The organism is Pseudobutyrivibrio ruminis AD2017 (genome assembly GCF_000424305.1).
GTDB classification, from domain to species: Bacteria; Bacillota; Clostridia; order Lachnospirales; family Lachnospiraceae; genus Pseudobutyrivibrio; species Pseudobutyrivibrio ruminis_B.
Genome location: NZ_AUJQ01000003.1, coordinates 288,358 through 403,700 on the forward strand (window position 1 = coordinate 288,358; position 115,343 = coordinate 403,700).

The 115,343-nt window shown below is 40.7% G+C and carries 91 protein-coding genes and 1 riboswitch (2 of these 92 only partly in view); of the genes, 69 read left to right on the forward strand and 22 right to left on the reverse strand.

The genetic code is table 11. From position 1 onward, the window contains the following. The 3 genes from G611_RS13520 to G611_RS13525 all read left to right on the forward strand — a co-directional run. A protein-coding gene (locus G611_RS13520) for an endo-1,4-beta-xylanase (RefSeq protein WP_036947669.1) crosses the window boundary here: on the forward strand, window positions 1-1,090 show its 3' portion. Its footprint begins 968 nt before the window's first position; only the last 1,090 of its 2,058 coding nucleotides appear in the window; the start codon falls outside the window, past its left edge; the stop codon is at window positions 1,088-1,090. 87 nt (window positions 1,091-1,177) lie between these two features. Next, a complete protein-coding gene (locus tag G611_RS0101210) occupies window positions 1,178-3,535 on the forward strand; it encodes a family 43 glycosylhydrolase (RefSeq protein ID WP_028242049.1) in 2,358 nt (785 codons plus the stop codon). 147 nt (window positions 3,536-3,682) lie between these two features. Continuing rightward, window positions 3,683-4,567 (forward strand): ParB/Srx family N-terminal domain-containing protein, encoded by an 885-nt coding sequence (locus G611_RS13525; RefSeq protein ID WP_036947672.1) that lies wholly within the window; start codon window positions 3,683-3,685, stop codon window positions 4,565-4,567. Here G611_RS13525 and G611_RS0101220 read toward each other — a convergent pair whose 3' ends face one another. Continuing rightward, window positions 4,568-5,623 carry a LacI family DNA-binding transcriptional regulator gene (locus tag G611_RS0101220; protein WP_028242050.1) on the reverse strand — a complete coding sequence of 352 codons (1,056 nt, stop codon included), beginning with the start codon at window positions 5,621-5,623 and terminating at the stop codon, window positions 4,568-4,570. Window positions 5,624-5,848: 225 nt separating this feature from the next. Here G611_RS0101220 and G611_RS0101225 point away from each other — a divergent pair, with 225 nt between their 5' ends. Both G611_RS0101225 and G611_RS0101230 read left to right on the forward strand, forming a co-directional pair. Next, window positions 5,849-7,351 (forward strand): glycoside hydrolase family 32 protein, encoded by a 1,503-nt coding sequence (locus tag G611_RS0101225; RefSeq protein WP_028242051.1) that lies wholly within the window; start codon window positions 5,849-5,851, stop codon window positions 7,349-7,351. Between the two features lie 21 nt (window positions 7,352-7,372). Continuing rightward, window positions 7,373-11,941: a hypothetical protein gene (locus G611_RS0101230; protein ID WP_028242052.1), complete on the forward strand. Its 4,569-nt coding sequence runs from the start codon at window positions 7,373-7,375 to the stop codon at window positions 11,939-11,941. A gap of 122 nt (window positions 11,942-12,063) precedes the next feature. On the opposite strand, the gene G611_RS0101235 is transcribed toward G611_RS0101230, so the two are convergent. The 4 genes from G611_RS0101235 to G611_RS0101250 all read right to left on the reverse strand — a co-directional run bounded on the left by G611_RS0101235 (window position 12,064) and on the right by G611_RS0101250 (window position 16,182). Continuing rightward, window positions 12,064-13,038 (reverse strand): glycoside hydrolase family 43 protein, encoded by a 975-nt coding sequence (locus tag G611_RS0101235; protein WP_028242053.1) that lies wholly within the window; start codon window positions 13,036-13,038, stop codon window positions 12,064-12,066. 32 nt (window positions 13,039-13,070) lie between these two features. After that, window positions 13,071-13,898 carry a carbohydrate ABC transporter permease gene (locus G611_RS0101240; protein ID WP_028242054.1) on the reverse strand — a complete coding sequence of 276 codons (828 nt, stop codon included), beginning with the start codon at window positions 13,896-13,898 and terminating at the stop codon, window positions 13,071-13,073. A gap of 12 nt (window positions 13,899-13,910) precedes the next feature. Next, the gene (locus G611_RS0101245; RefSeq protein ID WP_028242055.1) at window positions 13,911-14,795 is read right to left on the reverse strand and encodes a carbohydrate ABC transporter permease; all 885 of its coding nucleotides are present in this window, start codon (window positions 14,793-14,795) and stop codon (window positions 13,911-13,913) included. A gap of 97 nt (window positions 14,796-14,892) precedes the next feature. Next, window positions 14,893-16,182, reverse strand: a complete 1,290-nt coding sequence (locus tag G611_RS0101250; RefSeq protein ID WP_028242056.1) for an ABC transporter substrate-binding protein — start codon at window positions 16,180-16,182, stop codon at window positions 14,893-14,895. Between the two features lie 316 nt (window positions 16,183-16,498). Here G611_RS0101250 and G611_RS0101255 point away from each other — a divergent pair, with 316 nt between their 5' ends. The 7 genes from G611_RS0101255 to G611_RS0101285 all read left to right on the forward strand — a co-directional run bounded on the left by G611_RS0101255 (window position 16,499) and on the right by G611_RS0101285 (window position 26,166). After that, window positions 16,499-17,383: an AraC family transcriptional regulator gene (locus G611_RS0101255; protein ID WP_028242057.1), complete on the forward strand. Its 885-nt coding sequence runs from the start codon at window positions 16,499-16,501 to the stop codon at window positions 17,381-17,383. A 157-nt stretch (window positions 17,384-17,540) separates the two neighbouring features. After that, window positions 17,541-19,040, forward strand: a complete 1,500-nt coding sequence (gene araA / locus G611_RS0101260) for an L-arabinose isomerase (RefSeq protein WP_028242058.1) — start codon at window positions 17,541-17,543, stop codon at window positions 19,038-19,040. A gap of 163 nt (window positions 19,041-19,203) precedes the next feature. Continuing rightward, a complete protein-coding gene (fsa, locus tag G611_RS0101265) occupies window positions 19,204-19,860 on the forward strand; it encodes a fructose-6-phosphate aldolase (protein WP_028242059.1) in 657 nt (218 codons plus the stop codon). 284 nt (window positions 19,861-20,144) lie between these two features. Next, on the forward strand, window positions 20,145-21,740 hold the full coding sequence (locus tag G611_RS0101270; RefSeq protein ID WP_028242060.1) for a xylulokinase: 1,596 nt from the start codon (window positions 20,145-20,147) through the stop codon (window positions 21,738-21,740). Window positions 21,741-22,001: 261 nt separating this feature from the next. Continuing rightward, the gene (locus tag G611_RS0101275; RefSeq protein ID WP_028242061.1) at window positions 22,002-22,697 is read left to right on the forward strand and encodes an L-ribulose-5-phosphate 4-epimerase; all 696 of its coding nucleotides are present in this window, start codon (window positions 22,002-22,004) and stop codon (window positions 22,695-22,697) included. Between the two features lie 559 nt (window positions 22,698-23,256). After that, the gene (locus G611_RS0101280; RefSeq protein ID WP_051195000.1) at window positions 23,257-23,598 is read left to right on the forward strand and encodes a metal-sensing transcriptional repressor; all 342 of its coding nucleotides are present in this window, start codon (window positions 23,257-23,259) and stop codon (window positions 23,596-23,598) included. 21 nt (window positions 23,599-23,619) lie between these two features. After that, window positions 23,620-26,166 carry a heavy metal translocating P-type ATPase gene (locus tag G611_RS0101285; protein WP_028242063.1) on the forward strand — a complete coding sequence of 849 codons (2,547 nt, stop codon included), beginning with the start codon at window positions 23,620-23,622 and terminating at the stop codon, window positions 26,164-26,166. 41 nt (window positions 26,167-26,207) lie between these two features. Here the strand turns inward: G611_RS0101285 and G611_RS0101290 are convergent, their stop codons facing one another. From G611_RS0101290 to G611_RS0101300, 3 genes are read right to left on the reverse strand one after another with little or no spacing between them, the layout of a single operon-like run. Beyond that, a complete protein-coding gene (locus G611_RS0101290) occupies window positions 26,208-26,822 on the reverse strand; it encodes a hypothetical protein (protein ID WP_028242064.1) in 615 nt (204 codons plus the stop codon). A gap of 4 nt (window positions 26,823-26,826) precedes the next feature. Further along, window positions 26,827-27,447, reverse strand: coding sequence for a YesL family protein (locus G611_RS0101295; protein ID WP_028242065.1), 621 nt, complete (start codon window positions 27,445-27,447; stop codon window positions 26,827-26,829). An 18-nt stretch (window positions 27,448-27,465) separates the two neighbouring features. Next, window positions 27,466-28,521, reverse strand: a complete 1,056-nt coding sequence (locus tag G611_RS0101300) for a LacI family DNA-binding transcriptional regulator (protein WP_028242066.1) — start codon at window positions 28,519-28,521, stop codon at window positions 27,466-27,468. A 267-nt stretch (window positions 28,522-28,788) separates the two neighbouring features. Here G611_RS0101300 and G611_RS0101305 point away from each other — a divergent pair, with 267 nt between their 5' ends. The 8 genes from G611_RS0101305 to G611_RS0101340 all read left to right on the forward strand — a co-directional run bounded on the left by G611_RS0101305 (window position 28,789) and on the right by G611_RS0101340 (window position 39,024). Beyond that, window positions 28,789-29,700: an ABC transporter permease gene (locus G611_RS0101305; RefSeq protein ID WP_028242067.1), complete on the forward strand. Its 912-nt coding sequence runs from the start codon at window positions 28,789-28,791 to the stop codon at window positions 29,698-29,700. Window positions 29,701-29,713: 13 nt separating this feature from the next. Beyond that, window positions 29,714-30,625: a carbohydrate ABC transporter permease gene (locus G611_RS0101310; protein WP_028242068.1), complete on the forward strand. Its 912-nt coding sequence runs from the start codon at window positions 29,714-29,716 to the stop codon at window positions 30,623-30,625. Window positions 30,626-30,681: 56 nt separating this feature from the next. Further along, the gene (locus G611_RS0101315) at window positions 30,682-32,346 is read left to right on the forward strand and encodes an ABC transporter substrate-binding protein (protein WP_028242069.1); all 1,665 of its coding nucleotides are present in this window, start codon (window positions 30,682-30,684) and stop codon (window positions 32,344-32,346) included. 27 nt (window positions 32,347-32,373) lie between these two features. Continuing rightward, window positions 32,374-33,900 carry a glycoside hydrolase family 32 protein gene (locus tag G611_RS0101320; protein ID WP_028242070.1) on the forward strand — a complete coding sequence of 509 codons (1,527 nt, stop codon included), beginning with the start codon at window positions 32,374-32,376 and terminating at the stop codon, window positions 33,898-33,900. A gap of 20 nt (window positions 33,901-33,920) precedes the next feature. Continuing rightward, window positions 33,921-34,886, forward strand: coding sequence for a carbohydrate kinase family protein (locus G611_RS0101325; protein WP_196801523.1), 966 nt, complete (start codon window positions 33,921-33,923; stop codon window positions 34,884-34,886). Window positions 34,887-35,097: 211 nt separating this feature from the next. Beyond that, entirely contained in the window at window positions 35,098-36,417 is a 1,320-nt protein-coding gene (locus G611_RS0101330; protein WP_028242072.1) for a replication-associated recombination protein A, read from the forward strand. A gap of 18 nt (window positions 36,418-36,435) precedes the next feature. Then, window positions 36,436-37,725, forward strand: a complete 1,290-nt coding sequence (locus G611_RS0101335; protein WP_028242073.1) for an aminotransferase — start codon at window positions 36,436-36,438, stop codon at window positions 37,723-37,725. Between the two features lie 87 nt (window positions 37,726-37,812). Beyond that, complete coding sequence (locus tag G611_RS0101340) at window positions 37,813-39,024, forward strand: 6-phosphofructokinase (protein WP_036947675.1); 1,212 nt, start codon at window positions 37,813-37,815, stop codon at window positions 39,022-39,024. A gap of 86 nt (window positions 39,025-39,110) precedes the next feature. On the opposite strand, the gene proC is transcribed toward G611_RS0101340, so the two are convergent. From proC to G611_RS0101360, 4 genes are all read right to left on the reverse strand, one after another. After that, complete coding sequence (proC, locus tag G611_RS0101345; protein WP_028242075.1) at window positions 39,111-39,905, reverse strand: pyrroline-5-carboxylate reductase; 795 nt, start codon at window positions 39,903-39,905, stop codon at window positions 39,111-39,113. A gap of 40 nt (window positions 39,906-39,945) precedes the next feature. Then, window positions 39,946-40,236 carry a type II toxin-antitoxin system PemK/MazF family toxin gene (locus tag G611_RS0101350; protein ID WP_028242076.1) on the reverse strand — a complete coding sequence of 97 codons (291 nt, stop codon included), beginning with the start codon at window positions 40,234-40,236 and terminating at the stop codon, window positions 39,946-39,948. After that, window positions 40,230-40,481 carry an AbrB/MazE/SpoVT family DNA-binding domain-containing protein gene (locus G611_RS0101355; RefSeq protein ID WP_028242077.1) on the reverse strand — a complete coding sequence of 84 codons (252 nt, stop codon included), beginning with the start codon at window positions 40,479-40,481 and terminating at the stop codon, window positions 40,230-40,232. The genes G611_RS0101350 and G611_RS0101355 overlap by 7 nt, the downstream gene beginning before the upstream one ends. Window positions 40,482-40,910: 429 nt before the next feature. Continuing rightward, on the reverse strand, window positions 40,911-41,195 hold the full coding sequence (locus G611_RS0101360; protein WP_036947678.1) for a hypothetical protein: 285 nt from the start codon (window positions 41,193-41,195) through the stop codon (window positions 40,911-40,913). Window positions 41,196-41,378: 183 nt separating this feature from the next. Here G611_RS0101360 and G611_RS0101365 point away from each other — a divergent pair, with 183 nt between their 5' ends. The 17 genes from G611_RS0101365 to thiC all read left to right on the forward strand — a co-directional run bounded on the left by G611_RS0101365 (window position 41,379) and on the right by thiC (window position 62,477). After that, window positions 41,379-41,585 carry a hypothetical protein gene (locus tag G611_RS0101365; RefSeq protein WP_028242079.1) on the forward strand — a complete coding sequence of 69 codons (207 nt, stop codon included), beginning with the start codon at window positions 41,379-41,381 and terminating at the stop codon, window positions 41,583-41,585. A 14-nt stretch (window positions 41,586-41,599) separates the two neighbouring features. Then, the gene (locus tag G611_RS13530) at window positions 41,600-42,895 is read left to right on the forward strand and encodes a glycoside hydrolase family 5 protein (protein WP_051195001.1); all 1,296 of its coding nucleotides are present in this window, start codon (window positions 41,600-41,602) and stop codon (window positions 42,893-42,895) included. 13 nt (window positions 42,896-42,908) lie between these two features. Next, window positions 42,909-44,702: an aminopeptidase P family protein gene (locus G611_RS0101375; protein ID WP_028242080.1), complete on the forward strand. Its 1,794-nt coding sequence runs from the start codon at window positions 42,909-42,911 to the stop codon at window positions 44,700-44,702. Window positions 44,703-44,822: 120 nt separating this feature from the next. Continuing rightward, on the forward strand, window positions 44,823-47,513 hold the full coding sequence (polA, locus tag G611_RS0101380) for a DNA polymerase I (protein ID WP_028242081.1): 2,691 nt from the start codon (window positions 44,823-44,825) through the stop codon (window positions 47,511-47,513). A 24-nt stretch (window positions 47,514-47,537) separates the two neighbouring features. Further along, a complete protein-coding gene (locus G611_RS13535) occupies window positions 47,538-48,251 on the forward strand; it encodes a DUF975 family protein (RefSeq protein ID WP_051195002.1) in 714 nt (237 codons plus the stop codon). A gap of 8 nt (window positions 48,252-48,259) precedes the next feature. Then, window positions 48,260-48,850 (forward strand): dephospho-CoA kinase, encoded by a 591-nt coding sequence (gene coaE, locus G611_RS0101390; RefSeq protein WP_028242082.1) that lies wholly within the window; start codon window positions 48,260-48,262, stop codon window positions 48,848-48,850. Between the two features lie 22 nt (window positions 48,851-48,872). After that, complete coding sequence (locus tag G611_RS0101395; protein ID WP_028242083.1) at window positions 48,873-50,945, forward strand: cell division FtsA domain-containing protein; 2,073 nt, start codon at window positions 48,873-48,875, stop codon at window positions 50,943-50,945. A gap of 135 nt (window positions 50,946-51,080) precedes the next feature. After that, complete coding sequence (locus tag G611_RS0101400; protein WP_028242084.1) at window positions 51,081-51,881, forward strand: MBL fold metallo-hydrolase; 801 nt, start codon at window positions 51,081-51,083, stop codon at window positions 51,879-51,881. A gap of 189 nt (window positions 51,882-52,070) precedes the next feature. Next, window positions 52,071-52,346, forward strand: coding sequence for an ACT domain-containing protein (locus G611_RS0101405; RefSeq protein ID WP_028242085.1), 276 nt, complete (start codon window positions 52,071-52,073; stop codon window positions 52,344-52,346). A 10-nt stretch (window positions 52,347-52,356) separates the two neighbouring features. After that, window positions 52,357-53,721, forward strand: coding sequence for a PFL family protein (locus G611_RS0101410; RefSeq protein ID WP_028242086.1), 1,365 nt, complete (start codon window positions 52,357-52,359; stop codon window positions 53,719-53,721). A gap of 103 nt (window positions 53,722-53,824) precedes the next feature. Then, on the forward strand, window positions 53,825-55,450 hold the full coding sequence (locus G611_RS0101415) for an Mbeg1-like protein (protein WP_028242087.1): 1,626 nt from the start codon (window positions 53,825-53,827) through the stop codon (window positions 55,448-55,450). 122 nt (window positions 55,451-55,572) lie between these two features. Then, complete coding sequence (locus G611_RS13540) at window positions 55,573-56,457, forward strand: DUF3737 family protein (RefSeq protein WP_036947682.1); 885 nt, start codon at window positions 55,573-55,575, stop codon at window positions 56,455-56,457. Next, entirely contained in the window at window positions 56,457-57,608 is a 1,152-nt protein-coding gene (locus G611_RS0101425; RefSeq protein ID WP_028242088.1) for a MalY/PatB family protein, read from the forward strand. Before G611_RS13540 ends, G611_RS0101425 begins: the two co-directional genes overlap by 1 nt. Window positions 57,609-57,701: 93 nt before the next feature. Next, window positions 57,702-59,480: a Na/Pi cotransporter family protein gene (locus G611_RS0101430; protein WP_028242089.1), complete on the forward strand. Its 1,779-nt coding sequence runs from the start codon at window positions 57,702-57,704 to the stop codon at window positions 59,478-59,480. 51 nt (window positions 59,481-59,531) lie between these two features. After that, window positions 59,532-59,637: riboswitch (TPP riboswitch) on the forward strand. Between the two features lie 68 nt (window positions 59,638-59,705). Continuing rightward, a complete protein-coding gene (gene thiE / locus G611_RS0101435; protein ID WP_028242090.1) occupies window positions 59,706-60,335 on the forward strand; it encodes a thiamine phosphate synthase in 630 nt (209 codons plus the stop codon). Next, on the forward strand, window positions 60,332-61,123 hold the full coding sequence (thiD, locus tag G611_RS0101440) for a bifunctional hydroxymethylpyrimidine kinase/phosphomethylpyrimidine kinase (protein WP_028242091.1): 792 nt from the start codon (window positions 60,332-60,334) through the stop codon (window positions 61,121-61,123). The genes thiE and thiD overlap by 4 nt, the downstream gene beginning before the upstream one ends. A 46-nt stretch (window positions 61,124-61,169) precedes the next feature. After that, on the forward strand, window positions 61,170-62,477 hold the full coding sequence (thiC, locus tag G611_RS0101445; protein WP_028242092.1) for a phosphomethylpyrimidine synthase ThiC: 1,308 nt from the start codon (window positions 61,170-61,172) through the stop codon (window positions 62,475-62,477). A 537-nt stretch (window positions 62,478-63,014) separates the two neighbouring features. Here thiC and G611_RS0101450 read toward each other — a convergent pair. Further along, the gene (locus G611_RS0101450) at window positions 63,015-63,584 is read right to left on the reverse strand and encodes an AAA family ATPase (protein WP_028242093.1); all 570 of its coding nucleotides are present in this window, start codon (window positions 63,582-63,584) and stop codon (window positions 63,015-63,017) included. A gap of 312 nt (window positions 63,585-63,896) precedes the next feature. Here G611_RS0101450 and G611_RS0101455 point away from each other — a divergent pair, with 312 nt between their 5' ends. The 8 genes from G611_RS0101455 to G611_RS0101495 all read left to right on the forward strand — a co-directional run bounded on the left by G611_RS0101455 (window position 63,897) and on the right by G611_RS0101495 (window position 73,129). Then, entirely contained in the window at window positions 63,897-64,892 is a 996-nt protein-coding gene (locus tag G611_RS0101455; RefSeq protein WP_028242094.1) for a metal ABC transporter substrate-binding protein, read from the forward strand. Between the two features lie 9 nt (window positions 64,893-64,901). Continuing rightward, window positions 64,902-65,543 (forward strand): metal ABC transporter ATP-binding protein, encoded by a 642-nt coding sequence (locus G611_RS13545; protein WP_036947685.1) that lies wholly within the window; start codon window positions 64,902-64,904, stop codon window positions 65,541-65,543. Beyond that, entirely contained in the window at window positions 65,537-66,370 is an 834-nt protein-coding gene (locus G611_RS0101465) for a metal ABC transporter permease (RefSeq protein WP_028242095.1), read from the forward strand. Before G611_RS13545 ends, G611_RS0101465 begins: the two co-directional genes overlap by 7 nt. A 243-nt stretch (window positions 66,371-66,613) precedes the next feature. Beyond that, window positions 66,614-67,666 (forward strand): ABC transporter substrate-binding protein, encoded by a 1,053-nt coding sequence (locus G611_RS0101475; protein ID WP_028242096.1) that lies wholly within the window; start codon window positions 66,614-66,616, stop codon window positions 67,664-67,666. Then, on the forward strand, window positions 67,666-68,610 hold the full coding sequence (locus G611_RS0101480; protein ID WP_028242097.1) for an ABC transporter permease: 945 nt from the start codon (window positions 67,666-67,668) through the stop codon (window positions 68,608-68,610). The genes G611_RS0101475 and G611_RS0101480 overlap by 1 nt, the downstream gene beginning before the upstream one ends. After that, entirely contained in the window at window positions 68,610-69,410 is an 801-nt protein-coding gene (locus G611_RS0101485; protein WP_028242098.1) for an ABC transporter ATP-binding protein, read from the forward strand. The genes G611_RS0101480 and G611_RS0101485 overlap by 1 nt, the downstream gene beginning before the upstream one ends. A 15-nt stretch (window positions 69,411-69,425) precedes the next feature. After that, a complete protein-coding gene (locus G611_RS0101490) occupies window positions 69,426-70,748 on the forward strand; it encodes an aspartate kinase (protein WP_028242099.1) in 1,323 nt (440 codons plus the stop codon). A gap of 128 nt (window positions 70,749-70,876) precedes the next feature. Beyond that, window positions 70,877-73,129, forward strand: coding sequence for a TIM-barrel domain-containing protein (locus G611_RS0101495; RefSeq protein ID WP_028242100.1), 2,253 nt, complete (start codon window positions 70,877-70,879; stop codon window positions 73,127-73,129). 18 nt (window positions 73,130-73,147) lie between these two features. Here the strand turns inward: G611_RS0101495 and G611_RS15930 are convergent, their stop codons facing one another. Further along, entirely contained in the window at window positions 73,148-73,948 is an 801-nt protein-coding gene (locus G611_RS15930; RefSeq protein WP_028242101.1) for a LacI family DNA-binding transcriptional regulator, read from the reverse strand. A gap of 202 nt (window positions 73,949-74,150) precedes the next feature. Here G611_RS15930 and G611_RS0101505 point away from each other — a divergent pair, with 202 nt between their 5' ends. Genes G611_RS0101505 through G611_RS0101525 form a run of 5 tightly spaced genes read left to right on the forward strand, consistent with a single transcriptional unit; the run spans window position 74,151 to window position 80,204 of the window. Then, a complete protein-coding gene (locus G611_RS0101505) occupies window positions 74,151-74,948 on the forward strand; it encodes an InlB B-repeat-containing protein (RefSeq protein ID WP_081656935.1) in 798 nt (265 codons plus the stop codon). A gap of 9 nt (window positions 74,949-74,957) precedes the next feature. Further along, window positions 74,958-76,592 (forward strand): glycoside hydrolase family 13 protein, encoded by a 1,635-nt coding sequence (locus G611_RS0101510; RefSeq protein WP_028242103.1) that lies wholly within the window; start codon window positions 74,958-74,960, stop codon window positions 76,590-76,592. A gap of 14 nt (window positions 76,593-76,606) precedes the next feature. After that, on the forward strand, window positions 76,607-78,061 hold the full coding sequence (locus tag G611_RS0101515; RefSeq protein ID WP_028242104.1) for a sugar ABC transporter substrate-binding protein: 1,455 nt from the start codon (window positions 76,607-76,609) through the stop codon (window positions 78,059-78,061). An 11-nt stretch (window positions 78,062-78,072) separates the two neighbouring features. Continuing rightward, window positions 78,073-79,368 carry a carbohydrate ABC transporter permease gene (locus G611_RS0101520; protein ID WP_028242105.1) on the forward strand — a complete coding sequence of 432 codons (1,296 nt, stop codon included), beginning with the start codon at window positions 78,073-78,075 and terminating at the stop codon, window positions 79,366-79,368. Further along, window positions 79,365-80,204, forward strand: a complete 840-nt coding sequence (locus G611_RS0101525) for a sugar ABC transporter permease (RefSeq protein WP_155942222.1) — start codon at window positions 79,365-79,367, stop codon at window positions 80,202-80,204. The genes G611_RS0101520 and G611_RS0101525 overlap by 4 nt, the downstream gene beginning before the upstream one ends. A gap of 36 nt (window positions 80,205-80,240) precedes the next feature. On the opposite strand, the gene G611_RS0101530 is transcribed toward G611_RS0101525, so the two are convergent. The 3 genes from G611_RS0101530 to G611_RS0101540 form a co-directional block, all read right to left on the reverse strand. Further along, window positions 80,241-80,708, reverse strand: a complete 468-nt coding sequence (locus G611_RS0101530; protein ID WP_028242107.1) for a DUF2798 domain-containing protein — start codon at window positions 80,706-80,708, stop codon at window positions 80,241-80,243. Window positions 80,709-80,885: 177 nt separating this feature from the next. Then, window positions 80,886-82,127 carry an ATP-binding protein gene (locus G611_RS15065; RefSeq protein WP_051195003.1) on the reverse strand — a complete coding sequence of 414 codons (1,242 nt, stop codon included), beginning with the start codon at window positions 82,125-82,127 and terminating at the stop codon, window positions 80,886-80,888. Next, window positions 82,124-82,831, reverse strand: a complete 708-nt coding sequence (locus G611_RS0101540) for a LytR/AlgR family response regulator transcription factor (RefSeq protein ID WP_028242108.1) — start codon at window positions 82,829-82,831, stop codon at window positions 82,124-82,126. Before G611_RS0101540 ends, G611_RS15065 begins: the two co-directional genes overlap by 4 nt. Before the next feature lie 183 nt (window positions 82,832-83,014). Here G611_RS0101540 and G611_RS0101545 point away from each other — a divergent pair, with 183 nt between their 5' ends. Beyond that, window positions 83,015-85,879: a beta-glucosidase gene (locus G611_RS0101545; protein ID WP_028242109.1), complete on the forward strand. Its 2,865-nt coding sequence runs from the start codon at window positions 83,015-83,017 to the stop codon at window positions 85,877-85,879. A gap of 77 nt (window positions 85,880-85,956) precedes the next feature. Here the strand turns inward: G611_RS0101545 and pflA are convergent, their stop codons facing one another. The 3 genes from pflA to G611_RS0101560 form a co-directional block, all read right to left on the reverse strand. After that, the gene (gene pflA, locus G611_RS0101550; protein WP_028242110.1) at window positions 85,957-86,691 is read right to left on the reverse strand and encodes a pyruvate formate-lyase-activating protein; all 735 of its coding nucleotides are present in this window, start codon (window positions 86,689-86,691) and stop codon (window positions 85,957-85,959) included. A 156-nt stretch (window positions 86,692-86,847) separates the two neighbouring features. Then, complete coding sequence (gene pflB, locus G611_RS0101555; protein WP_028242111.1) at window positions 86,848-89,106, reverse strand: formate C-acetyltransferase; 2,259 nt, start codon at window positions 89,104-89,106, stop codon at window positions 86,848-86,850. A 263-nt stretch (window positions 89,107-89,369) separates the two neighbouring features. Beyond that, a complete protein-coding gene (locus tag G611_RS0101560) occupies window positions 89,370-90,020 on the reverse strand; it encodes a hypothetical protein (protein WP_028242112.1) in 651 nt (216 codons plus the stop codon). A gap of 170 nt (window positions 90,021-90,190) precedes the next feature. Between G611_RS0101560 and G611_RS0101565 the strand changes: the two genes are divergently transcribed. The 5 genes from G611_RS0101565 (at window position 90,191) to G611_RS0101585 (ending at window position 95,119) form a co-directional block, all read left to right on the forward strand. After that, a complete protein-coding gene (locus tag G611_RS0101565) occupies window positions 90,191-91,081 on the forward strand; it encodes an exonuclease domain-containing protein (RefSeq protein ID WP_028242113.1) in 891 nt (296 codons plus the stop codon). 88 nt (window positions 91,082-91,169) lie between these two features. After that, a complete protein-coding gene (locus G611_RS0101570) occupies window positions 91,170-91,745 on the forward strand; it encodes a flavin reductase family protein (RefSeq protein ID WP_028242114.1) in 576 nt (191 codons plus the stop codon). Next, window positions 91,742-93,046: a M18 family aminopeptidase gene (locus G611_RS13555; protein WP_036947688.1), complete on the forward strand. Its 1,305-nt coding sequence runs from the start codon at window positions 91,742-91,744 to the stop codon at window positions 93,044-93,046. Before G611_RS0101570 ends, G611_RS13555 begins: the two co-directional genes overlap by 4 nt. A gap of 42 nt (window positions 93,047-93,088) precedes the next feature. Then, on the forward strand, window positions 93,089-93,880 hold the full coding sequence (gene hisA / locus G611_RS0101580) for a phosphoribosylformimino-5-aminoimidazole carboxamide ribotide isomerase (RefSeq protein WP_028242115.1): 792 nt from the start codon (window positions 93,089-93,091) through the stop codon (window positions 93,878-93,880). Window positions 93,881-93,904: 24 nt separating this feature from the next. Beyond that, window positions 93,905-95,119, forward strand: a complete 1,215-nt coding sequence (locus tag G611_RS0101585; RefSeq protein ID WP_028242116.1) for an LL-diaminopimelate aminotransferase — start codon at window positions 93,905-93,907, stop codon at window positions 95,117-95,119. Here G611_RS0101585 and G611_RS0101590 read toward each other — a convergent pair. Together G611_RS0101590 and G611_RS0101595 are read right to left on the reverse strand one after the other, a co-directional pair. Continuing rightward, window positions 95,116-96,183 (reverse strand): GntR family transcriptional regulator, encoded by a 1,068-nt coding sequence (locus tag G611_RS0101590; RefSeq protein WP_028242117.1) that lies wholly within the window; start codon window positions 96,181-96,183, stop codon window positions 95,116-95,118. The two genes, G611_RS0101585 and G611_RS0101590, sit on opposite strands and share 4 nt — an antisense overlap. A gap of 325 nt (window positions 96,184-96,508) precedes the next feature. Next, the gene (locus G611_RS0101595) at window positions 96,509-96,706 is read right to left on the reverse strand and encodes a YjfB family protein (protein ID WP_028242118.1); all 198 of its coding nucleotides are present in this window, start codon (window positions 96,704-96,706) and stop codon (window positions 96,509-96,511) included. A 223-nt stretch (window positions 96,707-96,929) separates the two neighbouring features. On the opposite strand from G611_RS0101595, the gene G611_RS0101600 reads away from it, so the two are divergent. The 13 genes from G611_RS0101600 to G611_RS0101660 form a co-directional block, all read left to right on the forward strand. Then, a complete protein-coding gene (locus G611_RS0101600; protein ID WP_028242119.1) occupies window positions 96,930-97,850 on the forward strand; it encodes an alpha/beta hydrolase in 921 nt (306 codons plus the stop codon). 9 nt (window positions 97,851-97,859) lie between these two features. Continuing rightward, window positions 97,860-99,107, forward strand: coding sequence for a hypothetical protein (locus G611_RS0101605; protein WP_028242120.1), 1,248 nt, complete (start codon window positions 97,860-97,862; stop codon window positions 99,105-99,107). After that, window positions 99,107-99,778, forward strand: coding sequence for a DUF6320 domain-containing protein (locus tag G611_RS0101610; RefSeq protein WP_028242121.1), 672 nt, complete (start codon window positions 99,107-99,109; stop codon window positions 99,776-99,778). The genes G611_RS0101605 and G611_RS0101610 overlap by 1 nt, the downstream gene beginning before the upstream one ends. After that, window positions 99,778-102,378 carry an EAL domain-containing protein gene (locus tag G611_RS15070; protein ID WP_028242122.1) on the forward strand — a complete coding sequence of 867 codons (2,601 nt, stop codon included), beginning with the start codon at window positions 99,778-99,780 and terminating at the stop codon, window positions 102,376-102,378. Before G611_RS0101610 ends, G611_RS15070 begins: the two co-directional genes overlap by 1 nt. A gap of 81 nt (window positions 102,379-102,459) precedes the next feature. Continuing rightward, complete coding sequence (locus G611_RS0101620) at window positions 102,460-103,263, forward strand: enoyl-CoA hydratase-related protein (protein ID WP_028242123.1); 804 nt, start codon at window positions 102,460-102,462, stop codon at window positions 103,261-103,263. Window positions 103,264-103,488: 225 nt separating this feature from the next. Then, the gene (locus G611_RS0101625; protein WP_028242124.1) at window positions 103,489-103,989 is read left to right on the forward strand and encodes a DUF4190 domain-containing protein; all 501 of its coding nucleotides are present in this window, start codon (window positions 103,489-103,491) and stop codon (window positions 103,987-103,989) included. A gap of 89 nt (window positions 103,990-104,078) precedes the next feature. After that, window positions 104,079-107,240 (forward strand): isoleucine--tRNA ligase, encoded by a 3,162-nt coding sequence (ileS, locus tag G611_RS0101630; protein WP_028242125.1) that lies wholly within the window; start codon window positions 104,079-104,081, stop codon window positions 107,238-107,240. Window positions 107,241-107,558: 318 nt separating this feature from the next. Continuing rightward, window positions 107,559-110,015 (forward strand): glycogen/starch/alpha-glucan phosphorylase, encoded by a 2,457-nt coding sequence (locus tag G611_RS0101635; protein WP_028242126.1) that lies wholly within the window; start codon window positions 107,559-107,561, stop codon window positions 110,013-110,015. A gap of 54 nt (window positions 110,016-110,069) precedes the next feature. Further along, window positions 110,070-110,921 carry a CPBP family intramembrane glutamic endopeptidase gene (locus tag G611_RS0101640; protein ID WP_207636284.1) on the forward strand — a complete coding sequence of 284 codons (852 nt, stop codon included), beginning with the start codon at window positions 110,070-110,072 and terminating at the stop codon, window positions 110,919-110,921. A 129-nt stretch (window positions 110,922-111,050) separates the two neighbouring features. Then, window positions 111,051-112,049 (forward strand): hypothetical protein, encoded by a 999-nt coding sequence (locus G611_RS15075; protein WP_051195004.1) that lies wholly within the window; start codon window positions 111,051-111,053, stop codon window positions 112,047-112,049. A 73-nt stretch (window positions 112,050-112,122) separates the two neighbouring features. After that, window positions 112,123-113,400 carry a dihydroorotase gene (locus tag G611_RS0101650; RefSeq protein ID WP_028242128.1) on the forward strand — a complete coding sequence of 426 codons (1,278 nt, stop codon included), beginning with the start codon at window positions 112,123-112,125 and terminating at the stop codon, window positions 113,398-113,400. Window positions 113,401-113,619: 219 nt separating this feature from the next. Then, on the forward strand, window positions 113,620-114,540 hold the full coding sequence (gene pyrF / locus G611_RS0101655) for an orotidine-5'-phosphate decarboxylase (RefSeq protein WP_028242129.1): 921 nt from the start codon (window positions 113,620-113,622) through the stop codon (window positions 114,538-114,540). A 74-nt stretch (window positions 114,541-114,614) separates the two neighbouring features. Beyond that, window positions 114,615-115,343, forward strand: partial view of a dihydroorotate dehydrogenase electron transfer subunit gene (locus tag G611_RS0101660; RefSeq protein ID WP_028242130.1) — the 5' portion only. 36 nt of this gene lie beyond the right edge of the window; the window shows 729 of its 765 coding nt (coding positions 1-729); its start codon is at window positions 114,615-114,617; the stop codon falls past the right edge of the window.

A 115,343-nucleotide genomic window follows, 5' to 3' on the forward strand; every position in this document is an offset into this window, starting at 1 on the left:
TTATGCATATAATCTCTTCAAGAATATCAACAAGGCTAAGAAGAATGGCGGTAAGATTACAAGCATTACATGGTGGGGACTTTCAGACAAAACAACATGGATTAGAAATCAGGCTCCATTACTGTTCTCTGCTCCAGGTTCACCAAAGCAGTCTTACAACAAGGTAATTCAGGCTTACACAGAGGTTATTGGTCAGCCAGGTTCAAACCCAGCTCCACAGCCACAACCACAGCCTTCAAATCCACAGCCTACACAGCCAAGTGGACAGAATGTAAACACAAATTCCACAGCAAACATTGCTAATGGTTGGTACTACCTTAAGAATACAAATTCTCAGAAGTACCTTACAGTTGAAGGCAACAAGGCTGCAGCAGCTACAAATGTATGCATCAGCACAGGTACAGGTGTAGATGGTCAGAAGTGGTATGTTGAAAACTTAGGAAATGGATACATTTCACTTAAGTCAGGTCTTGGCAACTTCATGCTTGATGTTGCAAATGGTAAGGATGAGGATGGAGCAAACATTCACATCTACAATGCTTATGCACATGATCCACAGCAGTTTATCGTAAAGAACACAAAGAAGAGCGGTGTATACACAATCGCTACAAAGGTTTCTAAGGAAGTTAGATATATCGATGTATATGAGCACAAGAAGACTGATGGCACAAACGTATGCCAGTGGTTATACTACGGCAATCCAAATCAGGAGTGGATTTTCGAGCCTGTACAGAATCAGTCACAGCCTTCTGCACAGCCATCTAACCCACAGCCATCTAACCCAGCTCCACAGCCATCAACTACAGGCTTAAAGGCTACAGCTACAATCAACAGCTGGGGAAGTGGATACACAGCTAACATCAAGATTTCTAACAACACAGGAAAGAATGTAAATGGTTGGACACTTAAGCTTAAGAAGAGCGAAGTAAAGATGGATTCAAGCTGGAATGTAAACGTTAAGGAGTCAGGTGACTACTACGTAATCACACCAGTAGATTGGAACTCATCAATCAATAACGGTGGAAGCGTTGAGTTTGGATTTAATGGTTCAGGCAGCGTTTCAAGCAACCTTTACATGGATGTTCAGTAATAGGTATGTCAGGTAACTAGTAACTAATAACTTTTAACTTCCAACCCCTCAAGCCATGTTGCTAAAACAAGAATAAGAGGGATTTTTATGAATAAATTTATTAAGAGAATACTCGGACTAGCTTTGTCAGCAGCTATGTTTGCAGGAATGACACAGGATGTGTTTGCTGCAACAGTTATCAATGGAAGCTACGTTAAGGGCGATAATGAAAACAATCCGTTAGTTACACAAAGCTATGGCGCTGACCCAGGTGTCATGGTATACAATGATACAGTTTATATTTACACTACAAACGATAGTGAAGAATTCGCTGGAAACAACGAAAATACATATGGAAAGATTAATCAGCTTAACTGCTATTCATCAAAGGATATGGTTAACTGGACTGACCATGGTGCATTCAACATTGCAGGCAGAAATGGTGCAGCAAAGTGGGCTAGCAACTCATGGGCACCAACAGTTTGCTGGAAGAGAATTAATGGCAAGGATAAATTCTTCCTTTATTTTGCAAACAATGCAAGCTCAATCGGAGTATTAACAGCTGATAGCCCAACAGGTCCATGGCGTGACCCAATTGGCAGAGCTTTCATTACAAAATCAACACCAAACTGTAATGTAGAATGGCTTTTTGATCCAGCTGTCCTTGTAGATAATGATGGAACAGGCTATCTTTACTTTGGTGGTGGTGTGCCAAGAGGACAGGATGCGCATCCAAGAACAGCCAGAGTTATCAAGCTTGGTAACGACATGATAAGCACTTCTGGTACAGCAGCTATGATTGATGCTCCTTACCTTTTTGAGGATTCAGGAATCAATAAGATTGGTAACACATATTACTATTCATACTGCTCTAACTGGAACTGCCGCGATGGCTTCAGAAATGCAACAATCCAGGTGATGACAAGCCGTAATCCAATGGGACCTTTCACATACCAGGGTGAGATTATGGGAAACCCAGCTCAATTCTTCAATGGTTCTGGTGGTAACAATCATCATCAGATTTTTGAGTTCAAGGGTCAGTACTATATGGCATATCATACTCACACAGTTGAGACACAGGTAGTTAGAAGAAACCTTGGATACAGAACAACTCACATTGACAGAGTTAATGTTTCAAATGGAAGAATCAATGCAATCAAGCAGACATTAAATGGTGTTCCTATGAACCCATCTGTTAATCCATACGATTGGGTACAGGCAGAGACAATGTTTACTCAGGCTGGTATCCAGGTTCGCGGTAACAGTGATGGAAGTGCGTGGGTATCTGATATTAACAATGGCGACTTCACAAAGACTAAGGGCGTTAAGTTTACAAAGGGCGTATCAGCAATCACTGCAACAGTTCAGAGTAACGGAAATGGAAGCATTGAAGTAAGAGAAGGTTCTCAGAATGGAACACTTCTTGGAACAATAGGTATCTCTGCAACAAATGGTTCATTCAAGGATTTCACAGGAAATGTAAAGAACGTTTCAGGAACAAAGGACATCTGCCTCGTATTCCGCGGAAACTTTGCATTTGATAGATGGAAGGCAACAGATGCTAATGGAAGCACTGTAAATCCAGAGCCACAGCCACAGCCTACACAGCCAAGTGGACAGAATGTAAACACAAATTCTACAGCAAACATTGCTAACGGTTGGTACTACCTCAAGAATACAAATTCTCAGAAGTACCTTACAGTTGAAGGCAACAAGGCTGCAGCAGCTACAAATGTAATTATCAGCACAGGCACAGGTGTAGATGGCCAGAAGTGGTATGTTGAAAACTTAGGAAATGGCTACATTTCACTTAAGTCAGGTCTTGGAAACTACATGCTTGATGTTGCAGAAGGCAAGGGTGACGATGGAATCAACATCCAGATTTACAATGCTTATGCACATGACCCACAGCAGTTTGTTGTAAAGAACACAAAGACAAATGGTGTTTATACAATCGCAACAAAGGCTTCTAAGGAAGTTAGATATATTGATGTATATCAGCACAAGAAGACTGATGGCACAAACGTATGCCAGTGGTTATACTATGGCAATCCAAACCAGGAGTGGATCTTCGAGCCTGTACAGAATCAGTCACAGCCAAGCAATCCACAGCCTTCAAACCCACAGCCTTCAAACCCACAGCCATCAAATCCACAGCCTACACAGCCAACAGCTGAAAGCGGTCTTACAGCTAAGGCTACTATCAACAGCTGGGGCAGCGGTTACACAGCAAACATCAAGGTATCCAACAACACTGGTAAGAACGTAAACGGTTGGACACTTAAGCTCAAGAAGAGCGAAGTAAAGATGGACTCAAGCTGGAATGTAAACGTAAAGGAATCAGGCGATTACTATGTAATTACACCAGTAGATTGGAATTCATCAATTGCAAATGGTGGAAGCGTAGAATTCGGATTCAACGGTTCAGGAAATGTTTCTACAAATCTTTACATTGATGTTCAGTAAATAAGATATTCATTGGTCACTCTGCGATTTGCAGAGTGACTTTTTTATCTGGAAATAGAACTCTAATATAAAATTCCTAAAAAAAACACAAAAATAATTATAATTAGTATAAAATGGATTAATAAAAATATGTTGAAAGGAATCTAAATGACCGATTTCGATAAGTTTATAGCAGGAGAGGTTGAAAAGTATAAGGATAATGCGTTCCCACTAAAGGCAAGTTTATTGGAGCGTGCTTTGGTTCGTAGAGTTAGCTACAAAAAGCTTCATCCAAATCCAGAGGATGAATTTTGTATGCCATCTGTAGGACCTAGCTATCGAATTATAAATGAATATGTACAGCGGATGGTTGAGGATAAATTTGATGGAATGTATTCTGGACTAGAGGATAAATCCATTACTGTAGAAAAAATGTATCCTGACGGATATATGATTCTCAATGGTCATCATCGTTGGGCTGCATATATGAGGGTTGGAAAAAAGAGGGTTCCGGTTCATATTATCAATCTTACAAATAGCCATGATATTTTCCAGATGTTAAATAATTCTAAATACGATAAGCGCGTAACTATCAATCTGGATGAGGTGATGTTTAAAAAGCTGGGAAATGAGAGTGTGGAGAAGGAACTAAGCTTCCCATTTAAGAAGGTTTACAAAGAGCATTTGATAAAGGGCCTTCCAGCAGTGTGCAACCATCTTGCAAATGATGGTTACGATATTTGGGTTTACACTACAGGCTTATATTCAAGAGAATACATTCAGCGCCTGTTAAAGCTTTACCATATTAACACCGGCTTTATTGTTACTGGTGCCACAAGATTTGATACCACAGATTCAAAAGAAAAAAAGCAGTTAGCAGAATTGTTTGCTAAAAAATATGATGTCACAATTCATATTTATGGCGAGGCTCTTTTATATGTAAAACGTAGTGCGAAGAAATCACTACAGTACGAACTTCATAAGGAATCCTGGTCAGGTGATGCTATTGAAATACTTGATGGGATACATAAAAGAGAAACAGCTTCTGAGTAATTACTCAGAAGCTGTTGATTCTCTATAGATAATATCTGTTTCGATATAAGTTCTTTTATATGGCATGGCAGGATTTGCAATTCGTGCAAGAAGTAAATCTGCAGCTATATAGCCCATAGAGCTTGAATGGATTTTGATGGTGGTGAGGCTTGGTTCCATTAGGCTTGCCTCAGGGGCATCATCGAATCCGCATATACGAATATCTTTTGGGACTTTCTTCCCTAGCGATTTCAAAGCTTTGATAGTAGACATAGCTAAAAAGTCATTTGCACAGAAAAACAAATCTGGCAGCTGTTTGAGAGATGCTATCTGTTCACTTAGCCAGTTTGTATCTGAGTAAGGATTGCTGTCGTCTGCGAGAATGCAACCTTCCATATCTACGGTCATGCCTCTATCAGTAAGGACTGATACATAAGCTTGCCATCTTTCATAGAATGACTGGCAGTGGAATCGGTCACCGATAAAGGAAATATTTTTACATCCCTTATCAATCATTGTATCCAACATCTGATGAACGCTTGAAAGATTTTCCATGTATATAACATCTGCATTGAGAGGGCATCTTTGACTAAGTGGAGTATCCACAAATAGTAGTGGAATGTTCTGCTTGCACAGAAATTCACAGTAGCTTTCCGAAAAGAGCTCCATACAAAGGATGGCGGCAACATTTTCAATATCGATATTTGTAGGAAAGCACATGTTGTTGATTTCGTAATCACGAATGATGTTTATAGAAAGCTTGTAGCCCAGTGCATCTATCTTGTGCTGGAAGGCATCTAAAATCTTGTTGCCAGAGTGGGAGCTACCAGGAAAGGCCTGTGTAAATAAAGCGATTTCTGTTTTATTAAGTGGTGCAGGTGCATCTGATGATATTGCAGCAGGCTGAGTGAACCCTGCCATATTAAACTGCTTGTAGCCCATGGACATGGCTGTCTGGCATATTTTATTTCTAGTCTCTGCAGAGACATTTCCTGTGTTGTTAAGTGCTCTTGAAACAGTGTTTCTAGAGAGTCCTAAGGCATCTGCAATTTCTTGTAAAGTAACTCTATTTCCCATGTTATTCTCCTGCGTAAAATCTAATAATAATGATACTGAAAATCGGTCAATGTGTCAAATGTAACATTATTCGAAAATGTTAATTTTCACCAAAAGGAAACCCTTGAATAATCGCATATTTCACAAAAATATTGTGCAAATGCATATGAATATTGCTTTAAATGTAACATGAATGTACACTATATGTAACAACAAGTAGTGCAAATGCACCTTACAGGAGGGAATATGAAGAAGGTTGTTTTGATGCTTCTACTAGCTGCCATGTGCGTAAATGCGGTAGGCTGTGGCACAGGTTCTAATGTAGAAGACACGGATGAAGAAAAGTACATAGGAGAGGAGTGGAGCAATTACGTGTTTTACCCAGCTTCAATTGAAGGATTTGTTGGTGACACAATGCCCTTTTACGATGATGGAAAATTCAATGTTTTCTATTTGGCTGACCAGAGAAATGGTAAGCAGGGATATCATCCTTGGGGCCTAATTCAGACAGAAAATTTTTCTAGTTTTGATGATAAGGGAGTTGTAATAAATTACGGTGATACAGTAGAAAGTCAAGATATTGCCCTTGGTACAGGAAGCGTAATCAAGGATAAAAATGGAATATATCATGCATTCTATACAGGACATAATGATACTTACTCACCAAAGGAAGCAGTGATGCATGCAGTTAGTAAGGATATGGAGAATTGGGATAAGATTCCTGAGGATACATTTACCAGCAATGGAAATTATTCACAGGACGATTTCAGAGATCCATATGTAATGTATTCAAAGGAAGATAAATGTTATTTCATGTTTATCACAACAAGAGCTAACAACAATGGTGTAATAGCAAAGTATTCTTCTAATGATTTAAAGACATGGAAGGATGAGGGAATCTTCTTTGAAAACGATATGGGTAACGATTCTAACATGGAATGTCCTACAGTTTTACAGTATAAGGATAAGTGGTATCTTTCATTCTCTGATCAGTGGCCAAACAGACAGGTTCATTATCGTATATCCGATAGTTTAAATGGAACCTTTCAAAAGCCAGCTAATGATGTGTTTGACTGCAACGGATTCTACGCAGGTCGTCTTGAGACAGATGGAGATAATCTTTACGTTGTAGGCTGGTGTGGAACAAAGAAGAATCACCAGGATGGTGATGAGTATGACTGGGGTGGAAACATGGTTACTCATCTTCTTAAGCAAAACAGTGATGGAACTCTTAACCCAGTACTTAATCCAAGCATCGCAGATACAATGACAAATGAATGTCCACTTGCACCAGCGAAGATGACAGAATCTGTTAAACAGAAGGACAATAGCTACACATTCAGCGGAAGCGATTATGAGATGGTTGGCTTCAAGAACATCATGGGTAGCTATTTATTCGAAACTACTATTTCAGATTATGACAAAAATGGTATGTTTGGAATTTGCTTCAATACAAATACAGAAAGTGTTGGCAATTTAAATATCGTATTTAATGCAGCAACAAACAAGATTGAGTTTTACAACAACAGCGACATCATGCAGGTAGCAGCGCAGTCTAGTTTAGACTACGATTTATCTAAGGCAGGGGAGCTTAACATAAAGGTTGTTATTGCTGATGGAGTTGTTGTTATGTATGTAAATGATGAGGTTGCGTTTACAACAAGAATGTATCTTTCACAGGGTATGGATTGGGGATTATTCAGTATCAAATCACCTGTGACATTCAAGGATACAAAGCTTTATAAATAGTAGTTGCAGAGGAGGGAGATTATGTTTAAGAAATTTATGGCAGCAAGCCGTAAAGTTAAACTACTTACCGCTGGCGGTGTGGGAGTTGTCGCTGCAGCGGGAGTTGCAGGTGCCATTGCCTTAGCATCTGGTAATGGTGAGATAACAATCGACAAAGAAATCGTAGCTTTAGCGGGAGGCTGGCCTCAGTCTTTTATGGCGGATGATTATGTTGAGCCAGAATTTGTAGATGACAAAAATCGTACAAACAATGCTTTCAATGTGGCTGACTTTGGAGAGCAGGGACATAATGGTTGGTTCTATAGATATGGCACCGCTACAAATCCTGCAGCATCAAAAAGAATGGAAAATTTTGATGGAGAAAAGTATTTCCAGCTTGGTAAGACAGGAATGGAAATTAAATCAAACTTCATTCACACCGCAGAAGGTACAGCGCCAATCCTTGAATGGCGAGCTGCCAAAAAGGGCGACATAAATGTAAAACTTACTTATGTAAAGAATGTAAACATGGATAAGAATCCTTCATATCCAGATGGTGTCACAATATATGTATACAAGGGTGACGAGGCCATCGGCAGATATGAGGTGGATGTTAAAACAGATGGAGAAACTGTTGTTGAAAAGGAACTAAGCAACTTATCAGTAGATGAGCTTGAAAGCCTTTACTTCATCGTTGATCCAAACATGAACAATGCATATGATGGCGGTTCATTGTATGTAGCAATAAATGATGTAGATGCTAAGGGCCCATCAGCAATCAATGATGTGGCAAGAACTAATAACAATGCTAATTCAATTGAGGACTTTGGTGCTCAGGGACAGAACGGTTGGACCTACAGATTTGGAAAAACAGGTAAGGATTCAAAGCTTGTTTCTACAGAAAACAATGGCGAATTCATGAATGTGACTTCTCCAAACCTTGTCCTTAGCCATTATTTCATTCATCCAGCTATCAATGATAATGCAATCCTTGCTTGGAAGCCAGCGGTTGATGGCACTATTGAAATAAGAGGAAAGTACAAGAAGTTCGAGCAAAATGATGGAAATCCAGATTGGCCAGATGGTGTTATCGTATCTGTTTACAAGAACGATGAAAAGCTGTTTAGCAAGAAGGTGGCAGCACCAAGAAAAGGCGAAAACGAAATTTCCTTCAGAGAGAAGAATTTGGCAGTAACAACAGCAGACGATTTATATTTTGTTGTTGATGCAGGTGGTAATTCATCTTACGATGGTGGCTGCTTTGATATTGATATTGTTGATAGAACAGGAGCTCAGACAGAGGCTGATGTTGCTATCGATGAGACAGAGACAAGACAGAATTTTGCAGATACAAAATACGATTTCGGAGAGCAGGGTAAGAATGGTTGGTTCTATCAGGATGGATTCGCAAGCGAAGCTACTAATTCTTACAACATTATGAACTTCGAAAAGGAAGAGGAGAGATATTTCGATCCTAGCTACTTAGAAATTAAGAGAGATTTCGTTAATCCGGGTAAGGGCAAATCCGCAGTTATAAAATGGAAGGTTGCTCAGGACGGCAAGGTTAAGGTTGATGCAGCTTACACAAAGCTCAAAAACGAGGACAAGAATCCTAGCTGGCCAGATGGAACAACAGTTACAATCTTCCATAACGATGAACCCCTTGTAACTGAGGATTTTGCTCCAGACAGATTAAGGGAAATTACAAAGCGACTTGATGTTGCATCAGTAGACGTTAAGAAGGGTGACTTCATTACAATGGTTGTAGATCCTAAGTCTAACAATGCATACGATGCAGGAAAGTATGAATTCTCTATCAAGGGAATCACACCAATGGTTGGAAAGACCGAAAAGGACGTTACCTACACTGGTGGCCAGCGTACAAACAATGCATCGGTTCAAGATGATTTTGGTAAGCAGGGTAATGGCGGCTATTGCTATCAGTCAGGCTACTATCTTGATCCAAACTTTGCAGTTAACCTTGAAACATATAAAAAGGACGATAAGTATACAACAATCGACGGTGTAGAAGTTAAGCGCGATTACATCATGCCAGGTAACAAAGGCCGTTCAGCTATTGTTAAATGGGTTGCCAACAGGGAAGGTTCTGTAGATGTTTTGGCTGATTACACTAAGCACAAGAACGAGGACAAGAATCCTAGCTGGCCAGATGGAGTAGATGTTTACATCTTCAAGAATGATAAGCAGATTAAGAAGGAAAGCTTCGCTCCAGTAGTAGGCCGGGAGGTTACTAAGGATTTATCTGTTAATGGACTTATGGTTAAGCCGGGCGATTGCATCACACTTATGGTAGATGGCAAGGAAAACACAGCATACGATGGTGGTAATTTCAAATTCGTAGTTGAGGATGCTGAGCTTAAGACTGAGCCAATGGTAAACAGAAGCGGTAAGAATTATGCAAACCTTGCACTTGATTTTGGTGCACAGGGAAGCAATGGATGGTATTACTGCGAAGGCCGTAGCGTTAACAAATATGAAATGCTACAGAATAAGACCGAAGACGGTAATGGATATATTTCAAGAAAGCAAAAGAATCTTGAGATTAAGAAGGATTTTGTTCAGCCTAGACTTAATGCTAATGCAATGTACAAATGGGTAGTTGCAGCAAATGGTCAGATTGATATTACTGGAGATTACACAAAGTTTGGTCATGAGGATCCAAATGCCAGCTGGCCAGATGGTACAAGATTCGGCATCTACATAAATGGACACAATCTTATCGATGAAACTATTTCTTGCCCAAGAGGCGAAGATAGACATAACACAAAAGAGATTAACATTCAGAAGTTAAATGTTAGTGCTGGAGATGTCCTTACATTCGAAGTAAATTGTAACAAGAATAATGCTTGGGACGGCGGACGTTTCAATATTGATATTGCAGATTCAAATGAAATTAAGGTTGTTGTAGGTGATGAAGAGCGTACAAATAATACAGTCCTTGGTGCACTTACATCAATGGCTCAGGGCACAGACGGATGGTGGTTCTTAGATGGTAAGACACCAGCAGATGCTAAGGTTCTTACATATCTTAACGCTGATGGAACAGCTTACATGTCTACTAAGAATGAAGGCCTTGAAATGAAGAAGGACTACGTTCATCCAGGCAAGGACAAGGCTGCGATATATCAGTGGGTAGCATACGAAGATGGCAAGATTGATATAATCGCTGACTATGTTAAGTTTGGTCAGAATGACCCTAACCCAAATCTTCCAGATGGAGTAAAGGTTAGCGTTTACAAGAATAACGACGTTTTGTTAGAGCAGGATGTTGAGGCATTTAGAGGCGATGGCAATGACAACAAGCTTGAAATCATGCTTACAAAGCTAGAGGTTGCAAGAGGCGACAAGATTTCATTTGTTATCGACGCAAAAGCTAACAATGCCTGGGATGCAGGTCGACTTTCTGCAAGCATTTATGCGGTAAAGGATAAGTCACCAGAGGAAGAAGCAAGAGAAAACAACACAAATCTATTCAATGCATTTGGCGAGCAGGGTTCTGACGGTTGGTACTATGGAATGTGCGACTGGGATGGCAAGAACTTCGAAAGACTTACATTTGATGCGGAAATGGGTAGATATTACAACAACGGTAAGCCAGAGCTTAAGGCTGATTTTGTAGAGCCAGGCAATGGCAGAAATGCAGCATACCAGTGGGTTGTTGCAAAGACTGGACGAATCAATGTAAAGGGAAGCTATACCAAGTTTGCTAACAATGCAGACCCAGCAGCAAACGGCGTATGTATGCGTATCTTTATCAATGGCGAAGAAAAGAAGTGGATTGGTGGAGATATCCAGGGCAACTTTGCAGCAGATGTTGTAAAGGGATTTGACGAGACATATCTTGTTCACGAAGGTGATGTAGTAATGTTTGCTATCGATTCTGACGGTAACGACAGCTACGATGGCGGTAAGCTTGATGTTACAATCAAGGACGCTGACGAGGAAATTGAGACACCTGAAGAACCTGTAGTAGATGAAGACAGAACTAACGATACATCACTTGCAGGCGGTTTCGGTAAGCAAGGTGAAAACGGTTGGTTCTACGGCGTATGCGATTGGGACGGCAAGAATTTTGAAAAGCTTCCATTTGACGCTGAGAACAATAGATACTTCAATGGTGGTAAGCCAGAACTTAAGTCAGATTTCGTAGAGCCAGGCAATGGCAGAAATGCAGCTTATAAATGGGTAGTTGCAGAAGATGGCCGCATCCGAGTTCAGGGAAGCTACACTAAGTTTGCTAATAGTGCAGACCCAAATGCAAACGGAACCTGCATGAGAATCTTCTTAAATGGAGTTGAAAAGAAGTGGCTTGGTGGAGTTACACAAGGCAACTTCTCAGATGAAAGAACAGTCACATTTGACGAACACTATGATGTTAAGAAGAACGACGAAATCACATTCGCCATCGACCCAGACGGAAACGATGCTTGGGACGGCGGTAGATTAGAGGTTAACATTTCGGATGAGTCTGAGGATGAAGATGACGACGATTCTGATGAGACTGAGCCTGAGGAGGACGAGTCAGAGGATGCTAAGACTGATGAAGCTGAAGGCGAGGAAGTAACAGATAATAAAGAAACTGAAAACTAAAAAAGCCTTCCCCTTTTTTAAGGGGGAAGGTGGCTGCGCAGCAGACGGATGAGGGTTTTATAAAGGTGACCCTCATCAGTCACCTGCGGTGACAGCTTCTCCCTTAAAAGGGAGAAGCCTTTTTATTTATATTCTGGTGTAATTGTATTAATGGTACCATCGGTATTGTAGGTAAGTTCACAATACTTTACGTTTCTTCGGTGGTTAATTCCGCCAGAAATCTCACAGTCATGATAGAACAAATATGTCTTGCCATGATATTCCACGATAGAGTGGTGTGTTGTCCAACCAAGTACTGGCTCAAGGATGCGGCCCTGATATGTGAAAGGTCCGTAAGGACTATCTGATACCGCATATACGATATAGTGTGTTGTACCTGTTGAGTAAGAGAAGTAGTACTTGCCGTTGTGCTTGTGCATCCAAGGGTCCTCGAAGTATCTTCTGTCCTCATCGCCAGCGAGAAGCTCGTTGCCGTTTTCATCAAGGATTACTACATCTGAAGGAGCCTTAGCAAATTCTGACATGTCATCCTTCATAGGAGCAACCTTTGGCCATACAGCGTGCTCATTCTTTTCTGGCTCTGTGCCGTTTGGATCAAATGTGCCTGTGCGGTACTTTTCAAGCTGACCGCCCCAAAGGCCTCCGAAGTAGATGTAAACCTGTCCGTCATCATCGATGAAAGAGCAAGGGTCAATACTGAAACTTCCTTTGATGTAGTCAGGTCTTGGAGTAAATGGTCCGTATGGCTTTTTGCCATCAGCGATACCTAGTCTGAAGATTCCATCTTTGTCTCTTGCTGGGAATACTAAGTGGTATGTGTCGTTTTTGAAGACACAGTCTGGAGCCCACATCTGTGTGCTAACCCATGGAACATCATCCTGATGTAATACCATGCCGTGGTCTGTAACCTCTTCGCTGTTTTCATCCATAGAGAAGATGTGATAATCCTCCATCTGGTATTCATCACCGTTGTCGTTGTCCTCTCCGTTGTGAGGAATGTCGTGTGAAGGATAGATGTAAATCTTGTCCTCGTACACGTGAGCAGAAGGATCTGCTGTGAATAATTCGGTGATAAGGGGTTTGTTTTGTGCTTTCATTGTTAGTAAAATCTCCTGTTTTAAAATAAATTTTAGCCTTTCACAGCGCCTGCTGTAAGACCATCTACAATCTGATTTGAGAATGCGCAGTATACCACGATTGTTGGTATAATTGCGATGATGATGGCTGCAAACATCTGTGAGTAGTTTGTATTATAAGGTCCAACGAATTTTGAAAGAGAAACAGGAAGTGTTTTCTTCATATCGTCAGATATAAATACCATTGCAAGTAATAGCTCGTTCCAGTTGCCTACGAATGTCATAAGGCCTGTAACGAAAAGTCCTGTCTTTCCAAGTGGAAGACATACCTTAAAGAAAATCTGGTAAATTGATGCGCCGTCGATGCAGGCACTTTCAATAAGTTCGTTTGGCATTCCCTCGAAGAAACCAACCATGATGAAGATTGTGATTGGAAGAGAGAAGGTCAAATATGGAAGAATCAAACCTGTAAGGCTGTTTGATAAGCCGATCTTTGCAAAGCGTGTAAAAAGTGGAATCAATACGCAGTGTACAGGAATCATCATTCCGGTGAGGAAATAAACAAGTGCTGCATGTGAAAACTTCCAGCGTAATCTAGCGATGCCGAAGGCTGCCATGGAGCCGATAATCATGCTGAGGATAAGTGTTATAACGCAGACAATGAATGAGTTAAGTGTTGCGATGCCAAGCTTTCCGGCTGTCCAGGCAAAGGTGAAGTTTTCAAAGGTTGGATTCTGTGGTAAAGCAAATGGAGCTGTGAAAATCTCCTTGTTTGTTTTGAATGCCACGTTAAAAGTCCAAAGTAGTGGCGCTAAATATAGCACTGCCATAAGCACCAAAAAGATATAAATAATAATTTTCCAAACTGATACTTTTTTCATTTTTATGCCCTCCTACATTTCGTATTGCTCGGTTTTTACAACCTTATTGATGAATAGTGTAACGAGGAGGCAAAGTATCAATAGAAGTACACCAATTGCACTGGCGTAGCCATATTTGAAATACTTAAAGCCCTGCTGATAAAGGTGTGTTGCAAGAACCTCTGTCTTGTGGTTTGGACCACCTTCGGTCATGTTGAAAATCATATCGAAGAACTTTAGTGAACCGATTGCGTTAAGTGACATTGCTGTTGCAACCATAGGGCGAACAAGTGGAAGAGTGATGTATCTAAAGCTCTTTGCCTTGCTGCAGCCATCGATGTAGCTTGCTTCGTATAATGATTTGCTGATACCTGATATCTGAGCCATGTAAAGCATCATTGACTGACCAACATATTGCCACAAAGCAACAAAGGCGATTACCCACATTGGAAGGATGATTGTGCCTTTTGTATCCATCAACCATAATGGGCCTTCAATTCCAAACTTCTGTAAAAGCTGGTTGATACCAAGCTTTGGACTGAAGATGAACATCCATAGCAAACCAAGTGCTGCTGATGAAAGTACGCATGGTAGATAGATGATGTTTTTGAAAAGGTTTCTTCCTTTATCTATATTGGTTAGAAGGGCTGCTAAAAACAGACCCATAATAAGCTGAGTTACGCAGGAATAAATAAGAAAGAATACTGAGTTCTTTAATGCGATTTTCAGTGTCTTATCCTGAATCAATCCCTGATAATTTTTCAATCCAACGAATTTTGCAGGAGTCAGTGCATTGTAGTCACAGAACGAATAATACACAGACTGACAAATTGGAATGAATAGAATAAAAGTAAATAATATAAATGCTGGAGCCATAAAGATGAATATGGCTTTTTTATTTCGTAATAATTTATCCATAACTAATCTTCCTTAAAAGCTGTGATTTTAGTAATAAGATAGGGGCGCAGGCAAGTGCGCCCCTTTAAACAATAAAGGTATTAAAAGAAAAAGAAAGTTATCTGCAATTTGCGTTGTAGAATTCTTCCATATCGGTAGCAGCCTCAGCTGGTGTCATATCACCAAGGAATACTGATACCATTGTGTCATCGAAGTGTGAGCCTGTCTCTGTTGTAGGCATTGACTCGTTGTAGAATCCGAATGTACCCTTTGCGTTCTCAAAGATGTCCATAACGTAAGCAAGCTGTGCAGGAGCTTTTGAAGCATCGTACTCAACCTTTGTTACAGGAATCTTTCCACCAACCTCTGCTGTGTACTTCTGAGCTGTGTCATCTGTAAAGTACTTCATGAAAGCTGCGCAAGCCTCTGGGCACTTTGTAGAAGAGCTCATGCAAAGTGAATCTGACTTAGCGATAAGTCTTTCACAACCTGGGAACTGGAATACACCACATTTAGATTCGAAATCTGGGTTTTCACCGTTAATCTGGCCGATTGCCCATGAACCCTGGATAAGGATAGCAGCTTCTTCGTTGTAGAAGTTTGCTGTAGCTACATCGTTTGTGTCACCAGCTGCTGTTGGCTGGAAGTATTTTGAAAGCTCAAGGAGCTTGTCAGCTGCTGCTTCAAGCTTTCCATCTTCCCAAGAAGCGCTTCCATCTGCAAGCTTAGCAAGGTCAACGCCTTCTTCCTCACAAAGGTAACCAGCTACCATTGATAAGCACCAAGCTGTACCAGCTGAAATTGTGATTGGTGTGTAACCAGCCTTCTGAAGCTTGTCGCAAGCTGTAAGCATTTCATCCCAGTTTGTAGGAACGTCAACGCCTGCATCTTCAAACATCTCTGTGTTGTAGAAGCAGCAAGCTGCAGCTGTGTTAAGAGGTACTGCATAAATCTTGCCATCGTATGTTTGCTGTGTGAATACTGCATCACTTGTAAATGTATCTTTCCATCCGTCTGCATCAAGATAATCATCAAGTGGAGCAGCAATGCCAGGAGCTACATAATCTGTAAGCTGTGGTCCTGGGCTGACAATAAATACATCAGGTGTTTCCCCAGCAGCAACTAATGCATTTAACTTGTCGTAGTACTCTTCAAGGTTTGTAGTAACAACATTTACGTGATACTTACCTTCGTAATCTTTGTTGAATCTTTCTACGTTCTCCTTGTAACCAAGAGAGATAAGATCCTGTGTTGCATCCAGGTCATCCCAGAACATCCATGTGATTTCCTGAACCCCATCGCCGCCTGAAGAAGCTGAGTCTCCAGAACCGCTAGCGCCACCGCATCCAGTGAATAAAGATGCAGCCATGATTGTTGACAGAAGTGTTGCTAAAATCTTTTTTTTCATTCCCGTTCTCCTTTGCAAATAGATTTGATGAACCCCAATCCATCATGAATTTCTTATGGTTTAAATGTAACATAGGAAATGTGGTGGTTCTTTTAAATTGTTGTTTTTTGATTATCAATTCTTGCTGCGAAAAACTGTTGCAAAATTGGCATGTTGTTTAACATAACCTAAAATAAAAGCCAAAAATAGTGCAATGTTAATAAATTAGTAAAGGAGAGATAACTTAAATCTAAAATAAATCTTGCAATTTTTTGGAATAAGAGCAACAATTAATAAAAGCAATAATTGCTATTTTTTGCTGAGAAGGGATAATGTTATGATAGAATCACTTGATGGTATTTTCGAGACCGTAAATTATAAAAAAAGTACGAATCTTAAGCTTTATGACAACGTTCAATATGAGGATTATCCGATGCATTGGCATCCAGCTTTGGAGATAATTATGCCAGTACAGAACGGTTATGTTATGAAGTTTTCTAACTCCACTGTGGAGCTTAGGGAAAAGGATATTTGCATTATCTGCCCAGGCTGCATTCACGGAATCAGCGCCCCAACTACTGGTCGACGTATTATTTTCCAACCTAACACTACGTATTTACGATATATGAAAGAGGTAGAGGTTCTTATATCCTTGCTTTCGCCTTATACGGTTATCACGCCTGAGGAATATCCTGAGATTCATAGCACATTGGTGGAGACATTAATTGAAATCAGAGAAGAATACTTACTTGGTAATTCTTATGCAGAGGTGGATATTTACAGCAAGTTTTTGAATATGCTTGTTTTGATAGGTAAAAATTACACAGCTCCAAGCAATAAGGTAAATGACATAGGGGCTGGCACAAGAGAGGATTACGCATCTAAGTTTTTGCAGATTTGCGATTACGTTAACGCACATTGCACAGAGGATTTGAAGCTTAATGATGTGGCTGACATGAGCGGCTTCAGCAAGTTCTATTTTGAAAGATTGTTTAAACAGTTCACAGGAATAAGCTTTTATAAATATGTTAATCAAAAAAGAATTGCAAGGGCGCAGGAGCTTTTGATAGAGCCTGGCAACTCAGTAACAGATGTTGCTCTTAACTGCGGCTTCATGTCCATATCTTCATTTATTAGAATGTTCAAGCTACAAACAGGTTGTACACCAACTGAGTATAAAAACATGTATTGGAGCACTGAACAAAAGACGATGATTAGATAATCACGCAAACTTGTACACCTCGAAACATACATGTACACACTACTTAAAACCGCAACAAAACTGAATATAAGCTTTTATAAATACAACTTGTGCATATTAGTGAACAAGTTGTATTTTTATTGTAACAGTTAAGTTTTTCAAAGCGGAGGGTAATAGAATGAAGACACAGTTAAACTACAAGTTTTGGTTCTGTACTGGTTCTCAGGACCTGTACGGTGACGAGTGCTTAGAGCACGTTGCAGCACATTCAAAGGAAATCGTTGATTGCCTTAACAAGTCAGGCAGACTTCCTTTTGAAGTTGTTTGGAAGCCAACAATGATTACAAACGAAGTAATCAGACGCACATTTAACGAGGCAAACAATGACCCAACTTGTGCTGGTGTAATCACATGGATGCACACATTCTCACCAGCAAAGTCATGGATTTTAGGACATCAGGAGTACAGAAAGCCACTTTGCCATCTTCACACACAGTACAACCGTGAAATTCCATACGAGACAATGGACATGGATTTCATGAATGAAAATCAGGCAGCACACGGCGACAGAGAATACGCTCACATCCTTTCACGAATGGGTATCGAGAGAAAGACAATCGTAGGCTACTGGCAGGATGCTGAGGTTCAGGAGAAGCTTGCATCTTGGATGCGTACAGCAGTAGGTGTTGTAGAATCCAGCCACATTCGCGTTATGCGTGTAGCTGATAACATGAGAAACGTTGCAGTTACAGAAGGTGATAAGGTAGAGGCTCAGCTTAAGTTCGGTTGGGAAGTAGATGCTTACCCAGTAAATGAAATCGCACAGGCTGTTGAGGCTGTATCTCAGTCAGATGTAAATGTACTTGTTGATGAGTACTATGATAAATATGATATCTGCCTTGAGGGTAGAGATCCAGAAGAGTTCAAGAAGCATGTTGCGGTTCAGGCACAGATCGAGCTTGGATTTGAGAGATTCTTAGAGGAGAAGAATTATCAGGCAATTGTTACACACTTTGGTGACCTTGGTTCACTTAAGCAGCTTCCAGGTCTTGCAATCCAAAGATTAATGGAAAAGGGCTATGGCTTCGGTGCTGAAGGTGACTGGAAGGTTGCAGCTATGGTTCGCCTCATGAAGATTATGACAACAGGCATCAAGGATGCTAAGGGCACATCAATGCTTGAGGATTACACATACAACCTTGTAAAGGGTAAGGAAGGTATTATCCAGGCTCACATGCTTGAGGTTTGTCCTTCACTTGCAGCAGAAAAGCCTCAGATTAAGGTTCAGCCACTTTCAATGGGTGATAGAGAAGATCCAGCTCGTCTTGTATTCCAGTCAAAGGAAGGCAAGGGTATTGCAACATCCCTCATCGATCTTGGCGACAGATTCCGTCTCATCATTCAGGATGTAGATTGCAAGAAGGTAGAAAAGCCACTTCCAAAGCTTCCTACAGCAATCAACTTCTGGACACCACAGCCAGATTTCTACACAGGAACAGAGGCATGGCTCCTTGCAGGTGGCGCACATCATACAGCATTCTCTTATGACCTTACTGCAGAGCAGATGGGTGATTGGGCAGCTGCTATGGGCATCGAGGCTGTATTTATTGATAAGGATACAAAGATTCGTGATTTCAAGCGTGACCTTGCACTTGGAAATCTTGTATACAGAAAGTAATCCTGCTGGTCGTTGAGTTATTGAAGTAAAAATTGTGCCATTACAAAGTCATTTATTTGATTGAAGCCACAAAGCAAAACATATACACTTTAATTAGTGTGAAGCAGTAACGCTTTCATGAGTAATTAATGTATTGGCATGGCCAAAGAAAGAAGGAGAAAAAATGAAGTTATTCGTTGATACTGGAAAAATCGAGGACATTAGAAAGGCAAATGAATTAGGAGTTATCTGTGGTGTTACAACAAACCCATCTCTTATTGCAAAAGAGGGTGGACGTAGCCAGGAAGAAATCCTTAAGGAAATTGCTTCTATCGTAGATGGCCCTATCTCAGGTGAGGTTAAGGCTACAACAGTTGATGCTGAGGGCATGATTAAGGAAGGCCGTGAAATCGCAGCTCTTCATCCAAACATGATTGTAAAGATTCCTATGACACTTGAAGGTCTTAAGGCTGTTAAGGTTCTTTCAGCTGAGGGAATTAAGACAAACGTAACACTTATCTTTTCAGCAAACCAGGCTATTCTTGCTGCAAATGCTGGTGCTACATACGTTTCGCCATTCCTTGGACGTCTTGATGATATCAACCAGCCAGGTATCGAGCTTATCCGCGATATCGCTGACATCTTCGACATCTACGGATACGAGACAGAAATCATCGCTGCATCAATCCGCAACCCAATCCACGTTCACGATTGTGCACTTGCAGGCGCTGATATTGCAACTGTACCATACAAGGTAATCGAGCAGATGGCTGTTCATCCACTTACAACAGCTGGTATCGAAAAGTTCCAGAAGGACTACATCGCCGTATTTGGTGAGTAATCGTTTTAGCGCGACCTCGTAGTTTTTCATGCTCCCGGAAGCCATCTCCCATTGGAAAGCAACAGAAACTCCCCGCCGGCGTGGGTCCCCTCTGTTGCTTTCCATGGGGCCCTCTTCCTCGCGCTTGCCAAGGTTATGTGGTCGCGCATTTATAATTATACGAAGTATAAATAGCCTGTAGCTATCAAGCTCTGAGAGTTTCCGTAGGAGACATGTAGTCGACGAAGGAAATACTCAGGCTTGAGAGCGTAACAGGCGAGAGAATACCTAGGGGGAATTTGCGAATGAATATAAATGAGATGATTGCTGAGGGCAAGAAAACTGCCCTTGGTATTGAGTTCGGATCAACACGTATTAAGGCGGTTTTGGTTGATGCGGAGAATAAGGTGCTTGCTCAGGGAGACCATGAGTGGGAGAACCATTTAGATAATGGCATCTGGACATATCCTCTTGAAGAGGTATGGGCTGGCGTGCAGGATTGCTACGCAAAGCTTAAGAAGGATGTTAATGACAAATATGATGTGAAGCTTACAAAGATTGGTGCCATCGGATTTTCAGCAATGATGCATGGATATCTTGCATTCGATAAGGATGATAATCTTTTGGTTCCATTTAGAACATGGAGAAATACAATCACAGGTGAGGCTGCAGCTGAGCTTTCTAAGGAGCTTAACTTTAACATGCCTCAGCGCTGGAGTATTTCACATTACTACCAGTGCATCTTAAACAATGAGCCACATGTTAAAAATGTAGCTTACTTTATGACACTTGCAGTATATGTTCACTACAAGATGACAGGCCGCAAGGTTGCAGGCGTTGGTGAAGCATCAGGTATGTTCCCAATTGATTCAAAGACTTGCCAGTACGATAAGGCAATGCTTGAAAAGTTCAATAAGCTTGCAAATGCTCACGGCATTACTACAAAGGTAGAGGATTTACTACCAGAGGTACTTGTAGCAGGTGATGATGCAGGTACTCTTACAGCTGAGGGCGCAAAGCTTCTTGATCCAACAGGCGAACTTGAGCCAGGCTGCCCACTTGCTCCACCAGAAGGTGATGCAGGTACAGGTATGGTTGCTACAAACGCTGTTTCGGCAGGAACAGGTAATGTATCAGCTGGTACATCGGTATTCTCAATGGTTGTACTTGATAAGCCACTTTCTAAGCCATACGAAGAAATCGATATGGTTACAACACCAACAGGTGAGGCTGTTGCAATGGTTCACTGCAACAACTGTACATCAGACCTTAATTCTTGGATTGGAATTTTCAAGGAGTTTGCAGATGCATTCGGCGTAGATATTTCTATGAATGATATCTATGGAACACTTTACCGCAAGGCTCTTACAGAGGATGCTAACTGTGGCGGCGTTGTTTCATTTAACTACTTCGGTGGTGAGCCAGTAGTTGGCGTAAACGAAGGACGCCCAATGGTTGTTCGTAAGCCAGATGCAAAGTTTACACTTGCAAACTTTATGCGTTCAAATCTTTACGGAGCACTCGGTGTTCTAAAGATTGGTAACGATATCCTTCTTAAGGAAGAGAAGGTTTCTATCAAGTCTATTACAGGACACGGCGGATTCTTTAAGACAAAGGGCGTAGGCCAGTCTGTACTTGCAGCTGCACTTAATGCACCAATCACTGTAATGGCAACAGCTGGCGAAGGCGGCGCTTGGGGTATGGCAGTACTTGCAAACTACTGCATCCGCGACGACAAGAGCCAGAAGCTTCAGTCATACCTTGATGAAAAGGTATTCGCAGGACAGGAATCTACAACAATGGAACCAGACCCAGAAATGGTTAAGGGCTACGACGAGTGGATTGCAGAATACAAGAAGGCGCTTAAAGCCGAGGCATGCGCCGTAGCGGAATGGCGATAGTGTACTAATTGCTACGCGGCACTGAAGAACTCCGTGCTCCCGCAGGGCACCCCTCGTACTCGAGCTAGGCAACTTTCCGCTTCGCGGCTCCCTCCTAGCTCGGCACGATACTTCCCTGCTCGCGCTCGCCAAGGTTGAGTTGCCGCTCAGATATTAGATGAGTCCGTAGGTAACAAGCTATTATATTTCTCAAGAGAGGCGTGTTGCCGAACGGAGAAATATAATGCTTGTGACCGTAACGGACGGACTAGGAGAGATAAGATGTTAGAAGAGTTGAAGAAGCAGGTTTACGAGGCCAACATGGAGCTTCCAAAGCGTGGTCTTGTAACCTATACATGGGGCAATGTTTCCGGAATCGATAGAGAATCTGGAATCTTTGCTATTAAGCCATCTGGTGTAGAATATGAGGATTTGAAGCCAGAGGATATGGTACTTGTAAATCTTGATGGTGAAGTTGTTGAGGGCAAGTATAGACCAAGCTCTGATACAGCTACACACTTAGAGCTTTACAAAAAGTATGATAATATTGGTGGCGTTGTCCACACTCATTCTACTTATGCAGTAGCATGGGCTCAGGCAGGCCGCGATATTCCTTTATATGGAACAACACATGCAGATTATTTCTGCGGAACAATTCCATGTACAAGAAACCTTACTGAAAAGGAAATCGATGAGGCATACGAGGTAAACACTGGTAAAGTAATCATCGAAACCTTCGAAGACAGAGGAATCAACTCAAAGTATGTGCCAGGTGTTATCTGCAAGAACCACGGCCCATTCACATGGGGCAAGGATGCAGACCAGGCAGTGTACAATGCAGTTGTACTTGAAGAGGTTGCTAAGATGGCACTCTTCACCGAGCAGGTTAACCCACAGGTTAAGCCAGCTCCAGATTGTATCCGTGATAAGCATTTCAACCGTAAGCACGGCGCAAACGCTTACTACGGACAGAACTAATCCATATATATGAGCAAAAACTAACATAAAATCTATAAAGAAACTAACATGCGTGGGCGGTTCTACAGGAACCGCCCTTTTTAGCGCGTGTTAAATGCATGTTAAGTGTATGTTTGAAAATCTATTTTTCACTTAACAAAAAATCGGGCAAAAGTTAAGTGAAAATAGGAAATTAGATTTTACACTTAAAATTGCAAAATCCTGTTAAGTTTTCTGAGAAGAAAAATTTTTTCACTTAACTTTTGGGGATGATTTTGGGCTGCTGTTAGGATTATTTAAGTGTGTATTAGGTGTTTTTGATTTTCACTTAACAGGTAGTTAAGTGTGAAATGCTATCTTGTGAATAAACTTAACTATACTTCAAACTATTTAATCAAAGCTAAGTGAAAAAATTTTTTTCTTTCTCCCACTTAACCCGCTTTTCAATTTTTAAGTGGTAAATGGAAAATGGCGAAATTCACTTAATAAATAGGATTTGACAAATACCCTGTGGGGGTATATTATCAGGGTGTAAGAGATACCCCTATGGGGTATGTGAATTGAAATAGGAGTTCTATTTATGGAAAATACAGAAGATATCAAGGAAGAAGTTACTGTAGAAGCATGGGAATGCTGCTGTTCAGGTAAGCACAAAAGCCGTGATGACAAGGAATATAAGGATTTAATGAATCGTCTTAAGCGTATCGAGGGCCAGGTGAGGGGCGTTGAGAATATGCTTGAAAAGGATGCATATTGTACTGATATTCTGATGCAGGTTTCTGCTATAACATCAGCACTTAACAGCTTTAACAAGGTGCTTCTGGCGAATCATGTAAAGACCTGCGTTGCTGATAATATCCGCGAAGGTAACGAGGATGTGGTGGATGAGCTTGTAGGTGTTTTACAGAAGCTGATGAAGTAATCCGGTTAGAAAGGATATATTATGGAACAATATAATGTTACAGGAATGAGTTGTGCTGCTTGCCAGGCCAGGGTGGAAAAGGCAGTTTCGGCTGTGCCTGGTGTTGACAGTTGTGCTGTGAGCCTGCTTACTAATTCCATGGGAGTAGAGGGTAGTGCAGATGCGGCAGCTATCATAAAGGCAGTTGAGGGTGCAGGCTATGGAGCCAGTGTTAAAGCTCAGGCTTCGGATGCAGGCAACTCAATTCCTAATTATGATAACGAATTAAAGGATACGGAAACGCCAAAAATCAGAAATAGACTGATAGCATCGGTGATTCTGCTGCTCCCACTTATGTATGTAAGCATGGGGCATATGATGTGGGGATGGCCATTGCCAGGATTTTTAGATGGTAACCACATTGGCATGGGAATCTACCAGTTGATTCTTGCTGCCACAATCATGGTCATCAATCAGAAGTTCTTTATCAGTGGATTTAGAGGACTTATTCACGGTGCACCGAATATGGATACACTGGTTGCTTTAGGTTCAGCTGCATCCTTTATTTATAGCGTGTATGCACTTTTTGCAATGACAACAGCACAGTTGGATGGAGAATCAACAAGAGTAATAGAGCTGATGGATGAGTTTTATTTCGAATCTGCAGCCATGATTCTTACTCTTATTACTGTAGGAAAATTGCTTGAGGCTATTTCCAAGGGAAGAACCACAAACGCTCTAAAGGATTTGATGAAGCTTGCGGCAAAAACAGCTGTTGTCATAAAGAACGGCCAAGAGACAGAGGTTCCTATTGAGCAGGTAAAGATAGGAGACAGATTTGTAGTTAGACCAGGGGATAACATACCTGTTGACGGCGTGGTAGTTGAGGGAAGCAGCGCTGTTAATGAGGCAGCCCTTACTGGCGAGAGCATTCCTGTAGATAAGACAGTTGGCGATACAGTATCAGCAGCTACCAGCAATGAAAGTGGCTACATGGTCTGCGAGGCTACCCGAATAGGAAAGGACACAACACTTTCTCAGATTATTCAGATGGTTAGCGATGCAGCAGCTACCAAGGCGCCTATTGCAAAGATTGCAGACAGGGTGTCGGGGGTATTTGTACCAGCTGTTATAGCCATTGCTATTGTCACATTTATTATATGGCTTCTTGTGGGACAGCCTGTAGGCTACGCCCTCGCAAGGGCTATATCGGTTCTTGTAATCAGCTGTCCATGTGCGCTGGGACTTGCAACACCGGTTGCCATTATGGTAGGCAACGGCATGGGGGCTAAAAATGGCATCATGTTTAAGACTGCAGTATCACTAGAGGAAACTGGAAAGACTCAGATTATAGCACTTGATAAAACAGGAACCATCACAAAAGGCGAGCCAAAGGTTGTAGGAATATTCGAGGCTGAAGGCGTTGATGATGTGGATTTACTTAGAGTAGCATTTGCCCTTGAAAGCAAATCGGAGCATCCTCTTGCAAAAGCCATTGTAGAAAATGGTCTTGAAAATGGAATGGAGCCAGCAGAGGTCACAGGCTTTGAAGCATTGTCAGGTCATGGCATCAAGGCTGAACTGGATGGTGAGATAACTGTTGGCGGTAACCTGGAGCTTATAAAGAAATACGTAAATATAAGTGACGAGATAGTAGGCCTAGCCGACAGGCTTTCAGAAAAAGGAGAGACACCTTTATTCTTTGCAAAGGGCGGTACTTATCTTGGAATTATTTCTGTTGCAGATGTAATAAAGGATGATTCTGCAGAGGCAATAGAGCACCTTAAGAATCTGGGCATTCATGTAGTAATGCTTACAGGTGACAATGAAAAGACTGCACAGGCTATTGCCAAGGAAGCTGGAGTTGATGAAGTTATATCAGGTGTTAAGCCAGATGGCAAGGAAGAGATAATTAGAAAGCTTCAGGAATATGGCAAGGTTGCCATGGTAGGAGATGGAATAAATGATGCGCCAGCCCTAACACGTGCTGATATTGGAATAGCCATCGGCGCAGGCACTGATGTGGCAATAGATGCTGCTGATGTGGTAGTGGTAAAAAGTAGATTAAGCGATGTGGCTGCAGCCATAAGGCTTAGCAAGGCCACACTTAGAAACATCCACGAAAATTTATTCTGGGCATTCTTCTACAATGTAATCGGAATACCTCTTGCAGCAGGTGCTTACATCCACGCCTTCGGCTGGACTCTCAACCCAATGTTTGGAGCAGCTGCAATGAGCCTTTCAAGCTTTTGTGTTGTAACAAACGCCCTAAGATTAAATCTGTTTAAAATGCATGACAGCTCAAATGACAAACCAATGAAAAACACTTTAGGCCACCACATGCTTATTAATAACAATGTAACAAACAAGGAGGAAAACAATACTATGGAAATTACAGTTAATGGAATGATGTGCCAGCACTGCGAAGCACATGTAAAGGAAGCTCTTGAAAAGATTTCAGGAATCGAAGAGGCTACAGCAAACCACGAGGCCAACCTTGTAACCCTTAAAACTTCAGCCGACGTAGCCGAAGCAGATATCAAGGCTGCCGTAGAAGCTGCCGGCTACGAATACGTAGGCATCAAATAATCCCCGCCCCACAGGCACTGCCACCCGTTGGGCAGCGATTACTAAAGTGTAGACAGCAGCGACAGCTTTGATTCGGTGTTGGTGTCGGAGGCGATGATGCCTAAGTAGATGGGTTCGGTGTAGCCTGCCTCTGAAAATGGCGAAAAGCCTGAGATGTCGATGGCATAAGCCTTGCCGGCATCATCACGTATAAATAATGGCTCGAATTCATCTAAAAGCGATGGGTTGTTAGCCTTGATGAATTCCTCTGGGTCTAACAGGTAGTCGGAGCTATTTGCGTTGTCCAAGGCGAAGGAATCGCCTATGATGATGTCTAGCTTTTCAGCGCTGATGGCAGACATAAGCTTCATGGAAGAAGCGTAGGCGTATTGCAGATTCTCGCCGGATGGGTCTTCTGTAATGAGAAGATCACGGTAGCTGCTGATGATTAGACCACTTTGGGATTCTAATTCATCTGTCATGCCTTCGTCTACGGCTACATTTACGTAGGCTACATATAAATCAGCTGAATTGCTGTTTTTTATAGTTTTGATAATAGAAAAAATAGCGCAAATCAAAACTACAGTTACGATTATGTGGATTTTGTAGTAATCCCATATGTACTGTAGTTTTTGTTTTGCGCTTAATTCTTTAAATGATGTATTTCTTTCTTTCATAATATTATTCTTCGTTTCGTTCTTCACACTGGATTAAGATGTTCTTCATAAGCATGGCAGAAAACAATGCACATGTGCCAACTCCAAAAATGATAAGTGGTGTGCATACGTAGTAGATGAGATAAGCCATGATTACGTATATGCCAGCCATTATAACAGTGCAGAAGATGAATCTCATTCCAAGCATGATGGAATTCTTGAACATGTTGATTATCGTATTTTCGAAGCGGGCGTTAAGTGGAAAAACCCATAAAAGTACGATGATGTATGCGATGCAGGCTACCAAAAGGATGGCGCTGACAAGTGTCCAGAATGCTGATGTAAAGCATAGATGGTACATTACATAAGCATCAACAGCAAGCACTACGCCAAGTACAGTCATAATGATTCCGATGATAGTGCTTTTCAAAAATTCATTCTTGAAGCTTGAAAAGAAGGCCTTAGTAATATAGCCCTCCTCATCGCGAGCAATCTTTCCAGTGCAATAGCAAAGGGCAGTAGTGGAAGCACCAATTGTAAAAACAGGTATGCAGCAAACGAACCAAAGAATGTTAAGCCAAACGCTGTATACAACCTTTGTCAAAAATCTAAGGACTGGTCCGTCATAGTTCAATAAATTACGCATAAAAAACTCCTATATGCATTAATTTCTAGTAGACGCTCTATAAATAAGATTTGTCTCTGTGTAAACAGTTCTGTAGTTCAAATCAGGCTGTTCGATACGTGACAACAGCAGGTTTGCTGCTGTGTAGCCGATGGCCTGTGAGTGTATGTGGCAGGTGGTAAGAGCAGGTGTCATTACCTTTGATTCGGCGGAATCGTCGAAGCCACAAATCATAAGATCATCTGGGTAAGATTTACCCATAATCTTTAGGCAATTTACAATATCTATAGCAACGAAATCGTTGGCGCAGATTAGAAGCTCTGGATATTCGTCAAGCTGTGAGAAGACGTTGTACAAGCAAGAAAAGTAATCTGGGCCGTGCTTGTGAATATCTACCAAACAGAATTTTTCATCTATAGAAAGTCCGTTTAAATACATTGCATTTCTGAATGCCATGTATCTTTCGAAGAATGAGCGACAGTGATTAGCCTCTCCTACGAACCCTATCTTTTTAACGCCTCTAGCCTTCATGTCAGAAATAAGCTGATAGATTCCAGAAGAGTTGTCCATCATAAGGACGTCACCAGCAAGCTGTTTTTCGTGGCTTTCCACAGGGCCATCTACGAATAAAAGTGGAAGATCAAGGCACCCTAACATCTCGCAGTATTTAAGGTTAAACATTTCAACGCAGATGATTCCAACCGTGCGCTCCTTATTAAAGCTGGCTGGAAAAGTCAGGTCTCTAAGGTTGTCACTTGTGACTCTGTGCATGGTCATGCTGTAGCCCAAGCCTGTGATTTCGTGCTGGAACTTGTCCAACATAGTAGATGCAAAGTGTGAGTTATCAAGGAAGTTTCCTATGAAAAGGGCAAATTCCCCAGTTTTTAATGGCTCTTTTGCAGGAGCGCTTCCTAATATATCAGAAACTGAATTAGCATATGAAAATTGCTTGTATCCCATTTCGACAGCTTTTGCCAAAACCTTTTCCCTAGTGGCGTCAGCAAGGATACCGGTATTGTTGATAGCCTTTGATACAGTGTTTCTAGAAACCCCTAATGCATCGGCAATATCTTGAATAGTAACTTTGTTTGCCATTATAATCTCCTGTATTAAAATGAAATGTAAAAACTAAAAAAATAATTAATTCAAAAGTAAATTGTTACGGCATAATTATAAAATGTAAAAATATATTTGTCAAATGTAAAAATGTATGTGAAAATTGTTACAAAAACGCCCCGAAATAGTTGTTATATTTTTACAAATAAACAAAAATACATTGACACAAATGTAAAACATGGTATAGTTTATGCATAAACAACTTGTGCAAACGCACAAATAAATGTGACATATTTAGGAGGATGAATGGAAAAGGAAGGAAAATTGCATAACACCCTGACATATGTTATGCATCACTGGAGATTATATGTGTTCTTTTTAGGACCAGCACTGTTACTTACAATCATATTTAAGTACCTGCCAATGGGCGGTATATTGATTGCATTTGAAAAGTATAGCCCTTTTAAAGGCTTCTTTGGAAGTGAGTGGGTAGGATTAGAATATTTTAAACAGTTCTTATCTTCACCAGACTTTATGTCTTATCTTGTTAATACATTAAAGCTTAGTGTATTTGGGTTATTATGGGGCTTCCCAGTACCAATCATTTTAGCTCTTCTTCTTAATAGAATAGAGAGCAGCAAGATAAAGCAGAAGATTCAGCTTGTTTTATACATGCCAAACTTCATTTCAGTTATCGTACTTTGTGGTATGGTAAGAATTCTTCTTTCAGTTACAGGACCAGTTAATATGATGTTTAATACAACAATTAACTTCCTCACATTACCAGAAGCATTTAGACCAATCTACATTATAAGTGGTATCTGGCAGGGAGCTGGTTGGGCATCAATCATGTATACAGCATCACTTGCAAATGCCAGCCAGGAATTAAAGGAAGCAGCTCAGATCGATGGAGCTAACATCTTCCAGCAGATTAAGGCAGTTGAGTGGCCAGCAATCAAGGACATGGTTGTTATCCAGTTCATTTTACAGGCAGGTAACATCATGAGTATCGGATTTGAAAAGGCATATGCACTTCAGACAGATCTTAACCTTGGTGCTTCAGAAATCATTGCAACCTATGTATATAAGAAAGGTTTGCTTGACGGAAACTACAGTTATTCAACAGCGGTTGGTTTGTTCAACACAGTAATCAATCTCATCTTACTTATCTCAGTTAATAAGATTGTAGAGAAGATGAACGATGGACAGGGACTGTAATCAGGAGGAAGAAATGGAAACAAAGAAAAAGAAAAAAAGTGCGTTTTCCAGATATTCAGCTGGTGACAAAGCATTCTTAATCGTAGGATATTTAATTTTAGCATTATTCGTATTTGCGATAATCGTTCCTATGGTATACATCGTAATAGCATCCTTCATGGATCCTATCACATTACAGAATACAGGTATTACTTTTGACTTAGATAAATGGACTCTTACAGCTTATGAAAGAGTTATTTCAAACGGACAAATTTGGGTAGGCTTTAAAAATGCAGTGATTTATTCATTAGTGTTTACCTTCCTATCAGTAGCTGTAACAATGCTCTGTGCCTACCCAATGTCATTACAAGACTTTAAGGGAAGAAAAATATTTAACGTAATCTTCATGATTACAATGTTCTTTGGCGGTGGTTTGATTCCTACATATTTGCTCATCAGTAACTTAGGCCTACTTGATAGCATGTGGGCAGTAGTTCTTCCAGGAGCTTTCTCAGTATGGAACATGATTATCGCTCGTACATATTATAGAGGAATCCCAGGCGAGCTTAGAGAAGCTGCCGAGGTTGATGGAGCTAACGAGCTTACATTATTCTTCAGAATTCTTCTTCCTGTATGTACACCAGTTATCGCAGTTCTTTGCTTATGGCAGTTCGTAGGAATGTGGAACAGCTACTTCGATGCAATGATTTACTTAAACACAGCATCCAAGCAGCCACTTCAGCTTGTACTTAGAGCTATTCTTATTCAGAACCAGCCAGATGCAGGTATGATTGCAGATATGCAGTCTACAGCTGAAAGAGCAAGACTTGCAGAGCTACTTAAGTATTCAACAATTATTATTTCAAGTTTACCACTTCTTGTAATGTATCCATTCTTCCAGAAGTATTTCGATGCTGGAATTATGGTGGGTTCAGTAAAGGGTTAAATCGTTTTTGCTAGTAACGGCACAGAGCCGTTCTATATATAGGAGGAGAGAAAAGAATGAAAATGAAAAGCGCAAAGAGAGTTGTTGCAGCAGCTCTAGCCGTAACAATGGCATCTACAATGTTTGCCGGTTGCGGTTCAAAGGGAAACAATGCAAGTAACGCTGATAAGGTTGATATGGAAAACCTTAAGTTCCCACTTGCAGAGACAGTTACTATTACAGGTACAACAAGCTATCCTGTAGGAACTGAAGAAGATCCAAACAAGCGTACAATCTTCAAGAGATTAGAGGAAGAGACAAACGTACACGTCGATTGGACAGCAATTTCATCAGACCAGTGGGGTGACAAGATTTCACTTAACATGGCTAATGCAAACACTCTTACAGATTTCGTATTTACAGCAGGCTTCGGCGACAACGACTTAATCAGATATGCTGACCAGGGCGTTATCGTTCCAGTTGAAGAATACATTGATAACTACATGCCAAACCTTAAGGCAGTATTTGATAAGTACCCAGAGTACCGCACAATGTGTGAGGATGCTGATGGACACATCTGGGCACTTCCATGGATTGAGCAGCTTGGTTCTGAGAAGACTGCAATCCAGACAGTTGGTAACAACATGACATTCATCAACCAGAAATGGTTAGATTTCCTTGGACTTGAGACACCTACAACAGTAGATGAGTTCGAGCAGGTATTACTTGCTTTCCAGGAGCACGCTCCAGAGCTTCAGAAGGAATTCGGTATTGATGGTGACATCATTCCAATGTCTTGTATCGTAAACGACCAGGATCCAAACCTTCTTATCAACGGTTTTGGCGATGGTATCGGTGATGTTGATATGGGACAGCACATTGCAGTTACAGATGACAAGAAGGTTATTTGTACAGCAACAACAGATGGCTTCAGAAAGGGTGTTGAATGGTTACACAAGCTCTACGCTGAAGGACTTATCGATCCAGAGTGCTTTACACAGGATTGGTCAACATACGTTGCAAAGGGTAAGTCACACAGATACGGCGTTTGCTTCACATGGGACGTAGCTAACATCGATAACATTCAGGACTATGTTCCACTTAAGGCTCTTAAGGCTGATACAGTAAACGTAACTCCACAGAACGGTTCATTCACATCAGGTTTTGATAGAGGCCGTTGTGTTGTAACAAGCGTATGCAAGAACCCAGCTTTCGTTTGCGCATGGCTTGATAAGATGTATGATCCATTCCAGTCACCACAGAACAACTGGGGAACATACGGTGAAGATGATGATTTCGATATCTTCGAGCTTAGCAAGAACGCTGATGGCGAGAAGATGCTTAAGCATGCACCACTTGGCGATGCTTCTCCAGTAGAAGTTCGTGAGGCTGAGTGCGTTGGTGGTCCTCTTGCAGTACTTGATGAGTACTATGGAAAGTATGTAACATGCCCAGATGATGCACAGTATCGTCTTGATTGGATCAAGGATTACTACACAGATGATATGCACTGCAAGTATGTTTACCCACGCGTATTTATGTCAGCAGAAGACACAGAAAAGCTTTCAGCAATCCAGACAGATTTAGTATCATACTTAAACTCAAGCAAGGCTGAGTTCATCAGAGATGGTATTACAGATGATTCATGGAATGCATACATTAACCAGGTTGATAGCTACGGCTTAGACCAGTACCTTGAAATCTATCAGAAGTATTTCGATGATTTCTATTCAGGAAAATAATATTAAATAGTAAGGAAGAGAAGATATATGAACAGTCAAACTTTGAGAGAGGCCAGAAAATACGAGGAGGCCTTTGAAAAGTTAATTCCAGCGGAGCAAAGACCAAAATTTCATTTGTCTCCACGAGTAGGTTGGATGAACGATCCAAACGGATTTTGCATCTATAATGATGAGTATCATTTGTTTTATCAGTATCATCCATATGATGCACATTGGGGACCAATGCATTGGGGTCATGCAGTCAGTAAGGATTTGCTCCACTGGGAGTTCCTTCCTGTAGCACTTGCACCAGATGAATACTACGACAAGGATGGCGTTTTCTCAGGAAGCGCAATCACATTAAAGGATGGAAGACATTTGCTCATATACACGGGAGTAATGAAACGCACTGTGGAAAATGGACAGATGAAGGAATTTCAGACACAGTGTGTTGCAATAGGTGATGGCCTAGATTATGAAAAATACGAAAATAATCCAGTAATTAATTCGGATTTGATTCCAGAAGGTTCAAGCAAGACAGATTTCAGAGATCCAAAGATTTGGGAAAAAGCTGATGGAACTTACAGATGTCTTGTAGCAAACCGTCCAGCAGATGGAAGTGGTCAGTTACTCTTATTCAAGAGTGACGACTGCATCCACTGGGATTTTGAAAAAGTATTTGCTGAAAACAAGGGACGTTACGGTCTCATGTGGGAATGCCCAGATTTCTTTACATTAGATGGTAAGGGTGTTCTTCTTACAAGTCCACAGGATATGCTTCCTGAAGGCTTTGAATTCCACAATGGTAATGGTAACCTTTGCATTATCGGTTCATACGATGATGAAACAGATACCTTTACAGAGGAAAATGTTCAGGCTGTTGATTACGGTATCGATTTTTACGCTATGCAGACAATCCTTACAAAGGATGGCCGTCGCGTAATGATCGGCTGGATGCAGAACTGGGACACAGCAGGTGCTCATGATGCCAGAGAGCCATGGTTTGGTCAGATGACACTTCCTAGAGAAGTTACAATCAAGGAAGGCAGATTATGTCAATGGCCTATAAAAGAGCTTGACGAGATGCGTACAAATAAGGTAGAGTACAAAGATGCATTAGTTGAAGCAACAAAAGACCTTAAAGATAGTGATAGCGAATCTATCAAAGGTGGTGTTTCATTTGATGGAATCAAGGGTAGATGCCTTGATATGGAACTTGAGGTTAAGCCAAAGGATATTGACGCAATGTTTGACAGATTTGTCATTTCAATTGCTGCAGACGACAAGTTCCACACAGATATTGTACTCCGTCCAAAGGAAAATATTGCAAAGATTGACAGAAAGTTCTCTGGAAGTAGACGCGCAATAGTGCATCAGAGACGTGCTCATATTCCATGGACAGACGAGACAATTAAGGTTAGAATTGTCATGGACAGATACAGCATGGAGGTATTCTTCGAGGAAGGTAAGTATGTTATGACAGCATCACTTCCAACAGATGTATCCTGCGATGGAATCTATTTCAATACTAACGAAGATGCTATCGTTAGCATCACAAAATATGATTTAAATTAAAATAATTAGAGCGAGGGATTATGAGTAAAACATTAGACGTAGTTGCTTTAGGCGAGCTATTAATTGATTTCACTGAAAACGGGTTAAGTGAGCAGGGTAACCCACTTCTTGAGGCTAACCCAGGTGGTGCCCCATGTAACGTGCTTGCAATGCTTCAAAATTATGGTAAGTCCACAGCATTCATTGGCAAGGTAGGAAATGACAATTTCGGACATGTATTAGCGGATACAGTTAAGGAACTTGGCATTGATATTTCAAATTTGAAATTCGATGACGAAATTCACACAACACTTGCTTTTGTACACACCTACGAAGATGGAGATAGAGATTTCTCGTTCTACAGAAACCCAGGTGCTGATGTTAGATTAAGCGCAGAGGAGATAAATCCAGAGCTTATTAAGAGTGCTAAAATTTTCCATTTCGGTACACTTTCAATGACACATTCAACTGTGGAAAACGCAACAATAAAGGCTATCCAGCTTGCAAAGGATAACGACTGCTTAGTCAGCTTTGATCCTAACTTGCGTCCACCACTTTGGAGCGATTTAAGCGTTGCAAAGGAAAAGATGGATTACGGTTTTAGTAAATGCGATATATTAAAGATTTCTGATGATGAGATTACATTCTTTACAGGCGAGGCTGACGTCTTAAAGGGTGCACAGCTTATCAAGGAAAGATACGGAATTAAGCTTGTTTGTGCAACACTTGGTAAGGATGGTAGCTACGCACTTTACAGAGATAAGGTTGTTAAATGCGATCCATTCCTTAATCCAAACACAATCGAAACAACAGGCGCTGGCGATACATTTATGGGTTCAGTACTCAACTCAGTACTTGAGGTTGGTATCGACAATTATGATGAGGACAGCCTTTTAGGAATGCTTACAGTAGCAAACGCCGCAGCTTCTATTATCACAACAAAGCGCGGAGCCTTAAAGGTAATGCCAAAAGAGGACGAGATTAAGGAGTTTATTAAAACAAGATAGTTTGTTTTTGAAAATGAATTACTTGCCCTACGGACAAATGTCCGCCACAGACAAATTTTTTGTTGTAAGTGAATAGGTTTTATAGTATAGTATCAGAGATGGTTACTTTAGTAGGGTAAAGTGAAATCTCTGATACTTTTTCTTTTATATAAATCTCTGAAAATGTGCTATTATATTTAGGAAAAAGTAAGATATTAAGGAAGGTATCCACATGGATCTTTTTGATTACATGCGACAGGAAGCAAAGAAAAAAGAATCGCCTCTTGCAGCAAGACTTCGTCCTACCACTTTAGATGAGGTGGTTGGGCAGCAGCACATTATTGGCAAGGACAAGCTTTTATATCGTGCCATAAAGGCCGACAAGCTTTCTTCAATCATATTCTATGGGCCACCAGGTACAGGAAAGACTACTCTTGCACAGGTTATAGCCCACACCACATCAGCAGAATTCACATCTATCAATGCCACTACATCTGGAAAAAAGGATATGGAAGCAGTGGTTGAGGGTGCCAAGCAAACTCTTGGAGCTTATGGCAAGAAAACCATATTATTCATAGACGAGATTCACAGATTTAATAAAGGACAACAGGATTACCTGCTACCATTTGTTGAGGACGGCACAATCATATTGATAGGAGCCACCACAGAGAATCCTTACTTTGAGGTAAACGGCGCGCTTCTTTCCCGTTCCATTATATTTGAGCTTAAGCCACTGGATGCCAGCGATATAAAGACTCTTATTATGAGAGCTCTTACAGATAATGAAAAGGGCTTAGGCAGCTATGATGCCATCATAGATGATGACGCTTTGGAATTCTTGGCAGATATTGCAAACGGAGATGCCAGAAGCGCTCTTACTGCTATAGAGCTAGGCGTTCTTACTACAGACAGATCTGAGGATGGTAAGATTCACATCACCATCGATGTTGCCAGCGAATGTATCCAAAGAAGAGTTATCAAATACGATAAAGATGGCGATAATCATTATGACACCATCTCTGCTTTTATTAAAAGTATGAGAGGTAGCGACCCAGATGCGGCAGTATATTATCTGGCAAGAATGCTATACGCAGGAGAAGATCCTAAATTCATAGCAAGACGTATCTGTATATGCGCATCAGAGGATGTTGGAAATGCAGACCCACAGGCTCTTGTGGTAGCCACATCAGCATTCCTTGCAACAGAACGCATTGGCATGCCAGAATGCCAGATTATCTTATCTCATGCAGCCACCTATGTGGCCTGCGCACCAAAGTCAAATGCAGCCTACGGAGCCATTGACCTTGCGATGCAGGAGGTAAAAAACAACACTACCAGACCAATCCCAACCCATCTCCAGGATGCCCACTACAAATCAGCAGGCAAGCTTGGACATGGCATTGGTTATGAATATGCACACGATTTCCCAAATCATTTTTCACACCAAAGGTATCTGCCTGAGGGACTTGAAATCGGTGATTTCTACAAGCCAGGGAACTTGGGCTATGAAAAGCAAATTAAAGATTATTTAGAATACATAAGAACCCACTAAGAAAGAGAGAGGACCAAAATGAAAAAGTACACTGAAATGACCCCAGAAGAATTAGCAGCAGAGAAGGAGCTACTCAGAAAAGAGTATGTTGCATGGCAGGCAAAGGGCCTTAAGCTTGATATGAGCCGCGGCAAGCCATCACTTGAGCAGCTCAACCTTTCTATGCCACTATTCGATATCCTTGATGGAAAGTCACTTATGAAGTGTATGAATGGTGTAGAAACTAGAAACTACGGCCAGCTTGAAGGTATCGTAGAGGCACAGCATCTTATGGCAGAAATTATGGATTGCCAGCCAGAACAGGTTATTGTCTGCGGTAACTCATCACTTAATATCATGTTTGATACAGTTGCTCGTGGTTACATGTTTGGTTTCGATGGATGCACACCATGGTGCAAGCTTGATAGAGTAAGATGGTTATGCCCAGTTCCAGGTTATGACAGACATTTTGCTATTACACAGCATTTTGGATTTGATATGATTAACGTTCCTATGAACGAGGACGGTCCAGATATGGATGTTATCGAAGGCTTAGTTGCGGCAGATGACAGCATTAAGGGTATCTGGTGTGTTCCAAAGTATTCTAATCCACAGGGTATCGTATATTCGGATGAGGTTGTCAGACGTATGGCAAACCTTAAGCCAGCAGCTAAGGACTTCAGAGTATTCTGGGATAACGCATATGCGGTACATCACCTTTACAAGGAAAAGAGCAAGATTTTAAATATCCTTCACGAGTGTGAGGAAGCAGACAATCCAAATCTTGTATTTGAATTTGCATCTACATCTAAGATTACATTTGCAGGCGGCGGTATCGCTGCAATCGCTTGCAATCACAACAACCGTGAAGAACTTAAGAAGACACTTACAGTTCAGACAATCGGATTTGATAAAATCAACATGCTTCGCCATGCTAGATACTTCCAGGATGTGGAATCAGTATCTAAGCACATGGAGAGACATGCAAAGATTCTTCGTCCTAAGTTTGAGCTTGTTATTAAGACAATGGAAGAGGATTTAACAGGTCCTGGATGCGGTTCATGGATTTCACCAAAGGGTGGATATTTCATCACATTTGAGGCTCCAAAGGGAACAGCTACTCGTATCGTAGATTTAGCATCAGAGGCAGGTGTTAAGCTTACACCAGCCGGAGCACCATTCCCATACCACATGGATCCAGCTGATTCAATCATCCGCTTTGCTCCATCACTTCCACCAATCGAAGAGCTAGAGCAGGCAGCTAAGATATTTACAGTATGTGCGCGTATCGCATATCTTGAAAAGCTTATTTTAGCTAAGATGGAATAATATAAAAATACCTATTCATCCTCCCATCTACTTATGGTAGAATAACCATTAGTAAGCTCATATGAGCAATTGATGGGAGGATATATCATGGGTAACGCAATCGTCGCACAGTCAGGTGGTCCTACTGTTGCAATCAATGCCAGTCTTGCTGGTGTCATTGAGGGAACACTCGCCTCAAAATACGATAATATCTACGGTTCCTTAAACGGAATTCTCGGTATCAAAGATGACAATGTCATCGACCTTGGAAAAATCGCAAATTCTGATCCAAACTTTATTAAACAACTCAAAACTACACCTGCTATGTTTTTAGGTTCATGCCGCTTTAAGCTTCCTAGCGTTGAGTCAAATGACCCTATCTACAAGCATCTCTTTGAACAGTTCGATAAGTACAATATCGACGCATTTTTCTATATCGGCGGAAATGATTCTATGGATACCGTTGATAAGCTTTCTGCATACGCAAAACAAATCGATTCACACATCAGATTTATTGGAGTCCCTAAAACAATTGATAATGACCTTTGTGTCACAGACCATACACCAGGTTTTGGTTCGGCAGCTAAATATATTGCTACTACTACAATGGAAGTAGTATATGACGCTAAGATTTATAATTCACCTAGTGTAACTATTATTGAGGTAATGGGACGTGATGCAGGATGGCTTACAGCAGCTACATCACTTGCCAGAAATGAATACTGTGCAGGCCCTGATTTAATCTACTTACCAGAGGTGCCATTTAATACAGAGATTTTTGTTAACGATTTGTCTCGTCTTCTCAAGGAAAAGACAAACATCGTTGTTGCAGTTTCAGAGGGTATTCGTGATGCTGAAGGAGAATATATCTCAGCATCAACAGGAACACTTGATAACTTTGGGCATGCTCAGCTTTCAGGTGCTGGAAAGACTCTTGAATATCTTGTTAAGGACAGACTTGGTTGCAAGTGTCGTTCTATCGAGGTAAATGTACTTCAGCGTGCAGCAGCTCACATCAGCTCACTTACAGATATTGAAGAAGCGGTAGAGCTTGGTAAGCATGGTGTTAAGTATGCTGAGGATGGAGTTACAGGTGCAATGGTTATCTTAAAGCGCACAAGCAACGCACCATATACTGTTGAATACGATTACGCTAAGATTCATGATATTGCAAATGAAGCAAAGGAAGTGCCTAAGGAGTGGATTAATTCAACTCACAACTGGGTTACTGATGAAATGATTGAATACTTAAAGCCTTTAGTTCTTGGGGAGCCAAAGCTTGAGTATAAAGATGGATTACCTGTATATGTGACAATGTAAAAAAAGGCTTCCCCCTTTGGGGGAAGCTGTCACCGAAGGTGACTGATGAGGGCTGTATCTACAAATGCTCCTCATCAGTTATTTTTTTACAATTCTCTAGATTTATCAATACAAACCCTTTCAGCTTCTATAACTGCATTTCTAAAGCCAAGTGCTTCAAGAGTAGCTACAGCTTCGATGGTAGTGCCACCTGGAGAACAAACCTGATCCTTAAGTACGCCAGGATGTTCCCCAGTTTCAAGAACCATTTTGGCAGAACCAAGTACAGCCTGTGCTGCAAATTTATAAGCCTGTGCACGTGGCATGCCTTCTGCTACGGCGCCATCTGCAAGTGCCTCTATAAACATAAATACATAGGCAGGTGAAGAACCGCTGATTCCTACAACTGCATCCTGTAATTTCTCAGGAACAATTTCAGCCTTACCAAATGATTCGAATAGCTTAAGAACGTCCTTGGCTTCCTCATCAGAAACCAGCTTGTTAGGGCTAAGTGCGCTCATTGCCTCACCAACAAGAGCAGGAGTGTTTGGCATAACTCTAATCAGCTTAAGCTCTTTGCCAAAAAGCTCTGAAAGCTTCTCTAGTGACTGGCCGGCAGCAATGCTTACTACAAGCTTGTTACTGTAATCCATATCCTTAATACCATCAATGGCATGAGGAAGATACTGTGGCTTAACAGCAAGAAAAACAATATCTGCAAATTCAACAACATCTCTGTTGTTAGTGCTAGTTTTTACGCCAAACTCATCACTTACCTTATCAAGAGCAGCCTGAAAAATATCACTGGCCATTACAGCTTCCGCATCTACCATGCCAGCGGAAATAATTCCACCCATCATGGCAGAACCCATGTTACCTGTTCCAATAAATCCGATTTTCATGTTAGTCAATACCTCCTACTTTGCTATTATTTGTACTGAATCAAAAAATATCGAATAATCCCTGTATAACATCTATTATATTTTGCATTTCATTTAGTGGTAAAGTCCCAAGCTTTTTATAGAAACGTGTATTTAAATCAATATATCTTAGCTGTTCTGTAATAAGTAAATCTTTAGAAAATGAATTTTTAATATGAGTGATAGATTCGCTAAAGTTGTTACTTAAAGGAATCACAATGCAAACTTCATTTTCATTAATTATATCACGGCTAACAACTAATAAATGGTTTTTTATGCCTTCAACTTTAATAATTTCTCCTTGGCTTACCACAATTCACTACCTCTGCTTTCGCCCCACTCTATCTCAGGACCAAAAGAAAGCTGTAATCCTGTTTCATCCATTCTTTCTTCAAGTGTCTTATGCGTAAATTGTTTTTTGGCAGGTTGTAGAGTTAATTTACCATTATCAATAACGGCATCCAATGCATCACCTATTTTAGCATTCATTAATTCCATGATTTCTTTTGGCAAAATAATCCCCTGACTATTTCCCCATTTTTTAATGGCAACTTGCATATCGACCCTCCTATAGTTATACAATGTATATACTATATTGTACACGCTATGCATTCATAAGTAAATAAAGAAAGCATCATTGCTGATGCTAATTAAAAATTTCTATTTTGTTGTTGGTTTTTAATGATATTACTATCTAGTCATAGGTTTTTTATGCGAGATAGTAGTGCTTGAATGGATATTTACTATCTGGATTGTATTTTTTGTTACAGATAGTAAATGATTATGGTGTTATTACTATCTTTATAAAGGTTTTATTATACAGGTAGTAATTGTTAATTAATTTGTTACTATCTATTTTTTGTTTTTCATGTCAGATAGTAATTATGCTATATCATACTACTATCTACTGGCGAATATTTTTTGTAGATAGTAAGTTTAAGAATTTACACTACTATCTGAAATTGTTTTTTATTGTTAGGTAGTAGATTATATTACATTCAACCACAATCTGCTTAAATCGCGTTCCTCCAGCAAAGTGAGAGCGTGTCTAGCCTTGGAATATTGAATTCTGCTGATTGAAATAATATAAAACTGACGAGCACCATTGTATTTTCTACGAAGGAAAAATGGAATGGGCTGGAAAGATTTAGAAAACGCTACTGATTGCTCTAAAAGCAAATCAGATGTGCGATTAGATACCTGTCTGTTAGTTGTACGGCATAATACAACATCTTTACAAACGTTTTTAGATAGTTTTGGTTTCTTTTTCATAATACATTATCCTAACTAGCTTCTAAAAAAGCTTGTTGATTCATCCCTACACTAATACGTTAGCAAATATAACTATTTATAGCAATAGTATTCACAATAAAATCATCTTTTTTAAAGCCATAGATTGTAGTAAAATATGTCCCATAGAGAATAATTAATTATTGATTAGAAAAGAGGTCTTAGATGTACGATTTAACAGGAAAAACAATATTAGAAATAAAAGAATATGTTAATTCTCTCAGCAACGAGGAATTAGATAAGTTTATTGACGAGGTAGATTTTGCAGATTATGACTTCGATTTAGAGGCCATTGATTTGCTTACAAGCTCACGTCTTTACGACTACATTCAGTACTCACACAATGGAGAGGCTACTATATCATTTGACTAATTGGGAGGATTACAATGGTTAGTAAGAAGCAGAAGTTTTGGACAGTCATACTAGTAATAGTTCTAGTAATAGTTATAGTAGGTGGCGTTTTTGGAATCAGCTTTGTTAAGGGTAAGGTTACTTTCCCTTGGCAGCTTCAAACTGGCGAAGCTAAGACTGAACAGGTGAAGGAGCCTGCAAAAGAAGAGCCTAAGCTTGTTATAAAGGAAAAGAAACAGGACGAATCCGCTAAGAAGGAACAAGAGCTTAAGAAAGCCAAAGAAGAGGCAGAGGCAGCAGCAGAAAAAGAAACAGAAAAAACTGAAGAAGAGCCTGCTGATAATCTTCTTAACGATATAAAGCTTAAATATTATGGCAAGCTTGCTGTTGAGGATTCTCATCTTGTAGATGCAGATGGCCATGAGGTTCTTCTTATGGGCGTCAGCACTCATGGAATTAACTGGTATCCAGAATATGCTTCAGCAGAGACTATCAAATCCTTAAGAGATACCTGGGGTATCAATGTCATCAGACTTGCTATGTACACAAGCGACTATAATGGTTATTGTGTTGCAGGTAAGGAAAACCAGGAAAAGCTTAAGGACATTATTGATGATGCAGTAGAGGCTGCAACTGAAAACGATATGTATGTCATTATTGACTGGCATACATTAAATGATGCAGACCCTAACGAATACAAGGCTGATGCTATTCAGTTCTTCGGAGAGATGGTTCGTAAATACGAATCAAACGAAAATGTAATCTATGAGATTTGCAATGAGCCAAATGGAGATACCACTTGGGATGATGTTAGAAAATATGCTAACGAGGTTATTCCGGTCATCAGAAATGTTGATAAGGATGCTATCATTTTAGTGGGAACACCTAAGTGGGCTACCGATTTAGATTCAGTTTTAGATAAACCACTTGATTTTGATAATATCATGTACACATATCATTTCTATGCAGGCACTCATCATAAGGCTGAAAGAAACGCTCTTAGAGATGCGTTGGATGAAGGTCTTCCAGTTTTCATTTCAGAATATGGTTTGGTAGATGCTGATGGAGATGGAGACTTGAATGAGAAAGAGGCTGATTATTGGTATGATATGATTCGCAAGGAATATGGTGTATCTTCTTGCATGTGGAATCTTTCAAACAAGGATGAAGGTTCTGCCATGATTAATGCAGATTGCGATAAGCTTTCAGATTTTACAGAAGAAGACCTTTCTGAATCAGCAATGTGGTTGATTGACCAAATTTCACAGCTTAAGCACAGTGATTTAGAAGAAGGTGTGGATTGGATCACACCTGAGAATAATAATAGATAGGAGATATTTAGCAATGACAACTAATGAGAAAATCGCAGCTTTGCGAGATTTAATGAAAGAGAGAGGTATCGATATGTACCTCATCCCAACAGACGATTTTCATTCATCAGAATATGTAGGAGAGCATTTTAAAGCACGTAGCTTTATTACAGGATTTACAGGTTCAGCTGGTACAGCTGTAATCACACTTACAGAAGCACATCTTTGGGCAGATGGTAGATATTTCGTTCAGGCTGCAAAGCAGATTGCTGGTTCAGAGGTAATCTTAGAGCGCATGGGCGAGCCAAACGTTCCAGAGGTTAACGAATTTATCGAAAACAACTTTCCATCAGGTGGTTGTCTTGGATTTGACGGAAGATGCGTTTCAGCTAAGAATGCTGCAAGATATTTTGAGATCGCTCAGGAAAAGGGCGGCGAGCTTGCTACCACAGAAGATTTAGTAGATATGATTTGGGAGGACAGACCTGCACTTCCAAAGGCTACTACATGGGTACTTGCAGATGAATTCTCTGGCGAGACTATGCAGTCAAAGGTTAGCCGCATCAGAGAAGAAATGAAAAAGAAGAAGGCAGATGCACATCTTATTACATGCCTTTACGATATTGCTTACATCATGAACCTTAGAGGAAATGATATCGACAACGTACCAGTTTTCCTTTCATTCCTTCTTATTACAGATGACAGCATCATCTTATTTACAGATACAACAAACTGGCCAGAGGAAGCTATGAGCTACCTCAACGAAAACGGCGTTAAGCTTTATCCATACGATATGGTATATCACTACATGCAGAGCGCTGATATGGCAGATAGAAGAGTACTTCTTGATGAGAGCATTGTTAACTACAACCTTGTTAAGGCTCTTAAGGGCTCAGCTAAGATTATCGATGGAAAGAACCCATCAGAGCTTATGCGTGCTATCAAGAACGAAACAGAAATCAAGAACACACGCATTGCCCACATTAAGGATGGCGTAGCTTGTACAAAGGCTATCAAATACATCAAGGAAAACGTTGGCAAGATTCCAATGACAGAAATCACAGCTTCTGACTACTACGAGGCTAGACGTAAGGAGCAGGAAAACTATGTAGACCTTTCATTTGGCACTATTTCTGCTTACGGACCAAACGCTGCAATGATGCATTACAGTGCTAAGCCAGGTTCTGAAGCAACCCTTAAACCAGAGGGATTCTTGCTTGTTGATTCAGGAGCCCACTACCTTGAAGGTACTACAGATATCACTAGAACTATCGCACTTGGCGAGCTTACACAGCAGATGAAGGAATACTATACAGTAGTTCTTCGTTGCCACTTAAGACTTATGGCTGCAAACTTCCCTAAGGGAGCTACAGGTGCAAACCTTGACATCCTTTCACGTGGACCAGTTTGGGATATGGGACTTGATTACAGATGTGGTACAGGCCACGGTGTTGGTCACATCCTTAACGTACACGAAGGACCTAACAACTTCCGTTGGAGAACTGTTAATGGTGGACCATCAGCAGAAATCCAGCCAGGCATGATTACAACAGACGAGCCAGGTCTTTACATTGAAGATGGCTTCGGTATCCGTATCGAAAACGAGCTTCTTTGCGTACCAGGTGAGACTACAGAATACGGTGAGTTCCGTCATTTCGAGGCAATCACATACTGCCCATACGAATTGGATGCAGTTATTCCAGAGATGCTTACAGAATACGAAAAGAAGACTCTTAACGACTACCACGCAATGGTTCGCGAAACACTCAAGCCATACCTCACCGACGAAGAAAACGCATGGCTCGCAAAAGAAACTCGTGCAATCTAAAAACTAGCTTGTAGTGAACAAGCACTAAATGTTTTGAACGAAGCATCCTAGCTGAGTGAAAAATATTTAGGGCTTGTTCACGTAACAAGCGTAAAATTTAGAAAGACTAGGACTAATGTTATGAAATTATTATTAATGGATGGACATAGTATTGCAAACAGGGCCTTCTATGGAGTCCCAGACCTTACAAATAGCGCCGGAGAACACACCGGCGCCATTTTTGGTTTCTTGAATATGATGTTCAAATTTATAGAGGATGAACAGCCAGACCATTTCGCTGTTGCATTCGACGTACATGCACCAACCTTCCGTCACAAGATGTTTGATGCATATAAGGGCACACGTAAGCCTATGCTTCCAGAGCTGAAGGAGCAGATTCCTCGTATCCAGGAAATGCTTAAAGCTATGGGAATTCCTGTTATTACAAAGGAAGGCTGGGAAGCAGATGACATCCTTGGCACACTGTCTCGTATGGGTGAAGAGCGTGGCTTTGATGTCACTATCGTATCAGGAGATAGAGATTTACTTCAGCTTGCTACTGATAAAGTAAAGATTGCTCTTGTAAAGACTAAAGAAGTTATCAACTATTACGCTAAGGACTTTGAGGAAGCCTATGGAGTAACACCAAAGCAGTATATCGATGTTAAGGCTCTTATGGGAGATTCTTCTGATAATATTCCTGGTGTTGAAAAGATAGGAGAAAAAACTGCCTTTAAGTGGATAGCTGAATATGGTTCTATTGAAGCATGTCATGAGCATGTGGATGAAATGAAAAAATCCAAGGTGGTTGAAAAGTTTATTGAGCAGTGGGATCAGGCTGTCCTTTCAAAGGAGCTTGCAACTATTAGCCTTGAGGCTCCTATTGAGCTAGATGAAGGCAGCACAAAGCTGGATAACATATTTACGGAAGAGGCATACCTTCTTTGTAAGAGATACGAGCTTAAAAAACTTTTGCCTAGATTTGAAAGCACTACCACTTCAAAGGTTCAGGACACCACTTCAGAAACCTTTAAGAGGATATCTGACCTTTCAGATGTGGAAAACTTCTTTACAGACTTAAAGAAGAGTGGAAAAGACTTCATCGGTGCTAACATCATGGCAGGTGCTGATAAGACTATCAAGGGTGTGGCCTTATCAGTAGGAGAATCTACTATATATGTAGATTGCGCAGGCTTTATTACACCTGATTACGTTGCACACAAGCTTATGGAAGTAAGTGCAGCAGGTGTTAAGCTATGCTTCTGGGATTTAAAGAACGCTATGCATATTATTTATGCACTGCTTAATGATGAAGAAAAAGCTGCTGTTTATAACAATGGCGGTAAGGCAGTTATTTTCCCATCAGCCTGTGATGTAGGAGTAGCAGCATATCTTCTTAATCCTACAAAGAATGATTACACTGCAGATGATGTAGCAGGCGAAGTGCTTTCTATTATCATTCCAGCTGCAGCAGATTTATTTGGAAAGAAAAAGTTAGAGGCTGCATTAGAGGATGACAGCTTGCTCAATGCTGTTACAACTTATGCTTGCTACAACGCATACGTTGCCTTCGCATCCTTTGAAAAGCTTATTGCAGAAATAAAAGAAGAAGGAATGCTTAATATCTATGATGATATCGAACTTCCTTTAGTATATACACTCTTTGATATGGAAATTGCAGGTATCGCCATGGATGTAAAAGCTCTTTCAGAATTTGGTGATAAGCTTGCAGTTAGAATCGCAGAGCTTGAAAAAAGTATTTATGAACAGGCCGGTGAAGAGTTTAATATCAACTCTCCAAAGCAGCTTGGAATCGTACTTTTTGAGAAGCTTGGAATTCAGGGGGGAAAGAAAACAAAGACAGGTTATTCAACAGCTGCCGATGTTTTGGAAGAACTTTCCTCCACAAATCCTATAATATGTGATATATTAGAATACAGACAGTTGGCAAAGCTTAAAAGCACATACGCTGATGGCCTTGCAAATTGCGTAGATTCAGATGGCAGAGTTCGTTCTACATTTATGCAGACTGTTACTGCAACAGGACGAATCAGTTCTACCGAGCCTAATCTTCAGAACATTCCAATCAGAATGGAACTTGGACGAGAGATTAGAAAGGTATTCCATCCAAAGGACGGTTATGTTTTCTTAGATGCGGATTACTCTCAGATTGAGCTTAGGGTGTTGGCACATATGTCTGGTGACGACAATCTGATAGGTGCATTTAAGGCAGGACAGGACATTCATCGTTCCACAGCATCACTAGTGTTTTCTACACCATTTGATGAAGTTACGGATTTGCAACGTCGCAGGGCAAAGGCGGTTAACTTTGGTATCGTTTATGGTATCAGTGCTTTTGGACTTGCTAAGGATATAGATGTAAGCAGAGGAGAAGCCCAGGAATACATTGACAATTATTTCCTTGCATATCCTAAGATGCATGTATTTCTTGAAGGGTTGAAGGCAGAGGCAAAAGAAAAGGGATACGTAACTACCATGTATGGCAGACGTCGACCAATTCCAGAGCTTTCATCTTCTAACTTTATGACCAGACAGTTTGGTGAGAGAGTAGCGATGAATTCACCTATCCAGGGAACAGCTGCAGACATCATCAAAATAGCCATGGTTAAGGTGCATGATAGATTGCTTAATGAGCATCTGAAATCCAAACTGTTGTTACAGGTACACGATGAGCTTTTGGTTGAGACCTTAGAATCAGAGCGTTCTCAGGTAGAGGAGCTTATCCGTGATGAAATGGAAAATGCAGCAGCCCTTTCAGTAAAACTAGAAATAGATATGAATGCTGGAAAAAACTGGGCTGAGGCTCATTAAAAAAGAAAAGGAGAACTAAGAGTTATGTTTCCAAGAAAAGAAATTAAGTCAAACGCAAGAGCAGCACTTAAGGCTAATTATTGGCCAGTAGTAGGTATCCTGTTTTTAGGATCAATTCTCAGTGGATTGATCGTTTGTGTTGCACAGGTACCTAATACAGTAGCAACTGTTCAGGCAACACTAGCAGGAGTAGATTATGTGCCAACAACATCTGCATTCACTTCATTGTTATCAATTGTTGGTGGATTATTATCAATCCTATTTGAAGTAGGTATTGCATGGTTTGCTTACAGAGTATACAGCGGTGAGGCTCCTGATGTAGCAGACTTATTTGTTGCATTCCGTGATGGAAGATTCGGTAGAGTATTAGGCGGTATGATTTTAGTAGGAATTTATACATTCCTTTGGTCTTTACTTTTCATCATTCCTGGTATTGTTAAGGCATATCAGTATTCAATGATGCCATATCTTCTTGTTGATAGACCAGACCTTACAATCAAGGAGTGCTTCGCAATGTCTAAAAAGATGACATCAGGCTTCAAGTGGAGCTTATTCGTACTTGAGTTAAGCTTCATCGGATGGGCAATTCTTGCTGTATTTACACTTGGTATTTTAGATCTTTTCTTCGTTACACCATACTTAACACTTGCACTTGCTGGTGCTTATGATTATTTAAAGAGAACAAGAATGGATGACGGTGTTTCTGCAACAGAGCAGGCAGTTGAAGGAGAATTTTAGAGTAATAAATGAAATTTATAGGAATTACAGGGGGCATCGGCGCTGGCAAAAGCACGGTGCTCTCTTTACTAAAGGAAAATTTTAATTGTAAGGTTTTGCTGGCAGATGAAGTGGCAGCAAATTTAATGAGGGCAGGAAAGGAATGCTTTGAGGCAGTGGTGGCCCTGCCATGGCCTGAAAGTATTGTGGGACCCGATGGTCAAATTAATCGCCCATTGATGGCAAAGCTCATGTTTGCCGATGATGAGCTTAGAGTCAGTGTGAATAATATCGTTCATCCTGCAGTTGAAAAGGAAGTACTAAATCAAGTAGAGGAAGAACGAAAAAAGCACAATATAGAGTATTTTTTCTTTGAAGCTGCATTGCTCATAGAATGTGGATATGGTAAACTTGTTGATGAGATGTGGTATATATATGCCGATGAAAATGTAAGGACAAAGCGCCTTATGGAATCACGCGGTTATGGGGTAGAAAGAATAAAAAATACTATCATGTCTCAGCGCAGTGATGCCTCTTTTAGAGAGCATGCTGACAGGGTTATTGATAATAGTGGTGATAAGGAGCAGACACTGCTTCAGCTTCGCCATATATTAGGATAGAAAATTCCGAGGAGAGTAGTTTATGGAGACGAAGGATATTGTATTTGGGCTTGATATTGGTACTAGAAATGTTATTGGAACAGTAGGTTATCTTGAAGGGGACGAATTTCACGTTATCGCGCAGGATTTAAAGGAGCATGATACTCGCGCTATGCTTGATGGTCAGATTCATGATATCGGCCGTGTTGGTGCTACCTGCGATGATGTTAAAAAGGAGCTTGAGGCCAAAACAGGTCTTAATCTTACAGAAGTATGTATAGCTGCCGCTGGTCGTGTACTTCGCACAGTCACCACTCATGTGGAGATGGACTTCCCAGAGGAAACAGTTGTTACTGGGGAAGATTTGCATACACTTGACATGATGGGTATTGAGCAGGCAGGCAAGGAGCTTAAAGGCGACGAAGATAAAAAATACAAATTCTTCTGCGTTGGCTATTCTACTGTTAGGTATTATTTAAATGGCGATGTTTTTACATCTCTTGAGGATCACAAGGCTGATATGATAGGAGAGGACATCATCGTAACATTCCTTCCAGAGGATGTTGTTGATGGACTTTATTCGGCAGTTGGAAAGGCCGACCTTTCCGTTGCTAATCTTACATTGGAGCCTATCGCAGCTATCAATGTAGCAATCCCTCAGAATTTCAGAATGCTTAATATAGCACTTATAGATGTAGGCGCAGGTACATCCGATATCTGTGTCACAAAGGACGGAAGCATCATCGCTTACGGCATGATACCTATGGCAGGTGATGAGCTTACAGAAGTATTAGTACACGAATTTTTAGTTGATTTCGCCACAGCAGAAACCATCAAACGTGCTTCCACAGAAGGTGGCGATATTACTTACGAAGATATTATGGGAATCAGCCATACCATCAAATCTGAGGATGTATGGAAACTGACAGACCCAGTTATGGAAAAGATTGCCAAGGAAGTTTCGACAAAGATTCAGGAGCTTAACGGTGGCAAATCAGTATCTGCAGCATTTGTTGTAGGTGGAGGCGGCAAAATCCATAGCTTTACAGAAGCACTTGCCAAGGATTTAAAGATAGTGCCAGAGCGTGTAGCCCTTCGTGGAGAAGAGGTTATGAAGAACATCATCTTCGAGGAAGAGGATGTTAAAAAGGATTCACTTCTTGTTACACCTATTGGTATCTGCCTCAATTATTATGAGACAAAGAACAACTTCATCATGATTCACTTCAACGGTGAAATGATGAAATTATACGATAATGGACAGCTTACTATTGTGGATGCAGCTATGCAGGCCGGCTTTTCTGCTGACCAGCTCTTCCCAAGACGTGGCCGTGAAATCAACTTCACAGTCAATGGCGTATCCCGCATGATTCGCGGTAAAGAAGGTGAATCAGCTGTTGTTACAATGAACGGCAGGTCTGTTGGTATCAACACACCTTTGGAATTCAACGCAGATGTTACAGTAGTGCCATCTACAGTTGGTGAAGGCGGAACTGGTACAATCGCTGATTTATCAGAATTCACAACAGATTATCTGTACTTCACTGTATGTGGTCACAGAGTAAAATGTCCTAAGTTTGTAGAGGTTAACGGTTCCATGGAACCACCTACCTACGTTATTAAGGAAGGGGATGTTATTGAAACACGCCCATTCTATACAGTAGGTCAGCTGGCAGAATTCATGGATGTTACCATAGATGACAGATACGAGATTCTTGTAAACAATCGTCCATCAGGCTACGATTCATTAGTTTATGAGAACTTCGTTATTGATTGGACAACCACTTCCAAGGTTGCTTATGAAGGAGATTATATTGTAGAGGATGGCGAGGGATTGCCAGAGGACTACGAGGCTCCTGAAATAGATGATGCACCTGTTAAGGATGCAAGAACTAAGATTAAGATTGAGACAGTGGATTTGCCAGTTAAAATCAACGGCAAGAACATGGTACTGTCTGGCAAGAAGGACTACATCTTTGTAGACATCTACAATCTTATCGACTTCGATCCTAACGCAGGAAACGGCCGACCACTTATCATCAGAATCAACGGTGAGAAATGTGGTTATTCTGATGAACTGCATGCTAATGATGAGGTGGAGTGTTTCTGGAGCTAAAAATAGGAGGGGCCCAGCTTGCTGGGAAGAACCTGTTTTTTACGGCAGGTCCATTGCCGTAGGCAATTTGCATGGACCTTGCCTTCCCGTTAAAAGGGAGTAGATAGAATTATTTATAGAAAGATTATAGTTATAATGGATTTTTTTAGTATTGCAAGCGGTAGTAGCGGAAATTGTATTTGTGTAGGTGACGACCATACACACGTTATGATTGACGCGGGAATATCTGGAAAGCGCATTGAAGCTGGTATGAACAAATACGATTACACAACAGCTGATATGAACGGACTTTTAATAACACATGAGCATTCAGACCATGTGTCAGGTGTAGGCGTTATTTCTCGCAAATATCATATTCCAATCTACGCTACTGCTGGCACTATTTCTGCTATACGTTCAATGAAAAGTTTAGGGGCTATCGATGATAGCCTCTTTCATGTGATTAAACCTGATGAGGATTTCACTCTAGGTTCTCTTAAAATTCACCCATTCCATATCAGCCACGACGCGGCTGACCCAGTTGCATATCGTATAGAAAATGATAAATCAAAGGTTGCAGTCTGCACTGACTTAGGGTATTATGACAACAATATAATTGACAACCTTACAGGGCTTGATGCAATGTTGCTTGAAGCAAACCATGATATTCACATGCTAGAGGTGGGAGCATATCCTTATCCACTTAAGCAAAGAATATTAGGAAAATACGGACATTTATCAAATGAAGCCAGTGGTAAGCTGCTTAGTCAGGTACTTCATGATAATGTGAAGCATGTCTTTTTGGGACATCTTAGCCATGAGAACAATTACCCTGATTTGGCTTACGAAACAGTCCGTCTGGAGGTAACAATGGACGAACGCACCCCATACACCGGCGCCGACTTCAACATCACCGTAGCTTCACGTAGCGAGGTATCCGAACGAGTGGTTATGTAAGGTTTGTCAATGAGCATGTTAATAGGCTACACAACCTAGGCAAGCGCGAGAAGGAGGGCCCCATGTAGTTAAGGAGGGACCCTTTAGGGAGGTTCCCTTGACTGCAATGGGAGGTGGCCTTCGGGAGCATGAAAAACTAAGCTGCCTATTAACAGGCGGACTAGACTTGTATTAAAGGAAGGAGAATCAATGGAGAATAAGGTTATTATTACAGTTGTAGGTAAAGATACAGTGGGAATTATCGCCCGTATCTGTACATATTTGGCAGACAATGGGGTTAATGTATTAGACATTACTCAAACTATTGTAAAGGGCTTCTTTAACATGATGATGATTGTGGACATTAACGCAGCCACAACAAGCTTCGGTGATCTTCAAAGCGAATTGGAAAAGCTCGGGGACGAAATTGGCGTTCAGGTAAAGGCACAGAAGGAAGAGATTTTCGAAAAGATGCACCGCTTATAGGAGAATAATCATGGTAAATATAAAAGAAGTCATCGAGACAAATAAGATGGTGGAGGAGCAGACTCTTGATGTCCGCACAATCACCATTGGTATCAGCTTATTAGAATGCATTGATGCAGATTTAAAGCTATTAAATGAAAAGATTTATAACCGTATCACTACAGTTGCCAAGGACCTTGATAAGGTAGCCAAGGAAATTGAAAGAGACTACGGTATTCCTATTGTAAATAGACGTATCTCAGTAACTCCTATAGCTCTTATAGGTGGCGCAGCTTGCAAGACTCCAGAGGATTTTGTTAGCATTGCTCACACACTTGATAAGGCAGCAGAAGCAGTAGGAGCTAATCTTATTGGTGGCTATTCAGCACTAGTTTCAAAGGGTATGACAACTGCAGATGAAATGCTTATTCGCTCTATCCCACAGGCTTTATGTGAGACAGAAAGAGTATGTAGCTCTGTTAACCTTGCTTCAACAAAGACAGGTATCAACATGGATGCTGTTCGTTTGATGGGAGATATTCTTCTTCAGGTTGCAGACCGTTCAAAGGACAGAGATTCAGTAGATTGTATGAAGCTTGTAGTATTCTGCAACGCTCCAGATGACAATCCATTCATGGCAGGTGCTTTCCACGGTGTGACAGAAGCAGATGCAATCATCAACGTTGGTGTTTCTGGTCCTGGTGTTGTTAAAAAAGCTCTTGAAGCAGTTAGAGGTGAAAGCTTCGAGGTTCTTTGCGAGACTATTAAGAAAACAGCGTTCAAGGTTACTCGTGTGGGACAGCTTGTAGCACAGGAGGCTTCAAAGCGTCTTAACATTCCTTTCGGTATCATAGATTTATCTTTGGCACCAACTCCAGCAGTTGGAGATTCAGTTGCAGATATCTTATGCGAAATCGGACTTGAATATGCAGGTGCTCCAGGTACAACAGCAGCTCTTGCAATGCTTAACGATCAGGTTAAGAAGGGCGGCGTTATGGCTAGCTCTTACGTAGGTGGACTTTCAGGTGCATTCATTCCTGTATCAGAGGATCAGGGGATGATTAATTCTGTTGAGGCTGGTGCAATCACTCTTGAAAAGCTTGAGGCTATGACTTGCGTATGCTCAGTAGGTCTTGATATGATTGCCATCCCTGGTGACACTCCAGCTACTACAATCTCAGGTATGATTGCAGACGAGATGGCACTTGGTATGGTTAACCAGAAGACAACAGCTGCACGTCTTATCCCAGTTATCGGTAAGGGCGTTGGTGATACAGTAGAATTTGGTGGATTATTCGGTTATGCACCTATCATGCCTGTTAATCAGTTCTCTTGCGCAGACTTTATCAACAGAGAAGGACGTATTCCAGCACCTATCCATTCATTCAAGAATTAAAAGTTTAGTTCTTAGAAATTTAATATTTAGTTTATTGTATTTGGTAAAAGTAATAGTTACTATTTTATTAGTGACTATTACTTTTTTAATTTTAAGGTGAAAAATGGATAATACATTGGACTACCTCAAGTGGTATAAGGATGTTTCATTTGAGGAGAAGGAATTAACAGAGATTGATAATTTTATATTGTGCAGACTGGTTTATCTGTTGATGCCAGATATGGTAATCCGTGAACCCAGAAAGTTTAGGGATGTTATTGATGAGGTAAAGAAAACAACAGGTATTCATGGCACATTTTACGGCAGGGATTTTGTGGTGGATATGGCAGCCGATTCAAAAAGATTTGGTGACATCTATCTAAGCTGTCATGCAGATATTTTGGACGAATCCTTAAGCGCCCAGTTTGCAGCCATGACCTTTGATTTAACGGAAGATTTAAGGTTTGTAGCGTATCGTGGCACCGATGACACCATGGCAGGCTGGAAGGAAGATTTTATGATAAGCTTCACAGAAACGGAAGCTCAAAAGAAGGCTCTTGCCTATCTTCGTGACAGTATGGATGGCAAACATCAGATAATTGTGGCAGGCCACAGCAAGGGAGCAAATCTGGCTCTTTATGCATCTACCCACATAGAAGATGAATATCAGCCTTGGATAAAATACGTATATATGAACGATGGTCCTGGACTTTGCCCAGAGGTGTGCGATAAGGCCTGTGTTCAGAAAATAGCGGACAAATCACTTCGCTTCATCCCAGAGTATTCAATATTTGGAAAGCTTTTTGAGGAAAAGGATATTCCTGTTAAGATTTTAAAAAGCACCGAGGAAGGTGTTATGCAGCATGATTGCCTTACATGGGCGGTGGACCATGGAAAACCGGTGGTTTCGGAAACCAATCATCCAGGCAGCGTGTTTATCAATCAGGTGTTAGATCAGTGGATTGAAAGCGTTAACGATGAAAAGCGTACCACCTTCGTAAACAATCTTTTTAATTCTATCGATAAGGCTGGAATTAAAACAACAACTCAGGTAGTACAAAAGGGCCCATTTGCTGTAGAAAAGATTTTGATTGAGCTACTATCATTGGATAAGAGCACTGTTAAAACCTTTATGAAGCTGCCGATTACAGCAGCCCTTGATAAAGCACCAGACGGCAAGAAGGCCAAAAAGGTAAAGGAAGGCATAAAGGCAAAGGAATGGATTCCTTATGCCATAATGATACTAACAAGCATTCTGTTGTTTATTGTTCCGGAATATATCATGCAGGCAGCTATCAGTCTGATTCTTTTTGCAGTAATCGTTTTTGAAATAGGCGTAACCATCAGACATTTGATAAAGGCTAAATGGAATCTGCAGGAGGAATCTGCCAGAGTCTATATCTGCATTGTTATGATAGGAATATACGCCATGCTTTTAGTAAAGGAGGACGCCCTGTTTTTGATAGGAAGCGTGGTAATTGGAGTATCATTTTTGGCCTGGGCCTATCGTAATGCCATTGCATTCAGGAATCTTTGCGCAGACACTGACAAAAAAGAACGAAGACCTGAAAAGGTTAAGCTTGTGATAGAAATTGTATTTTTGATAATTTTAGCAGGGTTCATTCTGATAGCTCCTAAGGATACATTAGCATGGTACATGGTGTTCTTGGGAATAGTCCTGTTTGTTGATGGAATTGTAAACATTGGAATGATTATAAACAGATACCTGAACTCGAAGCGTACTATTTAATTTTACAAAATCGAATATTGGTGATAGAATATAAATGTAAGTTAATAGATTACTTGACTTGGAGTTAACTCCAGGTGATACAATCTTTCTTGTATTAATGAAAGATAGTTCGGAGGTATAGAATGAAAGAATATAGACAGCAGTTTTTTAAAGGGGAGAGAGCACTTTTCGCAGAGGATGGTGCAAAGATCTATGATTCTGTTTTTGATGATGGAGAATCTCCTTTAAAGGAAAGCAAGAATATAGAGGTTTACAATTCACAGTTTAAATGGAAATATCCAATGTGGTATTCAAATAATATCAACGTAACAAACTGCAACTGGTTTGAGATGGCCCGTTCTGGAGTTTGGTACACAAATAACATCACTGTGAAGGATTCGCTTATTACAGCACCTAAGAATTTCCGCAGATGTGATGGGGTAACACTTGATAATGTTGATTTAACAAACGCTGAGGAAACCTTCTGGATGTGTAAAAACATCAAGCTTAACAATGTAACTGCAAAGGGACATTATTTTGCTATGAATTCACAGGGAATCGAAATCGATAACCTAAGATTAGATGGAAACTATTCATTTGATGGAGCAAGCAACGTTACTATTCGTAATTCAGTGCTTTTATCAAAGGATGCTTTCTGGAATACAGAAAACGTAACAGTTTACGATTCTTACATTTGCGGCGAATATCTTGGCTGGAATGCGAAGAATCTTACATTTGTAAATTGTATTATCGAAAGTCTTCAGGGACTTTGCTACATCGACAATCTTACAATGAAAAACTGCAAGCTTATTAATACTACACTTGCATTTGAGTATGCTAAGAATATCGATGCTGAAATTACAAACAAGATCGACAGCGTATTTAATCCTGAAAGCGGAACAATCCAAGCTGAGGAAATCGAGGAGCTGATTGTGGAAAAGGATATGGTAGACCCATCTAAGACAAAGATTGTTTGTAATGCAGTTGGCAAGACAGAAGAAATCGTAGAATGGAGAAGAGACCGTTAATGGGAAAATATGATTTTGATACACCGGTAAATCGTCGTGGCACTGATTCACTAAAGTGGGATGTGGAGGAAAATGAGCTTCCTATGTGGGTGGCAGATATGGATTTTCAGACTGCCCCAGAAATCAGAGAAGCTATTGCAGATAGACTTGCCCACGGCGTATTTGGTTATTCGGACATAACAGATGAATGGTATCAGGCTTACCAGAACTGGTGGAAGAATAGACATGGATTTGAAATCGAAAGGGAGTGGCTTATCTTTTCAACAGGCGTAATCCCATCTATTTCATCAATTGTTAGAAAGCTTACCACACCAAACGAAAAGGTCATCATTCAGACACCTGTTTACAATATCTTCTTCAACAGTATTGTAAACAACGGCTGCAGACCACTTGAAAGCCCTCTTATTTACAAGGATGGCAACTATGAAATGGACCTTGCAGATTTGGAAGAAAAGATGGCAGACCCACAGGCTAGCCTTATGATTCTTTGCAATCCTCATAACCCTGTTGGAAGAATATGGAATAAGGAAGAGCTAGCAAAGGTAGGCGAGCTTGCAAAGAAGTATGGTGTTACAGTTATTTCAGATGAAATACATTGCGACATCACTATCCCTGGCAAGTCTTATGTGCCGTTTGCTTCAGTTTCAGAAACTTGCAAGGATGTGAGCATCACCTGCATCGCACCTACTAAATGCTTTAACATTGCAGGTATGCAGACATCAGCCGTTGTAGTGCCAAATCCATTCTTGCGTCACAAGGTATGGCGTGGCCTTAACACTGATGAAGTGGCAGAGCCTAATTCCTTTGCTCAGGTTGTTACAGAAGCAGCCTTTAATAAGGGCGGACAGTGGCTTGATGAAATGCGTGAATACGTATTTACGAATCGAAAAATCGCCGAGGATTTCATTGAAAAGGAAATTCCAAAGCTTAGTATAGTTCATGGCGAGGCCACATATCTTCTTTGGATAGATATTAGCAAGCTTGGAAAAGACAGTGCAGATGTGGCTGCAGCTATTCGAGCCAAAACAGGTCTTTACATCACTGAAGGCATCGAATACGGCGAAGCCGGTCGCTACTTCCTACGCATGAACGTAGCCTGTACCCGCGCGACACTTGAGGACGGGCTTAATCGACTAAAAAACGGAATCTAATTTTACATAGATTTTACATAAAAATGTCCATATATTTTACTTTCAAATACTATTTTTACAAATGTAAAGAATAGGTATGAGAAAGGAAAGTGTATGGACTTTTTTAGTTTTTTAAACATGGTTGGTGGTTTATCGTTGTTTTTGTATGGAATGCATATTATGGGAGATGGTCTTTCCAAGATGGCTGGCGGAAAGCTTGAAAGCATTTTAGAGAAGCTGACCACCAAAAGAATTTTTGCTGTGCTTTTAGGAGCTGGCGTTACAGCGGTAATTCAATCATCATCTGCAACAACTGTAATGGTGGTAGGTTTTGTAAATTCAGAGATAATGAAATTATCCCAGGCTGTTGGAATTATCATGGGTGCCAATATCGGAACCACAATCACATCCTGGATGTTGTCACTTACTGGAATTGAGGGCAGTACAATTTGGCTTAAGCTTTTAAAGCCATCATCATTTTCTCCAGTGCTTGCAGCTATCGGTATAATCTTTGTGCTAGGAGGCAATGCAGAATCGAAGAAGAAGGATGTGGGAAGCATATTATTGGGGTTTGCAATCCTGATGTTTGGAATGGAAACCATGAGTGGTGCCGTATCAGGACTTGCTGACAATCCATCCTTTGCAGGACTTATGACAGCCTTTAGTAATCCAATTCTAGGTATGGCAGTTGGTGCAATTATTACAGCTATTATTCAAAGCTCATCGGCATCGGTTGGTATCCTTCAGGCTCTATGTGCAACAGGGGCAGTCCATTATGGGGTAGCACTGCCTATAATAATGGGGCAGAATATCGGAACCTGTGTCACCTCCATTATTTCATCAATTGGAGCGAGCAAGAATGCTAAAAGAGCAGCGATGATTCATTTGTATTTCAACCTTATTGGAACCTGTATTTTCATGATGGTATTTTATGGCCTACATACTTTTGTGGATTTTGCATTTTTGAATGATTCAGCAAATGCTGCAGGAATCGCACTTATCCACAGTATGTTTAACATTGGCGCAACCATCCTGCTGTTTCCATTTGCGGATTACCTGGTCAAGCTTGCAACAATAACAATTCCAGATGGTAAAGAGCTGGAAGCTGCTACAAATGTAGTTGCTATCGATGAAAGATTTCTTGGCAATCCAGCATTTGCTATGGAGCTTTGTAGGAAAAAGGTAAGAGAAATGGCTGAGCTTTCAAAGGATTCCATGGGATTAGCCTTAGAAGTTCTTCAAAGCTATGATTCCAAAAAGGCAAAAGAGGTCAAAAGATTAGAAGGTGTTGTGGATAATTACGAAGATGTTTTGGGCTCATATTTAGTAAAGCTTGCCGGTGGTAATATTTCTACAGCTGATAGCCAAAGCATGTCTTTAATCCTTCACAGCATCAGTGATTTTGAAAGAATATCAGACCACGCTACTAACATTGTAAAAACTGCAAAGGAGATGTATAAGAAGGATTTGTCCTTTAGCAAAAAAGCGAAAAAGGAAATCGAAACATTAAGTATGGCAATAAATGACATCTGCAATCTTACAGTACAAAGCTTTTCAGATGACGATATTGAAATGGCATCTCATGTAGAGCCTTTAGAAGAAGTAATCGACACATTAACAAAACAAATCAAAGAAAATCACATCAAAAGACTCAAAAAAGGAAAATGTACAATTGAGATGGGGGCTATTTTAGAAACCATCCTGACAGACTTTGAAAGAGCATCTGACCATTGCTCCAACATAGCAGTGGAGATGATAACCATCTACGATAATGACTACAGCACTCATGAGTATTTTAAGAGCTTTACATCCGAAGAAAGAGAATCCTTCGACAAGGAATATAAAAAATTACTACAGCAGTACCCAATCGGGAAGCAGAATGCTATGATGTAAATTTAGGGGTTGCATTTTTGCCACGATTGTAGCATTATAGTGAAGGAAATTTTATATTGAAACGGGAGCTTGTAAACAGGCTGAGAGGAAGGTGTGACCTTCGACCGAGAACCTGATTTGGATAATGCCAACGTAGGGACGCCGATTAATTATGATATTACGCGGAAGCTATTTGAGAAATCAGGTAGCTTCCGCTTTTTGTTTTATCGTAAATTAGGAGGAATAATGGATTTTAATAGCGAGCTTTATTTTATTACGGACAGTACACCTTATGAATTAGATGAGTTCCTATTCCGTGTAGAAGAGGCGCTAAGGGGTGGCGTTACCTTGATGCAGCTTAGGGAAAAGAATAGAACTACTAGGGAGCATATTGAGCTAGCCACAAAGGTGCATGAAATCAGCAGGAAATATAATGTGCCGCTGATTATTGATGACAGAGTGGATGTAATGTTAGCTGTTGATGCAGAGGGTGTGCATCTTGGAGCAGAGGACATGGAATGGTCCACAGCAAGAAAAATAATTGGTGACAATAAGATATTGGGGGCTACCGCCAAAAAGGTAGATGTTGCAAAGGCGGCCTATGAAGCAGGGGCTGATTACTTAGGGGTTGGGGCAATCTATCCAACAACTACAAAGGTAAAGACGATTATTACATCAGTTGAAACCTTGAATGATATCGTAAATGCGGTACCAATTCCAGTTAATGCTATTGGCGGATTGAATCCTTCTAACATGGATGTATTAAAGGGAGTAAATATCGCAGGCGTATGCGCAGTGTCAGCTATCATGAAGGCTGATTCGCCAAAGCTTGCGGCAGAAAATATGCTTAAGAAGTTTAGGGAGATTAAAGGATGAAGGTAGTTTTATCAATTGCTGGAAGTGACAGCAGTGGGGGCGCAGGAATTCAGGCGGATTTAAAAACAATGACAAGCCTGGGTGTGTATGGCATGACTGCGATTACCGCTTTAACAGCCCAAAATACAATGGGTGTTGATGCCGTGGTAGAAACAAGCCTTGATATGCTGGAGGCACAGATAGATTCCTGCCTGTCAGATATAAAGGCAGATGGAGTTAAAATCGGCATGCTTCCATCAGCAGAGCAGGTGTTGGTGGTGGCAAGAAAGCTGAAGGAATATGATGCAAAAAACGTGGTAGTAGATCCTGTTATGGTTGCCACCAGTGGCAGCGTTCTTATGAAGGATGAGACCCATGAAATAATGGCAAAGTATCTGTTTCCACTTGCCAGGGTTATCACCCCAAATATCCCTGAGGCGGAGGCTCTTTCGGGAAGAACAATAAGAACAAAGGATGATATGGAATGTGCCGCTATAGATATTGGAACTGCCTATAGATGCGCAGTATTAGTTAAGGGCGGACACAGCATTTTTGATGCAAGCGATGTGCTTTTTGATGATGGACTGATTACCTGGTTCAATGGAAAAAGAATCGATAATCCAAACACCCATGGTACGGGCTGTACATTGTCCAGTGCCATAGCCTCACATCTTGCCCTCGGGTACAATCTGAAGGATTCCATATCAAGGTCTAAACACTATATCGAAACTGCTATTGGAGCCGGCTTAGATTTGGGACAGGGGTCAGGCCCACTGAATCATATGGCTTCATTATGCGCTATATATTAATGCGAGCAGATTGGGTTTACCCAATCTTGAAAGAAAAGGAGAAGAAATGAGAGAATACACAACACAGATGGATGCTGCCCGTAAGGGAATAATAACAAGTGAAATGATGCAGGTGGCATTAAAGGAATATCGCACATCAGAGGAAATTAGGGAATTAGTTGCAAAGGGACAGGTAGTCATCCCAGCCAATGTTAATCATAAATGCATTAACCCAGAGGGCGTTGGCAGCATGCTTCGCACTAAGATAAATGTAAATCTTGGCGTAAGCCGCGACTGCAAGGATTACAACATTGAAATGGAAAAGGTTATGGCTGCAGTAGATATGGGGGCTGAGGCTATTATGGATTTATCCAGCCACGGAAACACCCAGCCTTTCAGAAAGAAGCTTGTAGAGGAATGTCCTGCTATGATTGGCACAGTTCCAATCTATGATAGTGTTATTCATTATCAGCGCGATTTGGCTACACTTACAGCCAAGGACTTCATTGATGTTGTACGTCTTCACGCTGAGGATGGCGTTGATTTCGTTACTCTTCATTGTGGAATAACAAGAAAGACAATAGAGCAGATTAAAAAGCACAAAAGAAAAATGAACATCGTATCACGTGGCGGTTCTTTGGTATTTGCATGGATGTGTATGACAGGTGAGGAAAATCCTTTCTACGAATATTACGATGAAATCTTAGATATCTGTCGAGAGTATGATGTGACAATTTCTCTTGGTGACGCATGTCGTCCAGGCTGTCTTGCAGATGCGTCAGATGTTTGCCAGATAGAGGAATTGGTTCGACTTGGTGAGCTTACAAAGCGCGCTTGGGAAAAGGATGTACAGGTTATGGTTGAAGGCCCTGGCCACATGCCAATGGATGAAATCGCTGCAAATATGAAAATTCAGCAGAAGATTTGTATGGGAGCACCATTCTATGTACTTGGGCCAATCGTAACAGATATTGCACCAGGCTATGATCATATTACATCAGCTATCGGTGGTGCCATCGCAGCTCAAAACGGCGCAGCCTTCCTTTGCTACGTAACACCAGCAGAGCATTTAGCTCTTCCTAATGTAGATGATGTAAAGCAGGGAATTATCGCTTCTAAGATTGCGGCCCATGCAGCAGATATTGCAAAGCATATTCCTCACGCAATGGACCAGGATAATGCCATGGCCGAGGCTAGACAGTGCTTTGATTGGGACAAGCAGTGGGAATGTTCATTGGACCCAGAAACTGCTCAGGCCATCCGTGCCGACCGTTCACCAGAATTTGATGACACATGCTCTATGTGTGGCAAGTTCTGCGCAGTCCGCAGCATGAACAAGGCTTTAGCAGGAGAGTATATTGATATATTAGGATAATTTCTATGTTGTATTTAAGTCAGAGCGTGAGTATTTTTTGAATTGGATGCAATAACACTGATAAATAGAGTTTTTTGTTAAGTGAAAATAGGAATAGTTGATATCCCACTTAAAAAATGGAAAGTGTGTTAAGTGAATATAAGAAAAATAAAAATTCACTTCAAAAAGCATAAAAATATTTAGGTATAATTAAGTTTATATGGGAAAACTATATTATCACTTAATAAGGTGATTGAGCTTTATAAGTTTAAATCTAATATGAATGAAATAAACTTAAGAAATTCAAAAGTTACAACTAAAAAGTTAAGTTTATAATATTTATTTTTTAATACACTTAACAGGATTTTGCATTTTTAAGTGAAATTTTTATTTTGTTTAATACACTTAACTTTTAAGCGATTGCGAGATAAGTGAATTATGAATTCATCTGTTTTTCACTTAACTGCAATAGATATAAGTGACAAATGATAAAAGGAACATTATCTTAGATGTTTAAATAAGATAATGTTCCTTTATATTGTCATTAAAAACAGTTTATTATTTAGCTAGGGCTTCTAAGAGGGCTACACAATCTTCCTCACTAAGGTGAGTAGAATTAATTACAATGTCGAAGGAATCAGGAGAGCCCCATTTTCCGCTGGAGTGTGTGGTGAAGAATTTCTCACGTTTCTTGTCGAATTTCTTCATTACATCTTCTGCTTTATCTTTTTCATTCTTTTCTACAGTGATAGAACGATTCAGTCTGTAATCATCATCAGCTGTAATGAAAACCTTCAAGCATTTTTTATCTTTAAGAATCTCGCTTGCGCATCTTCCTACGAATACGCAACCAGGCTTCTCAGCAGCTTCACGGATAATATCAACCTCTGTATTGTAAATCTGCTCTTCCATTGAAAGGTGCTCATTACCAGGGGCCTTGAAGATAGGTTTGATAGGAGTCTGCTCATCCATGCCGGAAACCTGATCGTAAGATAATCCCATGCGCTTACAGGTTTCAACGACAACGCCACGGTCGTACAGGCGATAGCCAAGACGCTTAGCCAATGCTTCGGCAATATTATGGCCACCACTACCATATTTACGTTCAATAGTAATATATTCGTACATAAAAGAGCCTCCTCTCAATAGTGTTTCGTTATAATGTTTACATTACACCACAATATAAGATTATTATAGTAGATTTCAGAATATTCATGCGGCAATTCACCATTTTTTCATTTTTTATTCATAAGTCCTGTGGGTTTGACAAATCAAACCAAAGTAATTATGATGACAAGGGATTTAAGATTTTATTCAAAGCCAGCCTGTTCAGGCTAGTTTAGTATCCCAAAAGGTGAGAATTGATTCTTGAAAAGGTCTATATTTTATAAGGTTTTATTTTGGTATAATTTTTTATAGACACGAAAGGATTAATTAAAGATGAAAATTAAAAATTTAATAGGTTTAATGACAGCTACTGTATTTATGATGGGAGCTTTTGCAGGTTGTGGCACAAATAGCACTGAATCAGCGTCGTCAGCTGCATCAAAGGATGGCATATCTGTTGTTACTACCATTTTCCCAGAGTACGATTGGGTGAAGGAGATAGTAGGAGACGCCACAGGAGTAGAGGTTACTAATCTACTTGATAACGGTGCGGATCTTCACAACTACCAGCCTACAGCAGAGGACATCAAAACAATTGCTACATGCGATTTATTCATATATGTTGGCGGTGAGTCTGATGAGTGGGCAGAGGATGCCATTAAGACATCTGTTAACCCAAATCAGAAGGTAATCAACCTTATGGACGTGCTTAAGGACAGCATCAAAGAAGAGGAAGTTGTAGAGGGGATGCAGGCTGAGGAAGAGGAAGAGTCCGAAGGTGAAGAAGAGGTTGAATATGATGAGCACGTTTGGCTTTCTCTTAAGAATGCAGCAGTATGTGTAGCTGCTATTGAAGAGGCCATGTCAGAAATAGACACAGCAAATGCCAATACTTACGCAGCTAACGCAGATGCCTATATCACTGAAATCAAAAATCTTGATAATGAATATAGAGATATGGTAGATGCAGCTTCAACAAAGACAGTATTGTTCGGAGACCGTTTCCCATTTAGATACATGGTAGACGACTACGGACTTGATTATTTCGCAGCATTCGTAGGTTGCTCAGCAGAAACAGAAGCAAGCTTTGAAACTATCAAATTCTTAGCAGAAAAAGTTGATGAGCTTAACCTTAAGACAGTCCTCACTATCGAAAACTCAGATAACAAAATTGCCGACACCATTATCTCAAACACGAATTCAAAGGATGCTAGGATTCTTGCCATGGATTCCATGCAGTCATCCACATCCGCAGACTACGAAAACGGCGTGACATATTTAAGCATCATGAAAAACAATCTAAAGGTATTAACTGAAGCGTTAAACTAAGGAGACATTATGGCAGTATTAACAGCGAAGGGACTTGCTGTGGGTTATGAAAACCAGGCAGTTCTAGATAACATTAATTTTGAAATAGAAGCGGGAGACTACTTTTGCATAGTAGGTGAAAATGGCTCAGGAAAGACCACACTTATGAAGACTATTTTAGGCCTGCAGTCACCTGTGGCAGGCTCCATAGATTTTGGTGATGGCCTTATGAAAAATGAGATTGGCTATCTGCCTCAGCAGTCTGTAGCTCAAAAGGATTTCCCTGCATCTGTGTTTGAAATTGTACTTTCAGGTTGTCAGAACAGTCTTGGAAAAAGATTTTTCTATACAAAGGAACAGAAAAAGCTGGCACTTTCTAACATCAAAAAGATGGGAATAGAGAAGCTGAAAAACAGATGCTACCGTGAGCTTTCAGGTGGCCAGCAGCAGCGTGTATTGCTGGCGCGAGCATTGTGTGCAACCAAAAAGGCCATCCTTTTGGATGAGCCAGTGGCTGGCCTGGACCCAACCGTTACCGAGGAAATGTACGAGCTTATTAAGCAGCTGAATGATGATGGCATGACAATTATAATGATTAGTCATGACCTTGCAAATGTAAGCAAGTACGCCAATAAGGTTTATGACGTAAATGAAGGAGGCTTGACATGCTAGATACATTAATAGAATATTTAAGCTTTCCATTTGTAAGATATGCCCTTGTAGTGGGAGTGCTTATAGCCCTTTGCTCATCACTGCTTGGAGTTACACTGGTGCTTAAAAGATATTCCTTCATAGGAGATGGTCTTTCACATGTGGCTTTTGGAGCCCTTGCTATTGCAACAATATTTAATCTTACCAACAGAATGATAATTGTTTTACCAATCACTATCGTATTTGCAATATTACTTCTTAGAAAGGGACAGAACGCAAAGATAAAGGGCGATGCAGCTATAGCCATGCTTTCTGTTGGCGCTTTGGCATTTGGTTATATGCTGATGAATCTGTTTCCAAGCTCTTCAAACGTATCAGGAGATGTGTGCACTACTTTGTTTGGTTCAATGTCTATTTTGATGCTTACAAAGACTGATGTGTGGGTTTGTGGAATACTTGCTATCATTGTAACCGTGCTGTTCATAATTTTATATAACCGAATCTTTGCAGTAACCTTCGACGAGGATTTTGCTAATGCTGTAGGCACAAAGGTTAATTTTTACAATCTGTTGATTGCTACAGTTATTGCTGTAATCATTGTCCTTGCAATGAATTTGGTGGGCTCGCTTTTGATATCAGCCTTAGTCATCTTCCCAGCACTTTCTGCAATGAGCATTCTTAAGAATTTTAAGAGCGTAACAATTTTCTCGGCAGTATCTTCTATGATATGCGCACTACTTGGAATTCTTATTTCCATCCTTGCAGGTACACCGGTTGGCTCAACAATCGTAGCCTGTGACGTGGCATTATTTGGAATTTGTTATTTGATTGGAAGAATCAGGGGGTAAGCTGTGAAAAGAAAAATAGCATTTATATTATTAGTTATCAAGGGCACCTTCACAACATACGAAGAAGATGGTGGAACCTACATTACAATAAAGGATTCTGTCATGGAATAAATAATAGCTTCTCTCGTTTAGGGAGAAGCTTATTTTATGGAAAATTATTATTTAACGATTTTACACTTTAACTTGTTAAAGTGATGTGATAGAATAATTTGTAAATTAACGGAGAAGGCCAGGAGGAACATTATGAAAAAAAGATTATTATCATTAATGATGGTTATGACTTTTGCCCTTTCAATGGTGGGTTGTGGAAATAAAGCTACATCTACAGATGACGCTGCTAAAGTAGAGACACCTGCAGATGGAAAGGCATATAAGGTAGGCATTATTCAGTACGTGGATGATGCATCGTTAAATCAGATTGTTGCAAATGTGGAAAGCCAGTTAGATGCAATCGGCAAGGAAAAGGGCTGCACATTTGATTACAGTAACTATTATTATAATGGCCAGGCTGATGCCACTACTATCAATCAGATAGTGACAGAGCTTATCAATGATGAGGTTGATGTGCTTGTTCCAGTAGCAACACCTACAGCCATGATTTGCCAGTCTGCAACAGAGGACAATCAGATACCTGTAGTTTTTGCAGCAGTATCTGACCCAGAGGCAGCAGGTCTTGTTGCATCTAACGACAAGCCAGGTGCTAACGTAACTGGTACATCAGACGGTCTTAATACAGAGGCAGTTTTCGATTTAATCTTTGAGCAGGACAGAGACATCCAGAAGGTTGGTCTTCTTTATGATAAGAGCCAGGATGCATCTGCAGGTCCTATCAAGGAAGCTAAGAAGCTTCTTGATGCAGCAGGTGTTGAATATGTTGAAAAGACAGGAACAACTAACGATGAGGTTATGCTTGCAGCAGATGCTTTGGTAGCTGAGAAGGTGGATGCAGTGTTCACTCCTACTGATAATACAATCATGAAGTGTGAGCTTGCTATCTATGAGAAATTCATCGATGCAGGTATCCCTCACTATTGCGGTGCTGATTCATTTGCACTTAACGGTGCTTACTTAGGATATGGCGTAAATTACGCTACACTTGGCAAGGAAACAGCTAACATGGTTGCAGAAGTATTGGTAGATGGCAAATCTCCAGCAGAGCTTCCAGTTAAGCTTCTTGATAATGGTACAGCTACAGTTAACACAGAAACAGCAGCTGCCCTCAATCTAGATTATGCCAAGCTTAAGGACATGTGCGACGGCTTCGTTGAAGTACAGACAGCGGAGGAGTTTGAGTAATGTCTAGTATTTTTACAGTTTCGATTTTCATGAGTGCATTGGAGCTAGGGTGTATATACGCCCTAGTTGCATTGGCACTTTTTATTTCTTTTACAATTCTTAATATCGCAGATCTTACTACAGATGGATGCTTCACCTTAGGCTGTGCAGTGGGAGCGATGGTGTCTCTTGCAGGCCATCCATTCTTAGCCCTTTTTGCTGCTATGCTTGCCGGTGTTTGTGCAGGCTTTGTAACAGCTTTCCTTCAGACCAGACTTGGGGTAGAATCTATTCTTGCAGGTATCATCGTAAACACAGGATTATACACAATTAATATTGCTGTAATGGGATTTTCTTCCATTGCAAATCTTTTTGGCTGCGACACAGTATTCTCTCTTGGAAAGGATACACTAGGCGCAGGCTTCATTGGAGATTGGTACAAGGTTGCCATCGTAATTGCAATCGTTGCTATCATATCAATTGCCCTTTGGTGGTTCCTTGGTACAACTCTTGGAATGTCCATCAGAGCCACAGGCGATAACGCTGATATGGTAAAATCATCTTCGATTAACCCAACACTGACAATCACAGTTGGACTTTGTATTGCAAACTCACTGACAGGTCTTTCTGGTGCACTTATTGCGCAGTACCAGAAATCTGCAGATATTAATATCGGTACAGGTATGGTAACAATCGCCCTGGCATCTCTTATCATCGGCCAGACCTTGATTGGTAACAAGGGTAGCATTCCAAGACGTATCATTGGAACAATCCTAGGTTCCATTTTGTATCGTTTTATTGTAGCAATTGCTTTAAGACTTTCAGTTCCAGCGGAGGCATTGAAGCTGGTTTCTGCTATAATAGTAGCTGTTGCCATTGCAGCACCTTATGTAAAAAGAAAGCTCGCCCTCAAAAAGCGCGAGTTTGCCAACTATAGAGGAAATGCCAGAAAGGAAGGTGTATAATGCTTAAGCTTGATAACATATCAAAAACCTTCAACCCTGGTACAGTTAATGAAAAGGTTGCACTTGAAAACCTTAGCCTGGATTTGGCAGATGGAGATTTTGCTACTATCGTAGGTTCAAACGGTGCCGGCAAATCTACCATGTTTAACGCCATCGCAGGTACCTTTATTGTAGATGAGGGAAACATTTATCTGGATGGAGAGGACATCACCTTTAAGAAGGAATATGTGAGAAGCCAGGACATCGGTCATCTTTTCCAGGATCCATTAAAGGGCACAGCACCTCACATGACCATCGAAGAAAACATGGCACTTGCTTATCTTAGAGCATCTCATTCCACCGGCAAGCTGTTTTCAAGAATCAGCGCTAAGGATAAGGCTAAGTTTAGGGAGCAGTTAGCTTTACTTGGTATGGGATTAGAGGATAGAATGAAGCAGCCGGTTGGTTTACTATCAGGTGGCCAGCGTCAGGCACTGACACTTCTTATGGCCACATTCGTAACACCAAAGCTTTTGCTTTTGGATGAGCACACTGCAGCACTTGACCCTGCCACAGCAGAAAAGGTTTTAGAGCTTACCAAATCAATCGTTAAGGAACGTGGCATCACCTGCCTTATGGTTACTCACAATATGCATCAGGCTTTAGAGGTTGGAAACAGGACACTGATGATGAATGGTGGACGCATTGTTTTTGATACAGCAGGAGAAGAACGTGCCCAGCTTACGGTGTCAGATTTATTAGAAAAATTTAAAATTAAATCTGGTGAAGAACTAGATAATGATAGAGTACTTTTAAGTTAGTCAGGAGGAAATGTAATGAAAAAGGTTGTAAAATTTGGCGGTAGCTCACTTGCTGATGCAAAACAGTTTAAAAAGGTGGGCGACATTATCAGAGCAGATGAAAACAGAGTTTTCGTAGTTCCATCAGCTCCTGGTAAGAGAAATAGCAAGGATACAAAGGTAACAGATATGCTTATCGGCACATACGAGGATGCATCAAAGGGCAAGGATGTTACTACTAATCTTGCAGCTATTAAAGCCAGATATGATGAAATAATAGAAGGACTTGAGCTTAAGAACTTTAGCTTGGATGAGGATTTTAAACAGATTGCTGCTGATATAAAAGAAGACCTATCATTAGATTATCTTGCAAGCCGTGGCGAATATCTTAACGGCAAAATCATGGCAGAATATTTAGGCTACGATTTCATTGATGCAAAGGATGTTATTTTCTTCAACGAGGAAGGACAGCTTAATTCATATAAAACAGAAAAGGCAATGGCCAAGACATTGGAAGAGCACCCACGTGCTGTCATCCCAGGCTTTTACGGATGTGGTAAGGACGGAAAAGTAAAGACATTTTCCAGAGGCGGATCAGATGTTACAGGTTCTATCGTTGCAGGTGCTGCAAAGGTAGATGTATACGAGAACTGGACTGACGTATCAGGCTTCTTAATTTGCGACCCAAGAATCGTAAAGAATCCAGTTGGTATGCAGACTATCACATACCGCGAGCTTCGAGAGCTTTCATACATGGGCGCATCAGTGCTTCATGAGGACGCCATCTTCCCAGTTCGTTCTGCAGGTATTCCAATCAACATCAAAAACACTAACAAGCCAGATGATGACGGAACATGGATTGTTGAAAGCACAGGCCAGCGCAACGAATACGTTATCACAGGTATCGCTGGTAAGAAGGGCTTTTGCACAGTGCTTATCACAAAGTCACTTATGAACTCAGAGGTTGGTTTCTGCCGCAAGGCTCTTTCAGCCTTTGAGGACAACGGAATCAATATCGAGCACATGCCATCAGGTATCGACACCATGACAGTTGTTGTTCATGAGGATGAATTCATCAACAAGGAGCAGGCAGTTGTTTCAGCTATCCACAGAAACTGTTCACCAGATTCTATCGAAATCGAATCTGACCTTGCTCTTATCGCAGTCGTTGGACGTGGTATGAAGAGCACACGTGGTACTGCAGGTCGTATCTTTGCAGCCTTAAGCCATGCTCACGTAAATGTCCGCATGATTGATCAGGGCTCTTCAGAGCTTAACATCATCATCGGTGTTGAGAACCAGGATTTCGAAGTAGCTGTAAAGGCCATCTACGATATATTTGTAACAACTAAGCTTTAATTAAAGGTGCCTATCATAGTGAAAAAATGGTAGGCACTTGTTTTATGAATTTTACTGGAAACGTTTCCAAAAATAAATTTATAGTGTACAATAAGAAAAAATACTGCGGAAGAAGGGAAAATTTTTTTATGGAATATGGTAAGTTTGCGGGAGTAAATGTTGTTGATAATTGTGTGGCATTGCAGTTTGAAAAGCAGACTGTAAATGTGGAGATTATCACAGATGAAATAATAAGGATTAACGTTCCCGTTTGTATGAAGGATTATAAATCTGTTGCAGTAGAAGGCAGCGTGGCTGTCCCAACAGATTTTGATGTGGAAGAGCTTGAAGGTAATGCGGGAGTAAGAATCAAGACAAAGGAAGTTACTCTGGAAATCGGTGATGATTTCAAGTTTGAATTCTCAGACAGATATGGCGATGAAATTCTTTCCAGCTTTAACGGCGAGCGAAAGATTTTTGGCGGCATATCAGAGGAAGCGCTTAATCTTTTGATTGCTGAGGGGCATCTTTTTAATGCAGACCAATTTAAAACTCACGAGGTTGAGCAGCTTTTCAAGCTAAATGCCAGCGAAAAGTTCTATGGAATGGGCGACAAGACAGGCTTTTTAAACAAGCGTGGTTACTGCTACGAAAACTGGAATTCAGATATTCCACAGCTTCACCATGAGAATATGCCAACACTTTACAAATCTATTCCGTTTGTTATTGGCAAGGGTAATGGCTACACCTATGGTTTGTTTTTTGATAACACATTCCACAGCTATATAGACCTTGGAAAAGAAAGCACTGAATACTTCTGGTATGGAGCAGACGGTGGTAATCTTGATTTCTATTTCATGGCAGGCGAGCGCATGACTGATATTGTAGAGCACTACACATATCTTACTGGTCGTGCACCACTTCCACAGCTTTGGACATTGGGCTATCATCAGTGCAGATGGGGCTACGAAAGTGCTAAGGATATCAGACGTGTTGCAAAGGGCATGAGAGAAAATCAAATCCCTTGCGAGACGGTTCAATACGACATTGATTACATGGACGGCTATCGCGTATTCACTTGGGATGATAAAGAATATGAGCCAGCCGGTCAGCTTATAAAGGAGCTTAGCGAAGATGGCTTCAAGGCTGTCTGCATTATTGATCCAGGCGTAAAGGTGGACAAGGGCTACAGCGTTTACGACGAAGGAATCAAAAAGGATTACTTCGCCCACGATAAGGATGGGGAAGTTTATGTAAACGAGGTATGGCCAGGCGACGCTGTTTATCCAGATTTTGGACGCGCTGATGTGCGTAAATGGTGGTCAGACAATCACAAGTTCCTTACAGATATCGGCATGCAGGGAATTTGGAATGATATGAACGAGCCTGCAAGCTTTAGAGGCCCACTTCCACTTGATGTACAGTTTTCAGTGGATGACAGACTCACCAATCATGCTGAGGCCCACAATGTATACGGCCACTACATGAGCATGGCTACCTACGAGGGAATGAAGGAGCTTACTGGCAAGCGTCCACTTGTTATTACTAGAGCCTGCTATGCTGGAACACAAAAGTATTCTGCTGTATGGACTGGAGATAATCAATCTGTATGGCCACATTTACAGATGCTTATCCCTCAGCTTTGCAACCTTGGAATGAGTGGATTTACTATTGCAGGAACTGACATCGGTGGATTCGGCGGAGATACCAAGCCAGAGCTTTTATGCAGATGGATTGAAGCAGCCGTATTCTCAACCTTCTTCAGAAATCACTGTGCCAAGGGCCACAGAGACCAGGAGCCATGGCACTTTGGTCAGGAGGTTGTAGACATCTACAGAAAATACGTTAAGCTTCACTATAGATTTTTGCCTTACATCTATGATTTACTATTCGAAAGCCAAATAACAGGTCTTCCAGTAATGAGACCTTTAGTTTTGCACTACGAGGATGATGAAAACACCTTCAATCTCAATGATGAATTTCTTGTTGGTGAGAACATGCTGGTGGCACCAGTCGTAGAGCAGGGCGCTACTAAGCGCATGGTTTATTTACCTGATGGAAATTGGATTAGCTACTGGGACGGCAAGAAATACCAGGGCAACCAGCACATCATCGTAGATGCTCCAATCGACGTGCTCCCAATCTTCATCAAGGAAGGCAGCATCATCCCTATGTACGATGATGTCCAGTACGTTGGCGAAAAGCCTTACGATACAGTAAATCTTCTTGTAGCTGGCGACAGCGCCTGGGGCTCACACTACCAGGATAACGGTGAAGATTTTGAATACCTGGATGGCCAGTACAACCTGTACAGCTTCACCTACGAAGACGGCAAGCTTGATGTGGACATGCTTCACGAAGGCTACGAGAAATATAAGGATATTAAGGTTGAAAAGCTTTAAAACTAACTAATAAAATATTTAGACACATAGATTATGATTTTCAATTGGAACTCTGTTGGCGGCCTGTTCATAGGCGGTGTAAAGGAGTTCCAATTTTTCTTTGGTGGTATCTGGTTCGAAGCAGATATTGTATTTCTTTGGTATAAATGGTAATAGGGCTTCGCTTGATACTAAAACATTTTTTAAATTTATATTCTTGATATCATCAGGTGATGAAACAAATAAAACATCTTCAAAGAAATCTGTGATGAATTCTTTCTTCTCAGCATTGTTTGTATCCAGTAGGACATATTGATACTTTTCCCCAGAAAACTGCTTATTAGCGGCTGCTTTTAGTCGCTCTAGATTAGTGTTTATCTGGAAGAAAAGTGGGTCGTTAATGTAGCAGTCAAGGGCAAGTAGTGGTGCAAAGTTGCAATCGCCAATTGCAGAAAAAGTGCTTTTATCTAAATCGTAGCAGATAAGTGCATCTGCCTGCCCGTAGTTTTCAAAGCGTGAAGGTGGAATCAAAAACACATCATAGTTTTTATCTCCAAGGAACTTTGTGACAGTCTTCATTACCTGCATTTCATCTGCAGCCTTTAAAACAGAATCAGTATCAGAAATAGCAAAGCCAACCTGATTTTTTCTTTTTGAAGCCAGAGCCTTTGCAGCCTGATTAGGGGAGTAGTTTAGTAGATTGATTACTTGCAAAACTCTCTTCCTTGTTTCATCAGATATTTTTAAATCAGTTCTTCCATTTACCACGTATGAAACTGTAGCGACAGAAACTCCCGCCTCTTTTGCAACATCCCTGATGGTAACTTTTTTGTTTGCCATTTCTTGCCTCCATTTAACCGTTTAATCGGTTGATAAATCAATTATGGGAATCTTTCCTCCAATTGTCAATAACAACCTATTGACAGTGTAGAAAAAAGAGTGTAGTATCTAATTAATTTAAACGGTTAAGCAGGCATTAAAACGGGCTTGCTTATATTTTTACAAATCAATTTAAACGGTTAAATAACAGGAGGGTATTATTATGAAAAAAAGAATTGTGACAATGCTATTAGTAGGATGTATTGGAGTTAACGCAGTGGCTTTGACAGGCTGTGGAAATAGTGAAAGCTCTGCTGCTGAGGCACAGGTGGAAGCAACATCTGATGAGACTTCAAATCAGCACACTGTAACCTACTATGATTCAGATGGAACTACAGTCCTTGACACAAAGGTGGTAGAGCACAAGGCTAACGCCGAGGATTTCACACCTGAGAAGGAGGGCTATACATTCGTAGGCTGGTTCGCAACTCCAAAGCTTACAAGAGAATTTGATTTTAGCAGAGCTATCACAGAGGACACACCACTGTACGCAGGCTTTGTAAGCTATGTTGAGGATACACGAAGCTTCGCCATCGTTGGCTCTGGCGAAAGTGAGCTTTTAAAGGAATCTAACTGGGGTGAGGTTATATCTGATGACCACAGACTTACAAAGGAGGACAACTCTGAGGCAAACCAGTACACAATCACAGTTGAACTTCAGGAGGGGGATCAGTTCCAGTTTGCAGTAGATGAAACATGGGCAGATCAAAGAGGCTATGGTTATCTAGAGTCTGGCATGCTTGATGGCAAAACATACTTTAAAAATGCAGGCGGTCTTGGAGATACACCAGCAGAAAAATCTAACATAGAGGTTGCAGTAGCTGGTACATACACATTTACTCTTACAACTTTCCCAGGTGAGGATGTTTATGATGAAGCAGATCAGTACTACACAGAAGAAACAAAGGAAAATTTCAATTCTAATCCATACGACAAGATTACATGGACATACACCGAGTAAAGGAGATATATGAATAAACACGCATTACTACACATTCCCGAATCCAGATATTGCTTTCCATTATCAAAGGAAGAGGTTGTTATCAGACTTAGAACTGCAAAGGAAGATGCAGATGCAGGACTTAAGGTAAGGCTTATTTATGGGGTTAAATACGATTACCAAAAAGAGCGTTTTACAGTAGAGGTTCCTCGCAAATATGATGACGAGCTGTTTGCATATTACGAGATTCAGTTAAAGATAAGGGACACACGATTTGTATACATATTCGAGCTTGAGGAAAATGGAAAAAAGCAGTACTTCAGTGAGGATGGCTTAACAGACAGCTACAATTATGAAGAAAGCTATTACAATTTCTTCCAGCTACCTTACATCAATGAAAATGATGTTATGCCATTAGTTGATTGGATGCCAGGCACTGTGTTCTATCAGATTTTTATAGACAGATTTTGCATTGGGGACGAGAACAAAGATATGTCCTACATCGATATGAAGTGGGGCAGCAAGCCTACTCCAAAAAGCCATGCAGGCGGGGATCTGCGAGGAATTATTAAGCGCTTGAATTACCTGAAGGATTTAGGAATTTCGGCACTTTACCTTAATCCTATTTTCCTATCAGATTCAAATCATAAATACGATATTATCGACTACAAAAAGATTGACCCACAGTTTGGAACTAATGAAGATTTTGTGGAGCTGGTAAAAAAGGCACACAGCTTGGGTATCAGGGTGGTGCTTGACGCAGTATTCAATCATTGTAGCTATAAGATGGAGCAATTTCAGGATGTAATTAAAAATGGAAAAGCTTCTGAGTATTTCGACTGGTTCATAATCGACGGAGATAAGGTTGATATCAAAAAACGAAATTATGAATGCTTTGGTTACTGCGATTACATGCCAAAATTAAATACAGCAAATCCTGAGGTTCAAAGCTTCCTTTTAGATATTGCCACTTACTGGATTGATGTGGCAGATATTGATGGTTGGCGATTAGATGTTGCCGATGAGGTATCTCACGACTTCTGGAGAATGTTCAGAAGAGCAGTGAAGGCCAAAAAAAGTGATGCGGTAATCATTGGAGAAAACTGGCATGATGCATATCCTTCACTTCAGGGTGACCAGCAGGATAGCATTATGAATTACGCATTTACGAAGATTTGCTTGGATTATTTCGCTAATGAAAGCTGTGATGCCCGAAAGACTGCACAACACCTAAACGGCATCTTGATGCGAAATATGAAGCAGGTAAATTACATGATGCTAAATCTACTTGATTCACACGACACAGATCGCTTCTTTACAATGTGTAAAAAGGATAAGAAAAAGCTTGAGGCGGCATTGGCCCTTACCATGTTTATGCCAGGAACACCATGTATTTACTATGGTACCGAGCATGCAATGGAGGGCGGATACGATCCTGATTGCAGACGCTGCTTTGATTGGGATGAAAGTAAATGGGATATGAAATTTTTCAATAAGGTGAAGGAGCTTATCGCCCTAAAGAAAAATCCGGTTTTACAATATGGCGACGTATCTATTACTGAAGAAAATGGCTCATTAATTGTAAAAAGACGCTATAATGGAAATGTTGCAAAACTAAAAATCGAAAGTCCTACCGTATATACGATATCTTTTGAAAATAACTAGGGGGTATATCTATTATGAAAAGAAAAATTGCCTTGGCATTAATTGGGATGATGGCGCTCACTACCCTTGCAGGCTGTAAGAGTGAATCCAAGGAAGCCACTAAGGAGGCTGCTTCTCCTACTAATACCATTTTCACCGGAGAATTAGAGGAAAATGTAACCATCCAGGTTTTGGAAAATGATACAGCTATCTCTAAGGGATATTTTGATGAGCTTATAAAGGCTTTTAACAAGGAATATGAAAAGTACGGCATCACAGCGGTAGATGCCAACATGGATCAGTATTTGGATTTGGCAAACGATGGCCCTTACGGCTACGGCCCAGATGTTTTGTATCAGGCTAATGATGTAATTATGCAGTACGCTGAGGGCAAGCACATCTATCCACTTCCAGTGGAGCAGTTGGATTGCTACAGCCAGATACCAGAGGCTGCCTGGAAAGCATATCAGGTGGATGTTGAGGGTAACACCTACACCTGCGGTGTTCCTGTAAATGTTCAGGCACCAATGCTTTACTATAGAACCGATTTACTTCCAGAGGATTGGAAGAGCAATTGGGATGATAACAAAAATGATGTTCCGGACATGGTAGAAAACTGGAACGACATGTATGCCTATTCAAAGGAAATCCATGAAGCCAATCCAGATAAATATGGCTATATGAAATCCTTATATGATGTGTATTTCTCCAGCGGATTCTTATTCTCTTATGGCGGATATATCTTCGGAGATAACAACACAGACACTAATGATATAGGCTTTGCAGCAGGTGATGCCAACAAGGGTGCATGGGTATTAAGCCAGCTTGCCAGCAACATGAACGAGGATTGCATCGACGATACTATCACCACAAACGCATACAGCAAGCTTGCAGATGGTACATACTTTGCTACACTTTCTACACCAGATACCTATACAACCTTCTATGACAGCCTGGTTGAAGAATACGAAAACGATGGAATGGCTGAGGATGAAGCAAAGGAAAAGGCCACAGAAAATCTTGTTATGACAGCCCTTCCAAAGCTGCCTGAAAGTGGAGATTTATCAGAGGAAAATCCATCATTGATTGATACAAAGACAATGGGTGGAGTAAATGGATATGCTATCAGCTCTTATACCAAGTGTCCAAACGCTTGTCTTGCCTTTGTTGATTTTGCAACCAACTACGAAATGATAAAGCTTAGAAATGAAAAGCTTGGAATTGCTCCAGCAAGAGAGGATGTAGCTGAAGAATTAGGTGGATTATCTAAACAGATGTATGAAAACCTTGAAAAGGGCAATGTTGTATTAATGCCATCTATCAAGGAGGTGGGCCAGATTTGGACACCAGGCCAGACCTTCTTTACTGATTTGGCAAAGGATAGCTTCAGACCTGAATCAGAAAAGAAATTCAAGGATTTAGATGCATTAAAAGCAGGACTTGAGGATATGTGCAATCAGATAAGTGATGCAATACATACCTTGGAATAAGAGGAAAGACTATGAGAAAGTTTTTAGATAGCTCATGGCGCGTTAAGCTTTCTGCCATAATTATGGGAAGCGGACAGCTGATGTATGGCTGTGTGGCTAAAGGAATTATTTATATTTTAATAGAAATAGGTTTTATTGCATACATGGTGATAAGAGGCTTCTCTGATATAGCAGGCTTCTTCACATTGGGAACCACAAAGGCAGATGCCTGGCTTGGAACTGTGGGAGACAATTCCGTAGTAATGCTTTTGATGGGAATACTTGCATGGATTGTGGTTGCAGCATTTATCTACCTGTATGTATTAAATATCAAAAGTGCTTGCGATATAGAAGAGCGTGTAAGCACGGGGAGAGCGCCAAAGAGGTTTATAGACGAATTAAAGGAATTATTAGATAGAAAGTTTTATATCACTGTGCTAGTGCTACCAGTAGTGGGAGTGTGTATCTTCAATATCTTACCAATTATATTTATGATACTCATTTCTTTTACTAACTACGGCGGAAGCATTGTGCCACCAGAGCTTGTAGATTGGGTAGGCATTGATAATTTCAAAAAGATTCTTACCCTTTCAAAGTTTGCTCCAACCTTTGCAAGGATTTTAGGCTGGAACATCCTTTGGGCAGTAGTTTCAACAGCTCTTAATTATTTTGCAGGACTAGGCCTTGCACTTTTATTAAACAAAGATTGCGTAAAGGGCAAAGCCTTCTTTAGAGCCTTCCCAGTTCTGGCCTATGCCATCCCAGGATTTATTACACTACTTGCCTTTAAGTTTATGTTTTCCTATGGTGGACCAATCAATCAGATGATAAAGGCAACTGGCGCAGCCCCAATCGGCTTCCTTGATTTGGATGCAAAATGGATGGCCAGATTAATAGGAATACTTGTAAATTGCTGGATTAGCGTACCATCAATTATGCTGCTTGCCACAGGGCATCTTTCAAACCGAGATATGTCTTTATACGAGGCAGCCAGAATCGATGGAGCAACACCATTTCAGCAGTTTAGAAAGCTGACAATGCCATTTATGCTTTTTGCAACAACACCTGTTTTATTAGGACAGTTTATCGGTAATTTCAACAACTTCGGTATCTTTTACTTCCTCAGAGGAGGATTATACATGGATGGATATTTCCTAGCCAGCGATACAGATTTGCTTATCAATTGGCTCTATAATCTGTCCATAGATAACAATTACTACTGCATTGGCGCGGCTATTTCATTGATTATATTTATCATTACATCAGCCATCTCGCTTGCAGTATATGTTAAATCACCATCCTACAGAGAGGAGGATACCTTCCAATGATGAAAAAGTTAAGCGTTGGAAAAATCATTGATGCTACCTGGACCTATGCATTACTTTTAATTGTAGCCTTTATATTTTTCTTCCCTTGCCTTTGGATTGTACTTGCATCATTCTCAAAGTCAGGAAGTATATATTCATTTGATGGGTTCTTCCCAAAAAGCTACAGCGTAGCCACCTTTAAGAAATTATTTACAGATACCACAATGTACAACTATCCAAGATGGTTTTTGAATACATTGTTTGTTGCTGTTGGCAGCTGTTTACTTGGCACCTTTCTCACAATTCTTACTGCCTATACAATGTCTAGATTTGAGTTTAGGGCCAGAAAAACAATGATGAAAACTACCATGATTCTTGGCATGTTTCCATCCTTCATGGGAATGACTGCTGTATATATTCTGATGACTCAGTTTGGACTGATCAATCGACTGTGGGGATTGATTTTGATTTATGCAGCAGGTGCGCCTATGGGATATCTTACACAAAAGGGCTTCTTCGACACCATACCAAAGGCTATCGATGAAGCAGCCAAAATAGACGGTGCCAATTCTGCACAGATTTTTTGGAAAATCAATCTACCACTATCAAAGCCAATTATCGTATATACGGCATTAACTTCTTTTACATGGCCATGGTCAGATTTTATTTTGCCAAAGCTATTATTAAAGGAAAAGGATTTGTATACGGTGGCTGTTGGACTGATGAGTCTAGATGAAACAGAATTCGCCAGATTCGCCGCAGGAAGCGTATTTATCGCAGTGCCTATCGTAATTCTATATTTCGCCCTAGTTAAAAACATGGTAGACGGAATTGCAGAAGGCGCCGTCAAGGGATAAAAAAAACTAGCTGTTAATTTAACAGCTAGCTTTTTTTTATTTTGTATCTTTCTTCTCACGGAAGATTGTACGGAAGATAAGTCGTACGAATGGTCCGCAGTAGAAAAGCTGATATAAAATAGCCATTGGGAAGTTCATAGCCCATGTCTGTACCCATGTACCGAAGGTCTTAGTGTCCTTGAAAAGGATAGTAGCAACAAGGCTCATGATAGGGCACATGATGCAGCAGATGCAGATTGAAATAGCATAAGTGATGAACTGTGGGCGATCCTTAGTAGGGTCCATTACTGTAAATGCAAGCCCTCTGGCAATCTTACCAACGATAAAGAATTCTAATACGAATGCGATAGGCACCATGATTGGAAGCTCGTGTAAAGCTGCTAAGAAAGTGGCACCGCTAACACCACCCATGTTAAGTGCTACATTGTAAACCACCATTCCGTAAACCATGATAGTGGCCATAATAATTGTAAAAATTACGTCCTGAAATTTGTTTTTAGGCATAAAAAATCCTCCTTCTGATAATAAATAACTACATAAGAATAAATGTGTTGTTCGTTATCATCCGGAGGATGTGTCGTTTCCAATAAAACCATAATTTCTTAAATTGCTTCGCAATTGTATCATAATATTTACCAAAATGTAAGTGTAAAAATTGTGAAAATTGTAGGCAATATGATTTTAAGGATTGATTGGCATTAAAATGTTTACATGAAAAACATCATCATCGGCGGAAATAGTAAGGTTTCCATTGTATTTTTCAGCCAGATATTTAATACTCTTTAAACCGTAGCCATGTAGATGAGGCTGGTCCTTTGTGGATTCAGGCAACCCGTTATGGAAGGAAAGTGTATTGTCGTAATAATTATCTACAAGAATGTGAACAAAATCATTTCTGCGGCGCACGGTAAGAGAAATCATTCGTTTATCCTTGTTTTCAAGGGCTGATACAGCTTCGATAGCATTTGATAAAAGATTTCCAAACATAGCGTAAATGTCAGCTGTGTCCATGTATGAAAGCAGCTGGCCATCAGCCATGCAGGTAAGTTCGATATCATTGTTAGCGCAGTATAATGACTTTTCAGTAAGTATAGTATCCAGCGCATGATTGTAGGTAGATATATCCGCATCGAAGGTTGAAAGGAATTTTTCAGCCTGGGATTTGAAGGAGCCTACCTCATCAGCGTTTCTTCTAAGGAAATATTTTAAATCGTGGCAGTACATGTTCAGCAGTTCCATGTTCTGCATGGAATCGTCATAGTGCTGCTTATCATTTGCAATGATTTGCTCTAACACTGACATCTCCATCTCTATCTGAGTCTTTTCAAATAATCCAAGCTGTAGCACCAGTGCAAGCAAGGAGCAGATGATAGAATAGATGGATGTCACAAAAATCAGATCCGAGTCTGAGGAATAATTCATTCGGTAGGAATTAAGTAGCGTGCAGGAAAACATTGCAATCAAGGACACGATGGTGAGCTTGAACTGGTTATCTCGCAGTTCAAAATCCTTTCCAAAGCGTCTGGTTATTAAAAAATATTCACATACTAAAATGGTTATGTAAATCACCATTGTATATGCAAGGGATGTCATAATCCCTGGAATATAATTGATTCCTAGTGTTAGCAGTGAATAGGATAGATGCTGTATTGCAAGGCCTGCGGTACTCCAGTATAAGGCCGATATAGGATTAAGCTTGTAGCAAAACAATACCGCAAATACGATAACAACAAACTGCAGCATATATGCCAGATTATCAAGAACAAATAAATCCCACATAAAGTTCATTCCAACAAGAACACTGCCGCAAAGCAGCACTCTAAGAACGAAGAGTGAACGTTTTTCCTGCAATAAAAGCAGAATACCTATGGATGCTAAAAGCTCTATTAAAACTACGAAAGGCGATAGATGAAAGGCTATCATAATTGTCCTCCTAGATAATTTGTTACTTCATTTATAAAAATCTTTTTTTTAGGGCGGCTGATTGGCAAAACATTTGGTCCAACCTTCACGTCATTCCCCTCGATACTGGTTACATATTTCAGATTAACAAGGTAGCTGTTGTTGCAGCGTCTAAAGTGGTAAGGATGGAGTATTTCTTCCACCTCGCTGATGGCACCTCTGGTATCGAAAACACCATCCATGGTGTGATAATAAAGTCTGTGTGACAAAACCTCCACGTAGTAGATTCTATCTGTTGAAAAGGTATGGATTTCTCCCTTTGATGCAACAGTAATATTCTTTTTAGACTGCTGCTTAATAATCGCAAGAACCTTTGGCATCTTCAGGCTAAAAGCATTTTCTGATAATGGCTTTAGGATGTAATCCAAAGCATTTACCTCATATCCTGCAATGGCGTAGTGGGCCAGATTGGTAAGGAAGATGAGTAGCACATCTGAATCCAGCTCTCTAAGCTTGTGCGCGGCATCCATTCCATTCATGCCGTCTAATTCTATATCCATAAATACTATTTGATATTGATGATTGTAGCTTTCTAAAAAATCCTCAGCACGGTTAAAAACAGCAATGTCGTACTGTTCCCCACGTTGCTTGAAAAAAATATCCGCTATATTACAAAAAGCTTTTTCATCCTCTATATCATTTTCTATAAGAGCTATGTTTAGCATAGATTCCTCCAAGAAAGTGTTAATACATAACTTGCAGTTCATATTATAACATACAAAAAGGCCTAAAAAATCGCCTCGGATGACAAAGAAGGGACTCTAAATGACAGGATAGGACATTTGATTGAAACTGAAAATTGGCAAGGCTACAATGCACTCATCAAACAAAAAATGGAGGAATGATTTATGTTATCAATCAACATGACTGATGTAATCAATGTCCTAAAATTGATTGCACCACATCTTATTGCACTGGCGATTGTTGTTGTAGCATTCATTGTTTGCATGATTATTGCAGGCAAGAAGGAAAAGCACACACGCTTTTTTATGCGTAGACAATCACTTACAGCATTTTTGCTTGCAATAATTACTATCGTCAACTTGATTTGCTTCGGACCAATGTCTAACATGATCACACTTGCAACAGGCAAGGGTGAGGTTTCAGACAAGACAATCGACGAAGCCAGAGAGCTTTCAAAGGAAGTTGCGGGTGAGGGAATCGTACTTCTTGAGAATAAGGGTGCTCTTCCAATGGAGTCAGGTAAGAAGCTCAACGTATTCGGTTGGTCTTCAACAAATCCATATTATGGTGGAACAGGTTCCGGCGGATTTTCAGCTGATTTTGAAACAACATCTCTTTTAGATGGACTTCATGAAGCTGGCTTTGAAACAAATGAAGAACTTTCAGATTTCTATACAAGCTACAGAACAGACAGACCTGAAATCGGTTTGTTTGGACAGGACTGGACACTTCCAGAACCAGCTCTTTCAACATATCCAAAGGAGCTTTTGGAAAATGCAAAAGAGTATTCTGACACAGCACTTATTGTAATCGCACGAAGCGGTGGCGAGGGAGCCGACCTTCCAAAGGATGTTACAAGCGGTGTTACTTACAATGAAAACTCAGAGGATTACAAGGACTTTGAAAAGGGTCAGCACATCCTTCAGTTAGATAAGTCAGAACGCGACCTTTTCGATGAAGTTTGCTCAGATTACGACAATGTAATCGTTGCTTACACAGGTGCAAACACATTTGAGATGAACTTTGTAGATGAATATCCAAGCATCAAGGGATTAATTTGGTGCCAGGGCTTAGGACAGGGTGGTTTCCCAGCTCTTGGAAGCATCTTAAACGGTGATGTTAACCCATCAGGTAAAACATCAGACACATTTGCACGCCACATCGACAATGCGCCTTGGTTCAATAACTTCGGTGATTATGCATTCGATAATGTGGATGAGTTCACTTATGATTCAGGTGATCCAATTCTTGGAGTTTCAGCTCCACACTTTGTAAATTACGTAGAAGGTATTTACGTTGGCTATCGTTTTTACGAAACAGCCGCTGTTGAAGGTTTAATCGACTATGATAAAGAGGTTCAGTACCCATTTGGTTACGGATTGTCATACACAACCTTCAAGCAGGAAATGGGAGAATTAAACATAGATGCTGACGGTAATGTTACCGTTGATGTAACTGTTACAAATACAGGCGATGTTGCAGGCAAGTCTGCAGTAGAGCTTTATGACACACCACCTTATACAAACGGTGGAATTGAGAAGTCTGCAGTAAATCTTATCGCATTTGATAAGACAGACATCTTAGGACCAGGAGAGTCACAGACAATCACACTTGATTTTACAGAGGAATCACTTGCTTCATACGACGACAAGGCTGAGAAGGCGTATGTATTAGAGGAAGGCGATTATGTCATTTCTCTTAGAGAGGATGCCCATACTGTTATCGATGAGAAGACTCTCAACATTGCTAAGACTATTGTCTACGGGGAAAATAATAAACGTTCGACAGACCAGGTAGCAGCTACAAATCACTTTGATACAGCTATCGGAAACGCAACATATTTATCACGTGCAGATCATTTTGCAAACTATGAAGAAGCTACAGCAGCACCAACTAACTTCTCTATGACAGATGAAGCTAAGGCTGAATACGTTTGCAATCTTAACTATGATCCAAACGCATTGAACGATTCAAATGACGAAATGCCTACAACAGGCGCAAAGAACGGACTTAAGTTAGAGGACCTTAGGGGCGCTGAGTATGATGATCCAAGATGGGAAGATTTATTAGACGAGCTTACAGTATCTGAAATGGCTTCACTTGTAGGACTTGGCGGATATCAGACACTTGAGGTTCCATCTGTAGAAAAGGCTAGAACAACAGATTGCGATGGACCTGCTTCAATCACAAACAACTTTACAGGCAAGTTCTCAATCGGTATGCCATCATCAGTAACACTTGCATGTACATTCAATAAGGAACTTGCATTAAGCTATGGCCGCATCATGGGTAAGATGTGTGATGAGATGGATGCTTCAGGTTGGTATGCTCCAGCTATCAACACACATCGTGCAGCACTTGGCGGACGTGAATTTGAGTATGTATCAGAGGATGGACTTCTTTCAGGTACACAGATTTCACAGGAAGTTATCGGTGCTAAGGAATTTGGTGTATACAGCTATATCAAGCACTTTGCAATGAATGACCAGGAGACAAACAGATGGAACATGATTTCAGTTTGGGCTCCAGAACAGGCAATCAGAGAAATCTACCTAAAGCCATTCGAAATTGCTGTAAAGCAGGGTGGCGCACAGGCAGTTATGAGCTCATACAGCTACATCGGACCACACTGGTCAGGTGCAAACGATAGCCTTCTTAACAAGGTACTCCGTGATGAGTGGGGATTCCGTGGAATGGTAATCACAGATTACTTCCTTGGAGCAAACTTCATGGATGCTGATGCCGCTATCAGAAATGGTAACGACCTTATGCTTGTTGCTTACGAAATGGGAACAAACACACCAGACGACCAGACAAGCGCAACTGGAATCAAGGCAATGCGCCAGGCTTCAAAGAACATCATGTACACAGTTGTAAACAGCCGTGCATACGAGCCAGAAAACCTTAAGACTGGTTTATATCCATGGCAGATTGCATTCATCATTGTGGATATTATTCTTGCAGGATTATTAATCCTTCTTGAAGTGAAGACAATGAAGAAATATAAAACAATAAAATCTACAATGTAGATTAATCACATTCTTCTTCTTTAATCTTATAAATAAGGGCTAGACGATAATGTCTAGCCCTTTAAAGTATCTTAAGGTTATTTACAACCAAGTATTTCTTTTGCATTCTGAATACGTTCAGCTGTTGGAGATTCAACACCTTCAAGGCGGTATGGAATACCAAGCTCTGCGTATTTAGGAACACCGAGAGAGTGGTAAGGAAGGATTTCCACACGCTCTACAGTCTTAAGAGTATCAATGAACTCTCTAGTACGATGTAACAAATCATCATTGTCGCTTCCACCAGGTACAAGCACGTGGCGAATCCAAAGAGTAATACCCATATCAGAAATCTCTTTTGCCATTTCAAGGATGTTGGCGTTATCTACACCTGTAAGCTTTTTGTGCTCCTCAGGGTCGATGTTTTTGATATCAAGCATTACAGTGTCTGTCACACTCATAAGCTCCTTCCATTTGCTATAGAAAGGCTCTTCGTGAGTGAAAGGCTGACCTGCGGTATCAATACAAGTGGTGATACCCTTAGCTTTGGCTTTCTTAAATAAATCTAATACAAAATCAATCTGAAGAAGTGGCTCACCACCACTAACTGTGATGCCTCCATCCTTTTTCCAGTATGGCTTAAAACGATGTGCTTTTTCTAACACTTGGTCTGCGGTATATTCTTCACCCTGGTGTTCAGCCCATGTCTCAGGATTGTGGCAGAATGCACAGCGCATCTTACATCCATTTAAGAAAATCAAAAATCTAATTCCAGGGCCATCTACGGCACCGAAGCTTTCAAATTTATTTACGTATCCAATTACATCACTCATATTGTAACCTCACTTTATATAAAAAAGGTTGCCCTCATTGATTTCAAGCCGCGAGTAAGAGGTCCCTGGCTCAGGTTCCCTGACATGTTAGTCAGGGGTCCTGAGTTAGGAGATGGCTTACGGGAGGCTGTTAAACTACAAGGGCAACCGTATTAATTAAAGAGCCTCGTGGCAAGTACGTGCGATAACGTCAAGCTGCTGCTCTTTTGTTAAGTCGATGAACTTAACAGCGTATCCAGATACACGGATTGTAAAGTTAGCGTACTCTGGCTTCTCTGGATGCTCCATAGCATCGATAAGCTTTTCTTTACCAAATACGTTAACGTTAAGGTGATGAGCACCCTGATCGAAGTATCCGTCAAGAACGTTAACAAGGTTGTTAACACGCTCTTCCTCTGAGTGTCCAAGAGCACCTGGGTTGATTGTCTGTGTATTTGAGATACCATCAAGTGCCTCTTCGTATGGAAGCTTAGCAACAGAGTTAAGAGAAGCGATAAGACCGCTCTTCTCAGCACCGTATGCTGGGTTAGCACCTGGTGAAAGTGGCTCGCCTGCTGGTCTTCCGTCTGGAAGAGCACCTGTAGCCTTACCATAAACTACGTTTGAAGTAATTGTAAGGATAGATGTTGTAGGCTCTGAATCTCTGTATGTGTGGATGTGACGAAGCTTAGTCATAAATGTTCTAAGAAGCCATACAGCAATCTCATCAGCTCTGTCATCATCGTTACCGTAACGTGGGAAGTCACCTTCGATTTCGAAATCCTTTGTGATTCCGTCCTCATCACGGATAGCCTTAACCTTTGCGTACTTGATAGCTGAAAGTGAATCTACACAGTGTGAGAATCCAGCGATACCTGTAGCAAATGAACGACGTACGTGTGTATCGATAAGGGCCATCTGGCAAACTTCATAGTAATACTTATCGTGCATGTAGTGAATCATGTTAAGTGCTCCAACATACATGTGAGCTAACCAATCCATCATCTGATCGAACTTGTGCATAACCTCATCGTAGTCAAGGTACTCAGATGTGATAGGTGTGTACTCAGGACCAACCTGATCATGTGACTTCTCATCAACACCACCGTTGATAGCGTAAAGAAGACACTTAGCAAGGTTTGCACGAGCACCGAAGAACTGAAGCTCCTTACCTGTCTCTGTAGCAGATACACAGCAGCAGATTGAGTAATCATCGCCCCATGTAACTCTCATAACATCATCGTTCTCATACTGGATAGAAGATGTGTTTACAGAAATCTTTGCAGCGTACTTCTTGAAGTTTTCAGGAAGACGGCTAGAGTACATAACTGTAAGGTTTGGCTCTGGTGAAGGTCCCATGTTTTCAAGTGTGTGAAGGAATCTGTAGCAAGTCTTTGTAACCTGGTGACGTCCGTCAAGACCGATACCACCAACCTCAAGAGTAGCCCAAACTGGATCACCTGAGAATAACTGGTTGTAAGACTCGATACGAGCGAACTTAACCATACGGCACTTCATTGTGAAGTGATCGATGATTTCCTGTGCCTCAGACTCTGTGATAACACCGTTAGCAAGGTCACGTGTCATGTAGATATCAAGGAATGTAGATACACGACCAACTGACATAGCAGCACCGTTCTGAGTCTTGATAGCTGCAAGGTAACCGAAGTATAACCACTGAGCAGCTTCCTTAGCGTTAGCAGCTGGCTTAGAAATATCGAAGCCGTAAGAAGCAGCCATTTCCTTCATGCCCTTAAGAGCATTGATCTGGTCTGTGATTTCCTCACGAAGCTGGAAGTCGTAACGTCTCATACCCTGACGGTTTGTGTTAGCGAAGTCGATCTGCTTCTTCTCGATAAGGTAATCAATACCGTAAAGAGCAACTCTTCTGTAATCACCTACGATACGTCCACGTCCGTATGTATCAGGAAGACCTGTTAAGATCTTGTTGTGACGTGCCTTTAAAATCTCAGGAGTGTAGATATCGAATACACCCTGGTTATGTGTCTTATGATATTTTGTAAAGATTTCGTGAAGCTTCTCGCTTGGCTCATAGCCGTACATTTTGCAAGACTGCTCAGCCATCTTGATACCACCGTAAGGCATGAATGCTCTCTTAAGTGGCTTGTCTGTCTGAAGACCAACGATCTGCTCAAGATCCTTTGTCTCGTCTGAAATGTAGCCAGGGCCGTAAGAAGTAAGTGAAGAAACAACCTCTGTTTCCATGTCTAAAACGCCACCCTTAGCACGCTCAGCTGCCTGAAGCTCCTGAAGCTTGCCCCAAAGAGTGTTAGTAGCGTCTGTAGGACCTGCTAAAAATGACTCGTCTCCATCATATGGAGTGTAGTTGTTCTGAATGAAGTCACGTACGTCAACGTTGTCTTTCCAAACGCGGCCTACGAAACCGTTCCACTGTGCGAAATCGTGATTTGCCATTTGATTTTCCCTTTCTTTTTGAACAAATGTTATTATGATTTAACTAGTGGGGTTGTGCTAGCAATATCATGGACAGTTAGATATAACTAACATACTAGTCTATTAAAACTATAGCATAAGACTGATAAAAAATTAACAATGTACGAAAATAAAAACATAATTCAATGTATTTATCTAAATACAATAAAATACAATGCAATAAAGCATAAAAAATGGCTAACAAGCTGATATTACAGAGCTTGTTAGCCATTTTAAAATTTTATTTAAACGATATCAAAATTCTGAAGAGCTTGTATGCGAACCTCATCTGGAATAGTAGGAGAGGTCTCGCCATTTTCTATTGATTCAACAGTGTTTGCATCTCTATCAACCTGGGAAAGCTTTGAAATGCTTGAGGTTACATCATTATTAAAGTCTTGAGCTTCTATAACTTCACTTTCTCTGCGGGCAGATCTTGCATCCATTTCCTGATTGTAATCAATCTGGGAAATATCGCCCTTTAGATAGAGCAGCTTTAGTTCTGAATCACTGTAACTTGCGTAAGAAGTTATGTCCTGGGATTCAGAAGAAATGTCCCAATTATTTTTTTGTAACTGGGTTACTGTTGAATGCACCTCGTAATCAGGCTTTTCGAATGAGCTTTTCTCGGAAAGTCTTGCGATTTCCTCTTGAAGTATTTCGTGGATATTATTGCCTTCATCCTCATTACGTTTTACACGAACGGTGTCACCATCCTTTGATTCAGAAATAACAGGACCATATTCTTCGGCTAAAATATCTTTCGAAGCTTCTGGGGATTTTCTGGTTACCTCCGGAGCAGCTTTAGGTGAACTAGACTGCTGGGCTGCCTGAGGGGCCTGAGCAGGCGTAGTTTTTTCAACAGTAACATTGTTTTTAATACCTATATCAGCCATAGTGACTCCTTTCAGCGGAATGCATACTCCCACTTGTAAGAGTTATTATACACTCTAATTATGAAATATATGTGACGTTTATAACTAACATGAAATTTTACAAGGTTGTTGGTACATTAAAAACATGATAAGATTTAAATTAAGTAAAACAATTGATACGGAGATGAAATTTGGCAACAGTTAATAATGAAAATAAAAAAGTAAAAGGCCCTAGTCAGACAGCGCCTGCAGGTTATAAAGGTAAAAATCAGGCTTTCATGGATGCAGAATATCTTAGTGCACGTTACAAAAAGACATCCATCGAGGACGTGATTTCAGTTGGTATTATCATTACTAATCCTGCTCACGAGGAGCTTGATAGATTTTATTCGACGGTGAGACTTCGTCCTGGTCATAAGCTTCCACCACTTATTACAGAGCTTACCGGACTTACTGATGAGGATTTGGAATTTGCCCCAACCTACGAGGATGTTATGACAGAGCTTATAGCGATGATTCGCAAATACCAGGTTGGTAAAATCTGTGTATGGGGCGGAGATAAGAACAGCTTCCAAAGAGATTACGAGTCTAGAAATCTGGAAAAACCATTAAAGAGAAGCGTTGCTAAGTTTATTAGCACCATCGAAAACATACAAAAGGAAGTCAGCCTGGATGTGACAGACGGATTGGATGCTAATTTGTCTTTGGCCGACATGAAAACAATCTGCGGTTTAGGTGGAGTTGTAGAACACAACGCGTTATCAGATGCGGAGGATATGCTTAATTGTATTCGTATTATCGAACAGGATGAAATGCAATACGATGGCAAGAAGGCAGCTGAATACAAAAAGTTCCGCGGTGAATATGTTAAAAACAGAAGCTTTGATGATTTTGAAGAGGATAGGGATTATATTATTGATTCATCCTTGGGTGAACAATTCCTTGAAGAGATTATCAGCAGAGGCTTTGAAAATGACCCAAAAACAAAGGCGTTTATGGACGATCTAAAATTCATTCTTGGTAAGGACAATGTTTACATGGGAACGTTCTCAGAAATGATGGAAGAAAAGACTAAAGAGTAATTAAAATGAGGGGATTGCATTAGCAATTCCCTTTTCTTTAGGCTTTTTTTAGAGTATATTAGTAGGGTAGTTTATCAAGGAGGTTATGATGGGAAAACAAACTTGGAAGCCGGGAAATATGATTTATCCACTTCCTGCGGTTTTAGTTACCTGCAGAGATAAGGATGGCAATGACAATGTTTTGACTGTAGCATGGACAGGTACCGTTTGTACTAATCCACCTATGGCATACATTTCTGTAAGACCTAGCAGATACTCTTATGACATGATTATGGACACAGGTGAGTTTGCAATCAACTTAACCACAGAAGAGCTTAGCTTTGCTACAGATTTTTGCGGAGTGCAAAGCGGAAGAGATGTTGATAAATTCGAAAAATGCAATCTTCATAAGGAAGAAGCTGATAAAATCAATGTACCTCTCATTGTTGAATCACCAGTCAACATCGAATGCCGAGTTAAAGAAGTTCATGAATATGGTAGTCATACTATGTTTGTGGCTGACGTTTTATCTGTTCACGCAGATGAAGCTTACATGAATGAGACAGGAAAGTTTGAACTGGAAAAAGCAAATCTACTTGCTTATTCTCACGGCACCTATTATGGTCTAACCAGTCCTAAAGGGACTTTTGGATATTCAATTAAGAAAGAAGGAAAAAAGAAATGAATAAAACAGTAAAAGGATTATTTGAATTTATAGAGGGGAGCCCTTCACAGTTTCACGTTGTTGAAAACGAGAGACAGCGCTTCTTAAAGGAAGGCTTTATCGAGCTTTCAGAGTCAAAGCAGTGGAACATCGAGCTTGGTAAGAACTATTTCGTTACAAGAAACGGTTCATCTATCCTTGCTTTCAGAATGCCAAATAAAGAATACAAGAGCTTCATGATTATGGCATCACACAGCGATTCTCCAAGCTTCCGTATCAAGGAAATGCCTGAAATGAAGGAAGGCCACTATGTTAAGCTTAACACAGAAAAGTACGGCGGAATGCTTATGGCTCCTTGGTTTGACAGACCACTTTCAATTGCTGGTCGTGCAATCATCAAGACAAAGAATGGCATCGAGACAAAGCTTGTAAATCTTGACAAGGATTTATGCATGCTTCCATCACTTGCTATTCATATGAATCGTGAAGCTAACGATGGTTACAAGTACAACCCACAGAAGGATTTACTTCCACTTGTATCTATGGACGAAAACTTCAAGCTTAAGAAGCTTGTTGCTGATAGCCTTTCAGTTAAGGAAGATGATATCTTAGGTAGCGATTTATTCTTATACAACAGAGAGCCTGGTAAGGTTTGGGGTGCTAATGATGAATTCATCTCTATCAGAAGATTAGATGATCTTCAGTGCTCATACAGCTCAATGATGGGTCTTCTTGCAGCTAAGAACTCAAACACAGCAGTTCAGGTTCACGTAACATTTGATAACGAAGAGGTTGGTAGTGGTACAAAGCAGGGCGCTGATTCTACATTCCTTTATGACACACTTGTAAGAATCAACGAGGCAATGAATGGCAATAACTCTACACTTCTTACAGCTATTGCAAACTCATTCATGGTATCAGCAGATAACGCACACGCTCTTCACCCTAACTACCCAGAAAAGAGCGACCCTACAAACAAGGTATTTATGAACGAGGGTGTAGTAATCAAGTTCAACGCTAATCAGAAGTACATGACAGACGGCTTAGCTTATGGTATTTTCGCAGAGCTTTGCAACCAGGCAAAGGTACCTTACCAGACATTTGTTAACCGTTCAGATGTAGCTGGTGGTTCAACACTTGGTAACATTTCAAACGCTCACGTATCTATCAATGGTGTAGATATAGGATTAGCTCAGCTTGCTATGCATTCTTGCTACGAGACAGCAGGTGTGAAAGATACCGAATATTTACTTAAAATTGCCACAAAATTCTATGAAAGTGTAATTGAAAATATTTCGGGCAGCGATTATACTGTTCAATAATTTACTTGCTAAAGGACATAACTACATCAGGGGGAGGGCAAAATGAGATTTAGACCATGCATCGACATCCATAATGGAAAGGTAAAACAGATTGTTGGAGGTACACTTTCTGATTTAGGAAAGAAGAAGGACCAGCCGCAGGAAAATTTCGTAGCTGATAAGGATGCTGCTTATTATGCAAACATCTACAAGAAAGACGATTTAAAGGGTGGCCACATCATCAATCTAAACATGAAGAATACTAAGGAATACAAGGCATCAATGGAAGAGGCAATAAAAGCGCTTAGTGCTTTTCCAGGGGGATTGCAGTATGGCGGAGGCGTTGATGACAAAAACGCCAAATCCTTTATAGATGCTGGCGCCAGCCACGTTATAGTTACATCTTATGTTTTTAACGATGGAAGAGTTGATTATGACGCTTTGGAACGCATTTCACAGGCTGTTGGCAGAGAGCATTTGGTCCTGGATTTGTCCTGCACCAGAATTGACGATAAATACTTTATCGTTACTGACCGTTGGCAAAAGGTTTCAAAGGAAATTATTACTTACAATTTCCTTGACAGATTAGCTTATTACTGCGACGAATTTTTGATTCATGCAGCAGATGTAGAGGGTAGACAAAATGGCATAGACAGAGATTTGGTAGGCTTCTTATCCAGATATAAGAGAGTGCCAATCACCTATGCTGGCGGTGTTTCCGATTATGGCGACATCGAACTCATAAGCTATCTTAGCGATAATAATATGGATTTTACTGTTGGTTCATCATTGGATTTATTCGGCGGAAATTTATCCTATGAACAGATAGTTAAAAGAATAGTTAGTAGCAGATAATTTAATATTCAAAGGGAGGCGAACATGTTTAAGGTTAATTCTAATTTTGCAAAACTTCCAGGAAGCTATCTTTTTTCAACAATTGCGAAAAAGGTTGCTGCTTATTCCGAGGCTAATCCTAATGCGGATATCATTAGACTTGGAATTGGTGATGTTACACAGCCAATAGCTCCAGCTATGATAAATGCACTTCACAGTGCAGTTGATGAAATGGGTAACGCATCAACATTTCACGGTTATGCACCTGATTTAGGTTATCCATTTTTACGAGAGGCTATTGCCAAAAACGACTATCAGTCCAGAGGCTGCGATATCAGCGCTGATGAGATTTTTGTATCAGATGGTGCAAAATCTGATTCGGCAGATATTCAGGAACTGTTCGCTTCTAATGTTAAAATAGCAGTATGCGATCCTGTTTATCCAGTATATGTTGATTCAAACGTTATGGCTGGAAGATGTGGTTCATACGATGAAGCTACAGGAAAGTGGTCGGATCTTATTTACATGCCAACCACAGCAGAGAATAAATTCGTTCCAGAGTTTCCTAAGGAGACTCCAGACGTTATTTATCTTTGTCTTCCAAACAATCCAACTGGAACAACTCTTACAAAGAGCCAGCTTCAGCTATGGGTTGATTATGCTAACAAAAATGGCTGTCTGATTATTTTTGATGCAGCTTACGAGGCATATATTTCAGAGGATGATGTACCACATTCTATCTATGAATGTGCTGGTGCACGCACATGTGCTATCGAAATTCATTCATTCTCAAAGAATGCAGGCTTTACAGGTGTAAGACTTGGCTACACTGTAGTGCCTAAGGATTTGGTTTATGACAATCAGTCATTACACGGTATGTGGGCAAGACGTCACGGAACCAAATTCAACGGAGCTCCTTATATTATCCAGCGCGCTGGCGAGGCTGTTTATTCAGCTGAGGGTCAGGCTCAGATAAAGGCGCAGGTTGGATACTATATGAACAATGCAAAGACAATCTACACAGGCCTTAAGGATGCTGGATTTGAGGTTTATGGTGGTGTTAACGCACCTTACATTTGGCTTAAGACACCTAACAATATGACTTCTTGGGATTTCTTTGATTATTTATTGGAAAATGTTCAGATTGTTGGAACTCCAGGAGCAGGCTTCGGACCATCAGGTGAAGGATACTTCCGCCTGACAGCCTTCGGTTCTGCTGAAAATACTGCCCGAGCAATCGAGCGTATCAAGAATCTTTAGAAACAAGATTTTCTTTCGATTAATTTAGGTTCTAGAAGAATATGAGCTTCTTTGCGGGAAATGCTGCCATCGATTAACCCTAACAGGGTGGTGGCAGCTTTTTTTCCAAGCTCTTCCTGTGGGTGGGCGATGGTTGTGATTCCTTTGCTGTGGGCAAGCAGGGAATTATCAAAGCCTGTTACTGATATATCATGTGGGACGCTTCGTCCAATATTCTGCAGTCCTTTGATTACATCAGCGGCGATTTCGTCATTGTAGCATACCACTGCATGACATGAAGTTCCGCTTTCTAATATTCTAATTAGCCCCTCCATAGGCTTCATAGTTTTATCCTTTGTATGATACCAAATAACTAAATCTGGATTGTAGGTAATGCCGGCAGCCTGAAGGGCCTTTACATAGCCTTTGTGGCGTAGTATTCCCTGAGTGTCGTCCGCTTTGAAAATGCCTGCAATGTTCTTATGGCCAAGCTTTATTAAATGTTCTGTGATAAGTCGACCACCCTCAACGTCATCTAGCATTACAAAAGGTCTGTCCATCATGGCTTCATAGCAGCCTTGGATGAATACATATGGGATCCCCATGGCATCCATCTGGTCGTAAAGTACCTGATGCTGGCAGCTGATTGCACTTTGGCTAGGCTCGATAATCATGCCATCGATGTTTTTGGAAAGCAGCTCCTCCATGCACCAGGCCTCACCCTTGCGGGAGTTGTTGGTGGTTTTTAAAAGGATACTGTAGCCATTTTCGTCTAAAACCTGGTTGATTCCCTGGATAACTCTTGGGAAAATATAGTCAGACATGAAGGTTGAAACTACAGCGATATTCTTGCTGTGTTTTTGTTTGGTTTTTCTTTCGGCAACAAAGGTGCCGCTTCCATGAACAGGATATAGATAGCCTTCATCGATAAGCTTGCTAAGAGCCTTTCGTACAGTTTGTCTGCTGACATTATATTTGCTGGCAAGCTGATTTTCCGATGGAATCTTATCGCTAGGGTTATATTTGCCAGAATTTATAGCGCTTTTAATATCTTTAATTATTAGTTCGTGTTTTGAATTAACCATGAATATATAATATCAAAATGGATATTGAAAGTTAATATTTTTAGACAGTAAAAAGCGATGCCGGCGGGGCATCGCTTTTCAAAAGGGAGAATAATGTTATGAAAAAAATGGTTCATCGCTTCTGTCTTGCGATGTAATTATAATACTATCCATAGGTGAACTAACAATGTAAAAAATGTGAATAAAACATATAAAGAAAATTTTTTATTGTGAATTGCTTACCTTATTTGTGAACTGATTCCAGTAGGTTAGGCAATATAACTGAAATAAAAAGAGCTTGCAACGGGCAAGCTCTTTATCGTAAAAACCAAAATACATTTATAACTCATATGCGCATGTCAATCATGGTACCTGACGTAGGATAAACCAAGCTTTCCAATGATGGAGAATTCATATCCATGCTTTTTGTTAAAGCATCGGCTTGTCCTTCTACGACATCTAATGTCTTGCCAAGCATAGCAGTCCCCACTGCGGTAAGAAGCTGGTTTTGACTTAAATTCATAGAAATCTCAGCTATATCCATGGCTGCGCCTCCCCTAAAAAAGACTAATGCTTTTTCGTACACGGATATTCTATCATGTGACAATAGTTATTTGGTGTCAAACTGTGACTAAAATGTGAAAAAACTGTGAAATCGACAACTTAGTAATGAAAATGAGTAATAAAAGTGAACATTGTGTGGTTTTGTGGAAAATTTGACTTATAATTATTATAATTAAAACAGTACATTAAAATAGAGGGTTAGTATGGCGTTATTAAAACTGAATCTTAATGATCCGTTAATGATAGCAATTAAGGCTATCAATTCTATAGGTGGCAAATCTTTAACCGAAGAAGATTTAAAAAGGCAACGCTCTGCTATGGAAAGAGCGGGGAAGCTGGCCGCCCCTACATCAGATGTCACAGTTGAAGAATTCAAGGTTAAAAATATCGCCTGCGAGTGGGTGAAGCCTGATTTCGCTCACAATCCACAGTATGTAATTTTATATGCCCACGGAGGTGGCTACACCTGCGGAGGATTAGGCTATGCCAGAATACTTGCGGCAAAGCTTGCGGTTGCTACAGGTTTTTCAGTAGTGTCATTTGAGTACAGACTTGCACCAGAGCACAAATATCCTGCTCCTTTAGAGGATGGCATGAAGATATGGAAATATCTTATGGAAAAGGGCTATGAGCCTAATAAGGTATTGCTTGCGGGGGATTCTGCCGGAGGCAATCTGGTGTTATGCATGACCATGAAGCTTATTAAGGAGGAGCTGGTATCACCTAAGGGATTGATATTGTTCAGCCCATGGACTGATATGACAGCCACTTCTAAATCCTATGAAAAATACAAGGAAAAGGACCCAATTCTAACTAAGGAATATGTTGAAGGTGTCAGAAATGCCTTTGTAGGTGAAGATGTTGATTTCGCGGACCCTAAATACAGTCCGTTATACGGAGATTTCACCAGCTTCCCACCTACATTCATCATGGTTGGAAGAAATGAGATTTTATTAGAAGACAGTGTTCAACTGCAAAAGAAGATACTAAAGGCTGGTGGGGAAGCTATAATTGATATTGAAAAGGATGGCTGGCATGTTTATCAGCAAATGCCTCTTCCTATTGCAACCCGTGCCATGAAGCGCGTGGCCGATTATGTATCTAATATAATATATGTAAGTTAGAGGAAAGAAATGAGTAGAGATAATTGGTATAAGGTAGATAATGTTGCAAAGGTCTTTCTTGCAACAGCATCTAAAAGAGATACACGAACTCTTAGAGTAAGCGCAACTCTTTGGGAAGAGATAGACCCAGAATTACTACAGGAAGCAGTTTTATCTGCAATTCAGATTAGACCACAGTTTCAGGTAAGAATCAGAAGAGGAATCTTCTGGCATTACATGGAAGATACAGATATTCAACCGGTTGTTACTGAGGAGCATGGCCGAGTTTGTCCTATACTTTACGTGCCGGGCAGAGCGATGCTACATTACAAGGTTACTTACTACGGCAACAGAATTAACTTAGATTTGTTCCATGCCATATCAGATGGAACAGGAGCATTAGAGTTTTTAAATATTATAGTGCTGGATTATTTAAAGCTAAAATATCCTGGGCGTTTCGAAGATACAACTATCCATTCAGGTGCATCAGAGGATGATTTGAATCAGGATAGCTATAAGCAGTTCTTCGGAAGCATGGGCTTGAAGGGGTCATCCTTGAAATATGCATATCATCCAAGCGGACTAAAGCTGCCATATGACCAGCTTCAGTTCTTCGAGGTTCATATGCCAACAGAACAGATACTTCCAAAGGCAAAGGAAATAGGGGTTTCCCTTACAAGCTATATAGGTGCCAGATTCATGATGGCTATTATGGAGGATATGCCACCTAGAAAGCGTAAAACGCCAATCAATGTTTCAATGCCTGTAAACCTTAGAAATTACTATCCAAGTCAGACATCAAGAAACTTCTTTAACAATGTTAACGTATCACATGTGTTTGATGAGGACATTTCCCTTGAGGATTTGGCAAAGGAGTTTGACGAAAAACTCAAAACCAATCTTACTGTGGATAACATTAAAAAGCAGATGGATAATTTTGAGACCATGGAATATGTTGCTCCAGTTAGAGCAGTCCCACTGTTCATCAAACAATGGGTTGTTAAATATGGTTCAAGGGTAACAGACAAGAAGGTGTCAGTAGTTTTATCCAACCTAGGAGTGCAAAAGCCACCTAAGGAAGTAGGGGACATGATTCAAAACTACAGTGCTTTTTGCAGTTCGGCTAATCTGTTTTCAACAATGTATAGCTACAACGGAGAGTTATCTCTTGGAATCACTTCACCTTACGCCAACACAAGAGTAATCAAATCCCTTGTGAGAAGCCTGGCAGAGGATGGAATTAACATTAGAGTTTATGCAACGGAGGTGATTCGATAATGAAGAACTGTCCTTATTGTAAAATAGAAGTAGGGGGCAATCTTAAAAAATGCCCTTTATGTCAAAGTAAATTAAATGGAGAATCAGAGAAACCTTATTTTCCACAGCAGACAACACTTAAGCTGCAATCTTTCTTTTATAAGCTACAGCTTTTTATTGTTTGGACTGTTGTAATATCCAGCCTAGGACTGGATTTTCTGTTTGGCTTCGATATGTGGCATTTCGTTAAATTCCACTGGAGCCTGATTGTTTCCATGTGGCTGATTGTTTTTGAATTTGGAATTATGAGGCTTTTCAAAAAAGGAATAAGCTCAGCCAGAATAATGACGCTGTTTGTGTTTATTGTTTTGGTGATGACGGGTGTTACAGCTTATTATATTGGAAAGCTACCATTTATTACAGAATGGGTTGCGCCAATAGTGATAATGGGGACACTTATTGCCAACTTTGTTCTTGCCATGATAGATAAGAATGGCAACGCAATGGTATATCTTCTGACAAATCTTGTAGTTGGCATTTTGCCATACATAGTTTTTTATTTCTTTGCTGATAGAGATTGTCCTGTTGCATGGATAGTTTGCTTGATGATAAGCGTTATCCTGTTTGTAGGAGCAATCATTTTCAAAGGACGTGAAGTAGTAAGCGAGATTCAAAGGAGACTAAACGTTTAATGAGCGACATTGGGGGAACTTTTAACAAAAGCAAGTACATAATTGATAACTTAGACAGGGCTATAGAGGAAGAATGGCTGGAGGTTTATTATCAGCCAATCATCAGAACATCTAATGGCAGAGTATGTGGGGAAGAAGCTCTCATTAGATGGGAAGACCCTGTTCTTGGTATGTTAAATCCTATGGACTTCGTGCCTGCACTTGAGGCGGTTAATGCAGTTCATAGGTTAGATTTGTATGTATTAGAAAAGGCCTTGCAGAAGATGGAGGACCAGAGAAAACGAGGACTCTACGTTGTTCCAACATCTATAAATCTGTCACAGGTAGATTTCTATACCTGCGATATCGTTGAAGAGGTTACTAGAAGAGTTGAGGAATCAAAGACTTCCAGAAGACTTATTGCAATCGAGGTGTCAGAAAGGTCTTTAACCATAGGTAACGATTTTGTCATTTCTCAGCTGGAGCAGTTTAGAGATTTAGGCTTCCAGGTGTGGATGGATGATTATGGAAGTGGCGATGCTGCCCTTGCTATCTTGCAGAAGATGCATTTTGATGCGCTGAAAATCAATATGTTCTATGTGCAGCAAATAAGCAAAAGTGAACGAGCTAGGATTATCCTTACCGAGCTGGTAAGGCTTGCCATGTTACTTGGAATGGAGACTGTTATTGAAGGTGTTGAGTTTGAAAATCAGGTAGAATTTCTACAGGAGATTGGATGTACAAAGCTTCAGGGATTCTATTATTGTAAACCACTCCCATCAAGCCAAGTCTTTGAAAGATATGAAAAAGGCATGGCCATTGGATTTGAGAATCCAGATGAATCGTCTTATTATTCAGCTGTAGGCAGAATCGGTCTTTACGATTTGTCTTTTGCGAGAAGCAATAATAACGAGCTTGCAAATTATTTTGACTCATTCCCAATTGCTATAGTTGAAACAGATGGTAAGACGCTGAGAATTATCAGAGATAACAATGTATTCAGGATATTCGTGTCCCAAAATATACCGGGGGCGAACACCAGCGGTATCTACCGATTTGATGATTCTAAAAAAGCTAACGAAGACAAGGAAGATGTAAAAACTGTTGGTATATACACATTAAACTGTATTAGAAATTGTGCTAAAACAGGTAAGCGAGCTATTATCGACGATAGAATGCCTGATGGAAATATAGTTCAGATTCTACTTCAGAGAATTGCTGTTAATCCTGTTACAAAGCTTTCTGCTGTAGTTATTGCAATCCTTCAGGTTAATGAAACACAAAGCAACACAGATTCTTTAACCTACAATTATATAGCAAGAGCTTTGTCGGAAGACTATATCGATATGTATTTTGTTGATATGGAATCTGGAGATTTTATCGAATTCAACCCTGACGGTTACAATCGTGATGTTGCTGTTGAAAGAAGGGGAACAGACTTCTTCAGAGCGGCTGAATCCGAGATAAAGAAAAGGATTTATGCTGAGGATGTAGATATTATGTTGAAATCCTTTACGAAAAGAAATATCAAGAAGACCATCGAAGAACAGGGTTCTTATACATTGACATATCGTCTTATGATGAATGGTAAGCCTATTTATGTTAATTTGAAGGCTGTAAGAATAAGAACAGATAACAAACATATCATTATTGGAATCAATAACGTAGATTCGCAGGTTAAACAGCAGGAGATTATTGAAAGAGCTAACGAAGAAAGACTTATGTACAGTCGTGTAATGGCTCTTTCAGGTGATTTTATCTGTTTCTATTCTGTTGACCCTGAAACCGAACACTATGTATGCTTTACAGCTACACAGGAATTTGAAAAGTTAAACATACCAAATGAAGGAGATGAATTCTTTGGAATATCCAGAGATAATTCTAGAAAAGTAGTTCATCCAAAGGATTTGAAGGATTATCTGAAGGTATTCACTAAGGAGAATATTTTAAACAGCATTAGTAAGCATGGTGTGTTTATTTACAATTATAGATTTCTGATTAATGGGGTAATAACACATGTATGCCTTAAAGCAACTCTTGTAAAGGAAAAAACGGGAGATAAGCTTATAGTTGGTATTATTGATGTTGAAAATCAGGTTCTTATGGAACAGGAATATGCTGCTAATCTTAAAGAGGCAGAGGATAAGGCTACAAAGGATCCGCTTACTGGCGTAAAGAATAAACGTGCTTATGTTGATGAAGAGGAATATTTAAATGTTCAGATAAGCGTTGGAAACGATATTCAGTTTGCTATTGTGGTATGCGATATCAATGGTCTGAAACAGGTTAACGATAACATGGGACATGCAGCAGGCGATGCCTATATTAAAGAGGGCTGCGAGATGGTCTGCGACGCATTTTCAAGAAGCCCTGTATTCAGAATTGGCGGTGATGAATTTGTGGCTGTGGTACAGGGTAAGGATTACGACTACCTTGAATCAAGAATTGAGCGAATTAACAAAGCAAATGATAAAAATAAAAAGAACGGCAAGGTAACAATTGCAATTGGCTATTCCGTTTATGATAAAAAGGATAAATTCGTTTCAGATGTTTTCGAGAGAGCGGACTCCTTAATGTATGCTAACAAAAAGAAAATGAAAGTAGCAGATAAAAACGTTTAACGGGATTGACAAAAGTTTAACAATGGACTAATATAGTTTACATGAGAAAAAAGGGCCAGACCCTTAAAGAGGAGGATTACTATGAGCGAATTTAACAACTTAAAGCTTGAAGTTGCTGATGAGATTGCAGTTCTTACAATTTCACGTCCAGCAGCACTTAATGCACTTAATTCAGAGACACTTGATGAGCTTAACGTAGCTTTAACAGAAATCGAGGCAAGAGATGATGTTAAGGTACTTATTCTTACAGGTGGTCCTGATAAGAAGGATAATGCATTCAAGTCATTCGTTGCTGGTGCAGACATCTCTGAGATGGTTAACTTTACAGCAGCTGAGGCTCGTGCATTTGGTATGAGAGCATCAGTTCCATTCTTTAAGCTTATGAACATGAGACAGGTTACAATCGCTGCAGTTAATGGTTTCGCACTCGGCGGTGGATGCGAAATCGCTATGGCTTGTGATATTCGTATCGCTTCAGAGAACGCTACATTTGGTCAGCCAGAGACAGGCCTTGGAATTATCCCAGGTTTCGGTGGTACACAGAGACTTGCTCGTCTTGTAGGTATGGGACGTGCTAAGGAGCTTATCTTCACATGCGATTCTATCGATGCTAACGAAGCATACAGAATCGGTCTTGTAAACAAGGTAACAACTACAGAAGAGCTTATGTCTACAGCTAAGGCTATGGCTGCTAAGATTGCTTCAAAGGGAAGCTATGCAGTATCTATCGCAAAGGCTGCTATCAACAACGGATATGATATGGATATCAAGAACGCTGTTGAGATGGAAGCTAACCTTTTCGGTATCACATGTTCTACACATGATAAGGCTGAAGGTATGGGCGCATTCCTTGAAAGACGCGCAGCTAACCTCACAGATTTCTAATATCGTATAATATTGACACCCTGTAGTGTGACGATAGCTTGTAGCTATCAATCTCTGAGCGTTTCCGAAGGAAACATTAGTTGACGAAGGAAATGTCTCAGGATTGAGAGCGTAACAAGCGAGCCGTAACCTCGGGGTGTTTTTTTATTTAGCAGGGTTGTAAAAAAGGGCGTAAACAGTTATCATAATTAAGATTAGGTTAATATTAGGTTTAGTAGGTGAATTATGAATAACGATTATATGTTTGAAGATGAAGATGACCAGGATTTAAAGCAGGAAGAAACCCAAAATAATTCCTATGATCCAAATTTCGGAAGCTATAATGGCCCTAAATATAGCTATATGGAACCAGGCTATGTTCCTGCATCAGATGGTATGGGAACAGCAGTAGCATCTATGGTTCTTGGAGTTATCTCACTGGTGCTTTTTATGCTTGGAATCAATGTCATTGCCGCTATTATTTCTATAGTACTTGGCATTATTGTTCTTGTCAGAAATGGCAATCAGCTTGGAAAGATATTTTCTGTAATTGGAATAGTTACATCAATAATAAGTATTATTGCCTGCATTGTTTCATGGGTATTTATTATGCACAACGCAGCCAACATCGAAAAGATTTACGATGACACTGATGGCATGCAGGAATTATACGAATTCTACGGTATCGGAGAAGAGGATGAGCTCCCATTTAACGACCAGGAATTCGATATAGATGATACACTTTAATTTAGGTTAAATGTGCCTACGGCATTTTTAATAGTAAGAGAAGGGATATCTGACGAGAAAGGATATCCTCATAGAAAGGAATTACTAATATGTACAACAAGGTAGACGCAAGCCTGAACTTCGTTGAAAGGGAGAAGCAGGTACAGAAGTTCTGGGAGGAGAATGATATCTTCCAGAAATCAATGGATTCAAGAAAAAAGGGAGAGACTTACACATTTTATGATGGACCACCAACAGCAAATGGTAAGCCACACATCGGTCACGTAGAAACACGTGCTATCAAGGACATGATTCCCAGATTCCAGACAATGAAAGGCAAATTCGTGCCTAGAAAAGCTGGTTGGGATACTCATGGTCTTCCTGTAGAGCTAGAAGTAGAAAAGCTTCTTGGTCTTAATGGTAAGGAACAAATCGAAGAATATGGTATGGAGCCTTTCATTAAAAAATGTAAGGAATCTGTATGGAAATACAAAGGTATGTGGGAGGATTTCTCTGGAACTGTAGGTTTCTGGGCTGACATGGATAATCCTTACATCACATACGATAACAACTTTATTGAGTCTGAGTGGTGGGCACTTAAGACTATCTGGGATAAGAAGCTCCTTTATAAGGGATTCAAAATCGTTCCATATTGCCCACGTTGTGGTACACCTCTTTCAGCACAGGAGGTTGCACAGGGATATAAGACAGTTAAAGAGCGTTCAGCAGTTGTTCGTTTCAAAATCAAGGGTGAGGATGCTTACTTCCTTGCATGGACAACAACACCATGGACACTTCCATCTAACCTTGCACTTTGTGTAAACCCTGATGAGACATACATCAAGGTTAAGGCTGTTGATGGATATACATACATCCTTGCAGAGGCACTTGCAGATAAGGTGCTTTCAAAGGTTGCTACAGAAGAAGGCGCTAAGCCTTACGAAGTACTTGAGACATACAAGGGTACAGATTTAGAGTACAAGGAATATGAGCCACTTTTTGAGTGCGCAGGCGTTGCAGCTGAAAAGCAGCACAAGAAGGCTCACTTCGTTACATGTGACTCATATGTTACTATGTCAGATGGTACTGGTATCGTACATATCGCTCCTGCATTTGGTGAGGACGATGCTAAGGTAGGTCGTAAGTATGACCTTCCATTCGTTCAGTTCGTAGATGGCAAGGGTGAGATGACCGAGGAGACTCCTTATGCAGGTCTCTTCGTTAAGAAGGCAGACCCAGAGGTTCTTAAGGACCTTGATAAGGAAGGTAAGCTTTTCGATGCTCCTAAGTTCGAGCACGAATATCCACACTGCTGGAGATGCGATACTCCACTTATCTACTACGCTAGAGAATCATGGTTCATCAAGATGACAGAGGTTAAGGATGACCTGATTAGAAATAACAATACAGTTAACTGGATTCCAGAGAACATCGGTAAGGGACGTTTCGGCGATTGGCTTGAGAACGTTCAGGACTGGGGTATTTCTCGTAACCGTTATTGGGGAACTCCACTTAACATTTGGGAATGTCCTGATTGCGGTAAGCAGATTTCTATCGGTAGCCGCAAGGAGCTTGCAGAGCTTTCAGGCAGACCTGAAGCAGAGACTATCGAGCTTCACCGTCCATACATCGATGAGGTTACATGCACATGTCCAGAATGTAAGGGCACAATGAAGCGTGTACCAGAGGTTATTGACTGCTGGTTCGATTCAGGTGCAATGCCATTCGCTCAGCATCACTATCCATTCGAAAATAAGGAAGTCTTTGAGCAGCAGTTCCCTGCTAAGTTTATTTCAGAGGCTGTTGACCAGACACGTGGTTGGTTCTATTCGTTGATGGCTGAATCAACTTTACTTTTCAACAAGGCTCCTTATGAGAACGTTATCGTTTTAGGTCACGTTCAGGATGAGAACGGTCAGAAGATGTCTAAGTCTAAGGGCAACGCTGTTGACCCATTCGATGCACTTGAAAAGATGGGTGCAGATGCAATTAGATGGTACTTCTACACATCTTCAGCACCATGGATTCCAAAGAGATTTGGTGAGAACGCAGTTATGGAAGGCCAGAGAAAGTTCCTTGGAACACTTTGGAATACATACGCTTTCTATATTTTATATGCAAACATTGATGAGTTTGATCCTACAAAGTACGAGCTTGACTTTAGCAAGCTTGCAGTTATGGACAAGTGGATTCTTTCACGTCTTAACTCAGCAATTAAGGCTGTTGATGATAATCTTTCAAACTACAAGATTCCAGAAGCAGCACGTGCTTTAGATGAGTTCGTAGATGACATGTCAAACTGGTACGTTCGTCGTTGCCGTGACAGATTCTGGGCAAAGGGAATGGAGCAGGATAAGGTTAATGCTTACATGACTCTTTACACATGCCTTAAGGATATCTCGCTTGCAGCAGCACCAATGATTCCTTTCATGACAGAGGAAATCTACCAGAACATGGTTCGCTCAGTAGATAAGACAGCACCAGAGTCAATCCATCTTTGTGACTTCCCAGTTGTTAATGAAGCATTCATTGACAAGAAGCTTGAGGAAGATATGGATGAGCTCCTTAAGATAGTAGTTCACGGACGTGCTTGCCGTAACACAGCACAGATTAAGAATAGACAGCCAATCGGCCAGATGTACATCAAGGCTGAGCATGAGCTTGATGAAATGTATGTATCTATCATCGAGGATGAGCTTAACGTTAAGAAGGCTACATTTACAGAGGATGTATCTTCATTCACATCATACTCATTCAAGCCACAGCTTCGTACAGTAGGACCTAAGTATGGTAAGTTCCTTGGCGGTATCCAGAAGGCTCTCGCTAGCTTAGATGGAAACGCAGCTTATGCAGAGCTTAAGGCAAATGGGGTATTAAGATTGCCAGAGGTTGATGCATCTATCGAGCTTGCAGAGGAAGACTTACTTATCTCTATGGCCCAGACAGAAGGCTTCGTAGCAGACGGAGACAACTACGTAACAGTAGTTCTCGATACAAATCTTACAGAAGAGCTTCTTGAGGAAGGCTTCGTAAGAGAAATCGTTTCTAAGATTCAGACAATGCGTAAGGAAGCTGATTTCGAGGTTATGGACCGCATCAGCGTAGCATACTCAGGCTCTGAGAAAGCTGCAGCAATCTTTGCAAAGAACAAGGATCTTATCGCAGGCGAAGTTCTTGCAGATTCTATCGAAGAAGGTAACGCCGGCGACCACGTAAAAGAGTGGAACATCAACGGCGAGAAGGTAACACTTGCTGTAACACGCCGTGGCTAGCCACTACGTTATGGCTCGCCTGTTACGCACACAAGCATAATATTTCTACGCTCAGCAGCACGCTTCGCTTAAGAAATATTATAGCTTGTGCACTACAGGCTACTTAAAGTGTATTGTTAGTAAATCAGTATAAGCTGAACATAACCTGGGCAAGCGCGAGCAGGGAAGTATCATGCAAGCTAGGAAGGAACCGCGAAGCGATAGCGTAGCGGGAGGTTGCCTAGCGCAGTATGAGGGGTGCCCTGCGGGAGCACGAAGTACTAGGAACAGCTTATACGTCCTACGCACATAATACGTATATAGGAGGGGTTTTGAGGTATGAAGAGACAGATGCCAAGTACTAAAGAGATTGAACGCGAAATTGTTAATCGTGTGAAAATCATGTTTAGGAAGGACTTTGATGAGGCTACCGAGGAGGAGATATACAGAGCCTGCTCCGAGGTAGTTAATGAGGTAGTTATCGACAATTGGTTGAACACTCAAAAGGAGTTCAACAAGCAGGATCCTAAGTGCGTATATTACATGTCTATGGAGTTCCTAATTGGACGACTATTAGGTAATAACATGATTAATATGCGTGGTTATACCGAGGTCATGGATGCGTTAGATGAACTTGGAGTTGATATTAATGCTATTGAGGACCAGGAGCCAGACCCAGCCTTAGGTAATGGTGGTTTGGGAAGACTTGCAGCATGCTTCTTGGATTCGCTTGCTACACTTCAGTATCCGGCTTATGGCTGCGGTATTAGATACCATTACGGTATGTTCAAGCAGAAGATTGTGGATGGCTATCAGGAGGAAGTCCCTGACAACTGGCTTCAGACCCGATACCCATTTGAATTGGAGCGCCCAGAGTATGAGTTCGAGGTAAAATTTGGCGGTTGGGTTCGTTATGAGAATCAGCCAGATGGCACCACAAAATACATCCATGAGGGTTATAATTCAGTAATTGCCACACCTTATGATATGCCAGTTACTGGCTTTGATAATGGTATGGTTAATACACTTATGATTTGGGACGCTAAGCCCAAGGAGGTCTTCAGATTAGATTCCTTTGAGCGAGGCGATTACAATAAGGCCGTTGAGGATATGAATCTGGCCCGCAACCTTACAGAGGTTCTTTATCCAAATGACAATCATATTCAAGGTAAGGAGCTACGTTTAAAGCAGCAGTACTTCTTTGTATCTGCATCATTACAGCGCGCCCTTGATAAATATTTCCGTCATCACAGCGATATTAAGAGACTTCCTGAGAAGGTTGTAATCCAGATGAATGATACTCATCCAACCCTTACAGTTGCGGAGCTTATGCGACTTCTTATGGATGAGCATGGTCTTGGCTGGGATGATGCGTGGGAGATTACAACACACTGTGTTGCATACACAAACCACACCATCATGTCCGAGGCTCTTGAAAAATGGCCACAGGATATCTTTAAGAATCTGCTTCCACGTATCTATATGATAGTAGAAGAGATTAATCGTAGATTTTGTGATGATATCAGGGCTAAGTTCCCTGGTGATGAGGCAAGGGTGGGCCGTATGGCAATTCTTGCAGACGGTCAGGTAAAGATGGCTCATATGGCCATAGCTGCAAGCTTTTCAGTAAATGGTGTTGCAGCTCTTCATACAGAGATTTTGAAGAACGTATCTCTGCATGATTTCTATGAGATGTATCCAGAGAAGTTCAACAACAAGACAAACGGAATTACTCAAAGAAGATTCCTTATGCATGGTAACTATAAGCTGTCAGATTGGGTAATTTCAAAGATTGGTCGTGGCTGGATTACAGATTTGTCCCAAATGGAAAAGCTTGAAAGATATATAGATGACAAGCGTTCAATCGAAGAGTTTATTAACATTAAGCACGAGAACAAGAGACGTCTTGCTAAATATATCTTTGATCATAATGGGGTAGATGTTGACCCTAATTCAATCTTCGATGTACAGGTTAAGAGATTGCATGAATACAAGCGTCAGCTTCTTAATATTCTTCATGTTATGTATCTGTACAACCAGATTAAAGAGAATCCTGATATGGATTTCTATCCTACAACCTTTATCTTCGGAGCAAAGGCATCAGCAGGATATGAGAATGCAAAGCTTATTATCAAGCTAATTAATAACGTGGCAGCTGTAATCAATAATGATAGGTCAATCGAAGGCAAGCTTAAGGTTGTATTCATTGAAGATTATAGAGTATCAAATGCTGAATGGATTTTTGCCGCAGCAGATGTTTCAGAGCAGATTTCTACAGCATCTAAGGAGGCATCAGGAACAGGTAACATGAAGTTCATGCTTAATGGTGCAGTTACAATTGGTACTATGGACGGTGCTAACGTGGAAATGTACCAGGAGCTTGGTGGTAAGAATATTTTTATCTTCGGTATGAGCTCTGACGAGGTTATTGCTCATGAGAAGAATAATGATTACAACCCTGTAGACGTAATGAACAATGACCATCGTATTCAGAAGGTACTACAGCAGTTGGTTAACGGATATTATAGCATCGAAAATCCAGAATTGTTTAGACCTATTTACAATTCGCTTTTGAATACACAGTGTACAGCAAAGGCTGATACATATTTTGTATTAAAGGATTTTGCATCTTATTGTGAAGCCCATGAAAAGATTCAGGAGGCTTACAAGGATAGATTTAAATGGGGACAGATGGCACTTGAAAATGTAGCACATGTGGGCAAGTTCTCATCTGACAGAACCATTCAAGAATATGTAGACGACATTTGGCATTTAGACAAACTAGATTTACACTAAATGCACAGTAAGGAAATTGATATGAACCAAAATAATAATAACAGAATAAAGTATATGGCTTGGATATTTCTTCCATGTATATTAGCATTCATTTTACAGTACATTGCTACTATCGTGGTAATGGAAGGTGGAGCTGTATACGCGATGGGAACCTTCAAGGGCTCTACGGTTGATGAATTAATGGACTATATGTTTGATATTATACTATCAACCGCCACTGATGGTAGCATCTATGTTTTATACGCTGTTGTTGGTGTTGCAATATTTGTCACCTGCTATAACAAAATGTTTATGAAGGGCAAGAGCTATAGCATCAAGGGAATATCTAAAAATATTCCGCTAACAATAGTAGGACTGATTTTGTTTTGCATAGGAATGCAGTACATTAGCATGTTTTTAATGAATGCTCTTGGTGTAGCATTTCCATCATGGCTGGAAGAATACGAAAACATTATTGAATCAGCAGGTTTAGATGATGAAATATCAGTTTTGATGGCTGTATATGCAGTGTTCTTAGGACCAGTAGTAGAAGAGTTCATATTCAGAGGTATTACATATTCAGCAGCTAAAAAGCTAATGCCTTATTACCTTGCAATTTTTGTACAGGCATTGTTGTTTGGAGCATTCCATCTTAATCCTATTCAGGGATGCTATGCATTTGTTTTAGGCTTAGGTTTAGGATATATAATGTATCTTTACGACAATATCTTCTTAACAATATTCGTTCATATTGTTTACAATATTGTAGGAACTTTCTTTACCGAATTGCTTCCACTTGCATCAGATACAGTATATACACTATTCTTTAGCATTTTATTTGCACTTATTGTTACTTATGGCAGCTTGGTTTTCTTAAAAAATGGAGCTGCATCAGTTAAGAATGAGGCAGATTATACCGATATATAATTACACGGACGATAATCACAGGACCAGGAAGGCGATAAGCTTTCCTGGTTTTTTCGTTTCAGAAACTGTGATACGGAAAATGGATTTTCCCTTTATAAATATGAACCATCATTTATAGGAGGGAAGCGTATGGTAATTCAAAACTCTGAGGTTCAAATGACCTCAAAAAGTAACTATTCAGTTACTACAAAGGCTAAGGTTCAGGTCAGCCAAAATCCTGCAATCAAAATCGGTGACATTACATTTAAGCTGCCGGAGGGCAGTGAAGATGTGACGGATGTCAAAGATGTAAATGAACTGAATATGGTAGAAGATGAAAATGGGCTGTCACAGATAGCAAACAGGGAAACCAGAATGCAGGCAATGAGCTATTTGCTAAGGGTGTTGCTTTTAAGCAGAATTTTTGGAGAAAAAACAAGCTTTTCAGATATGCTTAGTGAGTTTTTCCAGGAGAATTCTGGCCAGCTAACATCAACAGCTATTTGCTATGAACGTACTGAAACACAGTCTGTATCCTATATGTCAAAGGGAACAGCGGTTACAGCAGATGGTCGTAGGCTAAGCTTTGATTATGGCTTTGAAATGTCTGAATCATTCCACGAGGAATATACCAGGATTCAGTCCACCTTTTCAAATTTTATAGATCCGCTTGTAATTAATCTTAGTGATTCACCTACATCTATATCTAATCAAACATTTTATTTTGATTTAGATGGAGATGGAAAGGAAGATGAGATAAATAAGCTGGCTGAAGGGCATGGATTCTTGGCACTAGACAGAAATGAGGATGGAAAAATAAATGATGGCTCAGAGCTGTTTGGAGCTATGACTGGAGATGGCTTTGGCGAACTTGCGGTATTTGATGAGGACTGCAGTGGATGGATTGATGAGAATGATCCTATATTTGAAAAGCTGCGTGTATGGTCCATGAATGAAAAGGGTGAGATGGAGCTATATACGCTTAAACAGTCAGATGTTGGGGCAATTTTTTTAGGCAGGGTATCAACGGAATTTCTCAACCATGATGATGAGAATATAGCCAGGGCAGCCATAAGGGAATCGGGTATATTTTTACACGAAAGTGATGGTCATGCAGGAGGTATACAGCACGTTGATTTTGCCACCTAAATTAGGGTATATTTGTTTCATCTTTTAGGTGTTTATGCTATACTATTGAAAGTTTAGAGAAAAGAGGTATAGCATGAGCCTAATTATCAAAAACGGTAGGGTTATTAATCCACCAACTAACACAGATGAATTATTAGATATCAAGATAGACGGGAACAGTATTTCAGCTATTTCGGCTGAAATTGTTCCCGTTTTTTCTGATGAAGTAATTGATGCGAAGGGGTGTATGGTATTTCCAGGTTTTATTGATATGCACGTACACTTTAGAGACCCAGGACAGACAGCAAAGGAAGACATCGAAACAGGTTCTAAAGCAGCTGCAAGAGGCGGTGTAACAACAGTATGCGCCATGCCTAATACAAAGCCGGTAGTGGACAATCCTGAACTTGTAAAATATGTTCACGACAAAGGTAAGGCTGTAGGACTGACAAGGGTTCTTCAGGTTGGCTCAGTTACTAAGGGAATGGAAGGCAAGGAGCTTTCAGATTTAGAGGGCATGATAAAGGAAGGCATTCCTGCCATTTCAGAGGATGGCAAATCTGTTATGGATTCCGGTCTATATCGTGAGGCTATGAAGCTTGCTGCCAAGGCAGACATTCCAGTGCTTGCCCATTGTGAGGACATTAATCTTGTCCAGGGGGGCGTAATGAACATGGGAGCAAAATCAGATTCCATGGGAGAAAAGGGAATTAGCAACGCTGTAGAAAATATCATCGAAGCTCGTGATATTATGCTTGCTGAGGAAACAGGTGCAACACTTCATTTGTGCCATTGCTCTACAAAGGAAAGCTATGACATCCTTAAGGAGGCAAAGGCCAGAGGCATCAAGGTCTCAGGCGAGGTTTGCCCACATCATTTCACTCTTACAGAGGATGATATTGTGCCAGGAGATGGCAACTATAAGATGAATCCACCTGTAAGAACCAAGGAGGATAGAGAGGCCTTAAGACGAGGTCTTGCCGAGGGAGTATTCGAAGTAATATCTACAGACCATGCTCCTCATACAGCAGAAGAAAAAGCCCAAGGCTTCGCATCGCCATTTGGTATAGTAGGATTAGAGACAAGCGCATCTCTTACATATACAGAGCTTGTTCTTGGGGGAATAATCAGCCCTATGCAGATGGCTGCCTACATGAGCAGCAATCCTGCAAGAATACTTGGCTTAAATGATTTAGGAGATATATCAGTTGGCAAAACAGCCGACATCACCATCTTCGACCCAAACGCAGAATACGAAATTCACGCCGCCGACTTCGTAGGCAAATCCAAAAACATGCCATACGAAGGCCGCAAGGTAAATGGTAAAGTGGTAACCACCATCTTCGGTGGTAAGGTAGTGTACCGTAGCTGATAGTAGTCGCTACTATGTAGAAGTAGCCTGTAGCTGTCAAATATAAATATTACTAAGCGAGACATCCTTAGTTGAGAGTGTGCAGTAGTTAGAATTGAAAGTGTAGAAGTAGCCTGTAGCTGTCAAAACTAAGTATTACTAAGCGAGACATTCTTAGTCGAGTGTGTAATACTTAGATTTGATAGCGTAACAGGCGAGAAAACAAGTGGAGGATAGAATATGATTTCAAGATTAATTAATCAGATTACTGAGAAGAACGCCCCTATAGTTGTGGGCCTTGACCCTACCATGAAGCTTATGCCAAAGACTCTTGTGGATAAGCACATCGCAGAGCATGGCCAGACCCTAGAGGCAGTTGGCGAGGCTATGTTTGATTATAACAAGCAGATTATGGATGCTTGTGCAGATTTAATTCCAGCTGTAAAGCCACAGATTGCCATGTACGAAAGCTACGGCATTCCAGGCATGATTGCATATAAGAAGACAGTTGATTACGCTAAGGAGCTTGGCCTTGTGGTTATCGCAGATATCAAGCGTGGAGATATCGGTTCAACATCTACAGCATACGCTCTTGGTCATCTTGGCTCAGTTCAGGTTGGGGATTATAAATATCAGGGCTTCGATGCAGATATGGCAACAGTTAACCCATATCTTGGTACTGATGGTGTAAAGCCTTTCGTAGATGTATGTAATGAAGAGGATAAGGGAATCTTCGTACTTTGCAAAACATCTAATCCTTCATCTGGCGAGTTCCAGGATAGATTAATCGATGGCAGACCATTGTACGAACACATGGCTGAAAAGATTGAAGAGTGGGGCTCAGCTTCTATGGACGGCGAATACTCTAACGTAGGTGCAGTTGTAGGTGCTACATACCCAGAAATGGGTGCAAAGCTTCGTAAGCTCATGCCTCATACATACATCCTTGTACCAGGCTATGGTGCACAGGGCGGTAAGGGTGCAGACCTTGTAAACTTCTTCAACAAAGATGGCCTTGGCGCCATCGTAAATTCCAGCCGCGGTATCATCGCAGCATACCAGCAGGAAAAATACGCAAGCTACGGTGAAGCAAACTTCGCCGAAGCCAGCCGCGCCGCTGTAGAAGACATGCTCGCCGACATCCGCGGTGCATTAGCATAAAAGGCTTCTCCCCCTGGGAGAAGCTGTCACCGAAGGTGACTGATGAGGGTTAAAAACTAAAAGGAGTCAAATAAATGAAAGTTAAAGAAACAGCTAAAATAGTTTCAGCCGCAAACCTAGCCGAAGGCATCTACAGCCTAGTCCTTAAAACAGCTGCCAGCCAATACTCCATCCCAGGCCAATTCATCAACATCTTTTCAAACGATGGAAGCAAGCTGCTGCCACGCCCAATCAGCATCTGTGAGATTGATAAGGCACAGGGCACTCTCAGAGTTGTCTACCGTGTAGTAGGTAAGGGAACAGAAGAGTTCTCAAAGCTTCAGGCAGGAGATACTGTAGAAGTTTTAGGACCATTAGGAAATGGCTTCCCTCTGGAGGAAGGCAAAGCCATAGTTGTTGGTGGTGGAATTGGTGTGCCTCCAATGCTAGAGCTCGCAAAGCAGCTTAGTGGCCATGTAACTGCAGTCTTAGGATATCGCACAGACGATTTGTTCTTGGAGGATAATTTCATCGACGCAGCTGACGAGGTTGTATTTGCAACAGATGATGGAACGGTAGGTGTTCACGGAACAGTAGTGGATGCCATGAAGGAAAATGATTTAAAGGCAGATGTAATCTATGCCTGCGGCCCAAAGCCAATGCTTAGAGGAGTAGCTGAGTATGCAGATTCAATTGGTGCAAAATGCTACGTATCAATGGAAGAGCGTATGGCCTGCGGCGTAGGGGCATGTCTTGGATGTGTGTGCCAGTCGAAGGATGTGGACGACCACAGCCACGTTAAAAATAAAAGAGTATGTAAAGAT

Coding starts and splice junctions, on each gene's coding strand:
- G611_RS0101285 (WP_028242063.1), top strand. CDS start 23,620: ATGGAACAATATAATGTTACAGGAATGAGTTGTGCTGCTTGCCAGGCC.
- G611_RS0101490 (WP_028242099.1), top strand. CDS start 69,426: ATGAAAAAGGTTGTAAAATTTGGCGGTAGCTCACTTGCTGATGCAAAA.
- polA (WP_028242081.1), top strand. CDS start 44,823: ATGAAATTATTATTAATGGATGGACATAGTATTGCAAACAGGGCCTTC.
- G611_RS0101635 (WP_028242126.1), top strand. CDS start 107,559: ATGAAGAGACAGATGCCAAGTACTAAAGAGATTGAACGCGAAATTGTT.
- G611_RS0101505 (WP_081656935.1), top strand. CDS start 74,151: ATGAAAAAAAGAATTGTGACAATGCTATTAGTAGGATGTATTGGAGTT.
- G611_RS15065 (WP_051195003.1), bottom strand. CDS start 82,127: ATGATAGCCTTTCATCTATCGCCTTTCGTAGTTTTAATAGAGCTTTTA.
- pflA (WP_028242110.1), bottom strand. CDS start 86,691: ATGAGTGATGTAATTGGATACGTAAATAAATTTGAAAGCTTCGGTGCC.
- G611_RS0101640 (WP_207636284.1), top strand. CDS start 110,070: ATGGCTTGGATATTTCTTCCATGTATATTAGCATTCATTTTACAGTAC.
- ileS (WP_028242125.1), top strand. CDS start 104,079: ATGTACAACAAGGTAGACGCAAGCCTGAACTTCGTTGAAAGGGAGAAG.
- coaE (WP_028242082.1), top strand. CDS start 48,260: ATGAAATTTATAGGAATTACAGGGGGCATCGGCGCTGGCAAAAGCACG.
- G611_RS0101290 (WP_028242064.1), bottom strand. CDS start 26,822: ATGAAAGAAAGAAATACATCATTTAAAGAATTAAGCGCAAAACAAAAA.
- G611_RS0101600 (WP_028242119.1), top strand. CDS start 96,930: ATGGCGTTATTAAAACTGAATCTTAATGATCCGTTAATGATAGCAATT.
- G611_RS0101545 (WP_028242109.1), top strand. CDS start 83,015: ATGTTATCAATCAACATGACTGATGTAATCAATGTCCTAAAATTGATT.
- G611_RS0101595 (WP_028242118.1), bottom strand. CDS start 96,706: ATGGATATAGCTGAGATTTCTATGAATTTAAGTCAAAACCAGCTTCTT.
- G611_RS0101280 (WP_051195000.1), top strand. CDS start 23,257: ATGGAAAATACAGAAGATATCAAGGAAGAAGTTACTGTAGAAGCATGG.
- pflB (WP_028242111.1), bottom strand. CDS start 89,106: ATGGCAAATCACGATTTCGCACAGTGGAACGGTTTCGTAGGCCGCGTT.
- G611_RS0101235 (WP_028242053.1), bottom strand. CDS start 13,038: ATGAAAGCACAAAACAAACCCCTTATCACCGAATTATTCACAGCAGAT.
- G611_RS0101250 (WP_028242056.1), bottom strand. CDS start 16,182: ATGAAAAAAAAGATTTTAGCAACACTTCTGTCAACAATCATGGCTGCA.
- G611_RS0101270 (WP_028242060.1), top strand. CDS start 20,145: ATGAATATAAATGAGATGATTGCTGAGGGCAAGAAAACTGCCCTTGGT.
- G611_RS0101610 (WP_028242121.1), top strand. CDS start 99,107: ATGAAGAACTGTCCTTATTGTAAAATAGAAGTAGGGGGCAATCTTAAA.
- G611_RS13540 (WP_036947682.1), top strand. CDS start 55,573: ATGAAAGAATATAGACAGCAGTTTTTTAAAGGGGAGAGAGCACTTTTC.
- G611_RS0101300 (WP_028242066.1), bottom strand. CDS start 28,521: ATGGCAAACAAAGTTACTATTCAAGATATTGCCGATGCATTAGGGGTT.
- G611_RS0101590 (WP_028242117.1), bottom strand. CDS start 96,183: ATGGTTAATTCAAAACACGAACTAATAATTAAAGATATTAAAAGCGCT.
- G611_RS13555 (WP_036947688.1), top strand. CDS start 91,742: ATGAATAAAACAGTAAAAGGATTATTTGAATTTATAGAGGGGAGCCCT.
- G611_RS0101330 (WP_028242072.1), top strand. CDS start 35,098: ATGGATCTTTTTGATTACATGCGACAGGAAGCAAAGAAAAAAGAATCG.
- hisA (WP_028242115.1), top strand. CDS start 93,089: ATGAGATTTAGACCATGCATCGACATCCATAATGGAAAGGTAAAACAG.
- G611_RS0101395 (WP_028242083.1), top strand. CDS start 48,873: ATGGAGACGAAGGATATTGTATTTGGGCTTGATATTGGTACTAGAAAT.
- G611_RS0101340 (WP_036947675.1), top strand. CDS start 37,813: ATGGGTAACGCAATCGTCGCACAGTCAGGTGGTCCTACTGTTGCAATC.
- G611_RS0101295 (WP_028242065.1), bottom strand. CDS start 27,447: ATGCGTAATTTATTGAACTATGACGGACCAGTCCTTAGATTTTTGACA.
- G611_RS0101495 (WP_028242100.1), top strand. CDS start 70,877: ATGGAATATGGTAAGTTTGCGGGAGTAAATGTTGTTGATAATTGTGTG.
- araA (WP_028242058.1), top strand. CDS start 17,541: ATGAAGACACAGTTAAACTACAAGTTTTGGTTCTGTACTGGTTCTCAG.
- G611_RS0101620 (WP_028242123.1), top strand. CDS start 102,460: ATGAGCGAATTTAACAACTTAAAGCTTGAAGTTGCTGATGAGATTGCA.
- G611_RS0101400 (WP_028242084.1), top strand. CDS start 51,081: ATGGATTTTTTTAGTATTGCAAGCGGTAGTAGCGGAAATTGTATTTGT.
- G611_RS0101525 (WP_155942222.1), top strand. CDS start 79,365: ATGATGAAAAAGTTAAGCGTTGGAAAAATCATTGATGCTACCTGGACC.
- G611_RS0101225 (WP_028242051.1), top strand. CDS start 5,849: ATGAAGAAGGTTGTTTTGATGCTTCTACTAGCTGCCATGTGCGTAAAT.
- G611_RS0101365 (WP_028242079.1), top strand. CDS start 41,379: ATGTACGATTTAACAGGAAAAACAATATTAGAAATAAAAGAATATGTT.
- G611_RS0101605 (WP_028242120.1), top strand. CDS start 97,860: ATGAGTAGAGATAATTGGTATAAGGTAGATAATGTTGCAAAGGTCTTT.
- G611_RS0101625 (WP_028242124.1), top strand. CDS start 103,489: ATGAATAACGATTATATGTTTGAAGATGAAGATGACCAGGATTTAAAG.
- G611_RS0101415 (WP_028242087.1), top strand. CDS start 53,825: ATGGATAATACATTGGACTACCTCAAGTGGTATAAGGATGTTTCATTT.
- G611_RS0101240 (WP_028242054.1), bottom strand. CDS start 13,898: ATGAAAAAAGTATCAGTTTGGAAAATTATTATTTATATCTTTTTGGTG.
- G611_RS0101585 (WP_028242116.1), top strand. CDS start 93,905: ATGTTTAAGGTTAATTCTAATTTTGCAAAACTTCCAGGAAGCTATCTT.
- G611_RS0101255 (WP_028242057.1), top strand. CDS start 16,499: ATGATAGAATCACTTGATGGTATTTTCGAGACCGTAAATTATAAAAAA.
- proC (WP_028242075.1), bottom strand. CDS start 39,905: ATGAAAATCGGATTTATTGGAACAGGTAACATGGGTTCTGCCATGATG.
- fsa (WP_028242059.1), top strand. CDS start 19,204: ATGAAGTTATTCGTTGATACTGGAAAAATCGAGGACATTAGAAAGGCA.
- G611_RS0101515 (WP_028242104.1), top strand. CDS start 76,607: ATGAAAAGAAAAATTGCCTTGGCATTAATTGGGATGATGGCGCTCACT.
- G611_RS0101355 (WP_028242077.1), bottom strand. CDS start 40,481: ATGCAAGTTGCCATTAAAAAATGGGGAAATAGTCAGGGGATTATTTTG.
- pyrF (WP_028242129.1), top strand. CDS start 113,620: ATGATTTCAAGATTAATTAATCAGATTACTGAGAAGAACGCCCCTATA.
- G611_RS0101360 (WP_036947678.1), bottom strand. CDS start 41,195: ATGAAAAAGAAACCAAAACTATCTAAAAACGTTTGTAAAGATGTTGTA.
- G611_RS0101305 (WP_028242067.1), top strand. CDS start 28,789: ATGGAAAAGGAAGGAAAATTGCATAACACCCTGACATATGTTATGCAT.
- G611_RS0101315 (WP_028242069.1), top strand. CDS start 30,682: ATGAAAATGAAAAGCGCAAAGAGAGTTGTTGCAGCAGCTCTAGCCGTA.
- G611_RS0101560 (WP_028242112.1), bottom strand. CDS start 90,020: ATGGCTGATATAGGTATTAAAAACAATGTTACTGTTGAAAAAACTACG.
- G611_RS0101410 (WP_028242086.1), top strand. CDS start 52,357: ATGGTAAATATAAAAGAAGTCATCGAGACAAATAAGATGGTGGAGGAG.
- G611_RS0101520 (WP_028242105.1), top strand. CDS start 78,073: ATGAGAAAGTTTTTAGATAGCTCATGGCGCGTTAAGCTTTCTGCCATA.
- G611_RS0101480 (WP_028242097.1), top strand. CDS start 67,666: ATGTCTAGTATTTTTACAGTTTCGATTTTCATGAGTGCATTGGAGCTA.
- G611_RS0101310 (WP_028242068.1), top strand. CDS start 29,714: ATGGAAACAAAGAAAAAGAAAAAAAGTGCGTTTTCCAGATATTCAGCT.
- G611_RS0101510 (WP_028242103.1), top strand. CDS start 74,958: ATGAATAAACACGCATTACTACACATTCCCGAATCCAGATATTGCTTT.
- G611_RS0101405 (WP_028242085.1), top strand. CDS start 52,071: ATGGAGAATAAGGTTATTATTACAGTTGTAGGTAAAGATACAGTGGGA.
- G611_RS15075 (WP_051195004.1), top strand. CDS start 111,051: ATGGTAATTCAAAACTCTGAGGTTCAAATGACCTCAAAAAGTAACTAT.
- G611_RS0101465 (WP_028242095.1), top strand. CDS start 65,537: ATGCTAGATACATTAATAGAATATTTAAGCTTTCCATTTGTAAGATAT.
- G611_RS0101335 (WP_028242073.1), top strand. CDS start 36,436: ATGAAAAAGTACACTGAAATGACCCCAGAAGAATTAGCAGCAGAGAAG.
- G611_RS0101220 (WP_028242050.1), bottom strand. CDS start 5,623: ATGGGAAATAGAGTTACTTTACAAGAAATTGCAGATGCCTTAGGACTC.
- G611_RS13545 (WP_036947685.1), top strand. CDS start 64,902: ATGGCAGTATTAACAGCGAAGGGACTTGCTGTGGGTTATGAAAACCAG.
- G611_RS13525 (WP_036947672.1), top strand. CDS start 3,683: ATGACCGATTTCGATAAGTTTATAGCAGGAGAGGTTGAAAAGTATAAG.
- G611_RS0101485 (WP_028242098.1), top strand. CDS start 68,610: ATGCTTAAGCTTGATAACATATCAAAAACCTTCAACCCTGGTACAGTT.
- G611_RS0101245 (WP_028242055.1), bottom strand. CDS start 14,795: ATGGATAAATTATTACGAAATAAAAAAGCCATATTCATCTTTATGGCT.
- G611_RS0101375 (WP_028242080.1), top strand. CDS start 42,909: ATGACAACTAATGAGAAAATCGCAGCTTTGCGAGATTTAATGAAAGAG.
- G611_RS15930 (WP_028242101.1), bottom strand. CDS start 73,948: ATGGCAAACAAAAAAGTTACCATCAGGGATGTTGCAAAAGAGGCGGGA.
- G611_RS0101450 (WP_028242093.1), bottom strand. CDS start 63,584: ATGTACGAATATATTACTATTGAACGTAAATATGGTAGTGGTGGCCAT.
- G611_RS0101540 (WP_028242108.1), bottom strand. CDS start 82,831: ATGCTAAACATAGCTCTTATAGAAAATGATATAGAGGATGAAAAAGCT.
- thiD (WP_028242091.1), top strand. CDS start 60,332: ATGAAGGTAGTTTTATCAATTGCTGGAAGTGACAGCAGTGGGGGCGCA.
- G611_RS0101650 (WP_028242128.1), top strand. CDS start 112,123: ATGAGCCTAATTATCAAAAACGGTAGGGTTATTAATCCACCAACTAAC.
- G611_RS0101320 (WP_028242070.1), top strand. CDS start 32,374: ATGAACAGTCAAACTTTGAGAGAGGCCAGAAAATACGAGGAGGCCTTT.
- G611_RS0101530 (WP_028242107.1), bottom strand. CDS start 80,708: ATGCCTAAAAACAAATTTCAGGACGTAATTTTTACAATTATTATGGCC.
- G611_RS13535 (WP_051195002.1), top strand. CDS start 47,538: ATGTTTCCAAGAAAAGAAATTAAGTCAAACGCAAGAGCAGCACTTAAG.
- G611_RS0101325 (WP_196801523.1), top strand. CDS start 33,921: ATGAGTAAAACATTAGACGTAGTTGCTTTAGGCGAGCTATTAATTGAT.
- thiC (WP_028242092.1), top strand. CDS start 61,170: ATGAGAGAATACACAACACAGATGGATGCTGCCCGTAAGGGAATAATA.
- G611_RS0101230 (WP_028242052.1), top strand. CDS start 7,373: ATGTTTAAGAAATTTATGGCAGCAAGCCGTAAAGTTAAACTACTTACC.
- G611_RS15070 (WP_028242122.1), top strand. CDS start 99,778: ATGAGCGACATTGGGGGAACTTTTAACAAAAGCAAGTACATAATTGAT.
- G611_RS0101275 (WP_028242061.1), top strand. CDS start 22,002: ATGTTAGAAGAGTTGAAGAAGCAGGTTTACGAGGCCAACATGGAGCTT.
- G611_RS0101475 (WP_028242096.1), top strand. CDS start 66,614: ATGAAAAAAAGATTATTATCATTAATGATGGTTATGACTTTTGCCCTT.
- G611_RS0101425 (WP_028242088.1), top strand. CDS start 56,457: ATGGGAAAATATGATTTTGATACACCGGTAAATCGTCGTGGCACTGAT.
- G611_RS0101455 (WP_028242094.1), top strand. CDS start 63,897: ATGAAAATTAAAAATTTAATAGGTTTAATGACAGCTACTGTATTTATG.
- G611_RS0101430 (WP_028242089.1), top strand. CDS start 57,702: ATGGACTTTTTTAGTTTTTTAAACATGGTTGGTGGTTTATCGTTGTTT.
- thiE (WP_028242090.1), top strand. CDS start 59,706: ATGGATTTTAATAGCGAGCTTTATTTTATTACGGACAGTACACCTTAT.
- G611_RS0101570 (WP_028242114.1), top strand. CDS start 91,170: ATGGGAAAACAAACTTGGAAGCCGGGAAATATGATTTATCCACTTCCT.
- G611_RS13530 (WP_051195001.1), top strand. CDS start 41,600: ATGGTTAGTAAGAAGCAGAAGTTTTGGACAGTCATACTAGTAATAGTT.
- G611_RS0101210 (WP_028242049.1), top strand. CDS start 1,178: ATGAATAAATTTATTAAGAGAATACTCGGACTAGCTTTGTCAGCAGCT.